This is a genomic window from Microbacterium maritypicum, assembly GCF_041529975.1.
GTDB lineage: Bacteria > Actinomycetota > Actinomycetes > Actinomycetales > Microbacteriaceae > Microbacterium.
Window position 1 is genome coordinate 3,662,656 of sequence record NZ_CP168030.1, and the last position, 111,816, is coordinate 3,774,471.

The 111,816-nt window shown below is 69.4% G+C and carries 112 protein-coding genes (2 of these 112 cut by a window edge); 45 read left to right on the top strand and 67 right to left on the bottom strand.

Annotation, left to right across the window (positions count from 1 at the left end; genetic code table 11):
- The 7 genes from ACCO44_RS17740 to ACCO44_RS17770 all read right to left on the bottom strand — a co-directional run.
- Positions 1-696, bottom strand: partial view of a LacI family DNA-binding transcriptional regulator gene (locus ACCO44_RS17740; RefSeq protein ID WP_372469425.1) — the 5' portion only. 342 nt of this gene lie to the left of the window's left edge; the window shows 696 of its 1,038 coding nt (coding positions 1-696); it begins with the start codon at positions 694-696; its stop codon lies off the left edge, out of view.
- A gap of 17 nt (positions 697-713) precedes the next feature.
- Entirely contained in the window at positions 714-3,179 is a 2,466-nt protein-coding gene (locus tag ACCO44_RS17745; RefSeq protein ID WP_372467624.1) for a glycoside hydrolase family 2 protein, read from the bottom strand.
- Between the two features lie 108 nt (positions 3,180-3,287).
- A complete protein-coding gene (locus ACCO44_RS17750) occupies positions 3,288-4,199 on the bottom strand; it encodes an aldose 1-epimerase family protein (protein ID WP_372469426.1) in 912 nt (303 codons plus the stop codon).
- A gap of 5 nt (positions 4,200-4,204) precedes the next feature.
- Positions 4,205-5,728, bottom strand: a complete 1,524-nt coding sequence (gene araA, locus ACCO44_RS17755) for an L-arabinose isomerase (protein ID WP_372467625.1) — start codon at positions 5,726-5,728, stop codon at positions 4,205-4,207.
- A gap of 9 nt (positions 5,729-5,737) precedes the next feature.
- Positions 5,738-7,321, bottom strand: a complete 1,584-nt coding sequence (locus ACCO44_RS17760; RefSeq protein ID WP_372467626.1) for a xylulokinase — start codon at positions 7,319-7,321, stop codon at positions 5,738-5,740.
- Complete coding sequence (locus ACCO44_RS17765) at positions 7,318-8,037, bottom strand: L-ribulose-5-phosphate 4-epimerase (protein ID WP_372467628.1); 720 nt, start codon at positions 8,035-8,037, stop codon at positions 7,318-7,320. Before ACCO44_RS17765 ends, ACCO44_RS17760 begins: the two co-directional genes overlap by 4 nt.
- A gap of 231 nt (positions 8,038-8,268) precedes the next feature.
- Positions 8,269-9,279: a LacI family DNA-binding transcriptional regulator gene (locus ACCO44_RS17770; protein ID WP_372467629.1), complete on the bottom strand. Its 1,011-nt coding sequence runs from the start codon at positions 9,277-9,279 to the stop codon at positions 8,269-8,271.
- A 57-nt stretch (positions 9,280-9,336) separates the two neighbouring features.
- On the opposite strand from ACCO44_RS17770, the gene ACCO44_RS17775 reads away from it, so the two are divergent.
- Positions 9,337-10,182, top strand: coding sequence for an NAD-dependent epimerase/dehydratase family protein (locus ACCO44_RS17775; RefSeq protein ID WP_372467631.1), 846 nt, complete (start codon positions 9,337-9,339; stop codon positions 10,180-10,182).
- Between the two features lie 48 nt (positions 10,183-10,230).
- On the opposite strand, the gene ACCO44_RS17780 is transcribed toward ACCO44_RS17775, so the two are convergent.
- Entirely contained in the window at positions 10,231-11,259 is a 1,029-nt protein-coding gene (locus ACCO44_RS17780; protein ID WP_372467632.1) for a LacI family DNA-binding transcriptional regulator, read from the bottom strand.
- Positions 11,260-11,431: 172 nt separating this feature from the next.
- Here ACCO44_RS17780 and ACCO44_RS17785 point away from each other — a divergent pair, with 172 nt between their 5' ends.
- The 4 genes from ACCO44_RS17785 (at position 11,432) to ACCO44_RS17800 (ending at position 16,477) form a co-directional block, all read left to right on the top strand.
- A complete protein-coding gene (locus ACCO44_RS17785) occupies positions 11,432-12,730 on the top strand; it encodes a sugar ABC transporter substrate-binding protein (protein WP_372467633.1) in 1,299 nt (432 codons plus the stop codon).
- Positions 12,731-12,810: 80 nt separating this feature from the next.
- Positions 12,811-13,716, top strand: coding sequence for a carbohydrate ABC transporter permease (locus ACCO44_RS17790; RefSeq protein WP_029264422.1), 906 nt, complete (start codon positions 12,811-12,813; stop codon positions 13,714-13,716).
- Positions 13,717-13,721: 5 nt separating this feature from the next.
- On the top strand, positions 13,722-14,612 hold the full coding sequence (locus tag ACCO44_RS17795; protein WP_091032072.1) for a carbohydrate ABC transporter permease: 891 nt from the start codon (positions 13,722-13,724) through the stop codon (positions 14,610-14,612).
- Entirely contained in the window at positions 14,609-16,477 is a 1,869-nt protein-coding gene (locus tag ACCO44_RS17800) for a glycoside hydrolase family 127 protein (RefSeq protein WP_372467634.1), read from the top strand. Before ACCO44_RS17795 ends, ACCO44_RS17800 begins: the two co-directional genes overlap by 4 nt.
- An 82-nt stretch (positions 16,478-16,559) precedes the next feature.
- Here the strand turns inward: ACCO44_RS17800 and ACCO44_RS17805 are convergent, their stop codons facing one another.
- From ACCO44_RS17805 to ACCO44_RS17835, 7 genes are all read right to left on the bottom strand, one after another.
- Positions 16,560-17,540 carry an ABC transporter permease gene (locus ACCO44_RS17805; protein ID WP_372469427.1) on the bottom strand — a complete coding sequence of 327 codons (981 nt, stop codon included), beginning with the start codon at positions 17,538-17,540 and terminating at the stop codon, positions 16,560-16,562.
- 53 nt (positions 17,541-17,593) lie between these two features.
- On the bottom strand, positions 17,594-18,667 hold the full coding sequence (locus ACCO44_RS17810; protein ID WP_372467635.1) for an ABC transporter permease: 1,074 nt from the start codon (positions 18,665-18,667) through the stop codon (positions 17,594-17,596).
- Positions 18,664-20,271 (bottom strand): sugar ABC transporter ATP-binding protein, encoded by a 1,608-nt coding sequence (locus ACCO44_RS17815; RefSeq protein ID WP_372467636.1) that lies wholly within the window; start codon positions 20,269-20,271, stop codon positions 18,664-18,666. The genes ACCO44_RS17810 and ACCO44_RS17815 overlap by 4 nt, the downstream gene beginning before the upstream one ends.
- Before the next feature lie 81 nt (positions 20,272-20,352).
- Positions 20,353-21,357 (bottom strand): substrate-binding domain-containing protein, encoded by a 1,005-nt coding sequence (locus ACCO44_RS17820; protein WP_105711673.1) that lies wholly within the window; start codon positions 21,355-21,357, stop codon positions 20,353-20,355.
- Positions 21,358-21,536: 179 nt separating this feature from the next.
- Positions 21,537-23,084 carry a sugar ABC transporter ATP-binding protein gene (locus ACCO44_RS17825; protein ID WP_372467637.1) on the bottom strand — a complete coding sequence of 516 codons (1,548 nt, stop codon included), beginning with the start codon at positions 23,082-23,084 and terminating at the stop codon, positions 21,537-21,539.
- A complete protein-coding gene (locus tag ACCO44_RS17830; RefSeq protein ID WP_105711675.1) occupies positions 23,081-24,100 on the bottom strand; it encodes a LacI family DNA-binding transcriptional regulator in 1,020 nt (339 codons plus the stop codon). Before ACCO44_RS17830 ends, ACCO44_RS17825 begins: the two co-directional genes overlap by 4 nt.
- A gap of 66 nt (positions 24,101-24,166) precedes the next feature.
- A complete protein-coding gene (locus ACCO44_RS17835) occupies positions 24,167-25,426 on the bottom strand; it encodes a D-arabinono-1,4-lactone oxidase (protein WP_372467638.1) in 1,260 nt (419 codons plus the stop codon).
- Between the two features lie 78 nt (positions 25,427-25,504).
- On the opposite strand from ACCO44_RS17835, the gene ACCO44_RS17840 reads away from it, so the two are divergent.
- From ACCO44_RS17840 to ACCO44_RS17860, 5 genes are all read left to right on the top strand, one after another.
- Positions 25,505-26,551, top strand: coding sequence for a LacI family DNA-binding transcriptional regulator (locus ACCO44_RS17840; RefSeq protein ID WP_372467639.1), 1,047 nt, complete (start codon positions 25,505-25,507; stop codon positions 26,549-26,551).
- Between the two features lie 95 nt (positions 26,552-26,646).
- Complete coding sequence (locus ACCO44_RS17845; protein ID WP_372467640.1) at positions 26,647-27,984, top strand: substrate-binding domain-containing protein; 1,338 nt, start codon at positions 26,647-26,649, stop codon at positions 27,982-27,984.
- Positions 27,981-28,928, top strand: a complete 948-nt coding sequence (locus ACCO44_RS17850) for a carbohydrate ABC transporter permease (protein ID WP_029264409.1) — start codon at positions 27,981-27,983, stop codon at positions 28,926-28,928. Before ACCO44_RS17845 ends, ACCO44_RS17850 begins: the two co-directional genes overlap by 4 nt.
- Complete coding sequence (locus ACCO44_RS17855) at positions 28,928-29,854, top strand: carbohydrate ABC transporter permease (protein WP_029264408.1); 927 nt, start codon at positions 28,928-28,930, stop codon at positions 29,852-29,854. Before ACCO44_RS17850 ends, ACCO44_RS17855 begins: the two co-directional genes overlap by 1 nt.
- Before the next feature lie 67 nt (positions 29,855-29,921).
- Entirely contained in the window at positions 29,922-31,457 is a 1,536-nt protein-coding gene (locus ACCO44_RS17860) for an alpha-N-arabinofuranosidase (RefSeq protein ID WP_372467641.1), read from the top strand.
- Positions 31,458-31,538: 81 nt separating this feature from the next.
- Here the strand turns inward: ACCO44_RS17860 and ACCO44_RS17865 are convergent, their stop codons facing one another.
- Both ACCO44_RS17865 and ACCO44_RS17870 read right to left on the bottom strand, forming a co-directional pair.
- Positions 31,539-32,543: a serine hydrolase gene (locus ACCO44_RS17865; RefSeq protein ID WP_105711681.1), complete on the bottom strand. Its 1,005-nt coding sequence runs from the start codon at positions 32,541-32,543 to the stop codon at positions 31,539-31,541.
- A 46-nt stretch (positions 32,544-32,589) separates the two neighbouring features.
- The gene (locus ACCO44_RS17870) at positions 32,590-33,594 is read right to left on the bottom strand and encodes a LacI family DNA-binding transcriptional regulator (protein WP_105711682.1); all 1,005 of its coding nucleotides are present in this window, start codon (positions 33,592-33,594) and stop codon (positions 32,590-32,592) included.
- Positions 33,595-33,758: 164 nt separating this feature from the next.
- Here ACCO44_RS17870 and ACCO44_RS17875 point away from each other — a divergent pair, with 164 nt between their 5' ends.
- The 4 genes from ACCO44_RS17875 to ACCO44_RS17890 all read left to right on the top strand — a co-directional run bounded on the left by ACCO44_RS17875 (position 33,759) and on the right by ACCO44_RS17890 (position 39,208).
- Positions 33,759-35,054, top strand: a complete 1,296-nt coding sequence (locus tag ACCO44_RS17875) for an extracellular solute-binding protein (RefSeq protein ID WP_262001952.1) — start codon at positions 33,759-33,761, stop codon at positions 35,052-35,054.
- A complete protein-coding gene (locus ACCO44_RS17880) occupies positions 35,035-35,973 on the top strand; it encodes a carbohydrate ABC transporter permease (RefSeq protein WP_051662406.1) in 939 nt (312 codons plus the stop codon). The genes ACCO44_RS17875 and ACCO44_RS17880 overlap by 20 nt, the downstream gene beginning before the upstream one ends.
- Positions 35,970-36,860 (top strand): carbohydrate ABC transporter permease, encoded by an 891-nt coding sequence (locus ACCO44_RS17885; protein ID WP_029264402.1) that lies wholly within the window; start codon positions 35,970-35,972, stop codon positions 36,858-36,860. Before ACCO44_RS17880 ends, ACCO44_RS17885 begins: the two co-directional genes overlap by 4 nt.
- Before the next feature lie 95 nt (positions 36,861-36,955).
- Complete coding sequence (locus ACCO44_RS17890; RefSeq protein ID WP_372469428.1) at positions 36,956-39,208, top strand: beta-glucosidase; 2,253 nt, start codon at positions 36,956-36,958, stop codon at positions 39,206-39,208.
- Positions 39,209-39,214: 6 nt separating this feature from the next.
- On the opposite strand, the gene ACCO44_RS17895 is transcribed toward ACCO44_RS17890, so the two are convergent.
- The 3 genes from ACCO44_RS17895 to ACCO44_RS17905 all read right to left on the bottom strand — a co-directional run bounded on the left by ACCO44_RS17895 (position 39,215) and on the right by ACCO44_RS17905 (position 41,430).
- The gene (locus tag ACCO44_RS17895) at positions 39,215-39,841 is read right to left on the bottom strand and encodes a DUF1684 domain-containing protein (protein ID WP_215069323.1); all 627 of its coding nucleotides are present in this window, start codon (positions 39,839-39,841) and stop codon (positions 39,215-39,217) included.
- A gap of 9 nt (positions 39,842-39,850) precedes the next feature.
- Positions 39,851-40,693 carry a hypothetical protein gene (locus tag ACCO44_RS17900; protein WP_372467642.1) on the bottom strand — a complete coding sequence of 281 codons (843 nt, stop codon included), beginning with the start codon at positions 40,691-40,693 and terminating at the stop codon, positions 39,851-39,853.
- Positions 40,694-40,779: 86 nt separating this feature from the next.
- Positions 40,780-41,430: an MIP/aquaporin family protein gene (locus ACCO44_RS17905; protein ID WP_105711686.1), complete on the bottom strand. Its 651-nt coding sequence runs from the start codon at positions 41,428-41,430 to the stop codon at positions 40,780-40,782.
- 262 nt (positions 41,431-41,692) lie between these two features.
- Between ACCO44_RS17905 and ACCO44_RS17910 the strand changes: the two genes are divergently transcribed.
- Both ACCO44_RS17910 and ACCO44_RS17915 read left to right on the top strand, forming a co-directional pair.
- A complete protein-coding gene (locus ACCO44_RS17910) occupies positions 41,693-43,084 on the top strand; it encodes an APC family permease (protein WP_372467643.1) in 1,392 nt (463 codons plus the stop codon).
- Positions 43,071-43,274: a multidrug transporter gene (locus tag ACCO44_RS17915; RefSeq protein ID WP_372467644.1), complete on the top strand. Its 204-nt coding sequence runs from the start codon at positions 43,071-43,073 to the stop codon at positions 43,272-43,274. The genes ACCO44_RS17910 and ACCO44_RS17915 overlap by 14 nt, the downstream gene beginning before the upstream one ends.
- A gap of 8 nt (positions 43,275-43,282) precedes the next feature.
- On the opposite strand, the gene ACCO44_RS17920 is transcribed toward ACCO44_RS17915, so the two are convergent.
- The 3 genes from ACCO44_RS17920 to ACCO44_RS17930 form a co-directional block, all read right to left on the bottom strand.
- Positions 43,283-43,861 (bottom strand): isochorismatase family protein, encoded by a 579-nt coding sequence (locus tag ACCO44_RS17920; RefSeq protein WP_372467645.1) that lies wholly within the window; start codon positions 43,859-43,861, stop codon positions 43,283-43,285.
- Positions 43,862-43,935: 74 nt separating this feature from the next.
- Positions 43,936-44,952: a magnesium/cobalt transporter CorA gene (corA, locus tag ACCO44_RS17925; RefSeq protein ID WP_372467646.1), complete on the bottom strand. Its 1,017-nt coding sequence runs from the start codon at positions 44,950-44,952 to the stop codon at positions 43,936-43,938.
- Between the two features lie 38 nt (positions 44,953-44,990).
- A complete protein-coding gene (locus tag ACCO44_RS17930) occupies positions 44,991-46,265 on the bottom strand; it encodes a serine hydrolase domain-containing protein (RefSeq protein ID WP_372467647.1) in 1,275 nt (424 codons plus the stop codon).
- Positions 46,266-46,362: 97 nt separating this feature from the next.
- On the opposite strand from ACCO44_RS17930, the gene ACCO44_RS17935 reads away from it, so the two are divergent.
- Together ACCO44_RS17935 and ACCO44_RS17940 are read left to right on the top strand one after the other, a co-directional pair.
- Positions 46,363-46,674, top strand: a complete 312-nt coding sequence (locus ACCO44_RS17935) for a DUF2470 domain-containing protein (RefSeq protein ID WP_372467648.1) — start codon at positions 46,363-46,365, stop codon at positions 46,672-46,674.
- A gap of 81 nt (positions 46,675-46,755) precedes the next feature.
- Positions 46,756-47,403, top strand: a complete 648-nt coding sequence (locus tag ACCO44_RS17940; protein WP_029264391.1) for a heme oxygenase (biliverdin-producing) — start codon at positions 46,756-46,758, stop codon at positions 47,401-47,403.
- A 10-nt stretch (positions 47,404-47,413) separates the two neighbouring features.
- On the opposite strand, the gene ACCO44_RS17945 is transcribed toward ACCO44_RS17940, so the two are convergent.
- On the bottom strand, positions 47,414-48,799 hold the full coding sequence (locus ACCO44_RS17945; RefSeq protein ID WP_372469429.1) for an ATP-dependent RecD-like DNA helicase: 1,386 nt from the start codon (positions 48,797-48,799) through the stop codon (positions 47,414-47,416).
- Positions 48,800-48,913: 114 nt separating this feature from the next.
- Between ACCO44_RS17945 and ACCO44_RS17950 the strand changes: the two genes are divergently transcribed.
- Positions 48,914-49,984, top strand: coding sequence for a hypothetical protein (locus tag ACCO44_RS17950; protein WP_372467649.1), 1,071 nt, complete (start codon positions 48,914-48,916; stop codon positions 49,982-49,984).
- A gap of 64 nt (positions 49,985-50,048) precedes the next feature.
- Here ACCO44_RS17950 and ACCO44_RS17955 read toward each other — a convergent pair whose 3' ends face one another.
- The 3 genes from ACCO44_RS17955 to ACCO44_RS17965 form a co-directional block, all read right to left on the bottom strand.
- Positions 50,049-52,061, bottom strand: a complete 2,013-nt coding sequence (locus tag ACCO44_RS17955) for a cytochrome c oxidase assembly protein (protein ID WP_372467650.1) — start codon at positions 52,059-52,061, stop codon at positions 50,049-50,051.
- Between the two features lie 87 nt (positions 52,062-52,148).
- Positions 52,149-52,436: an HU family DNA-binding protein gene (locus ACCO44_RS17960; RefSeq protein WP_017203554.1), complete on the bottom strand. Its 288-nt coding sequence runs from the start codon at positions 52,434-52,436 to the stop codon at positions 52,149-52,151.
- 182 nt (positions 52,437-52,618) lie between these two features.
- On the bottom strand, positions 52,619-53,200 hold the full coding sequence (locus tag ACCO44_RS17965; RefSeq protein WP_029264387.1) for a TetR/AcrR family transcriptional regulator: 582 nt from the start codon (positions 53,198-53,200) through the stop codon (positions 52,619-52,621).
- A gap of 147 nt (positions 53,201-53,347) precedes the next feature.
- On the opposite strand from ACCO44_RS17965, the gene ACCO44_RS17970 reads away from it, so the two are divergent.
- Positions 53,348-54,175: an alpha/beta hydrolase gene (locus ACCO44_RS17970; protein WP_029264386.1), complete on the top strand. Its 828-nt coding sequence runs from the start codon at positions 53,348-53,350 to the stop codon at positions 54,173-54,175.
- A 126-nt stretch (positions 54,176-54,301) separates the two neighbouring features.
- On the opposite strand, the gene ACCO44_RS17975 is transcribed toward ACCO44_RS17970, so the two are convergent.
- From ACCO44_RS17975 to ACCO44_RS18050, 16 genes are all read right to left on the bottom strand, one after another.
- Positions 54,302-55,126, bottom strand: coding sequence for an endonuclease domain-containing protein (locus ACCO44_RS17975; RefSeq protein WP_372467651.1), 825 nt, complete (start codon positions 55,124-55,126; stop codon positions 54,302-54,304).
- Positions 55,127-55,594: 468 nt separating this feature from the next.
- Positions 55,595-55,900, bottom strand: a complete 306-nt coding sequence (rpsN, locus tag ACCO44_RS17980; protein ID WP_017829734.1) for a 30S ribosomal protein S14 — start codon at positions 55,898-55,900, stop codon at positions 55,595-55,597.
- A 3-nt stretch (positions 55,901-55,903) separates the two neighbouring features.
- A complete protein-coding gene (rpmG, locus tag ACCO44_RS17985; RefSeq protein WP_017203558.1) occupies positions 55,904-56,074 on the bottom strand; it encodes a 50S ribosomal protein L33 in 171 nt (56 codons plus the stop codon).
- Complete coding sequence (gene rpmB, locus ACCO44_RS17990; protein ID WP_017203559.1) at positions 56,074-56,310, bottom strand: 50S ribosomal protein L28; 237 nt, start codon at positions 56,308-56,310, stop codon at positions 56,074-56,076. Before rpmB ends, rpmG begins: the two co-directional genes overlap by 1 nt.
- Before the next feature lie 139 nt (positions 56,311-56,449).
- The gene (locus ACCO44_RS17995) at positions 56,450-57,181 is read right to left on the bottom strand and encodes a DNA-3-methyladenine glycosylase (RefSeq protein WP_372467652.1); all 732 of its coding nucleotides are present in this window, start codon (positions 57,179-57,181) and stop codon (positions 56,450-56,452) included.
- A 1-nt stretch (position 57,182) separates the two neighbouring features.
- A complete protein-coding gene (locus tag ACCO44_RS18000; protein ID WP_372467653.1) occupies positions 57,183-59,075 on the bottom strand; it encodes a hypothetical protein in 1,893 nt (630 codons plus the stop codon).
- Positions 59,065-59,877 (bottom strand): TIGR03943 family protein, encoded by an 813-nt coding sequence (locus ACCO44_RS18005; protein WP_372467654.1) that lies wholly within the window; start codon positions 59,875-59,877, stop codon positions 59,065-59,067. The genes ACCO44_RS18000 and ACCO44_RS18005 overlap by 11 nt, the downstream gene beginning before the upstream one ends.
- Positions 59,870-60,910, bottom strand: a complete 1,041-nt coding sequence (locus ACCO44_RS18010; RefSeq protein ID WP_105711704.1) for a permease — start codon at positions 60,908-60,910, stop codon at positions 59,870-59,872. Before ACCO44_RS18010 ends, ACCO44_RS18005 begins: the two co-directional genes overlap by 8 nt.
- Positions 60,907-61,323: a Fur family transcriptional regulator gene (locus tag ACCO44_RS18015; protein ID WP_372467655.1), complete on the bottom strand. Its 417-nt coding sequence runs from the start codon at positions 61,321-61,323 to the stop codon at positions 60,907-60,909. The genes ACCO44_RS18010 and ACCO44_RS18015 overlap by 4 nt, the downstream gene beginning before the upstream one ends.
- A 60-nt stretch (positions 61,324-61,383) precedes the next feature.
- Entirely contained in the window at positions 61,384-62,244 is an 861-nt protein-coding gene (locus ACCO44_RS18020) for a metal ABC transporter permease (protein WP_029264379.1), read from the bottom strand.
- Positions 62,241-63,062, bottom strand: a complete 822-nt coding sequence (locus ACCO44_RS18025; RefSeq protein WP_105711705.1) for a metal ABC transporter ATP-binding protein — start codon at positions 63,060-63,062, stop codon at positions 62,241-62,243. Before ACCO44_RS18025 ends, ACCO44_RS18020 begins: the two co-directional genes overlap by 4 nt.
- Positions 63,059-64,057 carry a metal ABC transporter solute-binding protein, Zn/Mn family gene (locus ACCO44_RS18030; RefSeq protein ID WP_372467656.1) on the bottom strand — a complete coding sequence of 333 codons (999 nt, stop codon included), beginning with the start codon at positions 64,055-64,057 and terminating at the stop codon, positions 63,059-63,061. The genes ACCO44_RS18025 and ACCO44_RS18030 overlap by 4 nt, the downstream gene beginning before the upstream one ends.
- 76 nt (positions 64,058-64,133) lie before the next feature.
- Positions 64,134-65,486, bottom strand: a complete 1,353-nt coding sequence (locus tag ACCO44_RS18035; RefSeq protein ID WP_372467657.1) for a dihydrolipoamide acetyltransferase family protein — start codon at positions 65,484-65,486, stop codon at positions 64,134-64,136.
- A 120-nt stretch (positions 65,487-65,606) separates the two neighbouring features.
- The gene (locus ACCO44_RS18040) at positions 65,607-66,587 is read right to left on the bottom strand and encodes an alpha-ketoacid dehydrogenase subunit beta (protein ID WP_372467658.1); all 981 of its coding nucleotides are present in this window, start codon (positions 66,585-66,587) and stop codon (positions 65,607-65,609) included.
- The gene (locus ACCO44_RS18045; RefSeq protein ID WP_372467659.1) at positions 66,584-67,711 is read right to left on the bottom strand and encodes a thiamine pyrophosphate-dependent dehydrogenase E1 component subunit alpha; all 1,128 of its coding nucleotides are present in this window, start codon (positions 67,709-67,711) and stop codon (positions 66,584-66,586) included. The genes ACCO44_RS18040 and ACCO44_RS18045 overlap by 4 nt, the downstream gene beginning before the upstream one ends.
- A gap of 105 nt (positions 67,712-67,816) precedes the next feature.
- Positions 67,817-68,884 (bottom strand): histidinol-phosphate transaminase, encoded by a 1,068-nt coding sequence (locus ACCO44_RS18050; protein ID WP_372467660.1) that lies wholly within the window; start codon positions 68,882-68,884, stop codon positions 67,817-67,819.
- 87 nt (positions 68,885-68,971) lie between these two features.
- On the opposite strand from ACCO44_RS18050, the gene ACCO44_RS18055 reads away from it, so the two are divergent.
- The 3 genes from ACCO44_RS18055 to ACCO44_RS18065 are packed head-to-tail and all read left to right on the top strand — an operon-like array spanning position 68,972 to position 69,997.
- On the top strand, positions 68,972-69,178 hold the full coding sequence (locus tag ACCO44_RS18055) for a ribbon-helix-helix protein, CopG family (protein WP_105711711.1): 207 nt from the start codon (positions 68,972-68,974) through the stop codon (positions 69,176-69,178).
- A complete protein-coding gene (locus ACCO44_RS18060) occupies positions 69,175-69,558 on the top strand; it encodes a type II toxin-antitoxin system death-on-curing family toxin (protein ID WP_105711712.1) in 384 nt (127 codons plus the stop codon). The genes ACCO44_RS18055 and ACCO44_RS18060 overlap by 4 nt, the downstream gene beginning before the upstream one ends.
- 34 nt (positions 69,559-69,592) lie before the next feature.
- Positions 69,593-69,997: a phage holin family protein gene (locus ACCO44_RS18065; RefSeq protein ID WP_029264370.1), complete on the top strand. Its 405-nt coding sequence runs from the start codon at positions 69,593-69,595 to the stop codon at positions 69,995-69,997.
- 9 nt (positions 69,998-70,006) lie between these two features.
- Here the strand turns inward: ACCO44_RS18065 and ACCO44_RS18070 are convergent, their stop codons facing one another.
- Genes ACCO44_RS18070 through ACCO44_RS18085 form a run of 4 tightly spaced genes read right to left on the bottom strand, consistent with a single transcriptional unit; the run spans position 70,007 to position 72,208 of the window.
- Positions 70,007-70,408, bottom strand: coding sequence for a PIN domain nuclease (locus tag ACCO44_RS18070; RefSeq protein ID WP_372467661.1), 402 nt, complete (start codon positions 70,406-70,408; stop codon positions 70,007-70,009).
- Complete coding sequence (locus tag ACCO44_RS18075; protein WP_167381565.1) at positions 70,405-70,623, bottom strand: type II toxin-antitoxin system VapB family antitoxin; 219 nt, start codon at positions 70,621-70,623, stop codon at positions 70,405-70,407. Before ACCO44_RS18075 ends, ACCO44_RS18070 begins: the two co-directional genes overlap by 4 nt.
- Positions 70,624-70,661: 38 nt before the next feature.
- Complete coding sequence (locus ACCO44_RS18080; protein WP_372467662.1) at positions 70,662-71,948, bottom strand: hypothetical protein; 1,287 nt, start codon at positions 71,946-71,948, stop codon at positions 70,662-70,664.
- Positions 71,945-72,208 carry a hypothetical protein gene (locus ACCO44_RS18085; protein WP_372467663.1) on the bottom strand — a complete coding sequence of 88 codons (264 nt, stop codon included), beginning with the start codon at positions 72,206-72,208 and terminating at the stop codon, positions 71,945-71,947. The genes ACCO44_RS18080 and ACCO44_RS18085 overlap by 4 nt, the downstream gene beginning before the upstream one ends.
- A gap of 148 nt (positions 72,209-72,356) precedes the next feature.
- On the opposite strand from ACCO44_RS18085, the gene ACCO44_RS18090 reads away from it, so the two are divergent.
- Positions 72,357-72,896: a low molecular weight protein-tyrosine-phosphatase gene (locus ACCO44_RS18090; RefSeq protein ID WP_029264367.1), complete on the top strand. Its 540-nt coding sequence runs from the start codon at positions 72,357-72,359 to the stop codon at positions 72,894-72,896.
- On the top strand, positions 72,893-74,275 hold the full coding sequence (gene purB, locus ACCO44_RS18095; protein ID WP_051662409.1) for an adenylosuccinate lyase: 1,383 nt from the start codon (positions 72,893-72,895) through the stop codon (positions 74,273-74,275). The genes ACCO44_RS18090 and purB overlap by 4 nt, the downstream gene beginning before the upstream one ends.
- Before the next feature lie 198 nt (positions 74,276-74,473).
- Here purB and ACCO44_RS18100 read toward each other — a convergent pair whose 3' ends face one another.
- The 3 genes from ACCO44_RS18100 to ACCO44_RS18110 all read right to left on the bottom strand — a co-directional run bounded on the left by ACCO44_RS18100 (position 74,474) and on the right by ACCO44_RS18110 (position 76,978).
- Positions 74,474-75,907 (bottom strand): MDR family MFS transporter, encoded by a 1,434-nt coding sequence (locus tag ACCO44_RS18100; protein ID WP_372467664.1) that lies wholly within the window; start codon positions 75,905-75,907, stop codon positions 74,474-74,476.
- A gap of 70 nt (positions 75,908-75,977) precedes the next feature.
- A complete protein-coding gene (locus ACCO44_RS18105) occupies positions 75,978-76,331 on the bottom strand; it encodes a hypothetical protein (RefSeq protein WP_372467665.1) in 354 nt (117 codons plus the stop codon).
- Positions 76,328-76,978 (bottom strand): acyl-CoA synthetase, encoded by a 651-nt coding sequence (locus tag ACCO44_RS18110; protein WP_372467666.1) that lies wholly within the window; start codon positions 76,976-76,978, stop codon positions 76,328-76,330. The genes ACCO44_RS18105 and ACCO44_RS18110 overlap by 4 nt, the downstream gene beginning before the upstream one ends.
- A 304-nt stretch (positions 76,979-77,282) precedes the next feature.
- On the opposite strand from ACCO44_RS18110, the gene ACCO44_RS18115 reads away from it, so the two are divergent.
- On the top strand, positions 77,283-78,206 hold the full coding sequence (locus ACCO44_RS18115) for a hypothetical protein (protein ID WP_372467667.1): 924 nt from the start codon (positions 77,283-77,285) through the stop codon (positions 78,204-78,206).
- On the opposite strand, the gene ACCO44_RS18120 is transcribed toward ACCO44_RS18115, so the two are convergent.
- Entirely contained in the window at positions 78,194-79,033 is an 840-nt protein-coding gene (locus ACCO44_RS18120) for a sulfurtransferase (RefSeq protein ID WP_372467668.1), read from the bottom strand. The two genes, ACCO44_RS18115 and ACCO44_RS18120, sit on opposite strands and share 13 nt — an antisense overlap.
- A 106-nt stretch (positions 79,034-79,139) precedes the next feature.
- On the opposite strand from ACCO44_RS18120, the gene ACCO44_RS18125 reads away from it, so the two are divergent.
- A complete protein-coding gene (locus tag ACCO44_RS18125) occupies positions 79,140-80,066 on the top strand; it encodes a DMT family transporter (RefSeq protein ID WP_372467669.1) in 927 nt (308 codons plus the stop codon).
- Here ACCO44_RS18125 and ACCO44_RS18130 read toward each other — a convergent pair.
- The gene (locus ACCO44_RS18130; protein ID WP_372467670.1) at positions 80,056-81,075 is read right to left on the bottom strand and encodes a zinc-dependent alcohol dehydrogenase family protein; all 1,020 of its coding nucleotides are present in this window, start codon (positions 81,073-81,075) and stop codon (positions 80,056-80,058) included. The two genes, ACCO44_RS18125 and ACCO44_RS18130, sit on opposite strands and share 11 nt — an antisense overlap.
- Before the next feature lie 128 nt (positions 81,076-81,203).
- On the opposite strand from ACCO44_RS18130, the gene ribA reads away from it, so the two are divergent.
- The 3 genes from ribA (at position 81,204) to ACCO44_RS18145 (ending at position 82,844) form a co-directional block, all read left to right on the top strand.
- On the top strand, positions 81,204-81,863 hold the full coding sequence (gene ribA / locus ACCO44_RS18135; RefSeq protein ID WP_372467671.1) for a GTP cyclohydrolase II: 660 nt from the start codon (positions 81,204-81,206) through the stop codon (positions 81,861-81,863).
- A gap of 28 nt (positions 81,864-81,891) precedes the next feature.
- Positions 81,892-82,365: a MarR family winged helix-turn-helix transcriptional regulator gene (locus ACCO44_RS18140; protein ID WP_105711722.1), complete on the top strand. Its 474-nt coding sequence runs from the start codon at positions 81,892-81,894 to the stop codon at positions 82,363-82,365.
- Positions 82,366-82,472: 107 nt separating this feature from the next.
- Positions 82,473-82,844 (top strand): helix-turn-helix domain-containing protein, encoded by a 372-nt coding sequence (locus ACCO44_RS18145; protein WP_372467672.1) that lies wholly within the window; start codon positions 82,473-82,475, stop codon positions 82,842-82,844.
- Between the two features lies 1 nt (position 82,845).
- Here ACCO44_RS18145 and ACCO44_RS18150 read toward each other — a convergent pair whose 3' ends face one another.
- The 4 genes from ACCO44_RS18150 to ACCO44_RS18165 form a co-directional block, all read right to left on the bottom strand.
- Entirely contained in the window at positions 82,846-83,439 is a 594-nt protein-coding gene (locus ACCO44_RS18150; RefSeq protein WP_372467673.1) for a ClpP family protease, read from the bottom strand.
- Entirely contained in the window at positions 83,436-84,053 is a 618-nt protein-coding gene (locus tag ACCO44_RS18155) for a ClpP family protease (RefSeq protein ID WP_205828690.1), read from the bottom strand. Before ACCO44_RS18155 ends, ACCO44_RS18150 begins: the two co-directional genes overlap by 4 nt.
- Before the next feature lie 87 nt (positions 84,054-84,140).
- Positions 84,141-84,647, bottom strand: coding sequence for a hypothetical protein (locus tag ACCO44_RS18160; protein WP_372467674.1), 507 nt, complete (start codon positions 84,645-84,647; stop codon positions 84,141-84,143).
- Between the two features lie 213 nt (positions 84,648-84,860).
- Positions 84,861-86,288, bottom strand: a complete 1,428-nt coding sequence (locus ACCO44_RS18165; RefSeq protein WP_372467675.1) for a hypothetical protein — start codon at positions 86,286-86,288, stop codon at positions 84,861-84,863.
- 215 nt (positions 86,289-86,503) lie between these two features.
- On the opposite strand from ACCO44_RS18165, the gene ACCO44_RS18170 reads away from it, so the two are divergent.
- Positions 86,504-86,989 (top strand): acyl-CoA thioesterase, encoded by a 486-nt coding sequence (locus ACCO44_RS18170; protein ID WP_105711745.1) that lies wholly within the window; start codon positions 86,504-86,506, stop codon positions 86,987-86,989.
- Here the strand turns inward: ACCO44_RS18170 and ACCO44_RS18175 are convergent.
- Positions 86,923-88,164 (bottom strand): PLP-dependent aspartate aminotransferase family protein, encoded by a 1,242-nt coding sequence (locus tag ACCO44_RS18175; RefSeq protein ID WP_372467676.1) that lies wholly within the window; start codon positions 88,162-88,164, stop codon positions 86,923-86,925. The genes ACCO44_RS18170 and ACCO44_RS18175 overlap by 67 nt on opposite strands.
- Before the next feature lie 112 nt (positions 88,165-88,276).
- On the opposite strand from ACCO44_RS18175, the gene ACCO44_RS18180 reads away from it, so the two are divergent.
- Complete coding sequence (locus tag ACCO44_RS18180) at positions 88,277-88,744, top strand: Lrp/AsnC family transcriptional regulator (protein WP_372467677.1); 468 nt, start codon at positions 88,277-88,279, stop codon at positions 88,742-88,744.
- Positions 88,745-88,808: 64 nt separating this feature from the next.
- Entirely contained in the window at positions 88,809-90,518 is a 1,710-nt protein-coding gene (locus tag ACCO44_RS18185; RefSeq protein WP_372467678.1) for an AMP-binding protein, read from the top strand.
- A 4-nt stretch (positions 90,519-90,522) separates the two neighbouring features.
- Here the strand turns inward: ACCO44_RS18185 and ACCO44_RS18190 are convergent, their stop codons facing one another.
- Complete coding sequence (locus ACCO44_RS18190) at positions 90,523-90,939, bottom strand: hypothetical protein (protein ID WP_372467679.1); 417 nt, start codon at positions 90,937-90,939, stop codon at positions 90,523-90,525.
- 137 nt (positions 90,940-91,076) lie between these two features.
- Entirely contained in the window at positions 91,077-92,549 is a 1,473-nt protein-coding gene (locus tag ACCO44_RS18195) for an MATE family efflux transporter (protein WP_372467680.1), read from the bottom strand.
- A gap of 155 nt (positions 92,550-92,704) precedes the next feature.
- On the opposite strand from ACCO44_RS18195, the gene cycA reads away from it, so the two are divergent.
- Positions 92,705-94,180 (top strand): D-serine/D-alanine/glycine transporter, encoded by a 1,476-nt coding sequence (gene cycA / locus ACCO44_RS18200; protein WP_372467681.1) that lies wholly within the window; start codon positions 92,705-92,707, stop codon positions 94,178-94,180.
- A gap of 105 nt (positions 94,181-94,285) precedes the next feature.
- Here cycA and ACCO44_RS18205 read toward each other — a convergent pair whose 3' ends face one another.
- From ACCO44_RS18205 to ACCO44_RS18220, 4 genes are all read right to left on the bottom strand, one after another.
- Positions 94,286-94,741, bottom strand: coding sequence for a DUF2871 domain-containing protein (locus ACCO44_RS18205; protein WP_372467682.1), 456 nt, complete (start codon positions 94,739-94,741; stop codon positions 94,286-94,288).
- Positions 94,742-95,194: 453 nt separating this feature from the next.
- The gene (locus tag ACCO44_RS18210; protein WP_105711731.1) at positions 95,195-95,818 is read right to left on the bottom strand and encodes a response regulator transcription factor; all 624 of its coding nucleotides are present in this window, start codon (positions 95,816-95,818) and stop codon (positions 95,195-95,197) included.
- Complete coding sequence (locus tag ACCO44_RS18215; protein WP_372467683.1) at positions 95,815-97,116, bottom strand: sensor histidine kinase; 1,302 nt, start codon at positions 97,114-97,116, stop codon at positions 95,815-95,817. Before ACCO44_RS18215 ends, ACCO44_RS18210 begins: the two co-directional genes overlap by 4 nt.
- 4 nt (positions 97,117-97,120) lie before the next feature.
- On the bottom strand, positions 97,121-99,253 hold the full coding sequence (locus ACCO44_RS18220; protein ID WP_372467684.1) for an MMPL family transporter: 2,133 nt from the start codon (positions 99,251-99,253) through the stop codon (positions 97,121-97,123).
- A gap of 203 nt (positions 99,254-99,456) precedes the next feature.
- On the opposite strand from ACCO44_RS18220, the gene ACCO44_RS18225 reads away from it, so the two are divergent.
- From ACCO44_RS18225 to ACCO44_RS18260, 8 genes are all read left to right on the top strand, one after another.
- Positions 99,457-100,443: an aldo/keto reductase gene (locus tag ACCO44_RS18225; RefSeq protein WP_372467685.1), complete on the top strand. Its 987-nt coding sequence runs from the start codon at positions 99,457-99,459 to the stop codon at positions 100,441-100,443.
- A 30-nt stretch (positions 100,444-100,473) separates the two neighbouring features.
- Positions 100,474-101,127 carry a YigZ family protein gene (locus tag ACCO44_RS18230; RefSeq protein ID WP_372467686.1) on the top strand — a complete coding sequence of 218 codons (654 nt, stop codon included), beginning with the start codon at positions 100,474-100,476 and terminating at the stop codon, positions 101,125-101,127.
- 78 nt (positions 101,128-101,205) lie between these two features.
- A complete protein-coding gene (locus tag ACCO44_RS18235; RefSeq protein WP_372467687.1) occupies positions 101,206-102,126 on the top strand; it encodes a J domain-containing protein in 921 nt (306 codons plus the stop codon).
- A 29-nt stretch (positions 102,127-102,155) separates the two neighbouring features.
- Positions 102,156-102,812: a histidine phosphatase family protein gene (locus ACCO44_RS18240; RefSeq protein ID WP_372467688.1), complete on the top strand. Its 657-nt coding sequence runs from the start codon at positions 102,156-102,158 to the stop codon at positions 102,810-102,812.
- A 44-nt stretch (positions 102,813-102,856) separates the two neighbouring features.
- A complete protein-coding gene (locus ACCO44_RS18245; RefSeq protein WP_372467689.1) occupies positions 102,857-103,822 on the top strand; it encodes a squalene cyclase in 966 nt (321 codons plus the stop codon).
- Between the two features lie 79 nt (positions 103,823-103,901).
- Positions 103,902-104,324 (top strand): Fur family transcriptional regulator, encoded by a 423-nt coding sequence (locus ACCO44_RS18250; protein WP_029264333.1) that lies wholly within the window; start codon positions 103,902-103,904, stop codon positions 104,322-104,324.
- 66 nt (positions 104,325-104,390) lie between these two features.
- Entirely contained in the window at positions 104,391-105,860 is a 1,470-nt protein-coding gene (locus tag ACCO44_RS18255; RefSeq protein WP_372467690.1) for a catalase, read from the top strand.
- 225 nt (positions 105,861-106,085) lie between these two features.
- Positions 106,086-106,886, top strand: coding sequence for an alpha/beta fold hydrolase (locus tag ACCO44_RS18260; RefSeq protein WP_372467691.1), 801 nt, complete (start codon positions 106,086-106,088; stop codon positions 106,884-106,886).
- Between the two features lie 144 nt (positions 106,887-107,030).
- On the opposite strand, the gene msrA is transcribed toward ACCO44_RS18260, so the two are convergent.
- Positions 107,031-107,576: a peptide-methionine (S)-S-oxide reductase MsrA gene (gene msrA / locus ACCO44_RS18265; RefSeq protein WP_029264330.1), complete on the bottom strand. Its 546-nt coding sequence runs from the start codon at positions 107,574-107,576 to the stop codon at positions 107,031-107,033.
- A complete protein-coding gene (gene msrB, locus ACCO44_RS18270; RefSeq protein WP_029264329.1) occupies positions 107,573-108,061 on the bottom strand; it encodes a peptide-methionine (R)-S-oxide reductase MsrB in 489 nt (162 codons plus the stop codon). The genes msrA and msrB overlap by 4 nt, the downstream gene beginning before the upstream one ends.
- 157 nt (positions 108,062-108,218) lie before the next feature.
- Here msrB and ACCO44_RS18275 point away from each other — a divergent pair, with 157 nt between their 5' ends.
- From ACCO44_RS18275 to pnuC, 3 genes are read left to right on the top strand one after another with little or no spacing between them, the layout of a single operon-like run.
- A complete protein-coding gene (locus ACCO44_RS18275) occupies positions 108,219-109,136 on the top strand; it encodes a DUF808 domain-containing protein (RefSeq protein WP_091030665.1) in 918 nt (305 codons plus the stop codon).
- Between the two features lie 24 nt (positions 109,137-109,160).
- Complete coding sequence (locus tag ACCO44_RS18280; protein WP_262002093.1) at positions 109,161-109,688, top strand: GNAT family N-acetyltransferase; 528 nt, start codon at positions 109,161-109,163, stop codon at positions 109,686-109,688.
- 2 nt (positions 109,689-109,690) lie between these two features.
- The gene (gene pnuC / locus ACCO44_RS18285; RefSeq protein WP_105712098.1) at positions 109,691-110,404 is read left to right on the top strand and encodes a nicotinamide riboside transporter PnuC; all 714 of its coding nucleotides are present in this window, start codon (positions 109,691-109,693) and stop codon (positions 110,402-110,404) included.
- A gap of 33 nt (positions 110,405-110,437) precedes the next feature.
- On the opposite strand, the gene ACCO44_RS18290 is transcribed toward pnuC, so the two are convergent.
- Together ACCO44_RS18290 and ACCO44_RS18295 are read right to left on the bottom strand one after the other, a co-directional pair.
- Positions 110,438-111,175, bottom strand: coding sequence for an amino acid ABC transporter ATP-binding protein (locus ACCO44_RS18290; RefSeq protein WP_372467692.1), 738 nt, complete (start codon positions 111,173-111,175; stop codon positions 110,438-110,440).
- Positions 111,172-111,816: the 3' portion of an amino acid ABC transporter permease gene (locus tag ACCO44_RS18295; protein ID WP_091030652.1), read on the bottom strand. Its footprint extends 222 nt past the window's final position; only the last 645 of its 867 coding nucleotides appear in the window; its start codon lies beyond the right edge, outside the window; the stop codon is at positions 111,172-111,174. The genes ACCO44_RS18290 and ACCO44_RS18295 overlap by 4 nt, the downstream gene beginning before the upstream one ends.

Sequence of the window (111,816 nt, forward strand, 5' to 3'; positions counted from 1 at the left end):
ATCCTCCGAGAGATCACTGCGGACGATGTCATGGTCGAGGCCGCACGCACGGGCAGTCTGATCGAACGCGTCATCGCGGATGGCCGTGTACGCATACCGTCGGGGCGCCGCGACCCGGGTGATGCGACGATGCCCGAGAGCAGCGAGATGCTGGACGGCCTGTCTCATCGCGGCGGCGTCGTCCGTCCACACGGTCGTCAGGCCGGCCGCAGCGCTCGGATCGCCCACCGCGACCGCGGGGACGCCGGCTTCCCTGACGACGGCGATCCGCTGATCGTGTGGCCTCAGGTCGGTGAGGAGGACGCCGTCCACACGCCGCGAACCGCGCCAACGCCGGATCGCTTCGACCTCGGCGTCCGCATCAGCGGCGACCTCGAGCAGGAGACCACGGGAGCGCACGGCGAGCGCCGACTCCACTCCCGCGATGAACTGCATGTAGAACGGCTCGACGGAGAGATCACGAGGATCCTTCGTGAGCACCAGACCGATCGTGTCCGCACCGGCACCCGCCAGGGCACGCGCGGCGCTCGCCGGCGACCAGCCGAGTCGGGCCGCCACTTCGAGCACCCGTTCCCGCGTGGCCTCGGAGATCCCCGGGCGACCGTTGAGGGCATAGGAGACGCTCGCGGTCGACGTCTGCGCCTCGCGCGCGACATCGGCGATCGTGACCCGCCGGGCCCGCGCAGCGCTCGTCATCACCGATGCAGCTCCCGTCAGTCGGGATCGATGATATCCCGCAGCGAGGAGACGACGAACGCCTCCCGCGCCGAGTCGGGATCGAGCGGCTCCGGCGCGCGGACGCGGAAGATCGCGGTCTCCCCCGGGAGCACGGTGGTGAAGCCGCGATCGACCGTCGCCTCAGGATGGAGGCGATCCGGCTGGACGAGCACGTCGCGTGCGAGGAGACGCGAGCGGACGCTGATGTCCATACCGCCGGCGACGACGGCGACGGCGACTTCCAGCGGTGCGTGAGCGTGCGCGCCACTCGGCGGAGCGAAATGCCAGAGGGCTCGCTGGTCGTCGACGGTGGCGACCACGAACTCCTCCGCCGGATCCCGCGGCTCGGCGATGATCGGCGGCAGCTCGATGCGGGCCACCGAGCGCGGAGGCACGGAGAGCGGGAACGACTGCTCCGCCGCGGCGATCCCATCGGCCCGCCGCCGCGCGAATCCCACCGTGGAGTGCCACGCCTCGTCGTCGTCGTTGATGATGCACAGTTCGAGCCCGCCGTCCCGCGGCTCGATCGTCAGCACGCGCGGTGCGTACATGTCGCGCAGGGCGAAGTAGAGCGGCTTGCACCGGCCCGCGCTGTCGATCGCCGACCAGGACGTCACCGGCCACAGGTCGTTGAGCTGCCACACGATCGTGCCCGAGGTGCGCGGCCAACTCGCGCGCCAGTGCAGCACGCCGGTGCGGACGGCCTCGACCTGCATCCACTGCGTCTGCAGATGCCACCGGTCGAAGTCGTCCGTCGGCGGGAGGTGGCGGGCGAGATTGCGGGCGAGCTTCGCGTGCCCGTCGATGGCCTTCTGATGGTGCCGGACGTTCTCGGAGTCGAGACGAAGATCGGGGTCCGAGACCGCATCGCGCAACGTCCGCCAGGCGGCTGCACCCTGCCAACCGAACTCGGAGACGAAACGCGGAGAGCTGGCGCGGTAGACCGAGTAGTCGTCTTCGTTCCAGGCATCCCAGGAATGGAAGGTCTGGTGATCCGGGTCGTTCGGATCGTGAACCCCGCTGCCCGACCAGGGACTCCCCTCCGTGTAGGGACGGGTCGGGTCGAGCTCGCGGACGAGGTCCGGCAGCCACTCCAGGTAGTACCGCTCACCCCAGGTGAGCTCCCCGCCCTGCTGCGATGCCCAATCCTTGTCCAGGCGCATCCAGAGGTTCTCGTTGTTCCCGTTCCAGAGGGCGAGGCTCGGGTGAGAGCTGAGCCGCACGATGTTCTCGCGGGCCTCGGCCAGCACCTGTGCCCTGATCGGCTCCTCCTCGGGATAGGCGGCGCAGGCGAAGAGGAAGTCCTGCCACACGAGCAGGCCGAGCTCGTCGCACGCGGAGTAGAACGCCTCGCTCTCGTAGACGCCTCCACCCCACACCCGGACGAGGTTCACATTGGCCTCCGCCGCCTGCTCCAGGCGCGTGCGGACGCGGTCGGCGACATCCTCCCCGGGGAAGACGCTCTCGGGAATCCAGTTCACGCCCTTGATGAACATCGGGCGGTCGTTCACCGTGACGACGAACGGCGTGCCGTGCGCATCGGGGGTCCGATCGACGACGACGGTCCGGAAGCCGACCCGCGTGCGGTGTTCGTCGAGCCGCTCTCGCTCCGACCAGAGTGAGACCTCGACCGAGTACAGATGGGGTTCGCCGAGTCCGCGCGGGTGCCACCGCTGCACATCGGGAACGGCGACCACGATCGTCGCCGACTCTTCACCCGGCGGCACCTCGGCATGAACGGCCTGCCCCGCGATCTCGATCTCGAGATGCAGCGGGAGGCTCGCGCCGGAGGCCGTTCGCTCGAGGTCGATGTGAGCGGTGAGGATGCCGGTCTGCTCGAAGACGTCGACCAACGGACGGACCGCGGCGATCCGCGCCGTGCTCCAGCTCTCGATCCTGACGTCACGCCACAGCCCGCATCCGGGAAGGGTCGGCCCCCAGTCCCAGCCGAAGCTGCTGGCCATCTTCCGGATGAATGCGAACGGCTGCGGATAGGCGCTGGGGCGCGCGCCGAGCGCACGTTCCTGCTGCTCGGCATACGTGTATGCGGAGGTGAAGCAGACATCGACGCTGTTCTCCTCCTCGATCGCCGCCGTCACGTCGAACCGGTACGCACGATGCATGTTCCGCGTCTGTCCGACGGTTCGCCCGTTGACGGCGATCGACGCGATGGTGTCCACGCCGTCGAGGACGAGATCCACCCGCTCCGCGTCGCCCGACCGGGGGAAGGTGCGACTCAGGCGCCAGTCGCATCGAGCGACCCAGGACACGGCCTCCTCGTTCCGGTCGACGAAGGGGTCGGGAATGAGGTCTGCGTTCCGCAGATCGAGGTGGATCGCCCCGGGCACCTGCGCGGCGACGGCCCTCCCGACGAGCGGCGCGGCCTCTTCCGGGACAGGAGTGTCCCCCTCGGCGTCGACCATCCAACTCCACCGTCCTGCCAGATCCGACGTCGTGCGCATGCGGAGTCCTCCTCGCTGATTCGTGAGGAGTCCACTGTAACCTAAGCGCTTAAGTAGCTAGTGCCCCATGCTCCCCCGCGCCCGGCGGCGGCGGTGCGAATGGCACCGCTACAGCGCGAAGATCCGCCACGACGCCGCGTGCGTCGCCCCGGGGTCCAGTGTCACGAGGTCGACGCCGGAGTTGAACGCGTCGGGCGGGCACGTCATCGGCTCGACCGCGAGGCCGATGCGGTGAGTCTCCGCGACGGCGGGGGTGTCGGCCGTGTGCACCTGCACCCACGGGCAGCGCTCGTCCCACGCCATCCCGACGCCGTGACCGTCAGGAGCCGTCAGCCGCACCTCGGCCAGGCCGCCGTCACGGATCAGGCCGGTGAAGGCGTGGTCGATGAAGACGTCGCCGATGGGGCGCGCCGAGCGGAAGTCCCACTCCGGATGCTGCGACACCGGCTCCACCCCGACCGGGCTCAGCCGGTCGGGTGTGACCGTGAGCACCTCGGATGCCGGGAGCAGCAGGGTCCAGTCGTCGACTCCGCCCTGGCCGGCCACGAGGTACGGGTGCGGCCCGGTACCCCAGGGCGCGGCATCCGCCCCGACGTTGTGCGCGGTCACCGTCTGGTGCAGCCCCTCGGCGTCGAGCTTGTACTCGACCTCGACCTCGACGCGGAACGGGTACCCCGTCTGCGGCAGGATCACGGCGGCCAGCACGACCCGGTCGTCGAGCACCAGACGGTCTTCGAACTCGACCCAGGCGAGCAGGCCGTGCAGCGCATGCGCGCGTTCCGGCTCGGTGAGCGCCAGCTGCTGCTCCGCTCCGCCGAACGAGTAGCGTCCGTCGACGATGCGGTTCGGCCACGGGGCCAGCGTGACGCCGCGGTAACCGGGGCGCACGGCATCCGCGTCGAACGGCACGACGAGGTCGCGCTCCTCGAACGTGAGCGTCCGCAGCGTCGCACCGATGCTGGCGATCACGGCCTCATACCCGTGCGCGGCGATCCGCAGCTGACGGCCGGAGCGCGGCATCGTCGTCACAGGCCCTGAGCCAGCCGGTAGTAGGCCTGGTTCCAGCGGACCTGCTTCTGGAACTCGGGCAGCGTGGTGCTGTCGTCGATCACGAGCAGCTCGACCTCGGCCATCTCGGCGAAGTCGCGGAACGCCTCGATCCCGACCGCGGTCGACATGACCGTGTGGTGGGCGGCACCGGCGGTGAGCCAGGCGGCGGCGCTCGTGGTGAAGTCGGGCTGCGGCTTCCAGACGGCGCGTCCGACCGGGAGCTTCGGCAGCGCGGCCCGCGGAGGCACGTTCTCGACCACGTTCGCGGTGAGGCGGAAACGGTCGCGCATGTCACTGAGCGCCACCACGACGGCGGGGCCGGGATCGGCCGTGAAGACCAGGCGCACAGGGTCGTCCTTGCCGCCGATGCCGAGCGGGTGGATCTCGAGCGTGGGCTTCGCGGAGGTCAGCGACGGGGAGACCTCGAGCATGTGCGCACCGAGGATCAGCTCATCGCCCGGGGTCATGTCGTAGGTGTAGTCCTCCATCAGGCTCGCGCCGCCGGGCAGACCCGCACCCATCACGTTCGCGATGCGCACGAGCACGGCGGTCTTCCAGTCACCCTCGGCACCGAAGCCGTAGCCCTCGGCCATCAGCCGTTGCACCGCGAGGCCCGGCAGCTGCTTCAGCGCACCGAGGTCTTCGAACGACGTGGTGAACGCACCGAAGCCGCCCTCCTCGAGGAACGACCGCAGCCCGATCTCGATCGCCGCACCGTCGCGCAGCGACTCGTGCCGCTCGCCACCGCGCCGCAGCTCGGGAACGACCTCGTACAGCTCTTCGTACTCGGCGACGAGCGCGTTGATGTCGGAGGCGGATGCCGCGGCCACGGCCTCTGCCAGCTCGTTCACGCCCCACGTGTTCACCTGCACACCGAACCGCAGCTCGGCCTCGGTCTTGTCACCCTCGGTCACCGCGACGAAGCGCATGTTGTCGCCGAAGCGCGCGAGCTTCAGGTCGCGCGAGGCCGCGAGCCCCGCCGCCGCGCGCTGCCAGGTACCGAGCTCGCTGCGCAGTCGCGGGTCGGACGCATGCCCGACGATCGTCTTGCGCGGCACACCCAGGCGCGTCTGGATGTACCCGAACTCGCGGTCGCCGTGCGCCGCCTGGTTCAGGTTCATGAAGTCGAAGTCGATGTCGGCCCAGGGCAGCTCGACGTTGGCCTGCGTGTGCAGATGCGCGAGCGGCTTCTGCAGCGCGTCGAGTCCGGCGATCCACATCTTCGCCGGACTGAAGGTATGCATCCACGCGACGAGGCCGATCACGCGTTCGTCGGCGTTGGCCTCGAGCGCGGTGCGCTTGATGGCTGCGGCGTCCGTCAGCACCGGCTTCCAGACGATCCGGACCGGAGCCTCGGGCGACTCGTCGAGCAGCCGCGCGATCTCCTGCGACTGCGCCGCGACCTGCGCGAGCGTCTCAGGGCCGTAGAGGTGCTGGCTACCGGTGAGGAACCAGACCTCGTAGCCGTCGAGGGAGGTGGTGAGCGGGGTGCGGGTCATGAACGGTCCTTACAGGGATTCGACGGCGGCGGCCTCGATGGCCAGGCCCGCTCGGTAGCGGTCGAGATAGGCGGAGAACCCGGCGACATCGGCCGGGTCGGGGTCGGCGGTGCTGAGGGATGCCGTGGCGAACACCCGCTGGTCGAGGTAGTCCGCCAGCGCGAGGTCGTCGGCATGAGCGAGGTACGAGGCGAGCACGGCGATGCCCCACGCGCCACCCTCGGCGGCGAGCTCGCCGACGGCGACCGGAGCATCGAGCGCACCGGCGAGGAAGCGCTGGGCGACCCCGGCCGTGCGGAACATGCCTCCGTGCGCGAACATCCGGTCGAGCTGCACACCCTCCGCCGCGAGCACCTGCATGCCGAGCGCGAGCGTGCCGAACACGCCGTAGACCTGGGAGCGCATGAAGTTCGCGAGCGTGAGCGCGCTGTCGGGGGTGCGCACGAACAGCGGACGCCCCTCGATCAGGCCGGCGATCGGCTCGCCGGCGAGGTGGTTGTAGGCGAGGAGGCCACCGGCATCCGCTTCGCCCTCGAGCGCCTCGCGGAACAGGACGTCGAACGCGGCATCGTCGTCGATCGGCTGACCGGCCGCGGCGGCGAAGCGCGTGAACAGCCCCGCCCAGGCCGCGAGCTCGCTGGCGCCGTTGTTGCAGTGCACCATGGCCACGGCGTCGCCCGCCGGCGTGGTCACGAGGTCGAGCTCATGGTGCACCTCGGCCAGCGGATGCTCCAGCACGACCATCGCGAAGATGCTCGTGCCCGCGCTCACGTTGCCGGTGCGCGGGGCGACGGAGTTCGTCGCGACCATGCCCGTTCCCGCATCACCCTCGGGCGGACACAGCGGGATGCCGGGGCGCAGCGCGCCGCTCGCGTCGAGGAGGGCGGCACCGTCTGCGGTGAGCATGCCGGCTGCGGCCCCGGCGGGGAGCACGCTCGGCAGGAGCTGAGCCGCCGGTGCGGGCAGACGCTCGCCGGCGAGCGTGTCGTAGGCGTGCAGCATCCGCGCGTCGTAGTCACCGGTCGCGGCATCGATCGGGAACATGCCCGAGGCGTCGCCGACCCCGAGCACCCGCTCGCCGGTGAGGCGGTGGTGCACATAGCCGGCGAGGGTGTTAACGCTCGCGACCCGGGCGAGATGCGGCTCGGCGTCGAGCACGGCCTGGTGCAGGTGCGCGATCGACCAGCGCAGCGGGATGTTCACGCCGAACAGCTCCCCCAGCTCGGCGGAGGCCGCGCCCGTGCTGGTGTTGCGCCAGGTGCGGAACGGCACGAGCAGCTCGCCGGACGCGTCGAACGCCAGGTAGCCGTGCATCATGGCCGAGACCCCGATGGCGCCGAACGTGTCGGGACGGATGCCGTGGCGCTCCTGCGCATCGTCGACCAGAACCGCATACGCCGCCTGGAGGCCGCGCCACACCTCGTCGATCGCATAGGTCCAGCGGCCGTCTTCGAGGCGGTTCTCCCACGGGAACGAGCCCGTGGCGAGGACCTCGGTCGCGTCGGAGCCGATCAGGCAGGCCTTGATGCGGGTCGAGCCCAGCTCGATGCCGAGGCTCGTACGCCCCTCGCGGATGTCGTCGCGCGCACTCATCGACGGGTGTCCTCGGTCTGGCCGTAGACGTTCTGATAGCGGTCGAACAGGCTGTCGATCGCGGCCTGCGGAATCGGGATGAGCGGTCCGGCCTCGCGGGCGAGATGCACCGTGCGGGCGACGTCCTCGACCATGACCGCGGCCTTCACGGCATCCTCCGCATCCGCCCCGATCGTGAACGGACCGTGGTTCTGCATGAGCACCGCCCGGGAGCGGTGACCGCGGAGCGTCTCGACGATGCCGCGTCCGATCGAGTCGTCGCCGATGATCGCGAACGGGCCGATCGGGACGGGCCCGCCGAACTCGTCGGCCATCGCGGTGATGACGCAGGGGATCTCCTCGCCCCGCGCCGCCCAGGCGACGGCGTACGTCGAGTGTGTGTGCACGACCCCGCCGACGGTCGGCATGTGCCGGTAGACGTAGGCGTGCGCCGCGGTGTCGCTCGACGGGGAACGGTCACTGCCGGGCGTGCCGGGGATCACGTTGCCGTCGAGGTCGCACAGGATCATGTTCGAGGCGGTGAGGTCGTCGTAGCTCACACCGCTGGGCTTGATCACGAAGAGGTCGGCGCCGGGCACGCGGCCCGAGATGTTGCCGCCGGTCCAGACGACCAGTCCGTAGCGGACCAGTTCGCCGTGCAGACGCGCCACATCCGCGCGGACGGTCGCGATCGCGTGCTCGATGTCGGGTTCGAAGGTGGGGGCGTCGTCGCTCACAGCTGCCTCAGGGTTCGCATCCGGCCACTGTGACCGGTCACGGAAGTCTGTCACGGGAGGTCGCGGCCCGTCAAGGCTCGCCCCCTGCCCCGCCCCTCCTCTCGCCGGGTGCACGGGAAGCTGCCGAGCGCACCGGAAGTTCACGCCAGCAAGCCGTGCACTCGACAACAGGCCGTGCACTCGGCGACGGGGAACGGGCGGGGTGCGGGCGGGGAGCGGGCGGGGCGGGGGTCAGCGGGGCGGGGCGACGGAGGCGCGGGAGACCAGCACCGGCGCCACGGGGGCGAGAGCGGATGCGGCGGCAGCGGTTCCGTCGATCGCGGCGGCGACGGCCCGACGCGCGAGCTCCTCGAAGTCCTGCCGCACGGTGGTGAGCGGCGGCCAGTAGTACGCGGCATCCGGCGCATCGTCGAACCCGACCACGCTGACGTCGCCCGGAACCGTGAGCCCCGCCTCGTGCAGGGCGCTCAGCAGCCCGAGCGCCATCTGATCGTTCGCCGCGAACACCGCCGTGACCCCAGAGTCGCGAACCGCCTCGACCGCCGCGTACCCCGATCCGGCCGACCAGTCCCCCGCGATCACCGGCCCCGGCGTCAACCCGCGAGCGGCGAGTTCCGCGGCGAAACCCTCGGCGCGCGACTCCGCCTCGAGCCAGTCCGCAGGTCCCGCGAGATGCGCGATGCGGGTGTGTCCGGCATCGGCGAGCGCGGCGACCGCCAACCGTGCACCCGCCGCCTGATCCACCGAGAGTCCCGTCGTACCGAGGCCGGCGGAGTGCAGTGTCACGACCGGCACGTCGATGCGCAGCGCGGCGAGCGCCTCCAGCGTCTGGGCGTGGGGGGCGACGACGACGATCCCCTCCACCCCCTGCACGACGAGGTGGTCGACCGCCGCGACGACGGCTCCGACATCCGCCGCATCCGCGAAGGCCGCGCTCACCCAGTACCCGGCTTCGCGGGCCGAAGCCTCCAGCGCGGCGAGGCTGCGCGAGGGCCCGTACTGCAGCGCATCCGAGGCCAGAGCCCCCAGGGTCCGCGAGCGCCGGGTGCCGAGTGCACGGGCGGCGTTGTTCATGCGGTAGCCGAGCTCCGCCATCGCGGCGACCACGCGCTCCTTGGTGTCGGTGGCGACGTCGGGGTGGTCGTTCAGCACCCGCGACACGGTCTGCCGGGACACGCCTGCGCGGGCGGCGACGTCGCGGACGCCGACGGATCGGCTGCGGCCGCTGCTCGTGTCACTCACGCCGACGAGTGTACGACGCCCGGTCCACTTGGCCCGCCGCCGTGGCACTCTGGTGACATGCGCATCGCTCTCACCGGCTCCTCCGGCAAGCTCGGCCGCGTCGTCGCCCGCGAACTCCGCGCGAACGGCTACGACGTCATCGGCATGGACCTCACCGGCACCCGCGGCCCCGACTTCGTGCAGGTCGACCTGACCGACTACGGCCAGGTCGTCGACGCGTTCACGGCGGTCGGCGACAGGCACGACGGCATCGACGCGGTGGTGCACCTCGGGGCGATCCCGGCCCCCGGCATCCGCACCGACGTCGCGACCTTCCACAACAACATGCCGGCCACGTTCAACGTGTTCTGGGCGGCCGTGCGCCTCGGCATCCGACGCATCGTGTACGCGTCGAGCGAGACGGTGCTCGGGCTGCCGTTCGACGTGCCGCCGCCCTACGTGCCGGTCGACGAGGACTATCCCGCGCGCCCCGAATCCGTGTACTCGCTCGTGAAGACGCTCGAGGAGCAGCTCGCGACCGAGCTCGTGCGCTGGAACCCCGATCTGTCGATCACGGCCCTGCGGTTCTCGAACGTGATGGTCCCCGAGGACTACGCCGAGTTCCCCTCGTTCGACGCCGACGCCCTCGGGCGCAAGTGGAACCTGTGGGGCTACATCGACGCCCGCGACGGCGCCCAGGCGGTGCAGCGGGCGCTGGAGGTCGCGGCCCCGGGATTCGACAGGTTCATCATCGCCGCGGCCGACACCGTGATGTCGCGGCCCAACGACGAACTGCTCGCCGAAGTGTTCCCCGACGTGCCGAAGCGCCGCGAGTTCGGCCCGAACGAGACGCTGCTGTCGATCGACCGGGCGCGCCGCGTGCTCGGCTACGACCCGCAGCACTCCTGGCGCGACCACGTGTGACGCCGGCAGCGTCGGAGACGCCGAGCCTGCCGAAGGATCTCGAACGGGTCAGCGCCGGGCGATGGTCGACCCGCGGATCACCAGGCGCACGGGCAGATGGTGCGAGCCCTCACCGATGTCGACGCCGTCGATCGCGTCGAACACGCGCTGCGCCGCCTGACGCCCGAGCTGCTGCAGGTTCGCGTCGATGCTGGTCAGCTCCGGGCGGGCGTTGGTCGCCAGCACCTCCCAGTTGTCGTAGCCGATGACGGCGAGGTCGTCGGGCACCGAGCGCCCGAGATCCCGCGCCGAGTCGAGTACACCGCGCGCGATCTGGTCGGACCCGCAGAACACCGCATCGATGTCCGGGTGCCGCTGCAGCAGCAGCGCTCCGGCATCCCGACCCCAGTGCTCGGTCCATTCCGAGAGCATCGGATCGCCGACGAACTCAAGTCCGGCTTCGGCGAGCGCCGACCGGGCACCGGCGAGACGATCCTGCGCCGCGGCGTAGGAGGGCTCACCTGAGATGTGCGCGATGCGTCGGCGCCCGCACGAGAGCAGATGCTCGATCGCGAGGCGCCCTCCCGCATAGTTGTCGGGAGTGAGGGACAGGTCACGCGGATCGTCGGACGGCGCGTACGCGTACACGACCGGAACCGGGATGTCCTGCCCGAGCGAGGGACGCGGGTCGGTCTGCCGTCCGACGACGATGATGCCGTCGACGCGTCGGCTCAACAGCTCTTTCAGGTGATGCTGCTCGCGGAACGCGTCGCCGCGGGCGTCGCAGAGGAACACGTTGATGCGCCCCGCACCGAAGGCGTCTTCCGCCCCCATGAGGATCGGGATCATGAAGCGGCCTTCTAGGTCGCTGGTGAGCAGTCCCACCGTGCCGGTGCGTCCGGCGAGCAGTCCTCGGGCCATCGCATTCGGGGTGAACGCGAGCTCTGCGGCGGCGGCCACGACGCGGGCCTTGGTGGCCGCTGCGACATCACCGCGGTCGTTGAGCGCTTTCGACGCCGTGGCGATCGAGACACCGGCATGCCGTGCCACGTCGCTGAGCGTCGCCGCCTTGCCCGCCATGTCGCCGCTGCTGACCATCTCGCCCCCTGAACGTTTCTGAAAGGTTATCGGAGCGATGCTTGACCGCCGCGCTTCATTCACGATATACCTTTCGAAAGCGGTTTCGGAGTTTTCGAAATTGCACCTCAGCTCGACACTGCCGTCGCTCGCCGACCGCATCCACTCACCGAAGAGTCCTGGAGGCAATCCCATGCACACCACCCGACGCCGTGCGTTCCGCCGCACGGCCACCATCCTCGCCGTCACCGGCCTGCTCGCCGTCCCGCTCGCGGGCTGCGCAGCCGGCGACGACACCGCCGGCCCGAGCGAGGAGATCCCCGCGGAAGGCGTCGACGACGGTTCGACGCTGACGCTCTGGACCCGCGCTCCCATCGAGCGCCAGGCCAAGCTGCTCGTCGATGCCTACAACGACTCGCACGAGAACCAGGTCGAGCTCACGGTCGTCCCGAACGACGACTACGTCGCCAAGGTCGGCGCGGCCGCCGGATCCGGAGGGCTGCCCGACCTCTTCGCCGCCGACATCGTCTACGTGCCCAACTGGGCGCAGCAGGGGCTCTTCGCCGACCTGTCCGAGCAGATCGACGGCCTCGACTTCAAGGACGAGATCAATCAGGGCCATCTCGACGCCGGCACCGTCGACGACAAGGAGTACGTGCTGCCGTTCGCGCTCGACCTCTCGATGCTGTTCTGGAACAAGGAGCTGTTCGCCGAGGCCGGCCTCGACCCCGAGAAGGCGCCGGCGACGCTCGAAGAGTTCTCCGAGGCCGCGCAGGCGGTGCAGGCTCTGAACAAGCCCGACACCTACGGCACCGCCACGGGTCTGAACTGCGGCGGCTGCCTGGTCTTCACCTGGTTCCCCTCGGTCTGGGCCTCGGGCGAAGAGGTCATGAGCGACGACGGCACCGAATCGCTGCTGAACGGCGACGCGGCTCAGGCTGTGTACGACACCTGGGCCGAGCTGGAAGAGGCGGGCGCGGTGCTTCCGAGCTCCACCGACGAGACCGGCCCGACGTGGACCGCGGCCTTCAGCGAGGGCAAGGTCGGCGTGATGCCGTTCCCGGCGACGCTCCTCCCCTCGCTGGAGTTCGACGCGGGCGTGGCCGGCATCCCGGGTGTCGACGGCGGCGTCTCGACGTTCGTCGGCGGCGACGGCATCGGCATCTCGAAGGACTCGAAGCAGTCCGCGCAGGCCTGGAACTTCCTCGACTGGATGATGTCCGAGGAGGCACAGGTCGAGGTGCTCGCCAAGGACGGCAACGCGGTCTCACGCGGCGACCTCGCCGACAACGAGTACGCGGCGGCCGACCCCCGCCTGGTCACGATCAACGAGGTCGCGGCGCAGGGCAGCACACCCGTGGCTCTGAACTTCCAGCAGGCGTTCAACGCGCCGGGCAGCCCGTGGCTCACGCTCGTGCGCAACCGGGTGCTGAACGGCGAGGACTCCGTCGACGCCGACAACGACGAGATCACCGCCATCCTCGGGCAGTGATCCTCCCGGCGGGCGGTGCCATGACGCGCCGCCCGCCGCTCCCCTCGACAAAGCGACAGCCTCCGACGAAAGAGAACCCGATGACCTCGACCGCACCCCCGCTGCGCCGCCGACGCGCGCGCACCGGATTCGGCGGCCCCGTGCAGGGGTGGCTGTACGCCGCCCCCACCGCGATCTTCGTGGCGCTGCTGTTCGTGGTCCCGCTGATCCTCGTGCTGCAGATGTCGGCATCCGACTGGCCGCTGCTCAGCGGGAACCAGGGGTTGAACTTCCCCGAGAACTACGTGGATGCCGTCAATCACCGTCTCTTCTGGGACAGCATCCGCTTCACCCTGCTGTACACAGTCATCACCACCGTGCTCCTGATCGGCCTGGGTCTCGGGCTCGCGCTGCTCGTGCAGGAGTCGACCCGCTGGAAGGGCCTCCTGCGCACGGCGTTCCTGATTCCGAGCGCCCTGGGCCTGGCATCCGCCTCGCTGCTCTTCTACGTGCTGTACTCCCCCATCGCCGGGCCCTTCGCCGGACTCATGAAGTCGTGGGGCATCACGTTCCTCGGCACCCCCGATGGCGCACTGTGGTCGACGATCTTCCTCATCGTGTGGCGCTTCGCCGGCTTCTACATGCTGCTGATGCTCGTGGGTCTGCAGGGCATCCCCGACGACATCTACGAGGCCGCGCGCATCGACGGCTCGAGCCGCTGGCAGACCTTCCGCTACATCACGGTGCCCCTGCTGAAGCCGACGTTCGCGCTCACGACCGTGATGTGCGTGACCGGGTCGCTCCTCGCGTTCGAGCAGTTCTACATCCTCACCAAGGGCGGCCCCGACAACAGCACGATGACCGTCGTGCAGCTGATCTACAACGTGGCCTTCCAGGGGCAGAACAGCCTCGGCATCGCCGGCGCCCTCTCGGTGATCGTGCTCCTCGCGCTCATCGTCATCAACGTCTTCCAGTTGCGCGCCTTCCGGCGTCCGGATGAGAGCTGACCCGCATGTCTCAGACACTGACCCGCACCATCGTCGCGCCGGACCATCAGCCGACAGCACCCCGATACCGCTCCACAGCGGCCCGCATCGTCTTCGGCATCCCGTACTGGGTGTTCACGACCGCCCTCGCGGTGATCTTCCTCTACCCGCTCATCTGGACCGGCGTCTCGTCTGTCAGCCCGATGGCGGGCACGAGCCAGACCGACGGCTGGGGGTTCGGCAACTATGCCGCCCTCGGCGAGTACCAGGCGGGCATCTGGGTCTACCTCGGCAACTCGCTGTTCGTCTCCGTGCTCACGGTCGCCCTGACCCTGTTCATCTCGCTGCTCGGCGGCTACGCCTTCGCCCGGTTCTCGTTCCCGGGTAAGAACGCGCTGTTCCTGCTGACCCTCGCGATCCTGATGGTGCCGTACGCGACCCTGCTCATCCCGCTGTACGTGATCCTCAACGCGGTCGGCCTGCAGAACTCGCTGGTGGGCGTCGCACTCGTGATCACCATGTTCCAGCTGCCGTTCTCGATGTTCATGATGCGCATCTCTTTCGAATCGATCCCGCGCGAGATGGACGAGGCGGCGATGGTCGACGGATGCTCCAGCTGGGGCGCCCTGTGGCGGGTGCTGCTCCCGGCGGTCAAGCCCGGACTCGTCACCGTCGGGCTGTTCGCGTTCCTCACGGCATGGAACGACTTCATGGCGCCGCTGATCCTCATCAACGACTCGAACCGCATGACACTGCCGCTCGCGGTCGCGAACCTCCGCGGGCAGGTGCAGGGTGTCGTCGACTACGGCGCCACCGAGGCGGGAGTCGTCGTGCTGGCGCTCCCCTGCATCGTGCTGTTCCTGATCCTCCAACGACACTACGTGCGCGGCTTCATGTCCGGCGCCTTCAAGGGATGACGATGTTCGACACCACTGCACCGGCTGCTCCGGTGGTTCCCACGCGCGGGCGCCTGCGCCCCCTCGGCCTCGACGACGTGCGCATCACGGGCGGATTCTGGGGCGAACGCCAGGCCGTCAACGGCACGGCGACCCTCGACCACATCGAATCGCGCCTGGAGTCGGAGGGCTGGCTGCCCAACTTCGATCTCGCCGCCGCGGGCACACTGCCCGAGGGGCGCCGCGGGCGGGAGTTCGCGGATTCCGAGATCTACAAGTACCTCGAGGCCCTCGCCTGGGAGATCGGACGGACGGATGCCGCGACCGATGCCCCGCTCGAGCAGCGTTTCCGCGCCGTGGTCTCGCGGGTGGGTGCCGCGCAGGAGACCGACGGCTATCTGAACACGCAGTTCGGGCGCCCGGGGCAGGGCGAGCGTTGGTCGGATCTGGAGTGGGGCCACGAGCTGTACTGCCTCGGACACCTCTTCCAGGCGGCGGTCGCTCGGCACCGCACCCGGCCGGATGCCGACGACGGACTCGTCGCGGTCGCCCGACGCGCGGCCGAGCTCGTCTGCGGCGAGTTCGGCACCGACGGCCGCGACGCGATCTGCGGTCACGCCGAGGTCGAGGTCGGACTCGCCGAGCTGGGACGGGCGCTCGGGGAACAGCGCTTCATCGACCAAGCGGCCCTGTTCGTCGAACGGCACGGCCGCGGTTCGCTCGCCGAGATCGAATGGGGCCAGGAGTACTTCCAGGACGACGTGCCGGTGCGCGCGGCCGAGGCGCTGCGCGGGCACGCCGTGCGCGCGAACTACCTGGCCTCCGGCGCCACCGACGTCGCGATCGAGCTCTCCGACGACAGACTGCTCGACGCGTTGCGCGGGCAGTGGGACCGCACGGTCGACCGCCGCACCTACGTGACCGGCGGCCAGGGGTCGCACCACCAGGACGAGGCGTTCGGCGCCGACTGGGAGCTGCCTTCGGATCGCGCCTACTCCGAGACCTGCGCCGGAGTCGGGTCGATCATGTTCTCGTGGCGGTTGCTGCTCGCGACCGGCGACACCCGGCACGCCGACCTCATCGAGCGGACCCTCTTCAACGTCGTCGCGACGTCTCCCGCGCCGGACGGTCGGGCGTTCTACTACGCGAACACCCTGCACCAGCGGGTTCCGGGGGCACCGGCCGACCCGGAGGGAACGTCGAAGCGCGCCTCCTCGTCGTTGCGCGCGCCGTGGTTCGAGGTCTCCTGCTGCCCGCCCAACGTGGCGCGCACCTTCGCGAGCCTCGCGGCCTATGTCGCGACGGCCGACGACGAGGGCGTGCAGCTGCATCAGTACGCGCCGGCATCCGTGCGCACCACGCTGCCCGACGGACGCGTGATCGCACTCGACATCGAGACCGGGTACCCGGCCGACGGCGGCATCCGCGTGACGATCGCGGACGACGCCGAGTTCACGCTCACCCTGCGCGTGCCGGCATGGGCAGCGGGCGCGACGGTGCGGGTCGACGCCGACGGCGAGAGCGCGCAGCATCCGGCTGCACCCGGCGTGGTCGAGGTGCGCCGTGCCTTCCGCACCGGTGATGTCGTCGAACTGACGCTGCCGCTGGCGGCCCGCGTGACGAGCCCCGATCCTCGCGTCGACGCCGTGCGCGGCTCGGTCGTGGTCGAGCGCGGCCCCGAGGTGCTGGCTCTGGAGTCTCTCGACTTCGGCGCCGATGTGGTCGACGCGGTGGTCGCCGGCGAGCCCGTCGAGTCCGGAGGTCAGGTGCGGATGCCGTTGCGGAACCGCGCCTCCGGCGAGGTCGCGGAGGCCCTGCTCGTCCCGTATCACGACTGGGCGCAGCGCGGTCCGTCCACGATGCGGGTCTGGATCCCGACGGCCTGAGTCACCCCCGTTTCGAATCGCGCAACTGGTCCCTTTTCCGACGGGGAAGGGACCATTTGCGCGACTCGAAAGGAGCTCGGGGCTACTCCCGTTTCCGGGTGACCGCCCGCTGCAGCAGCACGAACACGAGCAGGATGCCGCCGGTGATGATGGTGGTCATCTCCGGAGGGATGCCGCCATCACGGGTGATCAGCACGTTCATCAGGCCGAGAACCAGCGCACCGATGACCGAGCCCAGCACGTAGCCGTAGGCGCCGGTGAGCACCGTGCCGCCGATCACGGCCGCAGCGATCGCGTCGAGCTCCCACCCGATGCCGGTGATGTTCTGCGCCGTGCCGAGTCGTGCGGTGTAGAGCACGGCGGCGAGTCCGGCGAGCGAACCGCTGATCACGTAGACGAGCACCTTGGTGCGGTGCACGGGGAGACCCATCAGCAGCGCGGAGCTCTCTGAGCCGCCGATCGCGTAGACCGTCCGTCCGGTCCGCGTGCGGTGCAGGACGAAGAAGGCCACTGCGACGACGATCACCGCGATCACCACGGCCGGCGTGATGACGAGGTCGTTCACCTTGGGTCCGTCGACGATCTTGAGCTGCACGCCGATCCACCGGATCGGAGAGTCCTCGCCGAGGCGCTCCGGCTTGGTGCTCAGCAGCGAGGCGAGCCCGCGCCCGAGGAACATCATGGCCAGCGTCGCGATGAACGGCTGCACGTTGAAGTATCGGATGAGGACGCCGGACACCACGCCGAATGCCGCGCCGATCCCGATCATGGCGACGATCACGGCGAGCGCGTTCCAGCCCGCGTTCGAGAGCATCACCCCGGCCACCGAGGACAGCGCGATGATCGACCCGACCGACAGGTCGATGCCACCGGTGAGGATGACGAAGGTCAGCGCGACCGCCAGCACGATCAGGTGAGCGTTGTTGATGAGCAGGTTCGACAGCGTGTTGGCCTGCACGATGCGGCCGTAGGCGATCTCGCCGAACACGACCATGCCGACGAAGATGACCACCGAGGCGATGGTCGGCAGCACCGACGGGTTCGCCGTGACCACGCGTCGCATCCGGTCGAGGAGCGTCTCGGTCTCGTTCAGGGCGGGAGCCGCCGTCGCCACGCTCATGCGGCCACCTCCTCTTTCTGCGCGACCGGTTCGACCGGTGCGGAACGGCGTCTTCTGCGGAACCAGCTGCGCATGCGCTCGGACTGCAGAAGGCACAGGGCGACGATCACGATCGCCTTGAATGCCGGCGTGGCCGATGACGAGATGCCGAGGTAGAGGACGGTCTTGTCGAGCGTCGCGATCAACAGCGCTCCGACGAAAGCGCCGCTCAGCGAGAACTTGCCCCCGGCGAGCGATGCCCCGCCGATGACGACGGCGAGGATGGCATCGAGCTCCAGCTGGTACCCGGTGCGGGAGATATCGACGGTCATGACGCTGCCGACCGACATGATGCCGGCGACACCGGCCAGCACGCCGCTGAGGATGTACGTCGTCAGCAGGAGGCCCTTGGGCTTGATGCCGGCCATGCGGCTCGCCCGCGGGTTGATTCCGATGGCCTCGATCATGAGGCCGAGGGCGCTGCGGCGCACGACCCAGCCGACGGCGAGCACCAGCAGCACCGCCAGGATGAACACGACCGGGATGCCGAGCACGAAGCCGTTCGAGATCCAGCGGAACGCATCGTTGGACGCCGTGGTGTTCTGACCGCCGGTGATCACCTTGGCGATGCCGCGCCCGGCGAGCATCAGCACGAGCGTGGCGATGAACGGCTGCAGCCCGACGTAGGCGACGAGCACCCCGTTGACCGCCCCGAGGATACCGGTGATCAGCAGCGCGAGGCCGACGGCGCCGAGTGCTCCCCCCACCCCGGCCGACGGGTCGGCGGCACTGAGGAACTCCATCGAGACGGCGCCCGCGACGGCCATGAGCGAGCCGACCGAGAGGTCGATGCCACCAGTGGCGATCACGAGGGACATCCCGATGGCGATCATCATGATGGGCGCCGCCTGGCGCAGGATGTCGATGACGTTGCCGACCAGGTTGCCGTTGTTCGGGTTGATCGACACAGCCAGATACGTCGGGTCCTTGAGCACGTTCAGGGCGAGCAGCGCGACGATGGCGACGATCCCCCAGAAGAAGGGCTTGTGGATCAGGTCGCGCCAGATGGTGGAGCCGGTTGCGGCGGTCATCGCGCTGCCTCCTTGTCAGTGGTGTGAGCGATGCTATCCGGCAGCGCGCCGTCGGTTTCGTCGAGGGTCTCGGCCGCCGCTTCCACGCCGTGCGCGGCGATCACGTCGACGACCACCTGGGCGGTGACGTCCGGTCCGTTCTGGATCTCGCCGATCTTGCGGTGGTCCTTCAGCACGACGATCCGCTCGGACAGCCGGACCACCTCTTCGAGCTCGGACGAGATGAAGACCACGGCGACGCCCTCTTCCGCGAGTTCGGCCACCGCCTCCTGGATCTCGGCCTTGGCGCCCACGTCGATGCCGCGGGTGGGCTCGTCGAGGATGAGGAGTTCGGGCCGCGTCGCCAGCCAGCGGCCGAGCAGCACCTTCTGCTGGTTGCCGCCCGAGAGGTTCTTGATCATCCGGTCGGGATCGGCGGGGCGCACGTTCAGCTGCGCGATGTACTTCTCGACGATCGCGTCCTGCTCCTTGCGGGGCATGGGCCGCGCCCAGCCGCGCTCGGCCTGCACGGCGAGGATGATGTTCTCGCGCACGGTCAGGTCTCCGACGATGCCCTCGTCGCGGCGGTTCTCGGTCGAGAACGCGATGCGCAGGGCGAGCGCTTCGGCGGGCGACTTCAGCTCGACGCGGCGACCGTGCAGCTCGATCGTCCCGCCGTCGGTGCGGTCGGCTCCGTAGAGCAGCCGGGCGAGTTCGGTGCGTCCGGAGCCGAGCAGGCCCGCGACGCCGATCACCTCGCCGGGGCGGATGTCGAGGTCGGTGGGCTCGACCGCGCCGCGACGCGTGATGCCGGATGCGGACAGCAGCGGCTTCTCCTCGGCGTCACGGGGTGCGCGTCGACGGTTGCCGCCGAGCGACTTCAGCGCGTCGAGGTCCTTGCCGATCATGGTCGAGATGAGCGCGTGCCGGTCGAGGTCACGGGTGAGGTACTCGCCTTCGTAACGGCCGTTGCGCAGCACGGTGAGGCGGTCGCTGATCGCATAGACCTGATCGAGGAAGTGCGAGACGAAGAGGATCGCGACCCCCTGGTCGCGCAGTGAGCGGATCACGGCGAAGAGGCCGTCGACCTCGGCGGCATCCAGGCTCGATGTGGGCTCGTCGAGGATGAGGACCTTGGCCTTGATCGCCATGGCCCGGCTGATCGCGACGAGCTGCTGCAGGGCGATCGAGAGGGTGGAGAGAGGTCGGTGGGTGTCGAGGTGTCCGAGTCCGAGCCGGCTGAGGGCCTCGGTGGCCGCGCGATGAGTGGCCGACCAGTTGATGCCGAACGGACCGCGGCGCTCGTGCCCGAGCATGACGTTCTCGCCGATGGAGAGGTTCGGCGCCAGATTGACCTCTTGGTACACGGTCGAGATGCCGGCGTCCTGGGCGTCTCCGGCTCCGGTGAAGCTGCGCTCCTGGCCGGTCACGACGATCGACCCGGAGTCGATGCGGTAGACGCCGGTGAGGGCCTTGATCAACGTCGACTTGCCGGCGCCGTTCTCCCCCATGAGGGCGTGCACCTCACCGGGGAACAGGCGGAAGTCGACCCCGTCGAGCGCTTTCACACCGGGGAATCCGATCGATATCCCGCGCATCTCGACGATGGGGAGTTCTTCGTTCATCACTGTCTCTCCGTCCGGGTGCCCGGGTGGCGCGCTGCGGGCGCCACCCGGGCGGGGTGCCGGATCACTCCGGCGTCGGGTTCAGTACTTGCGGTCGGCCAGCACGGCCTGCGCGGCTTCGGCGGAGTCGAACGCCTCGCTCGGGACGACGATGTACGACTCGACCTCGTCACCGGCGAGCGCCTTCTCGACGACCTCCATCGCGGTCTCGCCGAACAGCGGGTTGTACTCGTGCACGTAGCTGAGCTGACCGTCGGCGAGCGCCTGCATGGCGTTCTTGGTGCCGTCGATCGTGGCGATCTTCACGTCTTCGCCGACGACGAGGCCGGCTTCTTCGGCCGCCTGCGCGGCGCCGAGGCCCATCTCGTCGTTCTGCGCGAACACGAGCTGGATGTCGTTGTTCGCCGACTTGAGCATCGTCTCGAAGACGCTCTTGCCCTCTTCGGCCGACCAGTTCGCGGTCTGCGCGTCGAGCTTCGTCAGCGCGGCGTCACCGAGGCCCTCGTCGAAGCCCTCGTTGCGCTCGTTCACGACGCCGACGCCGGCCGGACCCTCGAGCACGACGTAGTTGCCGCCATCGGGGAAGGTGGCGGCCGCCCACGTGCCGACCTCCTTCGCGACCTCGACGTTGTCGGGGGCGATGCGGGTGACGTAGAGGCTGTCGTCGTCGGGCTCGATGCCACGGTCGAGCAGGATCACCGGGATCTCGGCCTCCTGCGCTCGCTTGAGGGAGTCCTCCCAGCCCGAGGCCTCGGTCGCCGACAGCAGGATCACGTCGACACCCTCGTCGACGAACGACGTGAACGCGTCGATCTGCGACTTCTGGTCGAGGTTGGTGGCGGGGGCGTACTTGAGCTCGTATCCGGCGTCCTCCGTGAAGGTGTCCTGGATGTTCTGCTCGTTGGCCTCGCGCCACGCGCCTTCGGGGCCGACGGCGACGAAACCGACCGTGGTCAGCTCGTCGGAGCCACCATCGCCGCCGGCTTCTCCGTCGGTTCCTCCGGACGAGCAGGCGGCAAGGCCGATGGTGAGTGCGCCGGCTGCGACCAGACCGAGCGCGATGCGGATGCGCTTCTTCGCGGACATGTTCTCCTCCTTGAGATGCCGGTAGTCAGCCCGGCAATGGTGGACCTGACGTGGTCCCTTGCGTGAGTGCAGGACAGCGGCACTGCCTATCCTGCGGCGATGTTACCGGGAACAATTTCTGGAACACAAGGATTGTTCCAAAAATCAGGAATGTTCCAGCGGCGAGGTTCTGTTACCGATCACAATTCCGCGTCAGGACCGGGATCCGCGGCGATCATCTCCACCACGGTGTCGACCGTGACACCCGGCCCATTGCTGAGTTCGCCGATCTTCTCGCGGTCTTTCAGCACGATGATGCGGTCGCTCAGGCGCACGACCTCCTCCAGCTCCGAGGAGATGAAGACCACCGCCACCCCGTCGCCGGCGAGCTGACTGATCCGGCGCTGCACGTCGAGCTTGGCCGCGATGTCGATCCCCCGCGTCGGCTCGTCGAGGATGAGCACGTGCGGGCGCACGGCGAGCGCGCGCGCCAGCAGCACCTTCTGCTGCGTCCCCCCGGAGAGCAGTTTGACCGGTCGATCGAGGTCGGCCGGAGACAGATGCAGCGCCTCGACGTAGGTGTCGACGATCGCCGCCTCCTCGGCCGCCGACAGCGGGCGCGCCCAACCGCGCAGCGCCTGCAGCGACAGGATCATGTTCTCCCGGGCGGTCAGATCGCCGATGATGCCCTGCGTGCGTCTGCTCTCGGCCGACAGCGCGATGCGATGGCGCAGCGCGGCCGACGGACTGCGCAGTTCCACGCGTTCGCCGTCCACCCACAGTTCGCCGCTATCGGTCCGCGTCGTGCCGCTGAGGAGTGCCGCGAGCTCCGAGCGTCCGGATCCGCGGAGGCCGGCCAGACCGACGATCTCGCCCCGCTGCACCTCGAAGTCGGTCCGTTCGAACTCGCCCCGCCGCCCGACGTCCGTGGCGCGCATCGCGGGCTCTCCGTCCGAGGCGTAGTGATGCGCCTTGCGTTCCGAGCCGAGGGCACGCAGCCCGTCGAGGTCTTTGCCGAGCATCTTCGAGATGAGGTCCGCCCGCTCGAGGTCCCGCGTGGCGTACTCGCCGATCCGCCGACCGCCGCGGAGCACCGTCATCCGGTCGCTGATCGCGAAGGCCTGCTCGAGGAAGTGCGTGATGAAGAGGATGGCCACCCCGCGCTCCCGCAGACCGCGGATCACCCGCATGAGCGTGGCGACCTCCTCCTGGTCGAGGCTCGAGGTCGGCTCGTCGAGGACGAGGACCCGCGGGTCGTCCACGACGGCGCGGGCCAAGGCGACGAGCTGCTTCTGCGCCGGCGTCAGCATCGACAGCGGCGTCTTCGGATCGAGGTCGTCGAGCCCCAGTCGCGCCAGGGCACCCGCGGCATCCGCTCGCGTGCGCTTCCAGTCGATGCCGAAGTACCCGCGACGCTCACGGCCCAGCATGACGTTCTCGGCGACGCTGAGGTTCGGGGCCAGCTGCGTCTCCTGGAACACGGTGGCGATGCCGGCGGCGCGACTGTCGGCGACACCGCCGAACCGGCGCGGTTCACCCTCGACGAAGACCACGCCGGCGTCGGGGGCGCGGGTTCCCGTGAGCACCGAGACGAGGGTCGACTTGCCCGCCGCGTTCTCTCCCATCACGGCATGCACCTCGCCGGGGAAGAGCCGAAAGTCGACACCGTCGAGCGCCCGCGCCCCCGGGAACTCGACCGTGATCCCCTGCAGCCGGACGAGCGGCTCCGGGGTGGGCTCGGCGCTCACCGCCCCTCCCGCGGGGCGGCCGACGAGGCGCGCGGCACCAGCTCGGTCGGGATGCGGGTCAGCGCCGGGATCTCGCGCCCCTCGATCGCGGCACGGAGCATCTCGACGACGGCGATGCCGAGAGCCCCGAAATCCTGGCGGACGGTCGTGAGGGGCGGAACGAAGTGGCGGGCGAGCGGCACGTCGTCGAAGCCGACGACGCTGATGTCGTTCGGCACATCGAAGCCCTTGTCGTGCAGGCCGTGGATGAGCCCGATCGCCATGTCGTCGTTGGCCGCGAACACGGCCGTGTAGTCGGGGAGCCGCTGCAGACCCCTCGCGAAGTCATAGGCGAAGTCGGCGGACCAGTCCCCCACGACGATCGGCCGTTCGCGGATGCCCCACGACTTGGCTCGGGAGTGGAACGCCCGCTCCCTGGCGCGCGCGTCCAGCCAGTCCAGCGGTCCGGAGATGTGCAGGATGTCGCGGTGTCCGAGCGCGACGAGGTGATCGACCACGAGGGTGGTCCCGGCGTGCTGGTCGATCGACACCGTGAGGAAGGTCGGGTCCGCGTCGGCCTTGACGACGAGCATCGGCACGTTGATCGCGATCCTGCGCAGCGCGGCCACGGACGACGAGCGCGGAGCGATCACGCAGAGGGCGTCGACGCCCTGCGTGACGAGGTGGTCCACCGCCTCCTGCGGGGTGAGCGTGTCGCCTTCGTGGAGCGCGATCGGCGTGACCGAGTAGCCGGCCGCGCGCGACGACATCTCCACCGCGCGCAGGATGCTCGTGGGGCCGTACGCCACCGCGCTCTCGACGATCACGCCGATGCGCTGCGTGCGCTGGGTGGCCAGCGCTCTGGCGACCAGGTTGGGGCGGTAGTCGAGCTCTTCGATCGCCTCGAGCACACGCCGCCGCGTGTCGGGCTTGATGTTCGGGTGGTCGTTCAGCACACGCGAGACGGTCATGTGCGAGACCCCGGCGATCGTCGCGACCTGCCGGATGTTGGGCTTGTCCGAGCCGACGTTCACCATGCGCACCTCCGTCGGCTGCTCCGGTGAATGTTACCGAGAACAACCCAGGGGGTGCAACGACCTCCGCTACAGTCCGAGGCGCTCCAGGTACGGGTTCACCAGGCGGCGCTCCGGGTCGTAGCGGGCGGCGAGCGCGGCGAAGTCGTCCCATCGCGAGTACCGCGAGCGCGTCTCGGCACCGTCGAGCGTGAACACCTTGCCCCAGTGCGGGCGGGCGGTCTCGGGCAGCGCAGCCTCGATCGTCGGGAGCAGCGCACGAACCGCGGCCTCGTCGGGCTTCCAGGTGAAGTGCAGGCCGACGGCATCCGCCCCGTACGACGAGCTGAGCCACAGGTCGTCCGCGCGCACGGTGCGGATCTCGTTCACCAGCAGCAGCGGCGCGATCTGCCCGGCGAGGGTGCGCACGGCCTGGATCGCGGCGACCGCATCCGCGCGGGGCACGAGGTACTCGCTCTGGATCTCGGCGCCGGCCGACGGCGTGAACTCGAGCTTGAAGTGCGCCAGCCGCTCGAACCAGGGACCGGACACCCCGAGCTGCTCGGTGCACGCGACCGGGTCGACGCCGAGGATCGGATGCCGCTTGCTCACCGCCGGCACCGCGCCGAGCTTCTCGAACAGCGACTCCCGCGCGGCCTCGCGCGCCTCGGGCTGCCGCTGCTTGACCCAGATCTGGTCGACGAAGTCGGTGCGCTCCCAGGTCGAGAACAGACTCACGCTGGTGCCGATCGAAGTCACGTCGTCGAAGTCGGCGAGCACGGCATCCCAGTCGGGGCGCTCGAACACGTGCTGGGCGACCTCGTACGTCGGCTCGACGTCGAGCGTCACGTCGAGCACGGCGCCGAGAGCGCCGAGGCTCACGACCGCACCGTCGAAGTCGGCATCCCCGCGCTCGAGCGTGCGCGTCTCGCCCGACGGCGTGAGGATCGTCAGGCCCCGGACCGCACTCGCGAGCGAGCCGATCGCGTCGCCCGAGCCGTGCGTCCCGGTGGCAACCGCCCCGGCGATCGAGATGTGCGGCAGCGAGGCGAGGTTGGCGAGCGCGAGCCCCTCAGTCTCGAGCAGCGGCGCGATGTCGCCGTAGCGGGCGGCGCCTGCGACCTTCACCGCCGTGCGGTTCGTGTTCACCTCGAACACCGTGGGCAGCCGGTCGAGCGCGATGAGCACACCGTCGGTGTCGGCGATGTCGTTGAAGCAATGCCGCGACCCGAGGAAGCGCACCGGCCCTCCCTGGCCGAGCAGGGCACCGAGCTCGTCGACCGTCTCCGGTTGCGCGATCGTCGAGGCCCGGTACGTGAGGATGCCTGCCCAGTTGCGTTCGGTGGTCATGGCGCCATGATAGCCAGGGCAGCGGCGACTACATCGATGTACTCCATCCGCTCCCGGCCTCGACGCTAGGCTGACCGGATGACAGCGCAGCCGCCGCCCCGCGCCACGATGAAGGACGTCGCGGCCCTCGCCGGGGTGTCGACGAAGACCGTCTCGAACGTGGTCACCGGCACGGTTCCGGTCAACGAGAGCACGCGGTCGAAGGTCGAGTCCGCCATGGCGCAGCTCGACTTCGTGCCCAACCTCAGCGCGCGGGGGCTGCGCAAGGGACGCTCCGGGATCATCGCCGTCGCCCTCCCCGACCTCGCCACCGCATTCTCGGCCGAGCTCGTGCACCGCATCGTCGAGGCCGCGCACGAGCGGGGCCTCGCCGTGCAGATCGAGGAGACGGCATCCGAGCCCGAGCGCGAGAAGGAGCTGGTCTCCCGGGCGCGGGCGCACCTGGTGGACGGCCTCATCTTGAACCCGATCCGCCTTGAGGACAGCGTGCTGAAGTACGCCGACCGCCTCCCGCCGCTCGTGGTGATCGGCGAGGTGGAGCAGAACCGCGCGGACCACGTGCGCATCGACAGTCGGCAGGCCGCGGCCGATGCCACGCGTCACGTGCTCTCCCGCGGCGCGACCCGTGTCGCGGTGGTCGGCGCCGACGACGATCCGTCGATCGCCACGGCCACCAGCCGTCTGCGCCTCGAGGGCGTGCACGACGCGCTCCGCGAAGCGGGCCTCCCCCGGGATCCGGCCCTCGAGATCAACCGGCTGCCGTGGTCGATGGGCGGTGGTGCGGATGCCGTGCACATGCTGCTCGAGCGTCGCGTGCCCTTCGACGCGATCGTCGCGTTCACGGATTCGCTCGCGCTCGGGGCGCTGCACACGCTGCACGACAACGGCATCCGCGTGCCCGACGACGTGATCGTGACCGGCTTCGACGACGTCGAGTTCTCGCGGTACACCTCGCCGGCCCTGACCTCGGTGGCGTTCGATCGGCGGGCCTTCGCGATCGCGGCGCTCGGTCTGCTCGAATCGCGCATGGACGACCGGGCCGCTCCCCCGCGCGCCCTCACCCTCTCGCATCACCTGCTGGAGCGCGCGAGCACGCAGGGGCGCCCGCGCGGTTACCGCCCCTGACATCCGCCACTCCTGGGTCTCGATCTGATGCTTGCGTCGTCGATTACATCGATGTAATGATGAGGCGTCCCCCGCACAGTCACGAAGGAGTGACGATGACACCCCCACTCGATCTGTCCCGCCGGCAGTTCCTCACCGCCGCCTCGCTCGCCGCCGGAACGGCACTGCTCGCCGGTTGCGCGCCCGGCACGACCCCCGGCTCCGGCCCGCAGACGCTGCAGTTCTGGCACCTGCTCTCCGGCGGCGACGGCGTGACGATGTCGTCACTGCTCGATCAGGTCAACGGCGCGCAGTCCGCGTTCCGCATCCGCCCGACCGTGCTCGCCTGGGGCACCCCGTATTACACGAAGCTCGCGATGGCGGGCGCCGGCGGCCGCGCCCCCGACGTGGCGATCATGCACGCGACGCGCACGGTCGGCTGGGCGCCCGGCGGACTGCTCGACACCTGGGACCTCGACCGTCTCGCCGAGCTCGGCGTCGACAGCTCGACCTTCCCGAAGCCGATCTGGGAGAAGGGCTTCGTGGGCGACGACATGTACAGCGTCGCGCTCGACGCGCACCCCTTCGTGATGATGTTCAACACCGACGTGTGCGATGCCGCCGGGGTCCTCGACTCCGACGGAAAGCTGCAGGAGACGAGCTCGCCCGAGGAGTTCCTCGAGCAGCTGCGCACCGTGAGCGGCACCGCATCCGGACACGCCCTCTCGTACGGCTACCTCGGCGACGGCGCGCAGATGTGGCGCCTGTTCTACACCTTCTACTCGCAGCACGGCGGCGCCATGGAGCTGCCCGCCGGCGGGCCGGCCGTGATCGACAAAGACGTTGCGGTCGAATCGCTCACGCTCATGCAGACCTTGCTCGACGGCGAGATCGCGGCCGCCCAGAACGACTACGGCAACGCCATCGCCGAGTTCGCCACCGGCAAGAGCGGCATGCTCTTCACCGGAGTCTGGGAGCTGCGCACCATGCAGGCCGCCGGCATCCCGTTCGACGCGACCATGATCCCGACGCTCTACGGCACCCCGGCAGTGTACGCCGACTCGCACTCCTTCGTCCTCCCGCACCAGTCCAGTGCCGACCCCGTGCGCCGCGATCTCACCTACGAGTTCGTCGCCGACATGCTGAAGAACTCCTTCGGCTGGGCCGAGGCCGGCCACATCCCCGCGTTCCTCCCCGTGACCGAATCCCCCGAGTACGCCGACCTCATCCCCCAGGCGAACTACGCCGAGGCGGCACAGCACGTCGTGTACGACCCGACCGCGTGGTTCACCGGGTCGGGCTCCAACTTCCAGGCCGAGTTCGGTGCGGCCGTGCAGAACGTGCTGCTCTCGGGCGACGACCCGGCGGCCGCGATCGACCGCTTCGAGGCACGGGTGAACACCCTGCTCCGACAGCCGAACCCGGCAGACCCCGAAGGGACGTTCGGATCATGACCTCCGCCACCGACTCCACCCGCACGATCGTCACCGGGTCCCGCACCACCCCGCGCGGACGCCGCGCCGGCTCCCGCAACCGCGAGCAGCTCATCAGCTGGGTCTTCCTCGCACCGTTCCTCGTGGCCTTCGCCCTGTTCCTGGTCTGGCCGATCATCCACGGATTCATCCTCAGCTTCACCGACCAGTCCCTCACCGGGGCCGGCGGCTCGTTCATCGGATTCGCCAACTACGCCGAGGCGTTCGTCGATCCGAAGATGTGGCAGTCGATGGGCAACACCGTCTGGTTCACGCTGCTCTCCACGGTGCCCCTCGTCGTGATCGCCCTCGCGATGGCGGCCCTCGTCGACCGCGGCATCCCCGGCCAGTGGCTGTGGCGCCTGTCGTTCTTCATGCCGTTCCTGCTCGCCTCCACCGTGATCTCGCAGATCTGGGTCTGGATCTTCAACCCCCAGGTGGGCGCGGCCAACAACATCCTGGAGTTCTTCGGCCTCGAGCCGCTCGCGTGGCTGCAGAACCCCGAGACCAACATGCTGTCGATCGTCATCGCGACCGTGTGGTGGACGGTCGGCTTCAACTTCCTGCTCTACCTCGCGGCCATGCAGAACATCCCGCCGCAGCAGTACGAGGCCGCTTCCCTCGACGGCGCCGGCGCCTGGCGCCAGTTCTGGTCCATCACGCTCCCGCAGCTGGGACCGGCGACGGTGCTCATCCTGATCCTGCAGATCCTCGCCTCGCTCAAGCTGTTCGACCAGGCGTACCAGATGCTCGGCGGGGTCGCGAGCGACACCACCCGCTCGATCGTGCAGTACATCTACGAGGCCGGTTTCGTCAGTTACCGGTTCGGCTACTCGGCCGCCATCTCCTACGTCTTCTTCGCTCTCATCGTCATCCTCGGCGTCGCGCAGGCCCTGATCACGCGCCGCCGGAAGGAGCAGTTCTGATGTCCACCGCCACCGCCTCCCCCCTCGCATCCACCGCCACCGAGACGATCACGACGGCGTCGTCGCGTCGCCCCCGGCGCTCGCACCTGCCCGGACAGAAGCCGTTCGGGCCGCTCCGCATCACCGCGTTCGTCGTGCTGCTGCTCCTCGCCATCGGCTGGCTGCTGCCGTTCCTCTGGGCGGTCGCGACCGCGTTCAAGACCGAGACGGATGCCGCATCCGGCGACCCCGGCTGGATCGGCGCGAGCGGACCCACCATCGAGGCGTTCACCGCGATCCTCTCGCAGGGCAACGTCTACACCTGGGCGCTGAACAGCCTGCTCACCTCCGTGGCGATCACCGTGATCACCCTGGCGATCTCGGCACTCGCGGCCTACGCCTTCTCGCGCCTGGACTTCACCGGACGCAAGTGGCTGTTCGTGGTGATCATCGCCTCGATCGTCGTGCCGCCGCAGGTGCTGATCATCCCCCTGTTCTACGAGATGCTCGCGTTCAACATGGTCGACACCTACTGGGGTCTGATCCTGCCGCAGGTCGTGGCCCCCGCGATGGTGTTCATCCTCAAGCGGTTCTTCGACGCCATCCCGATCGAGCTGGAAGACGCGGCGCGCGTCGACGGCGCCGGCCGGTTCCGGATCTTCTGGTCGATCGTGCTGCCGCTCTCCCGTCCGATCATGGCCTCGGTCGCGATCTTCGTGTTCATCAGCGCGTGGAACAACTTCCTCTGGCCGTTCCTCGTGATCAACGACACGACGCTGATGACGCTGCCGGTCGGACTCCAGACCGTGATCAGCGCCTACGGCGTGCAGTACGCCCAGGTCATGGCGCAGGCGGTGCTCGCGGCGCTGCCGCTCATCATCGTGTTCATGATCTTCCAGAAGCAGATCGTCAAGGGAGTCGCGACCAGCGGCTTCGGCGGTCAGTAGTCCGCCCGCGGCATCCGTCCCCGGCATCATCGCCCCGCCCCGTCCCGGCCCACTCACAAGGAGAGCAATGTCTCAGGCCCGCATCACCATCGACCGCGACTTCACGATCGCCGACGTCCCCCGGAGGCTCTTCGGCTCGTTCGTCGAGCACATGGGGCGCTGCGTCTACACCGGCATCTACGAGCCGGGGCACCCGCAGGCCGACGAGCGCGGTTTCCGGCAGGACGTGCTGGCGCTCGTGAAGGAGATGGGACCGACCGTGGTCCGCTACCCCGGCGGCAACTTCGTCTCGGGCTACCGCTGGGAGGACGGCGTCGGCCCGGTCGAGGACCGGCCGGTGCGCATCGACGGCGCCTGGCACACGATCGAGACGAACGCCTTCGGCCTGCACGAGTTCATGGACTGGGCGAAGGAGGCGGATGTCGAGGTGATGGAGGCCGTCAACCTCGGCACCCGCGGCGTCGAGGAGGCGCGCGCGCTCGTCGAGTACGCCAACCACCCCGGCGGCACGTACTGGTCGGACCTGCGCCGCAAGAACGGCGCCGAGCAGCCCTTCGACATCAAGCTGTGGTGCCTGGGCAACGAGCTGGACGGCCCCTGGCAGATCGGCGGCAAGACCGCGACCGAGTACGGGCGGCTCGCCCAGGAGTCCGCCAAGGCGATGCGTCTGGTCGACCCGTCGATCGAGCTCGTCGCCGTCGGCTCGTCGGGGCGGACGATGCCGACGTTCGGCACCTGGGAGCACACGGTGCTCACCCACGCCTACGACGAGGTCGACTTCATCTCGATGCACGCGTACTACCAGGAGCACGACGGCGACGCCGAGTCGTTCCTCGCCGAGTCCGTCGACATGGACGCGTTCATCGAGGGTGTCATCGCCACGATCGACGCGGTCAAGGCGTCCGGCAAGCACACGAAGCAGATCGACATCTCGTTCGACGAGTGGAACGTGTGGGACCAGGTGAAGTACAACGACGTCGAGGCGAAGGAGATCGAGAAGGCCGGATGGCGTCAGCATCCGCGACTCATCGAGGACACGTACTCGGTGACGGATGCCGTCGTGGTCGGCACCCTGCTCAACAGCTTGCTGCGGCACGGTGACCGCGTGAAGATCGCCAACCAGGCGCAGCTCGTGAACGTGATCGCCCCGATCCGCTCGGAGGAGAACGGTCCGGCCTGGCGGCAGACGAGCTTCTGGCCGTTCGAGCGGATGGCTCGGCTCGCGAAGGGCCGCATCCTGCGCCTCGCGGTGTCGGCTCCGCAGATCGAGACGAAGCGCTACGGCGGGGTCGACGCTGTCGACGCGGCGGCGACCTGGGACGAGGCGACCGGACGGGTGGTCGTGTTCGTCGCGAACCGCTCACTCGACGAGTCGAGCGATCTGACGATCGACCTGCACGGACTCGGCGACCTGCGCGTGGTCACCGCCGAGACCCTGACGATCCCCGAGGGTGGCGACCGCCACACGTCGAACCTCGAGACCACGCCCGACAGCGTGCACATGGTGCCGCTCGGGGCCGCCGAGGTCGTCGACGGCGCCGTGCGCGCGACGCTGCCGCCGCTGTCGTGGTCGGTCATCGAGCTCGACGTCGCTCGGGCCTGAGACGTCCGGCGGGCTCGGCGACCTCGAGGTCGCCGAGCCCGCCGGGACGCACGCGATCACGGCGCTCAGGGCAAACCACTCTCAGGGCCAGTCGACGGCCTCCAGGACCGGCCAGGCGCCGTCCGAGGCGTTCGCGATGACGGTCCCCGTCACGCTCGATTCGGGGTCGTGCCAGGTGCGCGCCGAGACTCCGGCGTCGTACCCCTCGAGGATCACGGTGCCCGATTCCCATCCGCGCCAGAAGCCCCGCGCGTAGCGCATGTTCTCGTCCTCGACCTCGTTCAGCGGTTCGGTGAGCACGGCCAGCATCTGCGCGCTCACGATCCGGTGATCGAACAGCGCCGTCCAGAACGCGTGCAGATCGGCGGCCGTCGTGGCCGCGCCGCCGTCTCCGCTCCCGCGCACCGGCAGGTGGAGCACGTTCGTGCGGTCGTCGGTGTCGCCCAGGTACCCGAGAGCGAGATCCCCCGGCATGTCGTCGGTGCGGGGATATCCGCTCGACGCCATCCCGGCGGGAGCGAAGACGCGCTCCTGGACGAGCTCGTGGAACGGCGTCTTCGACGCGCGCTCCGCCACCAGCGCCAGCAGCACGAAACCGCTGTTGCAGTAGGCGAATCGCGAGCCCGGCGCGCTCACCTGCGGCCGGCCGTCGAGCACCGGCACGAACGCCTCGGTGTTGTCGAGCTCATGCAGGGGGCGGTCGATCACGTAGTCGGTGATCGAACCGCTCGACTCGTCGATGTAGTCGCCGATGCCCGACGTGTGGGACAGCAGGTGCTCGACCGTGACGGCGTCGTCGACGAGCGGGAGATCGTCGCCGAGGAAGGGCCTCACCAGGTCGTCGAGCGCGAGCGTCCCGTCATCGACGAGCGCTCCGATCGTGACCGCGGTGAAACCCTTCGCGATGCTGGCGACGCCGCACCGGCTCTCCGCCGCCATCGGCAGGCCGTGGGCGCGGTCCGCGAGCCCGTACCCGCGGGCGAACGGTTCTTCGCCGGGACGGTCGACGCGGATCACCCCGCTGAATCCATTGGCTTCGGCGGCCTCGTGCAGGGCCAGTGCGACAGCTGTTCTCGCAGTGGTCATGTGTCCGTACCCCTTCTCGTACTCGTCTTCGCTGACGGGTCTTCTCTTACTCGTTTCCGATCGCGGCGGTGGTCGCCCGCACGACCAGTCTGGTGGGTAGCGTGACGTGCATCTCCTCGACGGGCTGCCCGGCGAGGAGGGCGAAGACCATCTCGGCCGCCACCGACCCCAGCCGACGCATCGGCTGCTGGATCGTGGTGAGCGGCAGGGCGCGGCGGGAGGCCTCCGGCACGTCGTCGAACCCCACCACCGAGAGGTCTTCCGGCACCCGGAGCCCGAGCTCGTGCGCGACCTCGATCACGGCGATGGCCGAGAGGTCGTTCGCGGCGAACACGGCCGTGGGCCGCGAAGGCCCGGCTAGCAGGATCCGCGCCGAATCCCTCGTGGCCTCGAGCTCGTAGCGACCGGAGCGGATCAGATCGGGATCGACCGGGATGCCGGCGTCGCTCAGCGCGCGTCGATATCCGGCATCGCGCAGGCCCGCGGATCGCAGATCGGGGCGCCCGCCCAGGAAGCTGATCCGGCGGTGCCCGAGGTCGAGCAGGTGCCGGGTCGCCGTCAGCGCGCCGCCGAAGCTGTCCGACTCGACGGTCGGCAGGTCGGCGCGGCCGGTGTGCGGGTCGATCGCGACGACGGGGATCTCGGTCGACGCGCCGACGACCGTGGGGGTGACCATGATCGCGGCGTCGATGAGGGTACCGGAGAGCCGACTGAGTGACCGCCGCTCCCACCCTTCGCCCTGTCCGTGCCGCGAACCGCTGTACGCCAGCAGGTCGAAGGCGGTGTCGTGCACGGCTGCACCGACGCCCTTGAGGATCTCGGCGCTGAACGGCTCGAAGTCGGCCAGGAGCACCCCGATCACGCCCGTGCGTCTAGCCCGCATGCTGCTCGCCACCAGGCTCGATTCGTAGCCCAGTTCCTGCACCACATCGAGCACGCGCCGGACCGTCGCATCCGCTATCCCGTAGCGTCCGTTCACCGCCTTCGACACGGTCGACACCGAGACGCCGGCGGCCTTCGCGACGTCGTGGATCGTGGTTCTCCCGCTCATGGTCGCCCAGCGTATCCGGGGATGCCGCCCGGATGGAAACTGTTTTCGAAAACGTTTGACGGTCCTCACGAACGACAGCAGACTGCAACGCGACGCGGTCACACCCCCTGATGCCGCGGCGCCTGCAGAGACGCGGCGCAACTCTCGATGAGGAGAACCATCACATGAACAGCACACGGCGTTCCTTGATCTCCGCGGCCGCGATAGCCGCCGTCGGAACTCTCGCACTCAGCGGGTGCACGGCCAGCACCCCCGACGGCGGAGGTGGTGGCGACGCCGCCATGACGCTCTGGCACAACTCCACCACCGGACCCGGCGTCGAGTTCTGGGAGCAGACCGTCGCCGACTTCGAGAAGGAGAACCCCGGGGTCACGATCGAGATCCAGTCGATCCAGAACGAAGACCTCGACGGCAAGCTCCAGACCGCGCTCAACTCCGGCGATGCTCCCGACATCTTCCTGCAGCGCGGCGGCGGCAAGATGGCGGCGATGGTCAAGGCCGGCCAGCTCAAGGACCTGACCGACTCGATCACCGGTGGTGCTGCGGAGGAGATCTCCGACGCCGCCTACTCGGCCAGCAGCCTGGACGACAAGATCTACGCGATGCCGGTGGCCGTGCTCCCCGGCGGACTCTTCTACAGCCAGGATCTGTTCGACGAGGCCGGCATCACCGAGAACCCCACCACGATGGACGAGCTCGAGGCCGCGACCGAGAAGCTCAAGGCCGCCGGCATCGACCCGGTCGCCCTCGGCGCGAAGGATGCCTGGCCCGCCGCCCACTGGTACTACTGGCTCGCGCTGCGCGAGTGCAGTGCCGAGACGCTCGCCAAGGCCGCCGACGAGATGAACTTCGACGACGACTGCTGGGTGCGCGCGGGCGAAGACCTGCAGGCGTTCGCGGCCACCGAGCCGTTCAACTCCGGCTTCCTCACCACCACCGCCCAGCAGGGCGCGGGCAGCTCGGCCGGTCTCATCGCCAACCACCAGGCCGGCATGGAGCTCATGGGCGCGTGGAACCCCGGCGTGATCGGATCGCTCACGCCCGACCAGAAGCCGCTGCCCGACCTGTCGTGGTTCCCGTTCCCCGAGGTCGAGGGCGGCGACGGTGAGGCAGGGTCCATGATGGGCGGCGTCGACGGATACTCGTGCTCGGTGGATGCGCCCGACGCCTGCGTCGACTTCCTCAACTACCTCGGCACGTCCGACGTGCAGACCGCCTACTACAAGGCGTTCAACGCCCCGCCGGTGAACACGGTGGCGCAGGAGGCAGTGACCGAGCAGTACCTCAAGGACATCCTCGCGGCCTACAACGCGGCGCCGTACGCGACGCAGTGGCTCGATACGGTCTACGGACAGAACGTGGGCAACGCGCTCAACGTCGCCGTGGTCAACATGCTCGCCGGTCAAGGAACCCCGGAGGACATCGTCAAGGCCGTCCAGGATGCCGCAGCCAAGGCATAAGGCGGCCGCCCGGCTGGAAGTGATCCTTCTGGCCGGGCCCGCCCTCCTGGTCTTCCTCGCCTTCGTCATCTTCCCGGTGCTGATGGCGGGCTACTACGGCTTCTTCAGCTGGCAGGGCTACGGTCCGCCCACCGACTTCGTCGGGCTGAAGAACTATCTGACGATCCTGCAGGATCCGCTGTTCCACGATGCGCTGGCCCACAACGGGTTCATCCTCGTGTTCTCGCTCATCCTGCAGGGACCGGCGGCGATCCTCCTCGCGCTCCTGCTCAACCGGCGGATGCGCGGCCAGTCGCTGATCCGCGTGCTGATCTTCATCCCCTACGTGATCTCCGAGGTCGTGGTGGGCACGGGCTGGAGCCTGATGCTGCAGACCAGCGGCGCGTTCAACGACCTGCTGGAGAAGATGGGCCTCGGGTTCCTCGCGAACGACTGGCTGTCGAATCCGGACATCGCGATCTGGACGCTGATGGTGATCATCACCTGGAAGTACGTCGGGTTCGCGGTGATCCTGTTCCTCGCGGGGCTCCAGGGCATTCCGGAGGAGCTGCACGAGGCGGCCTCGATCGACGGCGCCTCGTACTGGCAGATCCAGTGGCGCATCACGCTGCCGCTGCTCGCGCCGACCCTGCGCATCTGGGCGTTCCTGTCGATCATCGGCTCGCTGCAGCTGTTCGACCTGGTCTACATCATCTGGGGGCAGTACATCGCCTCCACCGCCGGCACCTCGACCATGGCGACCTACATGGTCTCCGAGGGGCGCAACGCCGGCAACTTCGGGTACGGCAACGCGGTCGCGGTCGTCCTGTTCCTGATCTCGCTCGTCGTGGCACTGATCTACCAGCGCGCGGTGCTGCGTCGCGACACGGACGGCGCCCTCACCGGCGCCCCTGCACGGAAGAAGAGGACGACGCGATGACCGCCACCTCGGTACTCGTCACCCAGCGACCCGGACGCGCCGGGCGCCCCGGACGCGCTCCGCGCCCGCGGCCGCCCTGGGCCAACCCGACCGTCTACTTCGTCGCGCTGATCGTCGTCGGGCTCATGCTCGCCCCGATCGCGTACATCATCATCGGCGGATTCCGCACGAACGCGCAGATCACGACCGACCCGTCGGGGATGCCGCAGCCGTGGGTGTTCTCCAACTACTTCGACGTCATCACCGGTGGCGTGTTCTGGCGGCAGGTGCTCAACTCCACCATCGTCGCCCTCGCCACCACGATCGGCGTCGTCGCGCTGGGGCTGATGGCCGCGTACGTGCTCGCCCGCTATCGGTTCGCCGGCCGCGGAGTGCTCTACGCATTCTTCGCCGCGGGGCTCATGTTCCCGCTGACGGTCGCGATCACCCCGCTGTACATCGTGGTGCGCAGCCTCGGGCTGATGAACTCGCTCGGCGGGGTCATCCTGCCGCAGATCGCCTTCGCCCTGCCGACGACGATCATCATCCTGGTCCCGTTCCTGCGCGCCATCCCCGACGAGATCCAGGAGGCGGCGTTCATCGACGGATGCAGCCGGATCGGGTTCTTCTGGCGCATGGTGCTGCCGCTCTCGATCCCCGGCGTGATCACCACCGGCATCCTCGCGTTCATCGGCAGCTGGAACGGATACCTCCTCCCGCTGTTCGTGCTCAACGATGCGGCGGCGTTCACCCTCCCGCTCGGCGTGCAGTCGTTCGCCTCGCAGTATTCGGTCGACACCGCGAAGGTCCTCGCCTTCACCTCGCTGTCGATGATCCCCGCCCTGATCTTCTTCAGCCTCTTCGAGCGCCGCATCGTCGGCGGACTGACCGGCGCGGTCAAGGGCTGACGATGTCGACGCAGACCCCACAGAAAGAGACGCACGTGCTCGCTCCCACATCCCGCCCCCGATTCTCCCCGCGCGTCGAGGGCCTCCTCGAGCAGATGACGCTCGAGGAGAAGCAGGCGCAGCTCGTCGGCTTCTGGGTGGATCAGGGAGACGAACTCGTCGCCCCGATGGCCGGCGAGAAGAAGACCTCCACCCGGTACGAGGATGCGACGGCGCACGGCATCGGCCACCTGACGCGCGTGTACGGCACGCGCCCGGTCGACCCGATCGAGCGCGCGCAGTGGCTGTGGGGCGAGCAGGCACGGCTGCAGCGCGAGACCCGGCTGGGCATCCCGGCCCTCGTGCACGAGGAGTGCCTGACCGGCCTGGCTGCCTGGCAGGCGGCGACCTTCCCGACCCCGCTGGCGTGGGGCGCATCCTTCGATCCCGAGCTGGTCGAGGAGGTGGGGCGGGCGATCGGATCGTCGATGCGGACACTCGGGATCCATCAGGGACTCGCTCCCGTGCTCGACGTCGTCCGCGATCCGCGGTGGGGGCGCGTCGACGAGTGCATCGCCGAGGACCCGCTGCTCGTGGGCACCGTCGGCACCGCCTACGTCCGCGGCCTGCAGTCGGAGGGCGTGCACGCCACCCTCAAGCACTTCGTCGGCTACTCGGCGTCCACCGCGGGCCGCAACCACGCGCCGGTGCACGCCGGGCGGCGCGAGATCGAGGACGTGCTGCTCCCGCCGTTCGAGATGGCCGTACGCGAGGGCGGGGTGCGCAGCGTCATGAACTCGTACACCGACATCGACGGGGTGCCGGTGGCCGCCGATCCGTACTACCTCGACGAGGTGCTGCGCGGACGCTGGGGCTTCGACGGGGTGGTCGTGTCGGACTACTTCGCCGTGGACTTCCTGCAGAGCATGCACCACGTCGCGGCCGACTCGGCGCAGGCCGCCGCGCTGGCGATCACCGCGGGGATCGACGTGGAGCTGCCCTCCCCCGACGCGTACACGACCCTCGCCACGCAGGTGCGCGACGGGTCGCTGGAGCAGAGCATCCTGGACCGGGCGGTCGGACGCGTCCTGACGCAGAAGGAGGAGCTGGGACTGCTGGATGCCGACTTCACGGTCGCGCCCGCCGCGATCGAACTGGATTCCCCCGAGCACCGCGCACTCGCCCGCCGACTCGCGGAGGAGTCGATCGTGCTGCTGAGCAACGACGGCGTACTGCCGCTGGATGCCTCCGGTGCGCCACGGATCGCGGTCATCGGACCGAACGCCGACAGCGCGGAGGCTCTCATGGGCTGCTATTCGTTCGTGAACCACGTGCTCGCGCACCACCCCGAGGTGCCCGCCGGCATCGCCCTGCCGAGCGTGCTCGACGGACTCCGCGCCGAGCTCCCCGCCGCCACGATCACCCATGTCGTCGGCGGCGAGGTCGAGGGCGAGGACCGCAGTGGATTCCCGGCCGCGGTCACCGCCGCTGGCGAGGCCGACGTGGCGATCGTCGTGGTCGGCGACCGGGCCGGACTCTTCGGACGCGGCACGGTCGGCGAAGGCAACGACGTCGACTCGCTGGAACTCCCCGGCGTGCAGCGCGCCCTGGTCGAGGCCGTCGTCGCGACCGGCACCCCGGTGGTCGTCGTCGCGCTCACCGGTCGCCCGTATGCCCTGGACTGGGCACTGCCGCATCGGGAGTCGGGCGCCGGACTGACCGCCGGCCTGGGGTCGGTGAACTCGCCTGCTCCGTCCGGCTCTGCCGCCACCGAGAAGCGCTCGCTCCCGGCGGCCGTGCTGCAGGCGTTCTTCCCCGGCGAAGAAGGGGGCCCGGCCGTCGCGGCGGTGTTGAGCGGGGCCATCGCCCCGTCGGGACGGCTCCCGGTGTCGCTGCCGCGGTCCGCGGGCGTGCAGCCCTATTCGTACCTGCATCCCGCGCTCGGTGGACGCACGGACGTGTCGAGCGTCGACCCCTCACCGGCACGACCGTTCGGATTCGGACTCGGCTACACGACCTTCACGCACGAGCAGCTGACGGCCGACGCGACGGTCGGCGCGGGCGCAGAGTTCCGGGCGTCCGTGCTCGTGCGCAACTCCGGCTCCCGCGCGGGCACCGACGTCGTGCAGCTGTATGCGCACGACGAGGTCGCGAGCGTGGCCCGCCCGGTCGCGCAGCTGATCGGGTTCCAGCGGGTCTCGCTGGAAGCGGGCGCGGAGCAGCGCGTGGAATTCACGGTTCCCACGGAGCGCCTCGCGTTCACGGGCGTCGACGGTGTGCGGAGGGTGGAACCGGGGCGGATCCGGCTGTGGGTCGGGGGCGCCTGTGACGACGAGGAGACTTCGACCGCGATCGAGATCGTCGGCTGAGAGCTCTCAGTACATCTCCCCGACGGGGACCGGAACGGCGAGCACGTTGCCCGGCTGCGCGAGCGGGCACGCCCAGGCCGGGTCGTACGCGCAGGACGGGTTGTAGGCGAAGTTGAAGTCGAGCACGATCGTGCCGCCTGCGGCATCCGATCCCAGGTCGGCGCCCTTGATCGTGTCGATCAGGTAGCGACCGCCGCCGTACGTTCCGCCCTCGCGCCCGGCGAGCGCGTCGCGCACCGGGATGAACAGGCCGCCGCCGTAGGTGGTGAGTCGCCAGACGTCGAGCGATCCGGCATCGGGGATCTCGACCCGGCCGATGCGCTCGAACGGTACGACACCGTCGGTCCCCGTCGCGAAGTCGAAGCCCCCGGGGTCGGCGGGCAGGATCGGCAGCTCGAAGCGCCAGTCCGGATCGTAGGACGCGAGGGGCAGACCCTCGAACAGCGGCCGGTCCTCCGGCAGCAGCGGCGTCGCGGGGTGGTGGAGCATCAGCTCGTCGCGCTCCATCCGCCACAGCTCGTGAGCGTCTTCAGGCGAGTCGGCGAGACGCACGGCGTCGTACAGGGCGAAGACCCGTCGGCGCCAGTCGGCGACCTCGAGGGCGGTGCGGGCGCTCGTGCGGGTGCTCGTCATGCGTCCAGGCTACGGGCCGGGCCGCGGGTGTGAGGCGGATCCGGCGATCATCTCCGCGTACCCCTCTTCGTAGGTGGGGTAGTCGAGACGCCCGAGCAGCGAGTGGAGCAGCGACCCGTCGTACACGAACCCGCGCGGGCCGTCGGATGCCTCGTCGGGTGGAACAGCGACGCCCAGCTCCCCGGCGAGGAAGCGGACGACGTCGCCGAGAGGTGCCGGTCGTTCGTCGACCGCGTGCACCAGCCGCGGCGCATCGTCGGTGCGCAGGAGCAGGTCGAGCGTGCGCACGAGGTCGGTCTCGTGGATGCGGTTCGTGAGCCGGGAGTGGTCGACCGCCGCGCCCTCGCGGACCTTGCGCAGCAGGAACTCGCGACCGGGACCGTAGATCCCCGCCGGTCGCACGACCACGGCGTCGAACAGTTCGGCCGCCGCCCGCTCGCCGTCACGGAGCCCCCGCGAGCGCTCGGTCTCGGCCGCGGGCTCGTCCTGCTCGGTGAGAGGACGGTCGGCCGTGAAGGCACTCCCTTCGAAGACACCGGTCGACGACACGAACACGGTGCGAGCGGGCATCGCCGGCAGGACATCCCGAAGGTGTCCGAGTGCCGTGCGATAGGAGTGTTCCGCGGCGCCCGGCGGCAGTGTGATCACGACCGCATCGACCGCGGGCAGCGGGGCCGTGAGCGGCTGCGCGAGATCACCGCGGATGCCGACCACGCCGGCGGGCAGCTCCCCGTCACTCCGCCGCAGAGCGAAGACCTCAGCGCCGTCGTTGAGAAGTCGGGGTGCGAGGCGCGCGCCGAGCTTGCCGAATCCGACCAGGAGTGTGCGCCGCGGCGCCGGGGTGGTGTCCATCGGTTCCAGGCTCCCACAGGTCCCACACACGTAAGAAGCGCCGCACCCTCCGAAGAGGATGCGGCGCTTCGACCGAGCAACGGGAGTTACTCCGCGACGGCGATCTTCTTGGCGTCGTCCGTGTTGAGCACGCGGAACAGGATCGCGGCGATCACGGCGCCCACGACCGGGGCGGCGATGTAGAGCCACAGCGAGCTCCACGCGAAGTGACCGCTGACCGAGAGGCCGAGCGCGACGGCCGGGTTGAAACCGCCGCCCGAGATCGAGCCGACCGTGGCCGCACCGACGAACACGGTCGCACCGATCGCGAGACCGTAGAACGAGTTGCCCGCGGTGTCCTTCGACGTGGCCGTGTTGAGCACGACCCACACGAGGATCAGCGTGAACAGCGCCTCGACGAGGAACGCCGGGCCGACCTCGATGACCATGGCCTCTTCACCGGCCGGCCAGACCGACATGCTGACGAGTGCGGCCACCGCGCCACCGACGAACTGTGCGATGAGGTAGGCGATGAAGTCGGCGACGCTGAGGCCGCCGCGCAGGAACACACCGACCGAGACGGCCGGGTTGAGGTGGGCGCCCGAGATGTGACCCGTGGAGAACACGAGCACCATCAGGGTGAAGCCGATCGCGAGGGGCGTCAGCGGACTGTCGCTGTTCACCGCCGCGATGATCGCGAGAACGAAGAGGAAGGTGGCGACCGCTTCTGCGAGCGCCTTGCGTGCCGTACCAGTCATGAGAGAGCCCTTTGCTTGGGAATTCCGGAGAGGGGAAGTCACCCGTTTGCCCGCGCACCCTGGCCGACGCACCCCTCGTGCGGCACCGACGCTATCGCTGCGCGCACCGGAATATCGGGAAGCCGCGCGGTATTGCTGTGAATTCCCTGAACTCAGGTGCGTGCCCCGATCGCGGCGACATCCACAGCGTCCGGATGCCGGAATCACGCCGGTGATGTCAACCCCGTGGCCCGCGCTCCCCCCTTCCCCGTAGCGTGCGAGGATGACCACCGAGACTGCCTCCGGCACCGAGGCACCCACGCGGCTGAGACGAGCGATCACCGGGCCGCTGCTGTTCGCCTTCATCCTCGGAGATGTGCTCGGTGCGGGCATCTACGCGCTCATGGGTGTGCTCTCCGAGAAGGTGGGCGGCATGCTGTGGGCGCCGCTGCTCCTGGCGCTGCTGCTCGCCATGCTCACCGCCGGCTCCTACGCCGAACTGGTCACCAAGTACCCACGCGCGGGCGGGGCCGCGGTCTTCGCCGAGCGCGCGTTCCACAGCCCGCTCGTCTCGTTCCTCGTGGGCTTCAGCATGCTCGCGGCGGGTGTGACCAGCGCGGCGGGGCTCGCCATCGCGTTCGCGGGTGACTACCTGGGCACCTTCCTCGACCTGCCGACCATCCCGGTCGCCATCGCCTTCCTCGCCCTGGTCGGACTGCTGAACGCCCGCGGCATCCGCGAGTCCCTGGGGGCCAACCTCGTGATGACCGCGATCGAGCTCAGTGGACTCGTGATCGTCGTCGCCGTGGTCGCGATCTTCCTCGGCGGCGGAGGCGGCGACGTGTCGCGCGTGACCCAGGCGCCCGAGGGCACGAGCGTCGCCATGGCCGTGCTCTCGGGAGCCGTCATCGCGTACTACTCGTTCGTCGGCTTCGAGACCTCCGCCAACATGATCGAGGAGGTGAAGGATCCGCGGCGTACCTACCCGCGTGCCCTGTTCGGAGCACTCATCACCGCCGGCGCCGTCTACGTCTTCGTCGGCCTCGCGAGCTCGATCGCCCTCCCGCCCGCCGAGCTGCAGGAGTCCAGCGGCCCGCTGCTCGCCGTGGTCGAGGCCACCGGCGTCAGCATCCCCTCCTGGCTGTTCAGCCTCATCGCCCTCGTCGCCGTCGCGAACGGCGCCCTGCTGACCATGATCATGGTCAGCCGCCTGACCTACGGCATGGCCGAGCAGGGCCTGCTGCCGCCGGTGCTCGGCCGCGTGCTCCCGAAACGGAAGACACCGTGGGTCGCGATCCTCACCACCACCCTCGTCGCGATGGGGCTCACCCTCGTCGGCGATCTGGCGACGCTCGCCGAGACCGTGGTCCTGCTGCTCCTGGTCGTCTTCCTCAGCGTGAACATCTCGGTGCTGGTCCTCCGGCGGGATCACGTCGAGCACGATCACTTCCGGGTGTGGACGTTCGTCCCTGTGCTCGGGATCGCTTCGTGCATCCTGCTGCTCACCCAGCAGCGCGCGGTCGTCTGGCTCTTCGGTGCGATCCTGCTCGCCGTCGGCGGCGTCCTGTACCTGCTGGCCCGTTGGAACCGGAAGCGCACCGGCGGCGCACCGCTCAGGACCACCCAGACCCCTGACACCGAAACCGACCCGAAGGAGAATCATGAGCACGCCTGAGAACAGCGCCGAAGACATGACGAGCGCCGAGAAGCGCCACGATCAGCTCACCGCTGCGCCGGATGCCACCGAGGCCGACGCCGCCCCGCGCATCGAGGTCAGCGAGCACGACGGCAACACCCGGATCGACATCGCCCCCGACGCTCCGGTGCGTCCGGGGCCCGGCCCCGGAGTCGAGGCCGACGACTGAGCCGCGGTTCAGACCCCGGCGGTCGCGCCGGTCCGCTCCCGCGTGGTCGTGACGGTCGCGAACCCGCGGGCCGAGAGGATGCTCTCGGTGCGGCGCATGAGATCCTCCCCCGACACCGCGGCGAGCGCACCGTGCGCCGGGATGGCGGAGGTGGTCGTCGCATCCGTCACGAACTCGACCTCGAAGCCGAGGTCGGCGGCGATACGTGCGGTCGTCTCGCAGCACTGCTCCGTGCGGATGCCGCAGACGACGACGCGGCGGATGCCGGCACGCCGCAGTCGCTCCTCGAGGTCGGTCGAGCCGAACGCGTTGACGGTGGTCTTCGTCAGGGCGTCCTCGGAATCCCGAGGTTCGAGTTCCTCGATCACCCGCACGAACCCGTTGGCGGGATCGAACACGCCCCCGGTCCCCGGTTCGGAGTGGGTGACCCACACGACCGGGTCGCCGACTTCGCGGGCGTGCGCGACGAGGAGTGCGATGTTGTCGAGCACTGCCGGGTTCGCGGTCGCCGCCCAGTCGTCGGCGCGCTGGCGGAACGACTCCTGCGCATCGATGACCAGCAGGGCGGTGTCGGGAGAAGTCGTCATGGACTCATCGTGATCGCCGCCGAGGCGCCGGGCAAGATCCGATCCGGCCAACGACCGCACGGTTCCGGACAGCGTCAGAGCCAGCCCTTGCGCTTGAACACCGCGTACAGGGCGAAGCCCAGCACGACCATCATGCCGATGGCCATCGGATAGCCGAGCAGCCAGTGCAGCTCGGGCATGTGGTCGAAGTTCATGCCGTAGATCGTGCCGACCAGCGTCGGCGCGAAGAGGATCGCTGCCCAGCCCGAGATCTTCTTGACCTCGTCGTTCTGACGGATGCTGAGCTCCGTCATCCGCCGCATCTCCTCGTTCTGCCGACGGGCCACGATCGTCGACTCGACGGTGAGGGCGTTGTCGAGCACGGTGCGGAAGGTCGTCGCGCGGTCGCTCACCCGGAGCGTGTGATCGAGCACGTCGCGCAGGTAGCTGCGCAGCTCCTCCCCCACGAGGTACTTGTCCGAGCCGCGCAGCAGCGCCTCGAGCATCCCGGAGAGCGGCTGCGTCGCGCGCTGGAAATCGATGACCTCCCTGCCGAGCTCGTAGATGCGCTGCGTGGCATCCACGTCTGCCTCGAAGAGCTGGCTCTCGATCTCGTCGATGTCGTTCTCGAGTCCTGCGAGGACCGGCGCGTACTCGTCGACCACCTCGTCGAGGATGGCATACAGCACGGCTTCGGGACCATGGGCGAGCAGCGCCGGGTCGTTCTCCAGCCGGTGCCGCACGCGTCCGAGGTCCGGAGATTCGGCATGCCGGATCGTCACGACGAAATCAGGGCCGACCAGCACATGCACCTCGCCGAACTCGACCTCCTCGGCCTCGTCGAGGTAGCGAGCCGGGCGCAGCACCATGAACAGCACATCGCCGTACCGCTCCAGCTTGGCGCGCTGGTGTCCCGACAGCGCGTCCTCGACGACGAGGGCATGGATGCCGAATTCGTCAGCGACTTCGCGGATCTCTTCCTCGCTGGGCCGGTACAGCCCGATCCAGCTCATCCCGCCGCGTTCCCGCATGCGCTCGAACGTCTCGCTCAGGCTCTGCGGATTCTCGGTGCGCACACCGTCCACGTAGATCGCGTTGTCGATGATCGCCATCGTCGCCCTTCCCTTCCGCACCGAGGTCGGGCCGGTGATCACTCCGCAGGCGGCACGCAGGCGAGCGCGGACTTCGTGATCGCCTCGTGGTACTGCTCCGCCGTGAAGGGGAGCCCGAACTCCGGCGCGGTCTGACCGGACGCCGCGGGGGCCTTCGACGCGATCGCCGCGAGCTCCCACGACAGCTGCTGCGCGATCGCCACGCCGGCCGTCGAGTCGTTCAGCACCACGGCGACCGTGAACCCGGTCGTCGGATCGGAGTATGCGGCCGTGGCGTAACCGGGAACCGAGCCGTGCTGACCGACCATCGAGCCCACGAGGAACGCCCCACCCGCGGTCTGGAACCAGGAGGGGTCATGTGCGCCGGCCGGGAGCGGGCTGCCGAAGCGGGCCGGAGTGTCCTTGGTGCGCAGCACCTGCTTCGCCTCCGCCTGGACGTAGCGGCCGAGGTCGGTGATGTTCGAGACCACGCCGGAGTCGGTGTAGCCGGAGCTGGCCGACAGCGTGGTGATGTCGACCGGGGCGGCGCAGTTGTAGCCACCCTCGACGGCCGACATGTAGTGCCCGTTCATCGGGGTGTCGCCCGGGGCGGCCGGCGTCGAGCCGGGAAGCGAGGTGGCGGCGAGCTCGAGCGGCTCCGTGACGTACTCCGCGATCAGCTCGGATGCCGACATGCCCGTGGCCCGCTCCAGAGCGAGGCCGAGGAGGAGGTATCCCGCGTCGGAGTCGCGGAAGGTCGTCGCCGGTGCCACCCTCTCGCGGCCCAGCCCGTAGCCGGCGAGCTCCAACGGAGCCCATATCCGCTCCGGGGTGTTCAGCAGCGCACCCTTGATCGTCGGCTCGGACGATCCGGCCCCGCTCGTGCCGTTGCACAGGTCGAGGAGCGTGACGTCCTTCATGTCGGCGACGCCCGAGACGTACTTGGGCACCTTGGCGTCGAGTTTGACGGTCCCCTCGTCGGCGAGGGCGTAGAGCACATCGCACGTCATGAGGCGGGTCACGTCCGCGACGCGGAACGTCATGTCGGTGGACAGTTCACCGCCGTCGCGGTCCTGTGTGCCCGATGCGGTGACCCAGCTGCCGCTCCAGGGGACCCAGACGCCCACGATGGCCCCGGAGGCGCCGGACGCGGTCAGCGCGTTGTCGACCGCCGCCTGCATCGCGTCGACCGTCGCATCGGGCAGAGCGCCGTCGACCTGAGCCGGTGGTGTGTACGTGAAGGAGCCTTCGGAGGAGCATCCGGTGAGGACGAGAGCGAGCACGGCCGCACTGGCCGCTGCGGCGCGCCAACGGCGCGACGAGAGAAGCTGCATGTAGAACCCCCGAGGATGTGTCTCCCGAGTCTAGAACGCGGATCCTGAAAGACGGCCCCGCGCCGGGCGATCCCCCCGCGCGCGTAAGGTGAGAATCGTGCCCCACCTCTTCGACGCCGACGTGATCACCGCCGTTCTCCGCCACATGAACGGCGACCACACCGACGATAATCTGCTCATCGCCCGCGCCTTTGCCGAGACCGACGCCGAGATCAGCGAGTCCGTCATGACGGGCTTCGACGGCGATGGTGGAGTGTGGGAGATCACCGCCGGCGGCGCCGCGTCCGAGCTGCGCGTGCCGTGGCCCGGAGGACCGATCGCCGACCGCCCGTCTGTGCGTCGCGAGGTCGTGGCGCTCTACGACGAGGCCTGCGCCCGCCTCGGTGTCGAGCCTCGCCCGCACGCCTGATCGTCGCGGAGGCGGGTCTCCGGACGACTTCCGACAACTCCGGGCTTTCCTCTGAGGTAAGGCTCCCCTTACACTGAGGTCATGCCCGAGATCCTCTCCTTCTCCGCCGCCCTGCGCGAGCGCTCGTCCGGATCCCACTCCCGCAGCGAGACCGCCGGCTTCATGTCCGACCTCCTGAAGGGCGAGGGCTCCCGCGAGGACTACATCTCGCTCGTCGCTCAGCACTACTTCATCTACGAAGCACTCGAGAGCGCCGGCGACCGCATGCGCCAGGACCCGATCGCCTCGGTCTTCATCAGCGACAAGCTCACCCGCCTTCCCGCGCTCGAGGCCGACCTGGAGTTCCTCCTCGGGGCCGACTGGCGCGAGCAGATCGTGCCGCTGCCGACCACGCAGCGCTACGTCGACCGCATCCGTCAGGTCGGGGCGACCTGGGCCGGCGGCTTCGTGGCACATCACTACACGCGGTACCTCGGCGACCTCTCCGGCGGGATCTTCATCGGCCGCGTGATGGCCCGTCGCTTCGGCTTCGAGACCAACGGCATCGGCTTCTACCTGTTCGACGACATCGCCGACCCGTCGGCCTTCAAGGACGTGTACCGCGAGCAGCTGGATGCGGCACCGTGGGACGACGCCGAACGCGAGCGGGTGATCGACGAGGTGCTCCTCGCCTACCGCTTCAACACCGAGCTCTTCGAAGACCTCGACCGGGCGCGCGCCGCGGCCTGAGGCGCCGGCGTCAGCTCTTCGGCAGCTCCGGTGTCGACGCCGCGAGCCAGGCGTCGCGCATGAACCGGCGCACATCCTCGTCCACCCGGATGTCGCGGGGTCGCAGCGGGCGCGAGAGGTAGAGCCCCTCGAGCGAAGTCAGCCGGCTCAGCGCCACGTACGTCTGCCCCGGCGCGAACGCCCCGGAGCCGAGGTCGATGATCGCGCGCTCGTAGGTCTTGCCCTGCGACTTGTGGATCGTGACCGCCCAGGCCAGCCGCAGCGGGAACTGGGTGAACTCGGCCACCACGTCGCGCGACAGCTTCTTGGTGTTCTGGTCGTACGCGTAGCGGAACCGTTCCCACACGGCGGGCTCGACGTCGACCTCCTCGCCGTCGATGTCGACGCGCACCGCGCTGCCGATGATGCGCACCACTGTTCCGATGGTGCCGTTGACCCAGCGGGGCGGCTCTCCGGACATCGCCGTGTCGTTGCGCAGGAACATCACCTGCGCGCCGACCTTGAGCTTCAGCTCGCTCTCGGCCGGCAGCGACGCCTCGCCGCGTCCGAAGTCGCCGCTGACCTCGGCGCGCGCGGTCTGCTCCTTGCCGGGCAGCGCAGCAAGGTGCCTGCTGTTGATGCTGTTCACGATGTCGTTGCGCGTGGCGAGGGTGATCATCGGCACCTCGCCGGGCTCCGGCTCCGGCGGCGTCCGCGCCCCCTGCGTGTTCAGAACGCCGGCGATCTCGGCGGTGACCCGTCCGTAGCGCACGGCGTTGAGCATCGCCTTGAACCCGTCGTCGGACTGCCGGTGGATCTGCACCAGCTCCCGCACGTGCAGCTCGGCGCGGGTGTCGACCTCGAACAGGCCGCCCTGATCGGAGATCCCGGACCCGCCGGCCCACACCTTGGCGTCGAAGAACCAGAACGAGCGGTAGTGGTCCTGCACGTAGCGCGCCTCGTCACCACGAGGGGGGACGGGCGCCAGCTGGTACGGGTCGCCGAACATGACGACCTGCACGCCGCCGAACGGTTCGCCCCTGCGGCCTCTGGCCTGGCGCAGGGAGCGGTCGATCGCATCCATCAGGTCGGCGTTGACCATCGAGATCTCGTCGATCACGAGCGTCTCGATGGCGTTGAGGATGCGCCGCGTCGCATCGTTCTGATCGATGTCGGCATCACCGATCAGGCCGATCGGCAACCGGAAGAGCGAATGGATGGTCTGGCCCTCGACGTTGAGCGCCGCGACACCCGTCGGCGCGCAGATGGCGATCTGCTTCTTGGTGTTCCAGGCGAAGTGCTGTAGCAGCGTCGACTTGCCGGTGCCGGCACGCCCGGTGATGAAGACGTGCTCGCCGGTGTCCTCGATGAGCCGGAACAGCTCTTGCTGCTCCTCGGACAGGGCGGGAAGGGACACGGCACTCACAGGGGAAGCAGACGGAAACGGGGCGCCACCCATGCTACGTCCCGGCATCCGCCCGGGGCCGCCGACGCTCGGCGTCCCCCCAGGACGCCCTCCTAGACTGACGCCATGGGACGGGCCGGCACGCGCGCGCCCCGGCGATCGCGCCTGGGCGTCGATCTGGCGATGCTGGCCGTCGTCGGGCTCATGCTGGTCGCCGCACTCGGTGCCGGCGGAGCGACGCTGTACCAGCAGTTCTACGGTCCGTCCGCCTTCGTGGTCCGCTATCTCGACCTGCTCTCCGCCGGTCGGGCCGCCGATGCGCTCCGCATTCCCGGCGTCGCGATCGACCGCGAGACCCTCGAGAAGGCGGGCATCGACCCGACAGCCTCGGAGGCGATGCTCCGACGCTCGGCACTCGCACCGCTGACCGATGTGAAGGTCGAGTCGGAGAAGCCCGCAGAGGGCGGCACCGCGGTCACCGTGAGCTACCAGGCGAGCGGCCACTCCGGCACGAGCACGTTCCTGATCGAGCAGGACGGCTGGGCGGGCGTGACCCCCAACTGGCGCTTCACCACCAGCCCACTCGCCGTGATCGACCTCACCGTGCGGGGCGCCGACCAGTTCGCCGTGAACGGCTTCGAGGTCGACCGTCGCCAGGTGTCGGCCCTCGGGCCCGAGGCGGGCGCGCTCGATCCCCTGCCGCTTCTGGTGTTCACCCCCGGGCTCTACTCGGTCACGGTCGACACCCCGATCGCGACCGCATCCGGACACGGCGTGCTGGCCGACACGCCCCTGGCCGTCACGCCGCTCGACGTGCAGACCGAACCGACCGAGGAGTTCGTCAAGGTCGTGCAGCAGCAGGTCGAGCAGTTCCTCACCGAGTGCACGACGCAGGAGGTGCTGCAGCCGACCGCCTGCCCGTTCGGACTGCGGGTCACGAACCGGATCACCGCCCCGCCGAAGTGGTCCATCACGAGCCAGCCTCAGGTCACGGTGATCCCCGACGAGGGCCACTGGCAGATCCCGACCACCGAGGCCGTGGCGCACATCGACGTCGAGATCCAGTCGCTGTTCGACGGGTCGATCGCACCGCTCTCCGAAGACGTGCCGTTCCAGCTCAACGGCACGATCGTGATCCTGCCGAACGGCTCGGCATCGATCAGGGTCGGCGCACCGGGCGACGTCCCAGTCGACTGAGGTCCCGGTCGACCGGGTCCCTCTCGACTGAGTCCCTGTCTACTGAGTACGCGCGCGACGGGTCTCAGCGGCCTTCGCGCTCCTCGCGGCGCTGATCACGCTCGGCGAGGGCGGCGAGCTTGGCGTTGTACTCCTCGAGCTCCGCGTCACCCGTGCGATCCGCGTGCCGGTCCGCCCGACGCTGCAGCTTGGTGTCGCTGCGGCTCCACTGGATGGCGACCGTGATCGCGAGGATCAGCGTCGGGATCTCCCCGATCGACCACGCGATGCCGCCGCCGACGTACTGGTCCTGCAGCGGGTCCACACCCCAGTCGCGACCCATCGCCCCGAACCAGTCGGCGACCATCAGCCCCTCCTGCATCATGATCGCGATGCCGAAGAACGCGTGCATCGCCATGACGGCGATCAGCGTGATCAGGCGCCCGGGATACGGCAGACGGTACGGAACCGGGTCCGCGCCGATGAGGCTCATGACGAACAGGTAGCCCGAGATCAGGAAGTGGATGACCATCCACTCGTGCCCGAGATGCTCGAACATCGACCAGCGCACGAGATCGGTGAAGTAGAAGGCCCACAGCGACAGGATGAAGATCGCCGCCGCGACGAACGGATGCGTGACCACGCGGGCGAACGGCGAGTGCACGGCCCACATGATCCACTCGCGGCCGCCACGGGTGCCGTCGTCGCGCTTGTGGATGGCACGCAGCGCGAGGGTGATCGGGGCCCCGGAGACGAGCAACAGCGGGATCGCCATCGACAGCATCATGTGGCCCATCATGTGGATGCTGAACAGGTACTCCTGGTACGCGTTGATCGGCCCGCCGGTGACCCAGACGAGCAGCAGCGCCCCCAGCACCCAGAAGACCGTGCGATGGATCGGCCAGCGGTCACCACGCCGATGCAGGCGCCACACGCCAGCCAGGTAGAAGAACAGTCCGAGGCCCGCGGCGATGAGCCAGAGCACGTCGATGTCCCATGCCGTGAACCAGCGCTCGAGGGTGAGCTCCGGCGGCAGCGTCGCTCCGGTCAGGATCTGGGCGGGCGTCTGCAGGAAGGCGGCGGTCTCGCCGGTGGGAGGGGGCGTGCGGGCCAGCGCGGCCGCGGCGCCGGAGGCGAGGCCCATCAGCGCGACCTCGCACAGCACGAGCAGCCAGAACCAGCCGGCGGCACGGGCTCCGGCGAGCTTCGGGATGAGGCGCGCGCGGTACCAGGCGCCGAGCAGGCCCATGCCGCCCAGCAGCGCGACCTTGGCGAGCACGATCCAGCCGTAGGGCGTGGTCCACAGCGCGTTCCAGTCGCCGACGGCGACGATCGATCGCGTGACCCCCGACACGGCGACCACGGCGAAGGCGGCGATCGCGAGCGACGAATAGCGCCCGACGAGCCTCGCGGTGTCGACGTCGGCACGTCCGCGCAGCAGGATCAGCAGCAGAAGTCCGCCGAGCCAGACGGCGGCGCCGATCGTGTGCAGCAGGATCGAGTTGACCGCCATGTTGTGCCCGGCGAGATCGCCCGCGTGACCCTGCGTCGCGAGTGGGAGGAAGGATGCCGCGGCCAGCAGCGCCGTGATGAGCGTGGGCGTCCATGAACGCCAGGCGAACGCGAGCACCGTGATGATCGCACCGAAGAGCGTCGTGATGAGCCAGGACTGGCCGAGCGGCAGTTCCAGCAGGAAGCGGCCCAGCTGCGTACCGAACTCGCGCTCGATGCTGAGCTTCGGGTTGAAGGCGGCCATGAAGGCGAGGAACCCGGCGACGCCCGCCGAGATCGTGAACACGGCGGCGCCGACCGAGGCGATGTTCAGCGCGGCGTCGAACGAGCGGTCCCCCGCGCGCAACCCGAACAGGGCCAGTACCAGGGAGCCGAGCATCACCGCACCGGACATGTTCATCACGAGCTTGGCGATCGGCGTGCCCCAGAGCACGAAGGGACCAGGGTCCTGCAGGAGCGGGGGCTTAGCGCCGCCGCCGACGAGGAGCGCGAGCGTCAGGGCGACCAGTGCCGCGACGAGGAGGATGACGATCCCGGCGATGCGATACGCCGAGATCCGACTCGTCGACTCGCTGCGGGAACTCACCCCTCCAGCCTAGGCGCGCCCGGAGGGAGGAAAGCACGAAGGCCGCCCCCGTCGGAACGGGAGCGGCCTTCGATGAGGTGCGGTCGATTACTTGACGGCAGCCTTGAGCTTGGAGCCAGCGGTCACCTTGACGCGCTTGCCGGCCGGGATCTTGATCTCGGCGCCGGTCTGCGGGTTGCGGCCCGTGCGAGCAGCGGTGTCGACCTGCTCGAAGGAGATCCAGCCCGGGATGGAGACCTTGCTGCCCTTGGCAACAGCGTCGGAGACCGTGGCGAACAGCGAGTCGAGGACACCGGAGACGGTGGCCTGGCTCTGGCCCGTGGCGCTTGCGATGCTCGCGACGAGCTCGGTCTTGGTGATGGACTTGTCAGCCATGTCATCCTCCAGCGACGAGATCCCGTCGCATCGTTGTGGGTATCGGAGCGGATGCTCCTGGTCTAGTGACCGCCTCGAATGTATCAACCACCACCCGCATTTCCGCGTCATTTCGCGGGTTTTGGGCAATTACTGGGCGTGTCGCACCACTTTGGCCACTCCAGTCACAGATTCGAGGGTCGTCAACGAGCGCGGTGCGCGTCGATCACGGCCCGGGCGGTGCGCTCGAACGCCGGGCTGACGCGGCCTTCGCCGTCGAGATATCCGCCGACGAGCGCGGCATCGCGCAGCAGCACGAGGGAGGCTGCGACCTCCTCGGGACGCTCGAGATCGGCCGCCTCGGCGACCTGCTGCAGCGTGGAGCGGAACCACTCCCGGTGCTCGTCGATGAGCTGCCGCACGGCCCCACCGGCATCCGGATACTCCGCGGCCGCGTTGATGAAGGGGCAGCCCCGCGTATGGTGTTCGCGGATGTCGGCCGCGATGCCCTGGACGACCGCATCCAGCAGCGCGTCAGGATCGGAGACGGTCGCTCCCGCCTCCGTGAACATCGCGCGGAGCATCTCGTCCTCGTGGCCGAGATAGGCGAGCACGAGGTTCTCCTTGCCGCCGAACTGCTTGTAGAGGGTGGCGCGGGTGACCCCGGCCTCCTCGATCACACGGTCGACGCCGACCGCGTGGATGCCCTGTTCGTAGAAGAGGCGGGTGGCGGCATCGATCAGCCGTGCGCGGGCGGGGCTGGGGCGCTTCGTCGTGGTGTCCATGATCTTCCTCTCATCGTGTCATCCGAACCCCGGCATCCGAATCCGTTTTCCCGGTTTGGGGAATAGGTTGTGGTAGATAGAACGTTCGGTCGACTATCAGAGTAACGCACTTCCGATCAGCGGGAGCCGAACAGAGAGAAGAAGATCATGAACACCACCGACAAGACCCCCATCGTCCTCATCCACGGGCTGTGGATGACCCCGACCAGCTGGACCACCTGGGCCGAGCGCTTCCGCGCGCAGGGCCACGAGGTCATCGTCCCGGGATGGCCCGGCATCGACGACCGCTCGGTCGAGGACATCCGCCGCGACCCGTCCGCCCTGAAGGGCATCGGACTGAAGCAGATCGTCGACCACTACGAGCGCATCATCCGCTCGCTGCCCGTGAAGCCGATCGTCATGGGCCACTCCTTCGGCGGGGTCATCACGCAGATGCTGGCCGACCGCGGCGTCGGCGCGGCATACGTGGGCGTCGCCCCGGGACAGACCGCCGGCATCACCACCCTGCCGTTGTCGACGCTCTGGACCGGTACCCCGATCCTCGCGAACCCCTTCGGCCGCAACGGCGCCAAGCCGCTGTCGAAGCGCCACTTCCACTTCACGTTCGGCAACGACCTGAGCCGCGCCGAGTCCGACCGCCTCTGGGAGGAATCGGCCGTGAACTCCTACAACCGGGTCTTCTTCGAGGGCGTCGCGTCCGCGTTCAACGAGAAGGGCGGCGTCACGCACGTCGACTACGCGCGCACCGACCGGGCCCCGCTGTATGTGATCACGGGTGAGATCGACCACGTCGTGCCGCCGGCGATCGGTCGTGCGATCGTGCAGAAGTACCGCTCCACCGGCAGCCCCGCCGTCGTCGAGTACAAGGAGTACCCCGGGCGCACCCACCGCCTGGTCAGCCAGGACGGCTGGGAAGAGATCGCCGATGAGGCCCTCACCTGGGCCGTCGCGCACACCACCGCCGCCGTCGCGTGACGCCGGCTTGCGCCGGGCAGGCTCGAAGACACGGAATGGAGGAGATCTCGCGGCATGAAGGAGTGGGTACGGCATCCGCTCCTTCATTCCGCGAGATCTCCTTCGCGTTGCGCGGGTGGTACGCCGTCATGCAACGTGCGCTCCTTGCGCAACGGCCTCCATGATCACCGACTGCACCTCGGGCCAGCGCTCCATCACCTGCTCGTAGCTGAAACGCAGCACCCGGTAACCCCGGATCAGCAGCTGCGCGTCATGCGCGATGTCCCTGGTCCGTTGCACCCCTGTGTGGGTCGCGCCGTCGAGCTGGATCACCAGCCGGTCACCGATGAGGAGATCGACCCGGCGATCCACGACCCACGCCTGCGGCAGCATCCGCAGCCCCATCCACCGGAGCCGATGGATGACGATGGTCTCCAGCCCGGAGTCCGCGAAGGGGCGCGCCCTCGCGAGAAGCGTTCGGGCGGGCGGCGGAAGCTCGAGGCCTCGGAGTCTCGCGTCATCTATGAGCCCCTTGTTCATCGCCGACTCCCAGATGACGAGGGCGGTCTCGAACGGCTGGCACTGCGCGATCAGAGCGAGGGCGTTCACGAGTTCGTCGACCGCGGCGTCCGGAGGACGCAGGACCACAGGCTTCGACCAGTGCACGACGACCTGCGACGGCACCCGAATGCGCGCAGAGTTCGGGCGGGCGGCGACGTGGAGCGCCGACTTCGCGGGAACCCAGAGCCCGTACCGCTCCGCCGCCGTCACGCAGCTCAGCACGACTCCGCGGGACACCGCTCCGACCGTCTGCGGATCGGCGTCGGGCAGCGCCACCCACCCCTGGCGCACGGTCGTGATCTCGCACTGCTCCTTCGACCGCCGCAGCGCGTACTCGCTCACACCGGCTTCTCGAAGCGTGCGCACTCGTGCGACTCCTCCACGACGGCTCAGCTCATCCACGGGATCCATCGAACGATCGTGCCCGCCCGCCTGGCGCAGGGGTGACCACCATCCCTGCAAGCGGGCACTGTTCTTCAGCGAGCGGTTACTGTGCAGGACAGCTCCGTGCGGAGCATCCGCTCCCGCGAACGCGTCCGCTCTCCCGCCGGGCACGTCTGATCTCACGATCTGAAGGAGAAAACACGGAGCGAAGGAGTGGATGCCGTCAGCAGGCCTTCAGAGCGTGAGAACTCCTTCAGAGCACCTGCGCGGCCCGCGCCCGCGCACCGAATAAAGGAGAAGACGCGGAATGAAGGAGTGGATGCTGCCTCGCGTCCTTCAAAGCGCGAGAAGTCCTTCACAACGCGAGGGCGCCCCACGCGAGGGCACCACAACGCAGGGGGCACCACAACGCAGGGGCACCACAACGCAAGACGAAGCGCAGGGGACGCAGAAGGGGCGAGGATCCGAAGATCCTCGCCCCTTGTCAGCTGAGACTTACCAGCTCGACTTGGTGACACCGGGCAGCTCGCCACGGTGTGCCATGTCACGGAAGCGGACACGCGAGATGCCGAACTTCGTGAGGACACCGCGGGGGCGGCCGTCGATGACGTCGCGCGAACGCACGCGAGCCGGCGACGCGTTGCGCGGCAGCTTCTGCAGGCCGACGCGTGCGGCCTCGCGGGCCTCGTCGGTGGCGTTCGGGTCGACCAGGGTCTTCTTCAGCTCGGCGCGACGCTCGGCGTAACGCTCGACGATGACCTTGCGCTGCTCGTTGCGAGCGATCTTGCTCTTCTTAGCCATTGATCAACGCTCCTCTCGGAATTCGACGTGCTGACGGATGACCGGGTCGTACTTCTTGAGCACGAGGCGGTCGGGGGTGTTGCGGCGGTTCTTCTTCGTCACGTACGTGTAACCCGTACCTGCCGTCGAACGCAGCTTGATGATCGGACGAACGTCCTGAGCCTTCTTGGCCATTAGAGCTTCACACCCTTCGCCTGGAGGTCCTTGACCACGTTCTCGATGCCGCGGACGTCGATCACCTTGATGCCCTTGGCGGACACGTTGAGCGTGATCTTACGACCGAGCGACGGAACGAAATACGTCTTCTTCTGCACGTTCGGGTCGAAGCGGCGCTTCGTCCGGCGGTGCGAGTGCGAGACATTGTGTCCGAAGCCGGGAACAGCTCCGGTCACCTGGCACACTGCTGCCATGATGTGACTCCTTCTATACCGTGAGACCGGACGGCCTCACCCAAGATCCCTTGTCTGCACGCAACCTCGACCCGCCGATCTCTCGGCCGCAGAAGGGGAAGCACGCGAACTGCGCACAGGAGTGTGCGCAGACAAAGAGTCAGTTTAGCACGGGCGGAGTGCCGTCGAGCGCCGCGGCCTCGGCCGCGCCCCGCCCCCAGCGGAAGGGCGACACGGTGGGGTCGCCATCGATCCAGAAGCGCCAGGGGAACGCGTGCGTGCCGGCGACTCCGGCGACACCGACGCGCGGGCCGCGCACCACGTCGTCTCGCTGATCACCCAACCACAGCTCGGCGCGGGCACCGTGCCGCTCCTCCCCCGTGACGGCGTCGATCCCGTCGTGCAGCGGATGCCGCAACCCGACGGCCTGACCGAGGCGTCCCGGCCCGCGGGCGAGGTCGCGAAGGGCGATGCGACCGAGAGGCAGCACCGCGCCGCGCCGCCGAGCCGCGGCATCCGCTCCGGCCACGATCTCGCCCGCGCGCAGCAGCACGCCGTCGCCCTGTCCCTCGGGCCCGCACACGACGTTGACGCAGGAGTGGATGCCGTGACTCAGGTACACGTACAGGTGCCCCGGCTCGCCCCACATCGTGGCGTTGCGGGCGGTCGGCCCCATCCGCGCATGTGATCCGGGATCCGCGATTTCGCCGGTGCCCCGCCCGTGGTACGCCTCGACCTCGGTGATACGCAGCCGCACCTCGACCGGGTCTGTGGCTTCGGGCCCGACGACGAACGTGCGCAGTTCCGCGCCGAGCAGTCGCGGCGCGACGTCGACGGCAGAGCCGCCCAGATCGGCGCGAACGGCACGGCGCAGGGCATCGCGCGTCGACATGTCAGAACCGCGGTGCCGTCTGGCACCAGGAGACGTCGAAACCGGTGAGGGCCACCATCTCCTTGCCCGACTCCATGTCGATCAGGTGCGTCTCGACGTTCTCGGGCAGCGGGAGCCGCATCCCGTCGTACGGGTTGTTCGCCAGGTCGGGGGCGATGGCCACCGCCGCGTACTGGCCGCTCGGAGATGCGCACGCCTGCAGGATCGAATCCGCCGAGCTCACCTCGACCAGAGGGGTGGCCTTCCCGTCATCGTCGACACGGATCACGGCCTGTCCGATCGGCAGCCCCGCCTCGTCGCGCGAGACCACATGCCGGAGCGTGCCACCGGGGAACGGGGTGATCGAGGTGGCCGTGCCGTAGTCGGGATCGGATGCCGCGAGCGGCTCCTCGGATCCGTCGGCGAGGTCGAGCTCGACCGCTGTGCCGTCGATCCGCTCGACGATCGCCGTGTACGTGCCACGGGAGATGCCCTGGATGGTCGCCGCGAGTCCGAGGGACTGCACCCCCGCGTCGGTCGAGCGGTCGACGAGGGAGAGCGCACCGTCGAAGTCGATGAACAGCACGGCGGCGCTGTCGGGCACGAACTGCCAGACGAAAACGCTCGCCTCCTTGCCCGCGACCTCGATGATCTGAGGGTCGTCCTTGCCGTTCAGCGACTGGGTGACCAGCACGCTCGCCCGACCTTCGTCGTCGCTCAGCTTGCGGTCGGAGTAGCTGTAGCCGACGAGGCCGCCGCGCTCGGAGACCTGGATCGCGCCCACGTCGCCCTCACCGGGAAGCTTCAGCTCACGCTGATTCTTCCCATCACGATCCATCACGAGCAGCCGGGACCCTTCGCCCTCCTCGACCGCGACGACGAGCTGGTTCGAGGTCGCCCGGAAGTCGTTGATCTTGTCGTGCTCGTAGACCGCCACCCCATCGCCCTTGAGGTCGGTGAGGAAGATCTTGTCCTTGCCGTCGACATCGCGGCGCAGGATGAAGATGTGGGATGCCGGGGTTTCGAAGCTCGTCGTCAGGGTCGTCGAGGGACCCCCACCGGCACCGGTGACATCGGCGACACGCACGGTGTACTTCGTGGAGTCGTCGAGCGGAACGGTGAAGCGCACACCGACGCCCCGGCCGGAGGCATCGACGGTGAACGGCACGGCCGGCTCGACGGTGACCTGCTCTGGATCGATGTCCGAGAGCGCCTGGTTCGCCGTGAGGATGACCCGGCTCCCGGACGATTCGATCGCCTGCGCGGTGTCGACCTGCACCTCGCTGATCCGTGGCCCCTGCAGGAGGCTCACGATCCCGAACGCGGTGCCGACGAGCACCAGGATGCCGAGGACCGCGCCGATCGTGAGGAGGAAGCGGCGCGACGTCGCGGGGGTGCGGGCAGGTTCGCGTGCGGACGGCTCGCGGGAATCGGCCGGATCGAACGCCGCATCGCGCGGCTCAGCCTCGGCCTCGGCTTCGGCCTCGGCTTCGGCCTCGGTGTCGGCGGCATCGGAAGCGTCAGGGGACGCGACGAAAGGGGCCGCACCCACGACGACGGGCTCCGTGGGGAGAGGAACGGACGGAATCGCCGTCGCCTCGGCATCTTCCCGCGCAGCAGCCTCGAAGGCGGCCATCTTGCGGGCGGCGGCTTCCTGCTCCGCGACCTCGCGATCGCCCGCCTCACGGACGGCGGCTTCGCGGGCAGCGGCCTCACGGGCGGCGGCCTCACGAGCAGCAGTCCCGCCCGCATCGGCACGCGGCTCCTCGGCGCTCGGCTCGGGCTCATGGTGCGTCGCGAGCGCGCGCTCGATCCGCTCGGCCTCGGCCGCCTCGGCTGCCTCTCTGGCCGCGCGCATCTCCGCACGAGTCTGCGGAACGGCGGGCACCTCGGGGCGATCGTCGTCAGTACTCATACGGATCCCCCGGCTCGTCGATCGCGACGACATCGGTCGGCTCGACACGGAGCTTTCCGTCGGCATCCGCGCGCACGGTCCCGGTGATCTCGACCCACTGTCCGGTCGCGTAGTCATCCGGATCGACGTCGACCGGGAGTGCCGCGGTCTGCGCGTCGATCACGCAGTGCGTGATGACCAGTCGGGTGAGGTTCACGCCGTCATCGCCCGAGGAATCGGGTGTCACGAAGCCCGTGAGGGTCACCGGTGCGCCGTCATAGGCGGCGGTGTTCGTGGCCGCGGCGAAGACGCTCGCCCAGTCCCCCACGCCGAACGTGGAGGTGTCGGCGACGCCGAGCGCGACAGTGTCCGACCCCGCGAACAGCGCGCTCTGCTCCCCCGCGCGCGACATCGCCAGCTCGACCGACAGCGAGGCCGGCGGCAGCACGAGTGCGGCCGCGACGACGCCCGTGGCGATCACTCCGCCCGCGACGGCACCGACACCCGCAAGAGAACGTCGAGGCGACGCGGGGTGCGAGCCGTGATCGGCATCATCCGAGCCCTCCGCGACCACCGGAGCGGGCCCGTGATCGTGCCCGTGATCGCCCTCCTCGCCGAGCGGGAGCGTGCACGACCAGATCGCGCCGGCCAGTGTCACGACCGCGGCGGTGCACGCGAACCACACCGACTCGGGGCTGATGTAGAGGTTGAGACGCCCGGTGAGGCCGAGGCCGAGCGTGACCACCGAGATCACGGCGGCGAGCCCCACACCCAGCCAGCGGGTGCCGAGCGCGCGGGCGCGGATGGCGGTCTGCTCAGACAAGGACGTTCACCCCGATCCCGATGGCGAAGGCCGAGGCGAGCACGATGCCCACGATGCCCACGAGGGTGCGCGTCGTGAACGTGGTGCGCATGAGCGCGAGCATCTTGACGTCGACGAGCGGGCCCACCAGGAGGAAGGCGACGATGGCACCGGACGAGAACGTCGACGCGAACGACAGCGCGAAGAAGGCGTCGACGTTCGAGCAGATGGCGACGGTCATCGCGAGGATCATCATCGCGACGATCGACAGCACCGGGTTCGACCCGATCGCCAGCAGCCATTCCCGCGGGATGAGCACCTGCACGGCTCCGGCGAGCGCCGAGCCGATCACCAGCGCGGGCATCACGGCGCGCAGCTCGACGAGGAACTGCGTCAGGCTGCGGCGCACCGGCGTGCCCGGTTCGTGCGTCACGCGGTCGCACGTGTCGACGAAGCGCTGCGTGAGCATGCCGTCCGGGTCGGGGTGGCGGCTGTAGATCCAGCCGATCAGGTTCGCGATCAGGTAGCCGCCGACGAGGCGGGCGACCAGGATGCCGCCGTCCCAGCCGAACGCCGCGTGCGTGGTGAGGATCACGATCGGGTTCACGATCGGCGCCGCGATGAGGAAGGTCATCGCCTCGGCCGGAGCGAGCCCGCGCATCATCAGCCCGCGCGCGAAGGGCACGTTGCCGCACTCGCAGACCGGGATCAGCATGCCGAGCAGCGACAGCACGGCACGACGGGCCCAGGCGCGCCGAGGCAGCCAGCGGTGGATGACGTCGGGCGGCAGCCACACCTGCACCACGATCGACAGCAGCACGCCGAGGATCACGAACGGCAGCGCCTCGATGAGCACGCTCAGCGCGAGGGTGAGGCCGTCCTGCGCGCGGGTGGGGAGGGCTGCGGGGAAGAGCGTGGGCACGAAGGCGTCGATCAGGAACAGCGCCGCGATGATGACGACGCCGAGACCGACTCCGATCCAGGCCGAGCGCGCGGACGGCGCCGGGCGATGCGTGTGACCGTGACGGGTCGCCGTACCTGCCGAGGGGCTCACGGGTTCGCAGCCCTTTCGGCGTCTCGCTTGTTCGTGCACGGCGTGCACAGCCCGAAGATGTCGACCACGTGTGCGGCATCCGTGAATCCGTGCAGTGCCGCGGTGCGGTGCGCCCACTGCTCGACGTCCTTGGCCTCGATCTCGACCGTCAGGCCGCAGGACCGGCAGATGAGGTGGTGGTGGTGACCCTGCGTCGTGCAGGCGCGGTACAGCGCCTCACCCTCGGGGCTCTGCAACGAATCGGCGTCACCGGAAGCGGCGAGGCCGGCGAGCGCGCGGTACACGGTGGCGAGGCCGATGCCGGTGTTGTCGTCACGCAGCGAGGCGTGGAGATTCTGCGCACTCACGAAACCGCGCGCGTCGGCGAGTGCTTCGCGCACGCGTTCGCGCTGCCAGGTGTTCCGCTGAGCCATGAGACGAGTCTAGGCCGCAGGGGTTGGCGAGGGCTGGGAGTGGACGCGCCCGCGCATGACTCAGGCCCGGACGCGCTTCACCCGAGCCCGTGTCTTCTGCACGATCCAGCACACGACGTAGATGGTGAACGACAGGGTCGTGATGTACGGGCTCACGGGCAGCGTGCCGGCGAGGGCGAGCAGGATGCCGCCGACGGCCGAGACGAATCCGAACAGGGCGGACAGCAGTGGCACCGCGATGGGGCCGGCCGTGACCCGCATCGCCGCAGCGGCGGGTGTGACCAGCAGCGCCATCACCAGCAGCGCACCGATGATGTGCACGCTCACCGCGACGATGAGGCCGAGCAGCACCATGAACAGCAGGCTCACGGCACGGGTCGGCACTCCGCGCGCAGCAGCCGATTCCGGGTCGAGCGAGTCGAAGCGCAGCGGGTTCCACATCACGAGCAGCCCCAGCAGCACGACCATGCTGATGCCGATGAGCCAGCCGAGGTCGGGGCTCGACACCGACACGATCTGGCCGGTGAGCAGGCTGAACCGGTTGGCGCTGCGGCCGTCGTAGAGGGAGAGGAACAGGATGCCGAGGCCCAGGCCGAACGGCATCAGCACCCCGACGATCGAGTTGCGGTCCCTGGCCTTGGCGCCGAGGATGCCGATCAGGATCGCCGCGATCAGGGCGCCGGCCAACGACCCGAACACCACGCTGCCGCCGAACAGCAGGGCGGCGGCGGCACCCGCGAACGACAACTCGCTCACGCCGTGCACCGCGAACGCGAGGTCGCGCTGCATGACGAAGACGCCGATCAGTCCGCCGACGATGCCGAGGACGGCACCCGCGATGATCGAGTTCGACAGCAGGGCGACAAGCTCGCCGTAGTCCTGGAACGAGAAGACGTCGCTCCAGTCGACCAGGGGCCTCATGCCGCTCCTCCGTGCTCGTGGTCGCCGTGGTCGTGGTGCGGCTCGGCATCCGGAACACCGACGACGACCAGCCGGTCGCCCGCGCGGAGCACGAACACCGGGGTGCCGTAGAGGTCGCTGAGCACGCGGGTCTGCAGCACCTCGTCGGGAGTGCCCAGGAGGAACCGGCCGCCCGCGATGTAGAGGATGCGGTCGACACGGCCGAGGATCGGGTTGATGTCGTGCGTGACGAACAGCACTGCGGCCTCGCGCTCACGGCGTTGGCGGTCGATGATGTCGGTCACGGCCAGCTGGTTGGCCAGGTCGAGGTTCGACAGTGGCTCGTCGCACAGCAGCAGCGCCGGCTCGTCGGCGAGGGCCTGACCGACCCGCAGCCGCTGCTGCTCGCCACCTGAGAGCAGGCCGACGCGACGATCGGCGAAGTGCGAGGCACCGACCGCGTCGAGCAGCCGGTCGACCTTGGCGCGGTCGCCGCGATGCGGGATCGGGAACCCGAACCGGCTTCCGCTGACGCCGAGGCCCACCAGGTCGCGGGCTCGCATGCTGGTGTCGGGGGCGAGGTTGCGCTGCTGCGGGATGTAGCCGATGCGGGAGTTCCCGCGGTGCACGGGCTCCCCCGCGACACGGATCGACCCTGAAGACAGCGGCTGCAGACCGAGGATGCTGCGCAGCAGCGTGGTCTTGCCCGACCCGGACGGGCCGAGCACCGCGATGAACTCGCCGGGCTGCACCGTCAGGTCGAGCCCTGACCAGAGTTCGCGATCCCCGCGCTGGAGCGCGGCGTCGGTGATCTCGAGGACCGGAGCGCCGCCGCTCACGGCTGGACAGCGGCGGCGAGGCTCTTGATCGCGTCACTCATCCACTCAGAGTACGACGATCCGTCCTCGAGCAGCTCCGTGAAGGCGACGACGGGGATGCCGGCGTCCTTCGCGGCCGCCTCGACGCGCTCGGTCTCCGCGCCACCGGTCTGCGCGTTGGTCAGCAAGGCCGTGGCCTGTCCGTCTTCGATCACCTTCAGCGCCTCGAGCAGCACGGCGGGAGCCACATCGGTACCTTCCTCGACCGACTCGGCGAACCCTTCGGGCGTGACGTCGGTGAGGCCGGCCGCGGCGGCGAGGTAGCCGGGCAGCGGCTCGGTCATGAAGACCGTGGCCCCTGCGGCATCCGTCTTGATGGTCTCGAGGTCGGCCTCGAAGCCCTCCAGGTCGGCGACGATCTCGTCGGCGTTGGCCGCGAACTCCTTCGCGCCGTCGGGGTCGAGCTCGGCCAGCTCGTCGGAGATCGCCTCGACGACATGGATCATCGTGTGCGGGTCGAACCAGACGTGCTCGTTGAAGCCCTCGATGTGGTTATGGCCTTCGTGACCCTCTTCACCCTCGGCGTGATCGTGGTCGTGGGACTCGTCGTCGGCGTGGTCGTGCTCGGCCTCGTCGTGGCCTTCGTTGCCGGGGAAGTCGTGCGAGAACTCGACCGCCGTGACGACGTGCGGGTCCTTCGCGTCCTCGAGCAGCGTGTCGACGAAGGCGTCGTAGCCGCCGCCGTTCTCGATCACCAGGTCGGCCTTCTGCACGGTGAGGCGGTCTCGCGCGGTCGCCTCGTAGGAGTGCGGGTCCTGCGAGGCCGAGGTGATGAGCGACTCGACCTCTACGCGGTCGCCGCCGATCTGCGCGGCGATGTCGCCGTAGACGTTGGTGCTCGCGACGACCGTGATGGTGCCGTCGTCGCCCTCTCCCGCTGCCGGGGTGGTGGAGCATCCGGCCAACGCGAGGGCGGCGACGGATGCGAGGGCGAGGGCGACGACGGGCTTCTTCATGCCTTCACTCTAAACGCTAATGAGAACCATTATCAAGTTGGGCGGGATGCCGCGCCCCGGGCGCGACGCCGCGGGCTCACTCCACCAGCAACGCGGGCTCCTCGAGCACGGAGGCGACGTCGGCGATGAAGCGGCTCATGCCGTCGCCGTCGATCACGCGGTGGTCGAACGATCCGGCGACCGTGGTCACCCAGCGCGGGCGCACCTCGCCGTCGACGACCCACGGCTTCTGGCTGATGGTGCCCATCGCCACGATGCCGGCCTCGCCGGGGTTGATGATCGGGGTGCCGGCATCCATCCCGAACACACCGATGTTGGTGATCGTGATCGTGCCGCCCTGCTGATCGGCCGGCGGCGTCTTGCCCTCGCGAGCCGTGAGCGTCAGGCGGTTCAGCGCCCGCGCCAGGTCCTTCATGCTCAGGTCCTGCGCGTCCTTGATGTTCGGCACGAGCAGGCCGCGCGGGGTGGCGGCGGCGATGCCGAGGTTCACGTAGTGGCGCACGGCGATCTCGGCACCGGCATCCGTCTCGATCCAGGCGGCGTTCACCATCGGCGTGCGACGAGCCGCCCAGATCACGGCCCTGGCCACGATGAGCAGCGGCGAGACCTTGATGTCGGCGTAGTCCGGCGAGGCCTTGAGCCGCTTCACGAGTTCCATCGTGCGGCTGGCGTCGACCTCTTTCCACACCGTCACGTGCGGAGCCGAGTACGCGCTCTGCACCATGGCAGAGGAGGTGGCCTTGCGCACACCCTTGACCGGGATGGACTCGGTGCGGTCGTCGCCGGCGGCGGAAGGACGCGTGGCGGTGATGCCGCGGGCGAGTCCGGCCGGAGCGGCCTGCGGCGCGGGCACGGTCTCCTCGCGCACATCACCCCACTCGGGCGTCTCGATGTTGCGGAAGACGCTCGCCTGTGAGGCGTGCTTGACCACGTCGTCCCGGGTCACCTCGCCATCGGCACCGGTCGCGGCGACCGCCGTGAGATCGACCCCGAGGTCGCGCGCGAGCTTGCGGATCGGCGGCTTCGCGATCACGCCCACCGAGGAGCGGACCGGACGCTCGGCCGCGCGCTTTCGACGCGAGGTCGCGCCGCCGCCCGTGCCGTAACCGACGAGCACCGAGCCGCCACCCTCCTCCGGGGCCGGGGTCTCGGCCGTGGCGACGACACCGGGGCCGGCGTCGTCACGCGCATCCGTGATGAAGGTGATGATGGGCGAACCGACCTCGACCGTCGCTCCTTCGGCGGCGAGCAGCTCGCCGACGACGCCCGCGTGCGGAGACGGCAGTTCCACGAGCGACTTGGCCGTCTCGATCTCGCACAACACGTCGTTGATCGCGACGGTGTCGCCCGGGGCGACCTTCCAGGCGACGATCTCCGCCTCGGTCAGGCCCTCCCCGACGTCGGGGAGGGTGAAGTTCTGCGTGTTCATGATTGATCCTCTCGTGGACCGTGTGCACAACTCCTCAAAAGCGAGGCGAATCGCCCTGACCCAGGCGCATCGGAGCCCCGCTCGCTGGATTTCTGAGGAGTTGTGAACATGGAACGTCGGTCAGTAGGCCAGGGAGCGGTCGACGGCTTCGAGGATGCGGTCGGCATCCGGGAGGTACACGCCCTCGAGCTTCGCCGGCGGGAACGGGGTGTCGTAGCCGGAGACGCGAAGCACCGGCGCCTCGAGCGCGTAGAAGGCGCGCTCCATGACGGTGGCCGCGATCTCGCCGCCGATGCTGGCGAAGCCCTGGGCCTCCTGCGCGTAGACCATGCGCCCGGTCTTGCGGATCGAGTCCAGGATGGGCTCGTAGTCGACCGGAGAGAGCGAGCGCACGTCGACGACCTCACAGCTCGTGCCCTCGGCTTCGGCGAGCGCGGCGGCCTGCAGCAGCGTGGTGACCATCGCGCCGTGGCCGACGAGCGTCACGTCACTGCCGGTCCGCACGACGCGCGAGGAATGCAGCGGAACGGCGGAGGCGTCGAGCTCGACCTCGCCCTTCTGCCAGTACCGGCTCTTCGGCTCCATGAAGATCACGGGGTCGTTCGAGGCGATCGCCTCCTGGATCATCCAATACGCGTCGTTGGGCGTCGACGGCGACACCACGCGCAGGCCGGGAGTGTGGGCGAAGTACGCCTCCGGACTCTCCTGGTGGTGCTCGACCGCGCCGATGTGCCCGCCATAAGGGATGCGGATCACGATCGGCATGCTGAGCGCGCCCTCGTGCCGGTTGGTGAGCTTCGCGAGCTGCGTGGTGATCTGGTCGAACGCCGGGAACACGAAACCGTCGAACTGGATCTCGATGACGGGACGGTAGCCGACCATCGCCATGCCGATCGCGGTGCCGACGATCCCGGACTCGGCGAGCGGGGTGTCGAGCACCCGACGGTCGCCGAAATCGCGCTGCAGGTGCTCGGTCACACGGAAGACGCCGCCGAGCTTGCCGATGTCCTCGCCCATGAGCAGGACCTTCGGGTCGTTCTCCATCGCCCTGCGCATCCCCGCGTTCAGCGCCTTGCTGAGCGGCATCGTCTCGAGGGTCATCGGGCTTCTCCTTCGAACGACGCCTCGTACTGCGCGTGCCAGGCCTTCTGCTGGTCGATCAGCGGGTGCGGTTCGCTGTACACGTGGTCGAACATCTTGCCGACGCTGGGGGGTCCGAGTTCGACGCTGCGGGCGCGAAGGTCTTCCGCGGCATCCGCCGCCTCGGCCTCGACATCGGCGAACAGTTGCGCGGATGCACCGCGGTTCTCGAGGAACGCGCGCATCCGGACGATCGGGTCACGACCGGCCCAGTACTGCTCCTCGTCGCTGCCGCGGTATTTCGTCGGGTCGTCGCTCGTGGTGTGCGCGCCGAGGCGGTAGGTGACGGCCTCGATCGCCTGCGGGCCCTTGCCGCTGCGGGCCTCGTCGAGTGCCACCCGCGAGACGGCGTAGCTGGCGAGCACGTCGTTGCCGTCGACGCGGACGCTCGGGATGCCGTAGCCGGCGCTGCGCTGCACGAGCGGCACACGCGACTGCGTCGACACCGGCACCGAGATCGCCCAGTGGTTGTTCTGCAGGAAGAAGACGGTCGGCGCCTGGTAGCTCGCGGCGAAGACCATCGCCTCGTGCACGTCGCCCTGGCTGGAGGCGCCGTCGCCGTAGTAGACGATGACGGCCTCGTCGCGGTCGATCTCACCCATGCCGGTGCGCCCGTCGAACACGAGCCCCATCCCGTAGCCGGCGGCGTGCAGCACCTGCGAGCCGAGCACGAGCGTGTAGAGCCGCGTGTTGCCGTTCTTCGGGTCGGTCGGGTCCCACCCGCCGTGCGAGACGCCGCGCATCAGCTTGATGATGTCGACGGGGTCGACGCCGCGGATGCGGGTGACGGCGTGCTCGCGGTACGAGGGGAAGATCGTGTCCTGCGCGCGGGCCGCACGACCGGAACCGACCTGCGCCGCCTCCTGTCCGCGGCTCGGCGGCCACAGGGCGAGCTGGCCCTGTCGCTGCAGGTTGGTCGCCTGGGTGTCGATCGCGCGGATGACGACCATGTCACGGTAGAACTGCTCGAGCTCCGCATCGCTGATCGCCTCGATCAGGGGGAGATACGGCTCGGCGGCGGCGGACGGCGCGAACCGTCCGGTCTCGTCCAGAACGCTCACAAGGGGGGTCTCGGGGGTGGTCACGCTCTCACGCTACCCGCGTCGGCATGCCCGGTCACGCATACCTAGGACGCCCTCGTAACTGCCCGGAAGCCGGAGAAAACCGCGGAAAGCCGCGGCGAGCGCGGATCAGCGAACTGCGGCGGCGACCTCGAGCACGCGGTCGAGGGAGGCTTCCTCGCCGACGGAGATGCGGATGCCGTCGCCCGAGAAGGGACGCACGATGAGGTCGTTCTCGACGAACGCGGCAGCCACCTCGTCGGTGCGCTCGCCGGCCGGCAGCCACACGAAGTTGGACTGGGAGTCGGGGACGTCCCAGCCCTGCGCGCGGAGTCCTGCCACGAGACGGGTGCGCCGCTCGACGATGACGGCGACGCGCTCGAGCAGCTCGCCCTCGGCGTCGAGGCTCGCGATGGCGGCGTTCTCAGCAGCGGAGGTGACCGAGAGCGGGATGCCGGTGGTACGTGCGGCGTCCAGCACCTTCTCGTGGCCGATCGCGTACCCGATGCGGAGGCCGGCGAGACCGTAGGCCTTCGAGAAGGTGCGCAGCACCACGACATTCGGGTGCTGGTCGAACACGCGCTCGGCGAGACCGTCGACGGCATCCGGCGCGGTCACGAACTCGGCGTACGCCTCGTCGAGGATGATCAGGATGTCGCTCGGCACGCGCTCGACGAAGGCCGCGAACTCGGCCGACGTGATGATCGGCCCGGTCGGGTTGTTCGGGGTGCACAGGATGATCGCGCGGGTGCGCTCGGTGACGGCATCCGCCATCGCGTCGAGGTCGTGGCGGGAGTCGGCGGTGAGCGGCACCTGGACCCCGGTCGCACCGGCGACCAGCGGAAGGCTCGGGTACGCCTCGAAGGAGCGCCAGGCGTAGATGACCTCGTCGCCGACGGAGGCGGTCGCGAGGATCAGCTGGTGCAGGATCGAGACGCTGCCGGAGGCCACGTGCACCTGCTCGGGGTCGACGCCGTAACGCGCACCCAGGCGCTCGCGCAGACGACCGGCGGTCGCGTCGGGGTAACGGTTGATCGGGGTGGTGCGCTGCAGCGCCTCGAGCACCGACGGGAGCGGGTCGAACGGGTTCTCGTTGCTGGAGAGCTTGAACGCGTCGGGCCCCGCCTGCTTGCCCTGCCGGTACGGCGCGAGAGCGGCGATGGCGGGTCGGATACGGGGCAGGATCGGCTCGGTCACGCGTCGAGTCTACGAGGGAGCGGCACAGGTCAGGATGGCGCCGCAGGCCCCCTGTCGGGTAGAGAAGTGCAGTGGTACCATTTTGGTATGGCGATGACGGTGCGGCTCCCGGAAGAACTCGATGCACAGCTCGAGGCGATCGCGCGTGCGCGGCACATGTCGAAGCACGCGGTGATCATCGAGGCGGCGACGCGATTCGCGAATGACACGAGCCGCTCGGCTCTCGTGGATTCCGCCGTCGACTTCGTGCTCGACAATGACAAAGCCCTGCTCGAGCGCCTCGAAGACGCATGACCGAGTACCTCACTCTGGCGGACGGCCTTCAGATCGTCGAACGACTCGGCTTCCATGTCCGCGACGCCGGACTGCTCGCTTCGGCTCTCGCTCGACCCTCCGCGTCACTCTTCGGCGACGACGCATACGCGACCATCGACCGAAAAGCTGCTGCTCTCCTCGAATCCTTGGCGCGCAATCACCCGCTCTTCGACGGGAACAAGCGGACGGCGTGGACGAGCCTCGTCGCGTTCCTGTGGATCAACGGATGGAAGCACCGCTTCACCACCGACGACGCATTCGACCTCGTCGTCGGAGTGGCCTCCGGTGCGATCGATCTCGACGAGTCTGAGCGACGTATTCGCGCGAACCGCATTCCCGTGAGCACCGCTCGCAGCTGACTCTCGCCGGCGTCCGTGCGACACTGGTCGGACTATGCGCTTCATCATCCGCGTCGTCGTCAACGCCTTCGCCATCTGGGTCGTCACGCTGATCCCCGCCCTCCAGGTCACGATCAGAGCGTTCCCGCCCGGCGAGACCCTGCAGGTGGTGCTGACGCTGCTGGCGGTGGCCGCGATCTTCGCCATCGTCAACACGATCATCGGCACGGTCGTGAAGATCGTCGCGTTCCCGCTCTACATCATCACGTTCGGCCTGATCGGCTTCCTGATCAACGGGTTCCTGCTGTGGCTGACCGCGTGGATCACGAGCGGCTTCGGCTGGGGCCTGACGGTCGGCGACTTCTGGTGGGGCGTGCTCGCCGCGCTCATCATCTCGGTGATCAACGGCATCTTCGGCTTCATCCTGCGCCCGCAGAAGAAGGCCGCCCGCCGCGACTGAGCCCGGCGATCACGCCGGAACGTCGAGGCGAAGCGGACTGATCTCGGCGAGGAACTCGAAGTCGCGGTCGCCGTGCAGGAGCGGGATGTCACGGCGAATCGCGACGGCGGCGATCAGGCAGTCGATCATGCTGCGGATCGGGTGGCCGTTGGCCGCCGAGGCTCGGTAGAGCTCTGCCGCGTCTCGGAAGTCGGTGACCGCGTGCAGTGGTGCGAGCGGAAGCCCGTTCGCGAGCGCCTCCACCCTCGAGAGCTCCTGCGGTCGCCGCGCTCCGGCGAGCAGCTCCATGATCACCGGCTCGGTGATCGCGATGTCCGCGCCGGCGGCGATCAGTCCGTCGAGTCGCTCGACGACCGGTGCGTCGACCCCGCGAAGGTAGGCGATCCACGCGGAGGAGTCGACGAGGATCACGCGTCGCCCCACGGCGACGGCGGATCGTCGCGGATCGCATCGAGGTCTCCGCTCCAGCCCGTGCCCTTCAGGCCGAGGAGGAAGTCCTTCGTGAGAGGCACGCCGACGAGCCTGCGGAGGGCGAGATCGACCGCCTCCTTCTTCGTGGAGAGGTCGTACCTGCGCATGACCTCCCGGACGAGTTCTTCGTCGATGTCGATGTTCGTGCGAGCCATACACGCACGGTACACCTCGGATACACCAGCCGTCGCGATCACCGCTTCACCCGCTCGGCATGGAACTCGGTGCGTTCAATCTCGACGGCATCGCCGAGCTCCCGCCAGTACGCGTCGAGCGCCTCGGCACGCGGATCGGACGAGTCGTCCACCATCTGTGCGGTCTCGATGTAAGCCTCGAGCGCGTGCGGCTGCAGCGACAGGTCGTACAGGCCGTCCTGCGGGTCGACTTCGCGTGTCGCGGTGAAGCTGTCGGGAGAACCGGTGCCCGTGGCCGATCCTCCCGCAGCGAGCTTCGCGACGACGTCGTCGGAGTGCGAGAGCTGGATGCGAGTCTGGCCGTCACCGAGCGACGACTCCTGCGGGCTTCCCGCCGTCAGCTGCATCGCGACGTCGTAGTCGCTCTCCATCGCGAGGTGCGCCGCGATCATCCCGCCCTGCGAGTAGCCCACGATGTCCACCCGGTCTCCGGGCTCCGCGCCCGCGGCGGCCAGCGCGTCGACGGTCGCCTGATACGACGCCGACCGCTGCCCCTGATAGAGCTCCAGGTTCGACTTCATGTCCCACGGATCCTCTTCGCCACCCTCCCAGGGCACGGAGTTCTGCGTCCCTTTGACGTAGGTCACGTAGCGGGTCGCGCCGTCGGCCATGGTGTACTTCTCGACCGCCACCTGCGCACTCGACGACGGCATGCGCCTCAGCGCACCGGCCACGCCCTTCGGCGCACCGGCCGGGGTCGATGTGGCGGTCGGAGTCACCCGCACGGGATCTGCGGCCCCCGTGAGCCGGGCTCCCGACGGCACCTTCCCGAGTGTGGACGTGAGGCCGGCGAACGCCCCGGCCAGGAGCAGTGACGGCAGCAGTCCGAAGACACCCATCGGCTCGGGCACGCCTCCGTGGCGTCGCCCCGCCCAGTCGGCAACCAGCCAGTCGGCCATCACTCCGACGCGCGCGTCGCCGTCGAGGAGTCGATGGATACGCGCCCGAAGGGCACTCGCGCCCGCGCGATCCCCCAGGGCGAGAGCTTCGGCCTCCGCCCGAAGCTCCACCACTTCGAACGCGTCCGCCATCAGGAGGGTGCCCGCGCAGGCATCCTCGAGTTCGGCACGCAGCTCTCCGACACGCTCCCCGCTGCGATGCAGCGCACGAATATCGACCTGCGAAGCGGCCTCCGGCGCAGAGGCCAGGAGCGCACCCGCGCGGGCGATCGCGGCCCGAGCCTCCTCGCACTGCGTCGCCACCGTCTGCATCCGGGAACCGACATCGCGCAGCTGCTGGGTGTCGACGGCGATCACCCCGCCGTGCCCGATCTCCAGGCCGCTCATTCCGCTCCTCCGGCGTTCAGCTCCCACTGACGCACGTGGAGATGCCCGATCTCGGCGCCGCAGTCTTCACGCAGTCGCGCCAGCCGCTCATGTAGGGCGCGGAACCCCTCGGACTGCCAATCCGACGCATCGACGAGCGACACCAGCACGGCTCCCGCGTCTTCGATCAGCGAGATCGCCGAACCGATCTCGCGACTGGTCAGCATCCAGACCCAGCTGGCCTCGGAGGCGATGGCATGATTCTGCGCGATGGAGTACATGGCCCTCAGCCTCTGCGTTCGACGGGTCCGGGCTCGACCGGATTCTCGCGGTCGGTGGAGAGAGGAAACCCGGATCTCGGTGTGCAGAGAGGGCGCGCCTGAGCACTCCGCGCTGTGCAGGATCGTCGGAGGCGGGCAGAATGTATCTGTGACATCCCCGGATCCCTTCCGCGTGATCTTCGTCTGCACGGGGAACATCTGCCGCTCTCCCATGGCCGAGGTCGTCTTCCGCGACCTCGCCGAGCGGCAGGGACTCGGCTCGCGTATCGTCTCGCGCAGCGCCGGCACCGGCGACTGGCATCTGGGCGAGCGCGCCGACGACCGCACGATCGACTCCCTCGCCCGGCGCGGATACGACGGCTCTCGGCACCGCGCGCGCCAGTTCACCGCCGCGGCCTTCGCCGACAACGACCTCGTGGTCGCGCTCGACCGCACCCACGAGCGCATCCTGCGGGAGTGGGCGCACGACGAGGACGAGGAGGGCAAGGTCACGCTGCTCCTCGCGTTCGACCCGGACGCCTCCACCCATGACGTCCCCGACCCGTACTACGCGGGGGCGGCGATGTTCGATTCGGTGCTCGGTATGATTGAGGCGGCGACTCGGGGCCTGTTCCGCCAGCTCGAACCCGCTCTCCGTCTCCCCCGCTCGCCCCGAACCTTCGGGGCCTCATCAGGAGGACTCCCCTGACTTTCCAGCCTTCGCTCCCGCCGCAGCCCCTGAGCCCTCTCGACGGTCGCTACCGCGGCGCCGTCACCGGTCTCGCCGACTTCCTCTCCGAGGCGGGACTCAACCGCGCACGGGTCGAGGTCGAGGTGGAGTGGCTGATCGCCCTCACCGACCGCTCGCTGTTCGAGACGACCCCGCTGTCGGATGCCGACAAGGAACGCCTGCGTGCGCTGTACCGCGACTTCGGGCAGGCCGAGATCGACTGGCTCGCCGAGAAGGAAGCCGTCACCCAGCACGACGTGAAGGCCATCGAGTACCTCGTGCGCGACCGCCTCTCGACGCTCGGACTCGACGCCATCGCCGAGCTCACGCACTTCGCCGCCACCAGCGAGGACATCAACTCCGCCTCCTACGCGCTCACCGTGAAGCGCGCCGTGGAGGAGGTCTGGCTGCCGGCCCTGGACACCGTGATCGCGAAGCTCCGCGAACTCGCGGTCGAGCACGCCGACGCCGCGATGCTCTCCCGCACGCACGGCCAGCCCGCGACGCCCTCGACCATGGGCAAGGAGATCGCGGTCTTCGCGTGGCGCCTCGAGCGCGTGCGCGGCCAGATCGCGGCATCCGAGTACCTTGCCAAGTTCTCGGGCGCGACCGGCACCTGGTCGGCGCACCTGGCGGCCGACCCCGACGCCGACTGGCCGACCATCGCCCGCGAGTACATCGAGGGCCTCGGACTCGGCTTCAACATCCTCACCACCCAGATCGAGTCGCACGATTGGCAGGTCGAGCTCTACGACCGCGTGCGCCACGCCGGCGGCATCCTGCACAACCTCGCCACCGACATCTGGACCTACATCTCGCTCGGCTACTTCGCGCAGATCCCGGTCGCCGGGGCCACCGGCTCGTCGACGATGCCGCACAAGATCAACCCGATCCGCTTCGAGAACGCCGAGGCGAACCTCGAGATCTCGGGTGCCCTGCTCGCCTCGCTCGGTCAGACCCTGGTCACCAGCCGCCTGCAGCGCGACCTCACCGACTCCACCACGCAGCGCAACATCGGCGTCGCGTTCGGGCACTCGCTGCTCGCCCTCGACAACCTGCGCCGCGGCCTCAATGCGATCTCGCTCTCGCGCGACGTGCTGCTGGCCGACCTCGACGTGAACTGGGAGGTGCTCGCCGAGGCCATCCAGACCGTCATCCGTGCCGAGGTCGTCGCCGGTCGGTCCACGATCACCGACCCGTACGCCCTGCTCAAGGAGCTGACGCGCGGCCACCGGGTGGGCGCCGCCGACCTCGCCGAGTTCGTGCAGGGGCTCGAGATCGGCGATGCCGCGAAGCAGCGCCTCCTCGCGCTGACTCCGGCCACGTACACCGGCATCGCCGAGCGCCTCGCCCGCTAACACGCGCACCCGTACCCGGTCCCGGTCCCGGTCCCGGTCCCGGTCCCGGTCCCGCCACGCAGGATCGCCGAGTGCACGGCTTGTTGCCGAGTACACCGCCGATCCACGCAGGGTTCCCGTGCAGTCGACACGATCCCGTGCACTCGGCGACGGATGGCGGGAGCGGGCGCGGGGGAGCGGGAACGGACGCGCAGCGGGCTAGGAGGCGGGCTCGCCGGAGTGGTCCTCGACCTTGTCCTTCGGCATGAAAGCGGCGGCGAGCAGCGTGAGCAGGGCGGTCACGGCGACCGCGACGAACACCCAGACCGATGCGTGGATGATCGTGTCGGGGTCATCGGGGCCGGCGCCCTGCGCGATGGCCGCGTTCGAGATCGCCCCGAACACCGCAACTCCCACGGCGCTGCCCGCTGAGCGCGCGAACGCATTCATGCCCGTCACAGCTCCGCGCTCGCCCCACCCCACGGAGGACTGGGCGGCGATGAGGGTCGGCGCGGCGCTCCACCCGAGCCCGAACCCGAGGACGAACGCGATCAGCGACAGCACCCAGGGGTTCGGCCACGAAGACACCGACGCGAGGACGATCGCCGCGACCGAGGCGATGCTCATACCGATCAGAGTGGTGCGACGGAATCCGATGCGCAGATACAGGCGCCCCACGTTCGCTGCGGCGATCGGCCACCCGAGCGTCAACGCGGCGACGGCCAGACCCGACAGCAGCGGCGCGATGCCCAGCGAGCCCTCGAGGTAGGCGGGCGCGAAGCTGGTGACGCCGATCATGAGGGCACCCACCCCGAGCGAGACGAGGGTGGTGGTCAGGATCAGCGGCCTGGCCGCAAGGCGGAGGTCGACGATGGGCTCCGCGACCCGGCGTTCGACCATCGCGAAGAGGGCGAGAGCCACGATGCCGATCCCGAAGCACAGCGCGCTCTGGACGGAGATCCACGCCCAGGCGTTGCCCCCCTCGAGCATCCCGAGGATCAAGCCCGTCAACCCGACTGTGAGCAGCACGGCTCCGGCGTAGTCGATCCGGTGCCGCTCGGTCTGCTTCTGCTCCTTGTACTTGAGTTGCAGCATCCAGGCCGCGATCAGACACAGCGGGATGTTGACCCAGAAGATCCAGCGCCACGCGTCGAGCTGAGCGAAGATGCCGCCGAGCGCCGGGCCGACGACGGAGGAGATCGCCCACACACTCGCGATGTACCCCTGCACCTTGGCGCGCTCGGCGACGGTGTAGATGTCTCCGACGATCGTCATGGCCATCGGCGCGACCGCGCCCGCGCCGAGCCCCTGGATGATGCGGAAGACGATCAGCGCGGGCATGCTCCACGCGAAGCCGCAGAGGATCGAGCCGAGGAGGAACAGGGCGATGCCGAGCAGGATGATCGGCTTGCGGCCGACCGTGTCGGCGAACCGGGAGTAGATGGGGACGCTCACGGCCTGCGCCAGCAGATACACCGAGAACAACCACGGGAACTGCTGATAGCTGCCGAGATCGCGGACGATGCTGGGCACCGCGGTGGCGAGGATCGTGGCATCGATCGCGATGAGCCCGGTCGCGAGCATCAACGCGCCGAGGATGGGGCCTCTCGGCGACCGGAGTCCGATGGAGGCGCGGTCGACGGAGGCAGTCACTTCAGGGACAAGCCCCGTGGCGCCGGGACTATTCCGACGAGTGCCGTGAAAGGCGCGGCTCCCTCGCCCGTCACGAGGACGACGTGCGGCCGGGCTCGTCGCCCTCCGCCTCGCCCTCGGGCTCCGGGTCGTACAGCACCGGACGGTCGATGGTCTTGGTGACGTCGGCGGGGTCGACCGCGAGGATCAGCATCGCCAGGATCAGCAGAGTGATGATGAACGCCCCTCCGCCGACGACGAGCCCGAGCGCGATCGGCGTGAGCCCGTCGTAGGTGCCGTTCGCGATCGCCGTGTTCACGCGCGTGGTGAAAGCGCCGGTGGAGACGAGCGTGACAACCATGGCGAACACGCCGCAGCCCAGCGCGATCAGCAGCAGGTGCAGCGGGCGCAGGATGTCCCGACGGGTGGGCTTCTCGTCGCTCATCGCTCTCCTCCGTGCTCCGCAGGGGCGGTGCTGTCGTTCGATTCGGTGGCCGCGGCGGCGGCATCCACCCGCTTCGGGGTGAGCCCGGCGATGCCGAGGAAGACCGCGACGATCGCCGCGTAGCCGCCGAACATGCCGACACCGAGGATGATGCCGGACAGGACGAACGTTCCGGCCTTCTCGATCGTGTACTCCTGCAGGAATCCGGCCGGGATCAGCAGCAGGACGATGCCCAACAGCACGCCCAACGCGCCGACGGTGATCGCGTCGCGCGAGAGCGGATCAGCGGTACGACGCGAGCGGATGCCGGCGAGGATCTCGATGCCGCCGCTCACGATCGCCCAGGAGGACACGACGATGAAGAACAGGTCGTCGGATCGCCAGGCCGGGATGCCGCTCACGCCACCGGCGACGACGCCGAGCGCGGCGAGCAGGATGTACGACCAGCGCGAGCCTGGCGGGAGCACCAGCCAGGCCGCGAGCAGCTGCACGAGCGCGGTGGTGAAGACGAAGCCGCTGAAGACCGAGAGGCCGACAGGGGCGGAGTGGTCCGACGAGAACGTGATCATCAGAGCCGCGACGGCGGCGAACAGCGCGCGCAGCAATTGCACGTGGCGCATGGTGAATGCGCGAACAGGGGCAGACATGACGGTCCAGAGTCCTCCGGGGTGTTCCTCCCAGTCTACGCGGGGGCGCGGAGTCGCAGCGCCCGCGGGCGTGCGGAGGAGGATTCGTGAAGCCCGGCTGATCTCCCCAGATCGATTGCCGGGCTTCACGACGTACGCAGCAAGGGGGGCATCACTGCGTCAGGCCGGTCTTCGCAGGGTCGGGCACCCTGCCTGCGATGACGGCCAAGTGACCCCACATGCCCACCCGGTCCCCTGAGGTGCGCGCGTGCGGTCGTATGCTCACTTTAGGGCGGTGGTCTTCACATACCGGACGGGGGCTGTGATGAGTTACGAGTATGACGAACGCAGGTCCGTATCCGATGCCTTCGCGGCGGCCCTGCGCGACGCGATCAACGCGCGGCACGTGACCCTGTCCTGGCTGCATCAGCAGCTCAACATGCGCGGGAACCGCGTGTCGATGGCCACGCTGAGCTATTGGCGCTCGGGCGCGCGACGCCCGGAAGGTGCGCAGTCGCTCGCCGCGCTGGTCGACATCGAAGACCTCCTCGGCCTCGACGCCGGAGCGCTGCGCCGACACCTCGGGCCCACGAACCGGACCGGTCCCCTCGGACCGAACCGGTTCCCCCTCGACGAGGAGGAACTGGAACGTGCCGTCATGGTCGCCTTCGAGGCGCTGGGCGCGTCGTACCCCGACACCTCGCGCGAGCTGACGACGCACTCCGTGACCGACGTCGACGCCGACGGCAACGTCGCGTACAGCATCACCCGCAGCATCGTGCAGTCCACGATCGGCACGATCACGGCCATCCCGTTCCTCGAGATCACGCCGGGCGTGAGCACACCGGCACCGGTCCTGAGCGCCGTCTCGGGCGGACGCATCACCGCCCGGTACTCGCACCCCGACGGCGAGGTGCACGGGGTGCTCTTCGAGCTCGACGTGCCCCTGACCGCACCGGACACGGCGATGGTCGAGTGGTCGGTGACGTATCCGCCCGACTACCCGCCGATGCGGGACACCGGTCACGCCCTGGCACAGAAGGCCAGAGAGCTGCTGGTGTGGACGCGGTTCCACCCGGATGCCGTGCCGGACTGGTGCGAGGAGCGGGTCGAGACCCCGGAGGGCGTCACCGTGACCGCGGTGCCGCTCACCCGCGGGACGTCGGTGCACCTGGTGCGGCGCGCGTTCGGTCCCGGCGCGCTCGGGCTGCACTGGGGGTACGGCACACGGGAGGATCAGCCGGGCTGATCTCCCGTGGCGACCGGCCGGCCCGGAGTGTTGGACCACTGGCTCCACGAGCCGGGGAAGACCCGGGCGTCGATGCCGACCTCGTGCAGGACGAGTGCGGTGTGGGCGGCCGTGACGCCGGACCCGCAGTAGGCGGCGACCGGCGTGCCGGGTGTCACCCCGATCTCGGCGAAGGACGCCAGGATCGTCTCGCGGTCGAGGATCCGGCCCGCCGCATCGAAGTGCACGGATTCGGGGAGGTTCCGCGCGCCGGGGATGTGTCCGGCGACCGGGTCGTACGGCTCCGACTCGCCGCGGTACCGGTCGGCCGCTCGCGCGTCGATCAGCACGCCAGACTGCGGGAATGCGGCCGTCTCGTCGATCGACAGCGCGTCGCCGCCGATCTCGTCGAGCACGACATCGCCGGGCTCGGGCACCACATCATCGGTCGCGACCTCGAAGCCTTCGGCCTGCCAGCCCCGGATGCCGCCGTCGAGCACACGCACATCGACACCGCCCTGGCGCAGCAGCCACCAGGCGCGTGCCGCCGAGATGCCCGTGAAGTCGTCGTAGGCCACGACCGTGTCGCCCGCCCGGACGCCCCAGCGACGGGCCGCGGCCTGCAGCGTCGCCGTCGAGGGCAGCGGATGCCGCCCCTCCGAGGGATCGCCGTGGGTGGCGAGCTCCGTGTCCAGCGCGGCGAACACGGCACCGGGGATGTGGCCCGTCAGGTAATCGTCATGCCCGGCCTCGGGTCGATCCAGCCGCCACCGCACGTCGATCACACGCACGGGCGCATCGGCGTTCAGCAGGTCGTTCAGCTCGGATGCACTCACGAAGTCACTCATCCTGCGAGGCTACCGAGTCTGCGGCAGCATCCGGGTCGGGGCCGTCTTCTCCCGTCACGATCCGCGCGACTATGCTCGATCCGGCAACGTCGAGAAAGGGCCAGCGATGCCCTCTCGTCTTCGGTGGATGCGGCTCCGCCCCCAAGAGGCCGCACTCATCGCGATCACCGCGGTGTGGGGCGGCACGTTCCTGCTCGTGCACTGGGCGATGGAGCACTCGGGGCCCTGGTTCTTCGTCGGCATCCGGTTCCTGATCGCGGGACTGATCAGCGTCGTCATCTTCCGCCGCGTGCTGCGCGGCATCCGCTGGCGTGATGTCGGCGCCGGCGTCGCGATCGGCGTCATGATCTACCTCGGCTACGGGCTGCAGACGCTCGGGCTGCAGACCATCGACAGCAGCACCTCGGCCTTCATCACCGCGATGTACGTGCCGCTGGTTCCGTTCGCGCAGTGGGCCGTGTTCCGCAAGCGACCGCCGGCCATGGCCTTCGCGGGTGCCGGGCTGGCGTTCGTGGGGCTGCTGCTGATCGCCGGGCCCGACGCCTTCGCCCTCACCCTCGGCGCCGGCGAGATCGCGACCATGATCAGCACTCTGCCCATCGCGGCCGAGATCATCCTGATCAGCCTGTTCGCCGGGAAGATCGACCTCGGCCGCATCACCGTCATCCAGCTGCTGACCGCCGGAGTGCTGGGGCTGCTCACGATGCCGGTGGTGGGTGAGGGCGTGCCGGAGTTCTCATGGATCTGGGTCGGCTGCGCGGTGGGGCTGGGCGCGGCGAGCTGCCTGATCCAGCTGACCATGAACTGGGCGCAGAAGTCGGTCTCCCCCACCCGCGCGACCATCATCTACGCCGGCGAGCCGGTGTGGGCAGGGGTCATCGGGCGCATCGCCGGTGAGCGACTGCCCGCGACCGCGCTCATCGGCGGAGCGCTCGTCGTGCTCGGGATCCTCGCGAGCGAGCTGAAGCTCGTGCGGCGGCGAGCCGAGAGCGGCGGCTCGCCGCCGCCGCCGCTCGACGACGTCAGACCGTGAGCAGCACCTTGGTGGCGCGACGCTCGTCCATCGCGCGATATCCCTCGGCGGCATCCTCGAGTGGGAGGGTGAGGTCGAACACCTTGCCGGGGTCGATCTTGCGGTCCCAGATGAGCTGGATCAGCTGGGGCAGGAAACGCCGCACCGGAGCGGGCCCTCCGTGCAGATGCACGCCGGAGAAGAACAGCTCTTCACCGGGCAGTGCCACGTCGTGCGAGACGCCGACGTAGCCGACGTGTCCGCCGGGGCGGGTCGAACGGATCGCCTGCATCATCGACTCCTGCGTGCCGACCGCCTCGATCACCGAGTGCGCGCCGAGCCCGTTCGTGAGCTCCTTGATGCGCGCCACCCCCTCGTCTCCGCGCTCTTCGACGATGTCGGTGGCGCCGAACTCGCGTGCCAGCGCCTGCCGGTCGGCGTGCCGGCTCATCGCGATGATGCGCTCGGCCCCGAGTTCGCGGGCGGCGAGGATGCCGAGCAGCCCCACGGCTCCATCACCGACGACGGCGACGGTCTTCCCCGGTCCGGCCTCGGCGGCGACCGCCGCGAACCAGCCCGTGCCGAGCACGTCGGATGCCGCGAGCAGCGAGGGGATCAGGTCGGCGTCGGGCTGCCCGGGGGTGACGACGAGCGTGCCGTCGGCGTGCGGGATGAGCGAGTACTCGGCCTGGGTGCCGTACTTCCCCATCGGGACGACGTGCACACAGCGGGACTGGTAGCCCGCCTGGCAGATCTCGCAGGTGTTGTCCGAGGCCATGAACGAGCCGACCACGAAGTCGCCGACCTTCAGGGTCTGCACCGCGTCGCCGATCTCCTCGACGACGCCGACGTACTCGTGCCCCATCGGGGTGTGTTCGACGTTGTCATCACCGCGGTACGGCCACAGGTCCGACCCGCAGATGCAGGTCGCGGCGAGCCGGATGACGGCATCCGTCGGTCGGCTGATCGTCGGCTTCTCGCGCTCCTCGACCCGGACGTCGCCGGGGGCGTACATGACTACTCCACGCATTCGTATTGCTCCTTCTCTCGCGTGAATCCAGTCAACGCCGATTCCGTCACGGGTGGGAGGCTCTCTCATGGCACCCCTCGGATCGCTGCGGACGGGAATAGTTCGACGGGCCGCGCGTTGCACCCGGCATGATTGAAACTTCAACCGTCGCTCCGGTCGCCACGGAACGCACCCGCGTCCGCGTGCCGCTGCGCTTCGGGGACGGCTTCTCCACCACCGCCGACGTCGTCACCTTCGACGGCCTGATCGACGGCCGCGAGCACCTGCTGCTCGGCCTCGGCGACTGGCGCGCGGCGCTCGAGCGCGCAGCCGACGGGGGCGCCGCACCCCTCGTGCGCCCGCACAGCGAGTGCCTGACCGGTGACGTCTTCGGCTCGGAGCGCTGCGACTGCGGCCCCCAGCTCCGCGAGGCTGTGGAGCGCATCGCCGACGAGGGCGGCTTCCTGCTGTATCTGCGCCAGGAGGGTCGCGGCATCGGCCTGTACGCCAAGCTCGACGCGTACGCGCTGCAGGACGCCGGACTCGACACGTATGAGGCCAACGTCGCCCTGGGCCACGGTGAAGACGAGCGCGACTACACCGTCGCCGCGCAGATGCTGAACGCGATCGGCGTCGACGGCATCCGTCTGCTGAGCAACAACCCCGACAAGGCCGTGCAGCTCGAGGCCCTCGGCATCCGCGTCTCCGAGCGCGTGCCCACCGAGGTGCACCTGTCGGAGGCGAACACCCGCTACCTGCAGGCCAAGCGGGACCACACCGCCCACACGCTCGACCTGTCGGCGGCGTGACACCGACGTGACACTCGAGGAGGGCACCATGACCGCGGCAGGACAGCATCCGCGTCGACTCGACGACGGAGAGATGGCGACATGGCTTCCCGTCATCCGGTTCGTCCAGCTGCTGCCGCAGGTGCTCGATCGCACCTTGAAGGAAGAGGTCGGGCTCAATCACGCCCGCTACGCCATCCTCGTCACGCTGGCCGGGCAGGGCGAAGGCACCGTGACGATGACGGAGCTCGCGCGCATCGCCGGCCTCAGCCGCTCACGCCTGAGCCACGCCCTCGACTCGCTCGAGGAGCGCGGCTGGGTGGAGCGCACCTCGTGCAGCTCCGACAAGCGCACGCTCTCGGCCACCCTGACCGCCGAAGGCCGCGAGATGCTGCGCACGGCCGCTCCGGTGCACGTCGAGCAGGTGCGGGAACTGGTGCTCGATCCACTCACGGCGGAGGAGCGCGCGCAGCTCGAAGCGATCCTCAGCAAGCTCCTGCCCGGCGTGACCGCGGCGCTGTAGCCCGATCACCCGCGGCGAGGTGCGCGAGTTCCTCTCCTCAACAGGCAGCTGTTCTGCTCTGAGCAGAACAGCTCGAACCCGCAGGATGCCGCGGTTTATCGTGAGGCATGGCCGACCTGATCTCGTTCCCGCGCACCCCTCGCCCCGACCGCCCGAAGTCGAGCGGGCCCGAGCCGCTGTGGCGTCAGATGCTGGGCGACCAGCTGCGCCGCCGCCGTCACGACCGCGAAGAGACCCTCACCGAGACTGCGGAGATGGCGGGCGTCTCGCCCCAGTACCTCTCCGAGGTCGAGCGGGGGCTGAAGGAGCCGTCGAGCGAGATGATCGCCGCCATCGCCGGCGCACTCGACACGAGCCTGATCGAGCTCACGAGCGCCGTGGCCGATGACCTGCGCTCGGCCGCGGTGCCGGCATCCGCTGCGGTGTCGGTGTCCGCTGCGGTGTCGGTGTCGCGCGGCTCCTTCGCCCTCGCCGCCTGACTCACAGCCCCCGCGGTCCGAGCACCGTGTCGATCAGTCCGTAGTCCAGGGCAGCGGATGCCGTGAACACCCGGTCGCGGTCGGTGTCGGCGCGGAGCTCCGCAACCGTGCGCCCGCTGTGCCTCGCGAGGATCTCCTCCATGTCGGACCGCACCCGCACCACCTCGTCGGCCGCGAGGATCAGATCGGGGATCGCACCGCGCGACTGGCCGGCCGGCTGATGCAGGACGATGCGGGCGTGCGCGAGCGCGGCGCGCTGGCCCGATGCTCCGGCGGCGACGAGCAGCGCAGCGGGACCGATCGCCTGTCCGACGCAGGTCGTCGCGATGGCCGGACGGATGTGCTGCATGGTGTCGTAGATCGCCAGGGCCGCGCCGGGGTCGCCGCCCTCGCTGTTGATGTAGAACTGGATGCCGCTCTCCGGACTGTCCGCGTCGAGGTGCAGCAGCTGCGCGATGAGCGCGTTCGCCACACCCGCGTCGATGCCGGTACCGAGATAGATAACGCGCTCGGCGAGCAGGTGGGAGTAGACGTCCATGATGCGCTCGCCCCGCGGATGCTGCGCGATGACGTTGGGGATCGAGTACGTGCTCATGCGTTCACCCCCAGTCCGACGCGCGCGCGTTGTCGCGGCATCACCTCGGCGATCGAGGCCACGATCCCGTCGATGAAGCCGTAGTCCTGCGCCTGGGTCGCGGTGTACCAGCGGTCGTGCAGCGAGTCCTCGAAGATGCGCTCGAGGGGTTGGCCCGTGTCGGCCGAGATGAGGCCCAGGACCGTGTCACGCGTGTGCCGCAGGTCGTCGGCCTGCGTCTCGATCTCGCCCGCGGACCCGCCGATGCCCGCCGAGCCCTGATGCATGAGGATGCGCGCGTGCGGCAGGGCCCGCCGCTTGCCCGGGGTGCCCGCGGAGAGCAGGAACTGCCCCGCGCTGCAGGCGAGCCCGAGGGCGAGGGTCGCCACGTCGTTGGGGATGAGCCGCATGATGTCGCGGATCGCGAGCATCGACGGCACCGAGCCGCCGGGCGAGTGGATCCAGAGGGCGATGTCGGCGGCGGGATCCTCCGCCGACAGGGCGAGCAGCTGCGTCATCAGCAGCGTGCCGTTGTCGTCGTCGAGCGCACCGTCGAGCACGAGCACGCGCTCGTGGAACAGTGCGCGCCGGGCCTCAGGGCCGAACTGCGGGATGGAGGGGTTGTCTTCGCTCATGCCCCCAGCATCCGTCGCCACTTCGCGCTACGGGCCGGATTCTGCCGTGAGCGGCTCTGCCCTGAGCAGATACGTCCTGACGCTGTCTCAGCGCAAGCCGTCTTCGCAGTTGCTGCCCGCGCGCGCTTCCCACCACAGCGCGTACTCGTCCCCCTCCCCCGCATCGATCAGCCACGGGGGGAACGTGACGTACTTCTCCATCGCGAGCCCCCAGGACGCATCAGCCCGGGTCGACTCGGGGTCGTCTGCGGGCAGCTCATCCTCGGTCGTCCAGTGCTCGGCCGGATGGCTCTTCGCCCATTCGTAAATCTCCTGGCCGGTTTGCGACCAGTCGCGGGAGTTCATGCTCTCGGCGATGTCGGCGGGCATCGGCAGCCGGTCCGGAGTGCTGTAGTCGTAGGTGCAGGAGTATTTCTGCCCGTCATCGGCAACGTAGCTCAGCGAGATCGTCACGTTCGTGGTGAAACCGGGCTTCGAATCCAGGATGGCCATGGCGACGAGGACGAGGGCGACGAGGGCACCCGCCACGATCCCGATGACCCACCATGCGCGGCGACGCGGCCGAGTCGATCCTGCGGGCGCGTGACCAGCCACGAACAGATCCTTCCCCGATTGCGGACGGGCGAGGGGCCTCTTCCCGGGACACGACCGCATCGGATCCTGGTCGGGAAACTCCCCCGCATTCCATCGTGCCCGTTCCGGATGCGACGCGCCAATCGCGGTGGATCGCAGCGGGTGCGGGTGCGCCCTGAGCGGATGCCGGTGGGGCGGCACCCGCTCAGGTCAGGGGGATGGGTGGGGTGGGGGTCAGGCGGCCAGCGCCAGGGATCGACGGTGGCTGACGCGGTGGCCGACCCAGAAGCCGATCGCGACGAGTCCGGCCAACGCGATGCCGAGGATCCAGGGCAGGATCGACGGCGCGGCTCCGGCCGTCGCGGTGGCGAGCGTCCCGGATCCTTCCGCGATCAGGCCGTTGCCCTCGGCGAGGTCGGCGGCTCCGGCTTCGAGCTTGTCGCCACCCGCGGCGAGGTCTCCCGACCCCTGCGCCACGGCATCGGCTCCGACGGCCAGCTTTCCGATGCCCGCGTCGAGATCACCGGCTCCGGACTGCAGCGTGCCGATACCGGTGGCCAGCGTGGTCGCGCCGTCGTTCAGCCGGGTCGCACCGGCGCTGAGGTTCGAGGTTCCGGCGTACAGCGAGGAGGCTCCGGAAGAGAGCGTCTGCAGTCCCGATGCCAGCTTGGCGGCACCCGCCGAGAGCTGCGTGGTGCCGGACTTCAGGGTCTGCGCGCCGGCGGCGAGCGCAGGGGCCCCCGTCGGGGCGACGAGGGCGACCGTTCCGGGCCACCCCTTCGACGGATCACCGTTCACGATCGCCCCGACTCCGGCCGTGACGCGCGTCGCACCGTCTGCGGCGCCGACGAGTCCCTGCGCGAGCGCGGGGGCCGCCGCCGTCGGTGCCGCCATCGCATCCACCTGCCTGTCGACACCGTCGGCGAGAGCAGCGAGCCCCTTCAGCTGCGCGTTGTCCGGGTCCGCCGCCGACATCGCGGCGAGGGCATCACGGAGCTGCTGGGAGTTGCCGGGGGCGGTAGCGGCCAGACCCTGGAGGGCAGTCTTCGTGTCGGGGTGGGCGAGGGTGCGCACCGAGGGGGTCACGCCGGCGGTCAACGTGTCGCTCAGGGTGGCCGCACCGGCGAGCACGGCGTTCGTGTATCGATGCGCACCGTCGACGCCGGCCGCGAGCTTCGCTGCTCCCGTCGCGACGGTCTGCGCTCCGGCATCCGCCTTCGCCATCTTCGACGCGAGCTCCTGGGCTCCGGTGAACGCGGTCTGCGCTCCCCCGCTGACCCTGCCCGCGCCGTCCACGGCCGAGGCCGCGCCTGTGGCGAGACTTCCGGCGCCCTCCGCGAGAGTCGTCGCGCCGGTCGCCGCCTTCGTGGCCCCGTCGCTCACCTTCTGCGACCCGTCCTGCGCGCTGGCCGCACCGGATGCGAGGTCTTCGCTGCCTTCCGCGAGCTGATCGGCACCGTCCGAGAGGTCGGCGGCACCCGCGGCGAGCTCGGACGAACCGCTCTTCGCCGATGTGGTCCCTTCGGCGAGTTCGGAGGCGCCGGCGGCGATCTTGTTCGTCACCACGAAGAACAGGATCACCATCGTGGCCAACAGCAGGCTGAGCACGATCACGGCGATGCGCATGCCGTTGCCGTGCGCGTGGGGTTTCGTACTCGTCATCGAGGACTCCCGGGGGTCAGTGGCGTCGTTGCCACGGGCGACTGTATGGGCGCGCCGGTACGCGACCCACGGATTTGCCGGTCGAAACCAAGTCTCAGAGTCGCTGGGACTCAGTTTCTTGTCGTGAGTCCACAAACGCGCCCTGGCGGCCCCTGTCGCTCCCCGGAAAACCAGCCGTAACACCGCCGACTCACTGCCCGCCTACCCTCATGCTCATGGCGAAGCAGAAGACACCCGCGAACGAGAAGCCACCGGCGTGGTCGGAAGACGGACTCAACTTCCGCACCCGCAAGTGGGTGCGCCCCGAAGATCTCAACGCGAACGGCTCGCTGTTCGGCGGGAGCCTGCTGAAGTGGATCGACGAGGAGGCGGCGATCTACGCGATCGTCCAGCTGGGCAACTACCGCGCGGTCACCAAGCACATCTCGGAGATCAACTTCGAAGCGTCGGCGGTGCAGGGCGACCTGATCGAGATCGGCCTGCAGGCCACGCATTTCGGCACGACGTCATTGACGATGCGCGCGGTCGCCCGCAACATGATCACGCGCAGGCGCATCCTCACGATCGAGAAGATCGTGTTCGTCAGCCTCGATGACGACGGAGTGCCGACCCCGCACGGCTACCGCGAGATCACCTACGACCGCGACCGGATGCCCACCGAGCGCATCGCGACCGGGACGATCAGGCTTCCCTCGCTCTGAGCGGCGACCGCCGCGAACGCCTGAGACAGATCGGCGATCAGATCGTCGACGTCTTCGAGGCCGATCGACAGACGCAGCACATCGGCGGCAGGACGTGCCTCGGGCGGCACCGGGCGGTGCGTGAGCGCGGCCGGATGCTGGATCAGCGAGTCGACCCCGCCGAGCGAGACCGCATGCGTGAACAGCGTCGTCGCCGTCGTGACGGCGGAGGCCGCGGCGAACCCGCCCCGCATCCGCATCGCGATCATCGCGCCCGTGCCGCGCATCTGCCGCTCGAGGATGCCGCGCGGGTCTCCGTCGAGCCCCGGATAGAAGACCTCGGCGACCTCGGGACGATCGATCAACCACTGCACCACCCGCCGCGCACTCTCCTGCTGGTGCCGCACCCGCACCGGCAGGGTGGTGAGACCGCGGTGCAGCAGGTACGCCCCGAGCGGATGCAGGAGCCCCCCGGTCACCGCCCGCACGCGGCGCAGCGCCTCCGCGGTCTCTTCGCTGCAGGCGACGACGCCGGCGATGACATCGCCGTGGCCGCCGAGGTATTTGGTCGCGCTGTGCAGTGACATCGCGGCGCCCAGGTCGATCGGGTTCTGCAGGATCGGGGTCGCGAACGTGTTGTCGACCACCACCGGCACGGAACCCGCCTGGCGCACCACGTCGGCGATGTCGGCGATGTCGAGCGTGGGGTTCGCGGGGGTCTCGACGACCACGAGCCCGGTGTCGGACCGCATGGACGCGGCCACCTCGTCGGGGTGGCAGTACGTCGTCTCGACGCCGAGCAGCCCGGAACCGAGCAGGTGGTCGGTTCCACCGTAGAGCGGACGCACCGCGACGACGTGGCGTGCGCCGGTCGCCCCCGTATGCGCGAGGATCACGGCCGTCATCGCCGCCATGCCCGAGGCGAAGGCCACCGCAGCCTCGGCATGCTCGAGCTCGGCGAGCGCCTCTTCGAAGCGGGCGACCGTCGGGTTCCACAGTCGCGCGTAGACCATGCTGCCGTCGGCGGGCGGGCGGCCTCCGGTGGCCATCGCCTCGTAGGAGTCGCCACCGCGCTCGATGTCGGGCAGCGGGTTCGTGGTCGACAGGTCGATCGGCAGCGCGTGGACCCCGAGACCCTCGAGATCGGAGCGCCCGCTGTGGACGGCGACGGTGTCGGGATGCAGCGGTGCAGTCATGCCTCTACGTTGCCGGAATCACAGAATCCGCGCAGGAACTCGACAGAACATGCAGTCATTTCGGCGTTGAACGCTATTCTGTGCAGCATACGGCATCCGAAAGGCGCGCACATTGGCGAAAGCACAACTCGACGAGATCGACCTCGAGCTGCTGGCGATCCTCACCCGTGACGCCGAGACGACCAACAAGGCCCTGGCGCACCGTCTCGGCCTCGCCGAGTCGACCTGCGCACACCGCGTGCGGGCGCTGCGCGAGCGGGGCGTGATCCGCGACACCCGCATCCGCATCGACGGGGCGGCCCTCGGCTTCCCCCTGCAGGCGATCATCAAGGTGCGCCTCGCCAATCACACCGGCGCCAAGGTGACCGCGCTGTTCGACGCACTCGCGAGCGTCCCGCGGGTGCTGCAGGTCTTCCATGTGGCAGGAGTCGACGACTTCCTGGTGCACGTGGCGGTGCAGGACGCGACCGCCCTCCGGGACATCGTGCTGGAGCACATCACGGTGCACCCGGTCGTGCGCGGCACCGAGACCCAGCTCGTGTTCGAGCTGCGCGACGGTCCGGGCGTCCTGCCGCGGTGACCCCGGGATCCGGGTGACCTGCGCGAAGATGGAATGCACGTCCGCACCGGAGCAAGGGAGCACCATGAGCCGCAGCGCCACCGCCGCCACGCACACCATTCGCGAGATGCGGGACTTCCTCTTCGCGAACGCCACCGACTACGCCGCGGCCCGTGCGGGGTTCGCCTGGCCTGAGGTCGACGAGTTCAACTTCGCACTCGAGTGGTTCGACGTGATCGCCGGCGAGAACCCCGACCGGCCGGCCGTGCAGATCGTCGAGGCCGACCTGAGCCTGCGCACCTGGACCTACGGCGAGCTTTCGACACGCTCCGATCAGGTCGCGGCCTGGCTCACCGGTCTCGGCATCCGCCGCGGCGACCACGTGATCGTGATGCTGAACAACACGATCGAGCTGTGGGAGGTGATGCTGGCGATCACGAAGATCGGCGCCGTGTCGATCCCGACCTCCACTCTGCTCTCCGCCTCCGATCTCGCGTACCGCGTCGAACACGGTCGTGCCGGCGCAGTCGTCACCCTCGGCCCGCTCGCCGATCGGCTCGCGGACATCGACCCCGGCATCCTCCGCATCGGCGTCGGCGACGGCATCCCCTCCGAGTGGGCACGCTTCACCGACTCGACCACCGGACCGACCGTCTTCGAGCCCGATGGCCCGACCCCCGCGACCGACACCGCCCTGCTCTACTTCACCTCGGGCACCACGAACCGGCCGAAGCTCGTGCAGCACACCCACGTCTCGTACCCGGTCGGGCACCTGTCGACCATGTGGTGGCTCGGCGTGCGACCCGACGATGTGCACCTCAACATCTCGTCCCCCGGCTGGGCGAAGCACGCGTGGTCGAGCTTCTACTCCCCCTTCCTGGCCGAGGCGACCGTGTTCGTCTACAACTACGACCGCTTCGACGCGAACACCCTCATGCAGGTCATGGACACCCACCACGTGTCCACCTTCTGCGCGCCGCCGACCGTGTGGCGGATGCTGATCCAGGCCGACCTCGCGCGCCTCACCCACCCGCCGCGCGAGCTCGTCGGCGCCGGCGAGCCGCTGAACCCCGAGGTCATCGACCGCGTGCGCGACGCCTGGGGCGGCACGATCCGCGATGGCTTCGGACAGACCGAGATGACGGCCTGCATCGGCAACTCCCCCGGCCAGCCCGTCAAGGTCGGGTCGATGGGACGCCCGCTGCCCGGCTACCCGGTCGTGCTGCTCGACCCGGTCACCGGAGACGTCGTCGAGAGCGAGGGGGAGATCGCGCTCGACCTGTCGCAGCCGCCGCTCGGGCTCATGGCCGGGTACTACGAAGACCAGGCGAAGACGGCCGAGTCCCGGGCGGGCGGCTTCCACCACACCGGCGACATCGCGGTGCGCGACGACGACGGCTACCTCACGTACATCGGTCGCTCGGACGACGTGTTCAAGGCCTCCGACTACAAGATCTCCCCGTTCGAACTCGAGTCGGTGCTGCTCGAGCACGACCTGGTGATCGAGGCGGCCGTGATCCCGAGCCCCGACCCCACGCGTCTGGCCGTGCCGAAGGCGTACGTCTGCCTGACCCCGGATGCCACCGAGGGCGCGGAAGACGCGGCTCGCGCGATCTTCACCTACGCGCACGAGCGACTGTCGTCGCACCTGTGGGTGCGGATCATCGAGTTCGTCCCCGAGCTGCCGAAGACGATCTCCGGGAAGATCCGCCGCGTCGAGCTGCGTGCGCGGGAAGCGGCACGGGTCGGATCCGGCGACGAGACCGGACAGCACCGCGACCGCGACTACCGCTGAGCGCTCAGGACACGACCGGGATCGAGGCCGTCGCCGCGGACTTCGTCGCGAGCGACGGCTTCGACACGACTGCCGGCGCGGTCGGGGAGACCGCCCGGGGCAGTGCATCGGCCGCCGCATCGTTCGTCCGCCCGGCTCCGGCCGCACTCATGATGGCCCGCACGACCCCGCCGATGAGGAGCATGCCCACGAGCGAGGCGCACGCCAATATCAACGGCAGCCACTGCTGCGCGAACGACGCGGTGAAGCTCATCAGCGCGCCCACGATCCATACGCCGACCGCACCCCCGACGAGCCCTCCAGAGCTCCGGATGACCGCGACCGCAGCGACGATCGCACAGGCACCGGCGATGGCCGCACCCACGTACCCGATCGGCACCATCACCTCGGCCAAATCGTTGGCCACTCTCATTGTCGTCATGACGACCCCCCGGTCCAGCGGAAACTCCGCTACCTCGACACTAGAAGTGTGTCGCGGAAAGGCCATCCGTCTCAAGTCCCATCCGCATCATCCTGCAGACGGAGATCTCGCGGCGCCGATTCGGACGGGACGAGAGTTCAGCGGCGGCTCGGCCACCGCAGACGACGGGGGCGGACGACGCGCAACGGCTGGGTGACGACGGCATCCACGACCATCGAGCCGTCGGTCGGTCCGACGATCGCGATCGCCGAGGTCTCGGTGGCCTCGGCCGGTGCGACCGGAAGCCGTCCGAGCTCGCGGTGTGCCCGCACGTAGGCCGGGACCAGCAGCACGATCGCGCCCACCCAGGCGAGCGGGTTGCTCAGCGCGACGCCGTCGAACCCGATCCACGCGCCCAGCACGATGGCCGCGCCCACACGCATCACCAGCTCGATCACCCCGGTCACGGTGGGCACGAGTGTGTGGCCGAGTCCCTGCAGCGCGCCGCGCAGCACGAACAGCATGCCCAGCGCCCAGTAGCCGCAGCCGTTGATGATGAGCATCCGGTGAGCCATGTCGACGACGTCGTCCGACCCCGCACCGATGAACAGCCGCACCATGGGCGCGCCGAACGCGATCAGCAGGCCACCGAGCACCACACCGGCGGCGACCGCCATCCAGGTCGCCTCGACGACTCCGCGACGGATGCGGTCGGGGCGGCGGCCGCCGTGGTTCTGCGCGGCGTACATCGAGACCGCGAGGCCCAGCGACGACAGCAGCGCGACCGCGAGGCTGTCGACCCGGGAACCGGTCGTGTAAGCGGCGACGGCGTCGGCCCCGAGGGTGTTCAGCGCGACCTGCACCGTGAGTGTGCCGATCGCGATGATCGACGCCTGGAAGCCCATGGGCAGGCCGAGGCGCAGGTGCTCGGCGATGTCGTCCCCGGTGATCCGCCAGTCGGCACGACGCAGGTGCAGCATCGGCAGGCGCCGGCGGACGAACTCGAGGCAGAGCGCCACCGAGACGGCCTGCGCGACCACGGTCGCGAGAGCGGCACCACCCACGCCCCATTCGAGAGGACCGACCATCAGCACGACGAGCCCGACGTTCAGCGCGCACGAGACGGTGAGGAACACCAGCGGCGTCTTGGAGTCGCCGATCGCGCGGATGATCGCGGAGAGGTAGTTGAAGAACATCGTCGCGCTGGCACCGAGGAAGCTGATCTGCGTGAAGATCGTGGCTTCGGCCATCAGCTCCGGAGGTGTCTGCAGCAGGGTGAGGATCGGGCCGGCGAGGAGGGGGGCTGCGACCGTCAGGATCACGCTCGTGATGGCACTGAGGAACACACCCGTGGCCACCGAGCGGCGCACGGCCGCATCGTCCCGCGCACCGAAGGCCTGCGCGATGGGGATCGCGAATCCGCTCGTCAGACCCCAGGCGAAGCCGAGCAGCAGGAACAGCAGGCTGCCGGTCGCGCCCACCGCCGCGAGGGAGGTGACGCCGAGGTGCCGTCCGACGACGATCGCATCGGCGAACTGGTACAGCTGCTGCACCACGTTGCCGAGGAGCAGCGGGATGGAGAAGGCGAGGATGACGCGCCACGGGCGGCCCGTGGTGAGGGAGGTGGCCATGAAGGGGCGGCTCGCAGAACTGGGGGACGGATCGGGGCTCGAACAAGCCTATCGAATCGATTCGGCGGAGCGGTATCCCCGATCTCGATTCTGTTGGTCGGGGAGGCGAAAGGTACCGTCGGACCCAAACCGTCGACGGAGACCGGAGGACGAGAGTGACGAAGCAGCACCCGGGGGGAACCGGAAGCACGCCCGATGTCGATGCCGATGGGGAGGAGCAGCACCTGCGGCGCGCGCTGAGCAACCGCCACATCCAGCTGCTCGCGATCGGCGGCGCGATCGGAACCGGCCTGTTCATGGGCAGCGGCAAGACGATCTCGGTGGCGGGACCATCGGTGATCTTCGTCTACATGATCATCGGCTTCATGCTGTTCTTCGTCATGCGGGCGATGGGCGAACTGCTGCTGTCGAACCTCAAGTACAAGTCGTTCAGCGACTTCGCGAGCGATCTGCTCGGGCCGTGGGCCGGATTCTTCACCGGGTGGACCTACTGGTTCTGCTGGGTGGTCACCGGCGTCGCCGACGTGATCGCGATCGCGGGCTACACGGATGCGCTCATCCCCGGCGTCCCGCTGTGGATCCCGGGCGTCCTCGTGATCGTGATCCTGCTCGCCCTGAACCTGCCGACCGTCGCCGCGTTCGGCGAGATGGAGTTCTGGTTCGCGCTGATCAAGATCGTCGCGATCGTCGCCCTCATCGTCACCGGCCTGGTGATGATCTTCACCGGCTTCCAGCACGACGCGGGGACCGCCAGCTTCTCGAACCTGTGGGATCACGGCGGCATGTTCCCGCACGGCTTCATGGGCTTCGTCGCGGGATTCCAGATCGCGGTGTTCGCGTTCGTCGGCGTCGAGCTGGTCGGCACCGCGGCCGCCGAGACCAAGGACCCGAAGCGCAATCTGCCGAAGGCGATCAACGCGATCCCGATCCGCATCCTGCTGTTCTACGTGGGCGCACTCATCGTGCTGATGGCGGTGACCCCGTGGACGGAGTACGTCGCCGGGGAGAGCCCGTTCATCGCGATGTTCGCCCTCGCCGGACTCGGCATCGCGGCGACGGTCGTGAACCTGGTCGTGCTGACCTCGGCGATGTCGAGCGCCAACTCCGGCATCTACTCGACCTCTCGCATGGTGTTCGGCCTCGCGCAGGACGGGGATGCCCCGCGGATGTTCGGCCGACTCTCGCGCCGCCGCGTGCCGCAGAACGCCCTGTTCCTGTCGTGCATCCTGCTGCTGTCCGGCGTCGTGCTGCTGTACGCGGGCAAGGACATCGGCACGGCCTTCGACATGGTGACCACGGTCTCGGCGCTGTGCTTCATGTTCGTGTGGACGATCTTCCTCTGCAGCTACCTCGTGTACCGACGCACCCGCAAGGACAAGGTCGCCGCATCGACGTTCCGGATGCCGGGCGGGGTGTTCATGGTCTACGTGGTGCTCGCGTTCTTCGTCTTCGTCCTGTGGGCGCTGACGACCCAGCCCGACACGCTGACCGCGCTGCTGGTGACGCCGATCTGGTTCGTGCTGTTGTTCGTGGCGTGGCTGTTCGTGCGGAAGTCGCCGAACCATCTCGCCCGGCACGCGGCGCACATCGCCCACCTCCGCGACGACTCGGTCGAGGCGGACACGGACTGAGCTCCGGCGGTCTCGGTTCACAACTCCTCAAGAACCGGCTTCGTGACTCGGGAATCGGCCGATTCCGGATCGTCAGCCCATGTTCTTGAGGAGTTGTGAACGCCCTCAGGCGGCGACGGCGGAACCGACGGCTACGGCGGACGCGGCGGGCTTCGCGACGAACAGGCGCTTGCGCAGGGCGAGGAACAGCAGCACCATCCCGGCACTGAGCAGGATGTGCCCGAGGCCCGCGATGCCGGCGATCATCGCGGAGGACTCCTGGCCGAGCACCGTGAGCGAGCCGTGCCAGACCATCATGGCCGACGTCAGCACGACGCCCGCGTTGTACAGCCAGAAGAACCAGCCGAACAGGCGGCTCTCGGAGAGCGCGAACGCCTTCTCCAGCAGCAGGACGATCAGCAGCACGACGAAGCCCAAGACGAGCAGGTGCGTGTGCACGAGCCCCAGCTGTGTGGCTCCCCCCTCGGGGAAGTCGTTGATCTTGGTGAACTCCCGGTAGAAGAGTCCGGAGGCGACGCCGACGATCATGTAGGCGAACGCGACGGAGAAGAGGCGGCGCATCGGGTTCCTTTCGGTCTGATTCCAGCCTCGGCGCAGTGGCCTCGGCAGGGATCCATCGAACGGTTGAGATGCGCGGCGCTCGACGTGACCACCAGGCGCGCAGAGGGCCGACACTGCTATCAGCGCCGGCCCTCAGAGCAAACGATTCCCTTACTTGAATCGGTCATCCTGCTGACTGCGAGAGCCAACCAGCCGCCGGAGGGTGGCACCGACAAACCACAGCAGCGCTGCGACGATCACCACAGATCCGAGAAGGGTGGGGATGGAGAATCCGACGACCATCTGCTCAGCTCCTACGAGTGAATTTGGAACGACCCGCCCCTGTAGCTGAAAGTGGCGTCCGCAGTAACATGACACATTCTATTCCCCCAGGCAGATCTCCGCCGGTGCTCGATAGCACCACGATGTGGGATCTCCGCCCGCTGCGGCCGTCCTAGGACTGAGGACGACGGCTCAGAGGAGCCCGGTGTCGCGGGCGATCGCGATGGCGCGGGCACGGCTGTCGGCGCCGAGCTTCTCGAACACGTGCACGAGGTGCGTCTTCACGGTGGCCTCGGTGACGAACAGGGTCTTCGCGATCTCGCGGTTCGATGCGCCGGTATCGAGCAGCCGGAGTACGTCGAGCTCGCGGTCGGTGAGCCGCACCCGCGGCGCGCGCATGACCTGCACGACCCGCTCGCTGAGCTCGGGGGTGAGCACGAGTCCGCCGGAAGCGGCCTGGCGGATCGCCCGCACGATGTCGTCCGGCGCGACATCCTTGAGCAGGTACCCCGCCGCTCCCGCCTCGATCGCACCGAGGATCTCGGCGTCGCGGTCGAACGTCGTCAGGATCAGCACGGCGGGTGCCGGATGCTGGGCACGAAGCGCGGCGGTCGTCTGCACGCCGTCCATGCCCGCGCCGAGCCGCAGATCGCAGAGCACGACGTCAGGATGCAGGTGCCGTGCGAGAACCACGGCCTCCTCTCCGGAAGCCGCCTCGCCGATCACCTCGACGTCGTCGCGGTTATCGAACAGCGAGCGCACCCCGGCCCGGACGATGGGGTGATCGTCGACGAGCAGCACACGCACGGCGGTCATGCCTCACCCTCCGTTCCACGCCTCACCGATGCGGCACCGCCGAGCGGAACGTGCGCCGAGAGCGCGGTGCCGTCGCCCGGGGCACTCTCCACGTCGAGCCCTCCGCCGAGTTCCCGCAGCCGTGCCCGCATCGAGCGCAGTCCGTAGCCGCCACCCTGGCCGCCGACGCCGCCCTGCGCGTCCCAGTGCCTCGCGTCGAACCCGATGCCGTCGTCGACGATGTCGAGCCTCACCGCGTCGCCGGCATCGGCCAGGGTCACCACGACGCGCGACGCGGATGCGTGCGAGCGGACGTTCGCGAGGGCCGACTGCGCCGTCCGCAGCAGGGCGACCTCGACGTCGATGCCGAGCGCCGGCAGGTCGTCATCGGCGTGCAGGGTCGCCTCGATCCCGGTCTCGTCGGCCAGGCGCTCCAGCATCCGGGCGAGGGCGTCGCCGAGGGCCGTGGACTCCAGCTCGGCCGGCATCAGCGCGTTCACGATGCGTCGCGCATCCGCCAACCCCTCCGCGGCGAGCGCCCCGATCTGCTCGAGGGCACGGGTGCGCTGCGCGGGATCGTCCGCCTCCAGGGCCGAGCGCGCCAGCATCCCGATCGACGACACGCTCTGGGCCACGGTGTCGTGGATGTCGCGCGACACCCGGGTGCGCTCCTCACTCGCGCCGGACTCGCGCTGGGTGCGGGCGAGCTCGTCCTGGAGCGCCGACATCTCCTCCTGGGTCGCGACGAGCGAGGCGATCAGTCGACGGCGCTCCCGCCCGTCGCGGACGAGCTCGAGGTACCCGCGCGAGATCCCCAGCGCGAAGACGCCGCCCACGAGGGGCCCGATCACGTTCGCATAGGTCGTGGTGCCGGTGTGCAGCAGCGGGGCGGTCACCACGACCGCGAGGATCGCCGCGCTCAGCAGCAGTGCCCACCGCAGTCGCATCACGAATCCGGCCAGCAGCCACAGCGGGAAGGCGAGCCACACGAACTCGGGCGAGACGACGACCGCTCCGAGCCAGATGAGCGTCAGCCCGAGCAGCCACCAGGTCGCCAGACGGCGGTCGGACGTGCGCTCGCTGAGCAGCAGCCCGCCGCCGTACCAGCCGAGGAACACGAGCGACACGGCGAGCACCCACGGCAGCGGAACCCCATCGACTGCCGCGCGCCAGGCGCCGATCACGAGCAGCACGACCGTGATGACGGCCTGGCCGATGCGGATGGATCCGACCAGGCTCGCCCACGTGCGCGGGGTGCGGAATCCGTCCGCCCGCTCGTCCCGGCCGGCACGTCCGGTTCGCGTCGGCTCAGTTCGCATCGGTTCAGCTCTCGATGGCGGAGGTGGCGACTGCGGCATCCTCGTATTCTCCCCCGTGCGGCCGATCTGCACCCCGATCGGCGCGGGATCCGCCCCTCCCGACCTTCCCCGGCCACCACATCCGCTCCCCGACGATCGCGAACAGCGCGGGGACCACCAGGGTGCGCACGACGAAGGTGTCGACGAGCACCCCGATCCCGACGATGAGTCCGATCTGTCCGAGCGTGACCAGGGGCAGCAGCCCGAGCGCGGCGAACACGGCCGCGAGCACGACGCCGGCGCTGGTGATCACGCCGCCCGTCGCCGTGAGCGCACGCACCATCCCCTGCCGCGTGCCGACCGTCTGCGCCTCGACGCGCGCCCGATGGACCAGGAAGATCGTGTAATCGATGCCGAGTGCCACCAGGAACAGGAACGACAGCAGCGGCACCTGCAGGTCGAGCGCGTCCCATCCGAACAGCACCCGGCTCAGCCACGTGCCCGCGCCGATCGCCGCGACGGCGCTGAGGATGTTCACCGCGAGCAGCAGCACGGGCGCCACCAGGGAGCGCAGCAGCAGGAGGAGCACGAGCAGACTGACCGCGAGCACGAGCGGGACGATGAGCTGCAGGTCGCGCCGGTTGCCCTCGCGGGCGTCGAGATCGGCGGCGACCGGTCCGCCCACGAGAGCATCGGCACCGGGTGCCGCCGCCGCCGCGCCCCGCACTTCCCGGACGAGATCGAGACTCTCGGTCGTGCCGGGCGCTGGTTCTCCGACGACGAGCAATCGGGTGAGCGTGCCGTCGGCGCTCTCCCCCGTCGCAGACACCCGGAGCACGCCCGGGACGCTTTCGACCGCGGCAGTGAGCGCCTCGACCTCTGCCGTGTCGCCGATCACGATCATCGGCTGCGCCTCGCCGGCGGGGAAGTGCTCGCCGAGCGCGGTGAGCCCTGCCGCCGACTCCGACTCGACCCGGAACTTCTCGACCTGCGTGAGACCGACGGATGCTCCGGCCAGCCCACCCGCGAAGACTCCGAGAAGCGCGAGACCGCCGACGAGCGGCACCCACGGACGGCGGGAGACCCGCGTCGCCACCGCTCCCCAGGCGCGCCCGGTCACGGCGGCGTCGCCGACGCGTGGGGCGAAGGGCCAGAAGATGCGCCGTCCGCACACGGCGAGGGCGGGCGGGAGCACCAGCAGCACCGCGGCGAGCGCGATGAGGAGGCCGACGGCTGACGCGATGCCGAGCCCGCGGGTGCCGGGGATCACGGCGAACGCGAGCGTCGAGAGAGCGAGGACCACGGTCACGTTCGAGGCGACGATCGCGGGCACGGTGGCCCGCCACGCGGCGACCAGTGCGCGCCGGTGGTCGGTGTCTCGTGCGAGCTCTTCGCGATAACGGGAGATGAGCAGGAGGGCGTAATTCGTCCCGGCCCCGAACACGAGCACACTCACGATCCCGGAATCGAACTGCAGGCCGAGCCCCGCCCCGATAGCCGCCGTCGCCTTGTTCGCCAGCTGGTCGGCGAGGGCGACCACCACGAGCGGGATCATCCAGAGCACGGGCGAGCGGTAGGTGACGATGAGCAGCAGCGCGACGATACCGAGCGTCACCATCAGCAGCGTGAAGTCGGCACCATCGAACGCGGAGGCGACGTCCACGCCGAACGCGGGACCACCCGTGACCTGCACGCTCACCCCGTCGATCGGATGCTCCGCCACGATGTCGCGCAGACCGTGGACGGCATCCGCGGCGGCATCGTCGTCGGCATCGTCCAGGGTCAGCGTCGCCTGGATCACCGCTGCCTGCCCATCGTCGCTGACGATCGGACCCCGCGGTGCGACCCCCGTCTGCGCCTCGACATCGGTGGCGAGGGATCCCAGTGCAGCGAGGTCTGTGTCGCCGAGGCGTCCGCCGTCATCGCGAGCCGCGACCAGCAGCACCGCGTGCTCGTCCGCATCGGGGAACTGCTCGGCGAGCGCCGCCGCCCGAGCCGATTCGGAGTCCGGCGGAGCCACGTCGTTGCCCGAAGGGAGCGATACGCGACCGAGGGCGCCGAGGAGCGCCGTGAAAGCCACGACCGCGATCAGCAGGGAGATCCACCCGCCGCGTCGAGAGGTGAGCCACAGCGGAAGGGAGCGGAGGGTGCGGAGCATGGGTCCAGTCCAGCCGCGACGGCGCCGAGGAGGATCGGGCGGGAGGGTGAGACGCGTCTCCATCGTTCGATGGATGCTCCGTACCGCCGCGGGAGGTTCCCGCGAACGGGGTTCCCTCAGGACCTCCCTCATCGCGACCTCCGGGCGTAGCGTCGGTTCCACGGCCGCGGATCGCATCCGCGGCGAAGACGAAAGGACAGCTCATGCACACTCGTACTCTCGGACAGGGCCTCCAGGTCTCAGCGGTCGGCCTCGGCTGCATGGGGATGTCGCAGAGCTACGGTCCGAACCCCGGCAGCCGCGACGACATGATCGCGGTGCTCCGGTCGGCGGTCGACCACGGCGTGGACTTCTTCGACACGGCCGAGGTGTACGGACCGTATGTGAACGAGGAGCTCGTCGGCGAGGCGCTCGAGCCGATCCGCGACAGGGTCGTCATCGCGACCAAGTTCGGGTGGGACATCCAGGAGGGGAAGAGCGTCGGGCTGAACAGCCGACCCGACCAGATCCGCCGGGTGGCCGAGGCATCGCTGCGGAGTCTGCGCACCGATGTGATCGACCTCTTCTACCAGCACCGCGTCGACCCCGACGTGCCGATCGAAGACGTGGCCGGCACCGTGGGCGAGCTGATCGCCGAGGGCAAGGTGCGCCACTTCGGTCTCTCCGAGGCCTCGGCCGACACCATCCGCCGCGCCCATGCCGTGCATCCGGTGACCGCGCTGCAGAGCGAGTACTCGCTGTGGACGCGCGAGCCCGAGGCCGAGATCCTTCCGGTGCTGGCCGAGCTCGGCATCGGGTTCGTGCCCTTCAGCCCGCTCGGCAAGGGGTTCCTGACCGGCACGGTCGACGCCGCGGCGGACTTCGCGGCCGGTGACATCCGCGCCACGATCCCGCGCTTCACGGCCGAGAACCGGGCAGCGAACCAGGCGCTCGTGGCGCACGTCGCCGAGCTGGCCGCGACGAAGGAGGCCACCCCGGGCCAGATCGCCCTCGCCTGGCTGCTCGCCCAGCAGCCGTGGATCGTGCCCATCCCCGGCACCCGGCGCACCGCGCGCATCGCCGAGAACGCGGGCAGCACCGCCACCGCGCTCTCCGCCGACGAGGTCGCCGACCTGTCGACCCTGGCCGCGCGCATCGGCGTGGCCGGCGACCGCTACAACCCGCAGCAGATGGCGTTCGTGGACCGTTGAGCCGCCGACGGCCTCGGTATCGTGAGGCGGGTGACCTCCGCCCGCAGCTACCCCGCGACCATCGCGGCCGCGGTCGAGCACGAGACGGTCATCCGCAAGTCGCGCTTCCTCACCCGCGTCGAACCCGTCTCGTCGGTCGAGCAGGCCGAAGCGGTGATCGCCGGCATCCGCAAGCGGGCCTGGGACGCGAACCACAACTGCACCGCGATGATCACCGGTCTGCTCGGTGATCAGGCGCGATCGTCGGATGACGGAGAGCCCTCGGGCACCGCGGGCATCCCGATGCTGGAGGTGCTGCGGCGCCGGGAGCTGACCGACGTGGTCGCGGTGGTGACACGGTACTTCGGCGGTGTGAAGCTCGGAGCGGGCGGTCTCGTGCGCGCGTACTCCTCGGCGGTGTCCGAGACGCTCGACCTGGCGACCCTGGTGCGGCGTGCGGCGCTCCGACAGGTGACGCTCGAGGTGCCGCATGCGGATGCCGGGCGCTACGACAACCTGCTGCGCGACTGGGCGGTGCATCACGGTGCGACGCTGGGCGAGCCGACCTACGCGGCGATTGCCACGCTCGAGCTGTGGGCGCCCGAGGCGGAGCTTCCGAGGCTCACCGATGACCTGGCCGCAGCATCCGCCGGTGCGGTCGTCCCCGTGCTGGGCGTCGAGCGCATCGTCGACGTCCCCGACTGAACCATCGACGCCGGCGGGATCGGCGAAACCACAAGGATCGGCGGATATCCTGGATGCCGCGGTCGCGGAGGGAGAGCGATGTTCGACAGTCCGCTCTCGGCTTCGGCCTACGAGATCCTCGAGGTCGACCCCGGCGTCGACGACGTCGAGCTGCGCCGCGCCTACCGTCTGCGCCTGCGTCAGACCCACCCCGACACCGGTGGCGACGCGGCGATCTTCATCCAGGTGCAGCGCGCCTGGGAGCTGATCGGCACCGCCGAGGGTCGCGCCGCCTACGACCGCCGGACCGGTGTGACCCACGAGGCGGGCTCCGAGTGGAGCGGGTGGCGTCCGCCGCCGACCCGCACCGACACGCGCCCGCGGGCCCGGTCGTACGGTCACCCCGGCGGCTGGCGCCGCGAGCGCTACCTCGACCTCATCCGCGAATGGGCCGGCCGTGGCGTCGAGGTCCCCGATCCCTACGACCCCGCGCTCGTGCGCTCGGCACCGCGTGACCTGCGCCGGCTCCTCGCCGACGCCCTGGCGGAGGAGGCCACCGCACGCACGGTGTCCGACCTGGGCATGGGCTTCACGGTGTGGCATGACGTCGCCGCGGGAGCCGATGCCGACGACAAGCTCGACCACGTGGTGCTGGGCCCCTCGGGCCTGTACGGCGTGATGTCCGAGGACTTCGGCGGGGTCGTCGGCTTCCGTCGCGGCGAGATCACGGGACCGAGCCTCGGCACCCGCGCGCCCGTGACCGCCGCGCTCGGGCGGATGCGCACGGTCGCCAAGGCCGCGAAGGTGCGCTTCGGCGGTGCGATCATCGTGCTGCCCGACGACGACCTCTCCCAGGCGGTCACCCCGCTCGGCACGACCCGGGGCGTTCCGGTCGTGGTGGTGCGGCGCAGTGCGCTCGCCATGGTGCTGCGCCAGGGAGTTCCGCAGGCGCGGGCCATCGGCGGCAACGAGCTGTTCGACGTGCGCACCCGACTGCAGCAGACCGTGCGCTTCGTCTGACCCGGGCCGGCGGGGGTTACGGTGTCGTTGTGGCTGCACGCGAACCGATACTCGAACACCCCATCTCCGAAGCACCGGCCGGAAAGCTGGTGCTCCTGCGCCACGGCGAGACCGAATGGTCGCGGACCGGCAGGCACACGGGGCTCACCGACATCCCCCTCACGGGGCGCGGCGAGGATCTGGCCCGTCGCGCGGGTGCGCTCGTGGCGGACTACGACTTCTCGCTCGTTCTGACGTCTCCGCTCGTGCGGGCGCAGCGCACCGCGGAGCTCGCGGGCCTGCACGCCGAGATCGATCCGCTGCTCGTCGAGTGGGACTACGGCGGATACGAGGGTCGCACCACGAAGGACATCCGTGCGGACCTCGGCTACGGCTGGAGCACCTTCACCCACGGCGTGATCCCCGGGCGCACCCCCGGCGAGACCGTGGAAGAGGTCGCCGCGCGGGCGTCGCGGGTGCTCACGCGGGTCCTGCCGGCGATGTCGCAGGGAGACGTCGCGCTGGTCGCGCACGGCCACTTCCTGCGCATCCTGACGGCGGTGTACCTGCGGCTCGCTCCGCGCTTCGGCGCCCAGATCAGCCTGGATGCCGGGTCGGTGTCGGTTCTCGGCTTCGCGCGCGAGCAGCCCGCCATCCTGTCGTGGAACTACGGTCCGGAGCTGCCTTCGGCACCCGCCGAATCCTGACGCGACAGGTATGCGCGCGCCGCACCGAGGAGTAGCGTGCCCGCATGGCGATCGCGACGGAGACGATGCAGTGGCTGCTCGACGGTGACCCCGCGCTGCGCTGGCAGGTGGAGCGCGACCTGCTGCGGGAGCCCGAGCAGGTGTGGCAGGCGACGCGCGCTCGGGTGGCGACCGAGGGCTTCGGTGCCGCTCTCCTCGCCCGGCAGGACGCTGATGGCCAGTGGGCCGGCGGCGCCTTCTTCCCGGCGGGCTTCTTCGGCAGCCCGGAGGCCGAGGAGCCGGGGCAGCCGTGGACGGCCACGACCTGGTCCCTGAACGATCTGCGCGAGTGGGGCGTGGAGGCCGCCGTGCTCGGCGACACCGCGGACCGCCTGTCGCAGAACAGCCGGTGGGAGTACGACGACCTGCCCTATTGGGGCGGCGAGGTCGACGTGTGCATCAACGCCTACACGCTGGCGAACGGCGCCTGGCTGGGGGCGGACGTGGCCGCCCTCGCCCGATGGTTCCCCGCTCACCGCCTCGAGGACGGCGGGTGGAACTGCGAGGCGGAGGAGGGCGACTCGGTGCGGTCGTCGTTCCACTCCACGCTCAACGCCCTGCGCGGGATGCTCGCCTATGAGCGGCTCACCGGCGACACGTCGCTGCGCGAGGCGCGGCACTCGGGCGAGGAGTATCTGCTGCGACGTCGGCTGCTGTACCGCGAGTCGACCGGCGAACAGGTCGGCCCGTTCGTGGGGCGCTTCGTGTATCCGAGTCGTCATCGGTTCAGCGCGCTCACCGCCCTGGACCATTTCCGCGAGGCATCGCTCGTCGAGGGCGGCGCACCCGACGACCGGATCGCGGATGCCGTCGAGCTGGTCCGCGCCGCGCGACGGGCGGACGGCACGTGGACGCAGACCACTCCGCTCGCCGGTCGCACCTGGTTCCCGGTCGATGCCGGGGAGGGTCATCCCTCCCGCTGGCTGACACTCATCGGCACCCGCGTGCTCGACTGGGCCGGACGCGCCTGAGTCGACGTCGCACCGCCGCGGCGCAGCATCCTGATATGCGTTCTTTTGAGTTATTCAAATAACGGGGTACACTCGAGGCATGGAGACAGAACTCGACTCGGCGCTTCGCGTTGCCGGGCTGCGTGCGACCGCGGGCCGCGTCGCCGTTCTCGAGGCTCTCGACTCCATGGCCCATACCGATGCGGAGCGGGTCTACCGCGCCGTGTCCGAAGTGCTGCCGACCACGTCGATCCAGTCGGTGCACAACATCCTCGCGGACCTGACGACGGCGGGTCTCATCCGCCGGATCGAACCGGCAGGTTCCGCGGCGCTCTATGAGCGGCGCATCGACGACAACCACCACCACGTCGTCTGCACCTCCTGCGGTGCGGTCGGCGATGTGGACTGCGTCGTCGGCGAAGCGCCGTGTCTCACCCCGTCCTCGACGGGTGGATTCACCGTCCAGACCGCCGAGGTCACCTTCTGGGGCCTCTGCCCCAGCTGCCAGAACGCCGCGCAATAGCCGACCGACGGACACCCATCCACGGATGGGGGTATTCGTCGCGCCTGCGCGGAGAAGGAGAGAACCATGACGAAACCTGCCGATTCGTACCGTCCGTCCACCACCACGCAGGCCGGAGCCCCGATCGCGAGCGACGCGCATTCGCTCACCGTCGGCGCCGATGGCCCCACCGTGCTGCATGACCACTACCTGGTCGAGAAGATCGCGGCGTTCAACCGCGAGCGTGTGCCGGAGCGCAACCCGCACGCGAAGGGCGGCGGCGCCTTCGGCGAGTTCGTCGTCACGGAGGACGTGTCGGCGTACACCCAGGCTGCGGTCTTCCAGAAGGGCGCGAAGAGCGAGGCGCTGATCCGCTTCTCCTCCGTCGCCGGAGAGCAGGGCTCGCCCGACACCTGGCGCGACGTGCGCGGGTTCTCGCTGCGGCTCTATTCGGAAGAGGGCAACCTCGACATCGTCGGCAACAACACCCCGACCTTCTTCCTGCGCGACGCGATCAAGTTCCCGGACTTCATCCACTCGCAGAAGCGCCTCGGCGACTCGGGTCTGCGCGACCCCGACATGCAGTGGGACTTCTGGACCCTCTCGCCCGAGACCGCGCACCAGGTGACCTACCTCATGGGCGACCGCGGCCTCCCGCGCAGCTGGCGGCACATGAACGGCTACGGCTCGCACACCTTCTCGTGGGTGAACGAAGCCGGTGAACTCTTCTGGATGCGCTACCACTTCGTGTCGAACCAGGGTGTCGAGGCGATGGGTGCCGACGAAGCGCAGCAGCTCGCCGGATCCGACGCCGACCACTACCGCCGTGATCTGTTCGAGGCGATCGCCCGCGGCGACCACCCGTCGTGGGATCTGTACGTGCAGATCATGCCGTACGACGAGGCCAAGACCTACCGGTTCAACCCGTTCGACCTCACCAAGACGATCTCGCTGAAGGACTACCCGCGCATCAAGGTCGGCACGCTCACCCTGAACCGCAACCCGGAGAACTTCTTCACGCAGATCGAGCAGGCCGGCTTCTCACCGGGGAACCAGGTGCGCGGCACCGGGATCTCACCCGACAAGATGCTGATGGGCCGCATCTTCGCGTACCCCGACGCGCAGCGTCACCGCATCGGCGCGAACTACAACCAGCTGCCGGTGAACCAGCCACACGCAGCCGAGGCACGCAACTACCAGCACGAAGGAGCGATGCGGTACCAGCACAACGACGCCGCGCACCGCACCTACCAGCCGAACTCGTTCGGACCTGCCGGCGGACCCGAAGCGGATCCGTCGAAGGGCATCGAGGCGAACTGGGAGGCCGACGGCGAACTCGTGCGTTCCGCCGCCACGCTGCACGCCGAGGACGACGACTTCGGGCAGGCGGGCACGCTCTACCGCGAGGTCTTCGACGGCGAGCAGCGGGCGCGGTTCCTCGAGACCCTCACCGGTCAGGGCCGCTCCATCACCATCGACGACATCCGCGAGCGGTTCTTCCAGTACTGGACGAACGTGGATGCCGAGCTCGGCGCAGCCCTGCGGGATCGGGTCTGATCCGCGCCATCCGCTGAGACCCCGTCTTCGCGCCGAGACCCCCTCCTGCCCACGTCGGCAGGAGGGGGTCTCGGCGTTACGGCGGGGTCTCGGGGTTGGAGGCCGGGTCTCGGGGTTGGAGGCCGGGTCTCGGGGTTGGAGGCGGGGTCTCGGGGTTGGAGGCGGGGTCTCGGCACAGGGCCGTGGAGCAGCGCCGCTGACGCGGAACAGGGCCAAGATGGAAGGGTGGCCACCCCCCTCTCCGACCTGACCGGCATGCCCGACCCGCAGCACGTGTACGCCGCCGACGGCACACGCCTGGCGACGTACACCTGGGGCGACCCGGATGCTCCCGTCGTCGTGATCGTGCACGGATTCGCGTCGAGCGCCCGCGACAACTGGGTCCTCACCGGCTGGGTGCGCGAGCTCGACCGCGCCGGCTACCGGGTGCTCGCGCTCGATCAGCGTGGGCATGGGCGCAGCGAGAAGCCGCACGATCCGGAGGGGTACCGCATCCGGACGCTGGTGACCGATGTCGAGACCGTGATGGACACATACCTCGTGGACGACGCGTTCTACGTCGGCTACTCGCTCGGAGCCCGCGTGGGCTGGGAAGTGGTGCGCGAGCTGCCCCACCGCATCGGCCGGGCGGTGCTCGGCGGAGTGCCGGACGGCATCCCCCTGGCCCGCCTCGACCTGGACCAGGTGCGGGCGTACATCGCCGACGGCACCCCGGTCGCCGACCCCACGACGCAGAACTACATCGCGCTGACGGAGCGGGTACCCGGCAACGACCTGCGGGCACTGGTCGCGCTCGCGGAAGGGATGCGGTCGTCAGGGATGATCGACCCCGATCCATCGGATGCGCCGACGCGCCCGATCCTGTTCGCCACGGGTTCGAAGGATGCCATCATCGAGGGTTCACGGGCACTGGCGTCCGCGGCCCCCGACGGTCGCTTCTTCGAGATCCCGAACCGGAACCACTTCAACGCTCCGGGATCGCGGGACTTCAAAGAGGCGGCGCTGGCGTTCCTCTCCGAGGCGTAGCCGCTCGCCCGCTCGCCCACTCGCTCGCCCGCCCATTGCGAAGGAGTTCTCACGGATTGAAGGAGCGGATGCCGCATCCGGTCCTTCATTCCGTGATTTCTCCTTCGTTCCGTGCGAGCGAGGTGAGGGGCGCGGGCCCCCGGCCTAGACGGCGGAGCTCTCCGCGCGCTGGGGCAGCACCCATCCCGCGCGCGGGAAGTGGCAGGTGTAGCCGTTGGGGTACTTGATCAGGTAGTCCTGGTGCTCTTCCTCGGCCTCCCAGAACGGGCCCGCGGCCTCGATCGTGGTGACGGCCTTGCCCGGCCACAGGCCCGAGGCGTCGACGTCGGCGATCGTGTCGCGCGCGACCGTTTCCTGCTCGGGAGAGAGCGGGAAGATCGCCGAGCGGTAGCTCGAGCCGATGTCGTTGCCCTGACGGTCCTTCGTGGACGGGTCGTGGATCTGGAAGAAGAACGCGAGGATGTCGCGGTACGTCGTCTTGGTCGGGTCGAACACGATCTCCACGGCCTCGGCGTGGCCGGGGTGATTGCGGTAGGTCGCGTGGTCGTTCGATCCGCCGGTGTAGCCGACGCGCGTGCCGATCACGCCGGGCTGGCGGCGGATCAGGTCTTCCATGCCCCAGAAACAACCGCCGGCGAGAACGGCCGTCTCGGTCCCGGGCGTGCGCGTGATGGTTCCGGTGTCGGTCATGACTGCTCCTCAGAGGTGTCGGTGGTGGGGGTGTTCGGCGTCTTCGCGAAGAGGGGACTGTAGCGACCGTACCCCTCCTCCTCCAGCCTGTCAGCCGGGACGAAGCGGAGGGCCGCCGAGTTCATGCAGTAGCGGAGCCCGCCCTCATCGCGGGGGCCGTCGTCGAAGACGTGGCCGAGGTGGCTGTCGGCGTTCGCGGAGCGCGCTTCGGTGCGCTTCATGAACAACGAGCGGTCGGTGCGCGTGGTGACGGCATCCGCCTCGATGGGCTTGGTGAAGCTGGGCCATCCGGTTCCGCTGTCGAACTTGTCGGTCGACGAGAACAGCGGCTCGCCCGAGACGACGTCGACGTAGATGCCGTCGTCGTGGTTGTTCCAGTACGCGTTGCGGAACGGCGGTTCGGTCGCGTCCTGCTGCGTCACCTCGTACTGCAGGTTCGTGAGGCCGCTGACGGCCTCGGGGGTCTTGCCGTAGTCGTTCGACATGATCTGACTCCTTAGTCCGACGTCGCTGGCTGCGGCGTCATAGGGAAGAACCGTGGACTGCGCCTTTTTGGTCCCTCGGGGCTGGGAGCGCGCTGTGAGTTTCTGCGAACTCGATAGAGTTGCCTCCGCACTGCACACCGCCCGAGGGGAACCGCCCATGTCCGTAGGACTGCTCGCCGTCGTCGACGACATCCTGAGCGCCGCGATGAAGGCCTCGGCCAAGGCAGCGGGTGTCGTGATCGACGACGCCGCGGTCACCCCGCAGTACGTGCAGGGCATCACGCCCGCGCGCGAGCTGCCCGTGGTCGGCAAGATCGCGCTCGGTTCGCTCGCGAACAAGTTCCTCATCATCATCCCGGCGGCACTGCTCCTCACCGCTTTCGCGCCGTGGGTGCTGCCGTATCTGCTGATCCTGGGTGGCGCGTACCTGTGCTTCGAGGGGGCCGAGAAGGTGCTCGAGTGGTTCGGCGTGCAGCACGGCCATGCCGACGAGGGCGCTCGCGACGAGAAGAAGCTGGTCCTGGGCGCGGTGCGCACCGACCTGATCCTCTCGACCGAGATCATGCTCATCTCGCTGGCGAGCCTGGAGAAGGGGCTCGACATCTGGGCGACGCTCGCGATCCTCGCCGTGATCGCACTCCTGATGACGGGCGTCGTGTACGGCGCCGTCGCCCTGCTGGTGAAGATCGACGACATCGGTCTGAAGATGGCGAAGAACCCGGTGCGGCGCGTGCGTCACACCGGAACCCGGATCGTGCGATCGATGCCCGCGGTGTTCCGCTTCATCAGCATCCTGGGCACGGTCGCGATGCTGTGGGTCGGTGGACACCTGGTGCTCGTGAACCTCGGCGAGGTCGGCTGGCACTTCCCGGTCGACGTGCTGCACGGCGTGGAGCACGCGCTCCACAACCTCGGCCCGGTCGTCGTCTGGATCGTCGACACCATCATCTCCGCGATCGCCGGTCTCATCCTCGGGCTGCTCATCGTCGGGATCGTGCTGGGCATCGCGAAGCTGTTCGGCAAGACGCCGAACTTCCACGAGGGCGAGGAATCCCCCGCCGACGTGCACGTCTGAGTCGGGAAGAGAGACCACCCGCCGATGACAGACGTCCGAATCAGGGATGCGGAGACCGCAGACCTCGAGACGATCACCGCGATCCACAACCACGCGGTGCTGCACACCACCGCGATCTGGAACGAGGATGCGGTCGACCTCGCCGACCGCATCGCCTGGCTCGCCGATCGCACCTCGCACGGCTATCCGGTGATCGTCGCGGTCGACGACTCCGGCGTGCTGGGCTATGCGTCGTACGCGCAGTGGCGTCCACACAGCGGCTACCGGCACACGGTCGAGCACTCCGTCTACGTCCTCGGCGGTCAGCACGGCCGCGGGATCGGCACCGCGCTGATGGCCGCACTCGTCGAGCGCGCCCGCGCCGCGGGGATGCACGTCATGATCGCCGGAATCGAGAGCGGGAACGCCGCTTCCATCGCCCTGCACGAGCGCCTCGGCTTCACCGAGGTCGGGCGGATGCCGCAGGTCGGGGCCAAGTTCGGGCGCTGGCTCGACCTGAGCATGCTCCAGCTCGTGCTCGACGACCGCGCCGAACCCGGCGCCGCATCCTGACCATGGACCTGCTGCAGTGGTTCGTCGATGCCTTCAACTCGAACTGGACGCTGCCCGGCGGGCAGACGCTCCTCGTCCGTGAGGTCGTCGGCAACGCATTCGGCCTGGCGAGCGCGCTCGGCGGCATGCGCCGGAAGATCTGGGCATGGCCGGTCGGCATCATCGGCAACCTGCTGCTGCTCACCGTCTTCCTCGGATCCGCGCTCAGCCCCGACCCCTCGCTGCCGCACCTGCTCGGCCAGGCCGGCCGGCAGATCATGTTCATCGCCGTCGCGATCTACGGATGGATGCGTTGGCGCAACGCCGAGGGTGGACAGATCGTGCCGAAGTGGGCGCCGACCGGGGCCCGCATCGGCCTGGTGATCGTGATGGTCGTCGGCACCGTCGCGCTGACCCCGCTGTTCCGCGCGCTGGGCTCGTGGGAGCCGGTGTGGGCCGACGCCTGGACCTTCGTCGGCTCGCTGCTCGCCACCTACGGCATGGCCAAGGGCTGGACCGAGTTCTGGCTCATCTGGATCGCGGTCGACGTGGTCGGCGTGCCCCTGCTCTTCAGCTCCGGCTACTACGCGACTGGCTTCATGTACGTCTTCTACGGCATCTTCACCGCGGTCGGATTCGTCATCTGGTGGCGGGCGCAGCGCACCGCCGCGCAGCCGGTCGTGATCCTGCCGCCGGACCCCAATCCGAGGCGCCCCGAGGACGACGAGCTCGCCTGAGCGCGCCGCTGCCGGATCCGCCGTCGGCCGAGCTCAGTGCCGCACGCGCGCGAGGAACTCCGCAGTCGCGGCCTGCTGCGGCGCATCGAACACCTGCGACGGCGGCCCCTGCTCGACGACCACGCCGTGCTCGAGGAACACGATGCGGTCGGCGACCTCGCGGGCGAACGACATCTCGTGCGTCGCCATCACGATGGTCGCACCCTGCTGCTTGAGCTGACGCACCAGGTCGAGCACCTCGCCGACCAGCTGCGGGTCGAGCGCACTGGTGATCTCGTCGAGCAGCAGCACCTCGGGCTGCGTGAGGATCGCGCGCACGATCGCGACGCGCTGCTGCTGCCCGCCCGAGAGCCGGTCGGGGTATTCGTCGGCCTTGGCACCGAGGCCGAGCGTCTCGAGCAGCTCGCGCGCCTTGGTGCGGGCCTCGGTCTTGCGCATGCCGTGCACGCGGACGGCTGCGAGCGTGACGTTGTCGAGCACGGTCAGGTGCGGGAACAGGTTGAAGTGCTGGAACACGACGCCGATCCGGGCGCGCACGCCGTCGGCATCCACCCGCGGGTCGGTGATGTCCTCGCCCGACAGGAAGATCTGCCCGTCGTCGATGCCCTCGATGAGGTTCATCGTCTTGAGCAGCGTCGACTTGCCCGAGCCGGAGGCGCCGATCAGCACGACCACCTCGTGCGTGCCGACGGCGAGGTCGATGCCGCGCAGCACGTCGTGGTCGCCGAAGCGCTTGCGCACTCCCCTGGCCTCGATCACCGGAACGCTCATACGACCCCTCCGGCCTGCTCGCGCTTGTTCATCCGCGCGGTGACGACGTCGGTCAGGCGGATCATCGGCCAGCTGAGGATGATGAACATGAGCCCGGCGACGATGTACGGCGTGTAGTTGTAGGTGTCGGCGACCATCAGCTGAGCCGCGCGGACGGCGTCGACCACGCCGAGCACCGAGATCAGGCCGACGTCTTTCTGCATCGACACGAAGTCGTTCATGAGCGCGGGCACGACCTTGCGCACACCCTGCGGGATCACGACGATGCGGAGCGTCTGGCCATGGGTCAGTCCGAGCGACCGTGCGGCGATGCGCTGCGATGGGTGCACGGCCTCCATGCCGGCGCGGAGCACCTCGGCGACGTACGCGGAGTACGTGAGGACGAGGGCGATCGTGCCCCAGAACATCGCGGGCATGCGCGGGAAGATCATCAGCGCGGGGATGCCGAAGCCGATCAGATACAGCACGATCAGCAGGGGGATGCCGCGGAAGAAGTCGGTGTAGGCCGCCGCGAGCGCGCGCAGCGGGAAGAACACCGGACCGCGCAGCGAGCGCATGGTGGCCAGGGTGGTTCCGAAGATCGCGACGCAGACCGCGGCGATCACCAGCACCAGGAGATTGACGAGCAGCCCCTGGAAGAT

Bases quoted from the DNA above. Each gene is read 5' to 3' on its own strand.
- ACCO44_RS17745 (WP_372467624.1), bottom strand. From the start codon at position 3,179: ATGCGCACGACGTCGGATCTGGCAGGACGGTGGAGTTGGATGGTCGAC.
- ACCO44_RS17750 (WP_372469426.1), bottom strand. From the start codon at position 4,199: ATGCCGCGCTCCGGCCGTCAGCTGCGGATCGCCGCGCACGGGTATGAG.
- araA (WP_372467625.1), bottom strand. From the start codon at position 5,728: ATGACCCGCACCCCGCTCACCACCTCCCTCGACGGCTACGAGGTCTGG.
- ACCO44_RS17760 (WP_372467626.1), bottom strand. From the start codon at position 7,321: ATGAGTGCGCGCGACGACATCCGCGAGGGGCGTACGAGCCTCGGCATC.
- ACCO44_RS17775 (WP_372467631.1), top strand. From the start codon at position 9,337: ATGCGCATCGCTCTCACCGGCTCCTCCGGCAAGCTCGGCCGCGTCGTC.
- ACCO44_RS17780 (WP_372467632.1), bottom strand. From the start codon at position 11,259: ATGGTCAGCAGCGGCGACATGGCGGGCAAGGCGGCGACGCTCAGCGAC.
- ACCO44_RS17785 (WP_372467633.1), top strand. From the start codon at position 11,432: ATGCACACCACCCGACGCCGTGCGTTCCGCCGCACGGCCACCATCCTC.
- ACCO44_RS17790 (WP_029264422.1), top strand. From the start codon at position 12,811: ATGACCTCGACCGCACCCCCGCTGCGCCGCCGACGCGCGCGCACCGGA.
- ACCO44_RS17795 (WP_091032072.1), top strand. From the start codon at position 13,722: ATGTCTCAGACACTGACCCGCACCATCGTCGCGCCGGACCATCAGCCG.
- ACCO44_RS17800 (WP_372467634.1), top strand. From the start codon at position 14,609: ATGACGATGTTCGACACCACTGCACCGGCTGCTCCGGTGGTTCCCACG.
- ACCO44_RS17805 (WP_372469427.1), bottom strand. From the start codon at position 17,540: ATGCGACGCGTGGTCACGGCGAACCCGTCGGTGCTGCCGACCATCGCC.
- ACCO44_RS17810 (WP_372467635.1), bottom strand. From the start codon at position 18,667: ATGACCGCCGCAACCGGCTCCACCATCTGGCGCGACCTGATCCACAAG.
- ACCO44_RS17815 (WP_372467636.1), bottom strand. From the start codon at position 20,271: ATGAACGAAGAACTCCCCATCGTCGAGATGCGCGGGATATCGATCGGA.
- ACCO44_RS17820 (WP_105711673.1), bottom strand. From the start codon at position 21,357: ATGTCCGCGAAGAAGCGCATCCGCATCGCGCTCGGTCTGGTCGCAGCC.
- ACCO44_RS17830 (WP_105711675.1), bottom strand. From the start codon at position 24,100: ATGGTGAACGTCGGCTCGGACAAGCCCAACATCCGGCAGGTCGCGACG.
- ACCO44_RS17835 (WP_372467638.1), bottom strand. From the start codon at position 25,426: ATGACCACCGAACGCAACTGGGCAGGCATCCTCACGTACCGGGCCTCG.
- ACCO44_RS17840 (WP_372467639.1), top strand. From the start codon at position 25,505: ATGACAGCGCAGCCGCCGCCCCGCGCCACGATGAAGGACGTCGCGGCC.
- ACCO44_RS17845 (WP_372467640.1), top strand. From the start codon at position 26,647: ATGACACCCCCACTCGATCTGTCCCGCCGGCAGTTCCTCACCGCCGCC.
- ACCO44_RS17850 (WP_029264409.1), top strand. From the start codon at position 27,981: ATGACCTCCGCCACCGACTCCACCCGCACGATCGTCACCGGGTCCCGC.
- ACCO44_RS17855 (WP_029264408.1), top strand. From the start codon at position 28,928: ATGTCCACCGCCACCGCCTCCCCCCTCGCATCCACCGCCACCGAGACG.
- ACCO44_RS17860 (WP_372467641.1), top strand. From the start codon at position 29,922: ATGTCTCAGGCCCGCATCACCATCGACCGCGACTTCACGATCGCCGAC.
- ACCO44_RS17865 (WP_105711681.1), bottom strand. From the start codon at position 32,543: ATGACCACTGCGAGAACAGCTGTCGCACTGGCCCTGCACGAGGCCGCC.
- ACCO44_RS17870 (WP_105711682.1), bottom strand. From the start codon at position 33,594: ATGAGCGGGAGAACCACGATCCACGACGTCGCGAAGGCCGCCGGCGTC.
- ACCO44_RS17875 (WP_262001952.1), top strand. From the start codon at position 33,759: ATGAACAGCACACGGCGTTCCTTGATCTCCGCGGCCGCGATAGCCGCC.
- ACCO44_RS17880 (WP_051662406.1), top strand. From the start codon at position 35,035: ATGCCGCAGCCAAGGCATAAGGCGGCCGCCCGGCTGGAAGTGATCCTT.
- ACCO44_RS17885 (WP_029264402.1), top strand. From the start codon at position 35,970: ATGACCGCCACCTCGGTACTCGTCACCCAGCGACCCGGACGCGCCGGG.
- ACCO44_RS17890 (WP_372469428.1), top strand. From the start codon at position 36,956: ATGACGCTCGAGGAGAAGCAGGCGCAGCTCGTCGGCTTCTGGGTGGAT.
- ACCO44_RS17895 (WP_215069323.1), bottom strand. From the start codon at position 39,841: ATGACGAGCACCCGCACGAGCGCCCGCACCGCCCTCGAGGTCGCCGAC.
- ACCO44_RS17900 (WP_372467642.1), bottom strand. From the start codon at position 40,693: ATGGACACCACCCCGGCGCCGCGGCGCACACTCCTGGTCGGATTCGGC.
- ACCO44_RS17905 (WP_105711686.1), bottom strand. From the start codon at position 41,430: ATGACTGGTACGGCACGCAAGGCGCTCGCAGAAGCGGTCGCCACCTTC.
- ACCO44_RS17910 (WP_372467643.1), top strand. From the start codon at position 41,693: ATGACCACCGAGACTGCCTCCGGCACCGAGGCACCCACGCGGCTGAGA.
- ACCO44_RS17915 (WP_372467644.1), top strand. From the start codon at position 43,071: ATGAGCACGCCTGAGAACAGCGCCGAAGACATGACGAGCGCCGAGAAG.
- ACCO44_RS17920 (WP_372467645.1), bottom strand. From the start codon at position 43,861: ATGACGACTTCTCCCGACACCGCCCTGCTGGTCATCGATGCGCAGGAG.
- corA (WP_372467646.1), bottom strand. From the start codon at position 44,952: ATGGCGATCATCGACAACGCGATCTACGTGGACGGTGTGCGCACCGAG.
- ACCO44_RS17930 (WP_372467647.1), bottom strand. From the start codon at position 46,265: ATGCAGCTTCTCTCGTCGCGCCGTTGGCGCGCCGCAGCGGCCAGTGCG.
- ACCO44_RS17940 (WP_029264391.1), top strand. From the start codon at position 46,756: ATGCCCGAGATCCTCTCCTTCTCCGCCGCCCTGCGCGAGCGCTCGTCC.
- ACCO44_RS17950 (WP_372467649.1), top strand. From the start codon at position 48,914: ATGGGACGGGCCGGCACGCGCGCGCCCCGGCGATCGCGCCTGGGCGTC.
- ACCO44_RS17960 (WP_017203554.1), bottom strand. From the start codon at position 52,436: ATGGCTGACAAGTCCATCACCAAGACCGAGCTCGTCGCGAGCATCGCA.
- ACCO44_RS17965 (WP_029264387.1), bottom strand. From the start codon at position 53,200: ATGGACACCACGACGAAGCGCCCCAGCCCCGCCCGCGCACGGCTGATC.
- ACCO44_RS17970 (WP_029264386.1), top strand. From the start codon at position 53,348: ATGAACACCACCGACAAGACCCCCATCGTCCTCATCCACGGGCTGTGG.
- ACCO44_RS17975 (WP_372467651.1), bottom strand. From the start codon at position 55,126: ATGGATCCCGTGGATGAGCTGAGCCGTCGTGGAGGAGTCGCACGAGTG.
- rpsN (WP_017829734.1), bottom strand. From the start codon at position 55,900: ATGGCTAAGAAGAGCAAGATCGCTCGCAACGAGCAGCGCAAGGTCATC.
- rpmG (WP_017203558.1), bottom strand. From the start codon at position 56,074: ATGGCCAAGAAGGCTCAGGACGTTCGTCCGATCATCAAGCTGCGTTCG.
- rpmB (WP_017203559.1), bottom strand. From the start codon at position 56,310: ATGGCAGCAGTGTGCCAGGTGACCGGAGCTGTTCCCGGCTTCGGACAC.
- ACCO44_RS17995 (WP_372467652.1), bottom strand. From the start codon at position 57,181: ATGTCGACGCGCGATGCCCTGCGCCGTGCCGTTCGCGCCGATCTGGGC.
- ACCO44_RS18000 (WP_372467653.1), bottom strand. From the start codon at position 59,075: ATGAGTACTGACGACGATCGCCCCGAGGTGCCCGCCGTTCCGCAGACT.
- ACCO44_RS18015 (WP_372467655.1), bottom strand. From the start codon at position 61,323: ATGGCTCAGCGGAACACCTGGCAGCGCGAACGCGTGCGCGAAGCACTC.
- ACCO44_RS18020 (WP_029264379.1), bottom strand. From the start codon at position 62,244: ATGAGGCCCCTGGTCGACTGGAGCGACGTCTTCTCGTTCCAGGACTAC.
- ACCO44_RS18030 (WP_372467656.1), bottom strand. From the start codon at position 64,057: ATGAAGAAGCCCGTCGTCGCCCTCGCCCTCGCATCCGTCGCCGCCCTC.
- ACCO44_RS18035 (WP_372467657.1), bottom strand. From the start codon at position 65,486: ATGAACACGCAGAACTTCACCCTCCCCGACGTCGGGGAGGGCCTGACC.
- ACCO44_RS18040 (WP_372467658.1), bottom strand. From the start codon at position 66,587: ATGACCCTCGAGACGATGCCGCTCAGCAAGGCGCTGAACGCGGGGATG.
- ACCO44_RS18055 (WP_105711711.1), top strand. From the start codon at position 68,972: ATGGCGATGACGGTGCGGCTCCCGGAAGAACTCGATGCACAGCTCGAG.
- ACCO44_RS18060 (WP_105711712.1), top strand. From the start codon at position 69,175: ATGACCGAGTACCTCACTCTGGCGGACGGCCTTCAGATCGTCGAACGA.
- ACCO44_RS18065 (WP_029264370.1), top strand. From the start codon at position 69,593: ATGCGCTTCATCATCCGCGTCGTCGTCAACGCCTTCGCCATCTGGGTC.
- ACCO44_RS18075 (WP_167381565.1), bottom strand. From the start codon at position 70,623: ATGGCTCGCACGAACATCGACATCGACGAAGAACTCGTCCGGGAGGTC.
- ACCO44_RS18080 (WP_372467662.1), bottom strand. From the start codon at position 71,948: ATGAGCGGCCTGGAGATCGGGCACGGCGGGGTGATCGCCGTCGACACC.
- ACCO44_RS18085 (WP_372467663.1), bottom strand. From the start codon at position 72,208: ATGTACTCCATCGCGCAGAATCATGCCATCGCCTCCGAGGCCAGCTGG.
- ACCO44_RS18105 (WP_372467665.1), bottom strand. From the start codon at position 76,331: ATGAGCGACGAGAAGCCCACCCGTCGGGACATCCTGCGCCCGCTGCAC.
- ACCO44_RS18110 (WP_372467666.1), bottom strand. From the start codon at position 76,978: ATGTCTGCCCCTGTTCGCGCATTCACCATGCGCCACGTGCAATTGCTG.
- ACCO44_RS18115 (WP_372467667.1), top strand. From the start codon at position 77,283: ATGAGTTACGAGTATGACGAACGCAGGTCCGTATCCGATGCCTTCGCG.
- ACCO44_RS18120 (WP_372467668.1), bottom strand. From the start codon at position 79,033: ATGAGTGACTTCGTGAGTGCATCCGAGCTGAACGACCTGCTGAACGCC.
- ACCO44_RS18125 (WP_372467669.1), top strand. From the start codon at position 79,140: ATGCCCTCTCGTCTTCGGTGGATGCGGCTCCGCCCCCAAGAGGCCGCA.
- ACCO44_RS18130 (WP_372467670.1), bottom strand. From the start codon at position 81,075: ATGCGTGGAGTAGTCATGTACGCCCCCGGCGACGTCCGGGTCGAGGAG.
- ribA (WP_372467671.1), top strand. From the start codon at position 81,204: ATGATTGAAACTTCAACCGTCGCTCCGGTCGCCACGGAACGCACCCGC.
- ACCO44_RS18140 (WP_105711722.1), top strand. From the start codon at position 81,892: ATGACCGCGGCAGGACAGCATCCGCGTCGACTCGACGACGGAGAGATG.
- ACCO44_RS18145 (WP_372467672.1), top strand. From the start codon at position 82,473: ATGGCCGACCTGATCTCGTTCCCGCGCACCCCTCGCCCCGACCGCCCG.
- ACCO44_RS18150 (WP_372467673.1), bottom strand. From the start codon at position 83,439: ATGAGCACGTACTCGATCCCCAACGTCATCGCGCAGCATCCGCGGGGC.
- ACCO44_RS18155 (WP_205828690.1), bottom strand. From the start codon at position 84,053: ATGAGCGAAGACAACCCCTCCATCCCGCAGTTCGGCCCTGAGGCCCGG.
- ACCO44_RS18165 (WP_372467675.1), bottom strand. From the start codon at position 86,288: ATGACGAGTACGAAACCCCACGCGCACGGCAACGGCATGCGCATCGCC.
- ACCO44_RS18170 (WP_105711745.1), top strand. From the start codon at position 86,504: ATGGCGAAGCAGAAGACACCCGCGAACGAGAAGCCACCGGCGTGGTCG.
- ACCO44_RS18175 (WP_372467676.1), bottom strand. From the start codon at position 88,164: ATGACTGCACCGCTGCATCCCGACACCGTCGCCGTCCACAGCGGGCGC.
- ACCO44_RS18185 (WP_372467678.1), top strand. From the start codon at position 88,809: ATGAGCCGCAGCGCCACCGCCGCCACGCACACCATTCGCGAGATGCGG.
- ACCO44_RS18190 (WP_372467679.1), bottom strand. From the start codon at position 90,939: ATGACGACAATGAGAGTGGCCAACGATTTGGCCGAGGTGATGGTGCCG.
- ACCO44_RS18195 (WP_372467680.1), bottom strand. From the start codon at position 92,549: ATGGCCACCTCCCTCACCACGGGCCGCCCGTGGCGCGTCATCCTCGCC.
- ACCO44_RS18205 (WP_372467682.1), bottom strand. From the start codon at position 94,741: ATGCGCCGCCTCTTCTCCGTCGCGTTCGCCTACATGATCGTCGGCGTC.
- ACCO44_RS18210 (WP_105711731.1), bottom strand. From the start codon at position 95,818: ATGACCGCCGTGCGTGTGCTGCTCGTCGACGATCACCCCATCGTCCGG.
- ACCO44_RS18215 (WP_372467683.1), bottom strand. From the start codon at position 97,116: ATGCGAACTGAGCCGACGCGAACCGGACGTGCCGGCCGGGACGAGCGG.
- ACCO44_RS18220 (WP_372467684.1), bottom strand. From the start codon at position 99,253: ATGCTCCGCACCCTCCGCTCCCTTCCGCTGTGGCTCACCTCTCGACGC.
- ACCO44_RS18225 (WP_372467685.1), top strand. From the start codon at position 99,457: ATGCACACTCGTACTCTCGGACAGGGCCTCCAGGTCTCAGCGGTCGGC.
- ACCO44_RS18235 (WP_372467687.1), top strand. From the start codon at position 101,206: ATGTTCGACAGTCCGCTCTCGGCTTCGGCCTACGAGATCCTCGAGGTC.
- ACCO44_RS18245 (WP_372467689.1), top strand. From the start codon at position 102,857: ATGGCGATCGCGACGGAGACGATGCAGTGGCTGCTCGACGGTGACCCC.
- ACCO44_RS18250 (WP_029264333.1), top strand. From the start codon at position 103,902: ATGGAGACAGAACTCGACTCGGCGCTTCGCGTTGCCGGGCTGCGTGCG.
- ACCO44_RS18255 (WP_372467690.1), top strand. From the start codon at position 104,391: ATGACGAAACCTGCCGATTCGTACCGTCCGTCCACCACCACGCAGGCC.
- msrA (WP_029264330.1), bottom strand. From the start codon at position 107,576: ATGACCGACACCGGAACCATCACGCGCACGCCCGGGACCGAGACGGCC.
- msrB (WP_029264329.1), bottom strand. From the start codon at position 108,061: ATGTCGAACGACTACGGCAAGACCCCCGAGGCCGTCAGCGGCCTCACG.
- ACCO44_RS18275 (WP_091030665.1), top strand. From the start codon at position 108,219: ATGTCCGTAGGACTGCTCGCCGTCGTCGACGACATCCTGAGCGCCGCG.
- ACCO44_RS18280 (WP_262002093.1), top strand. From the start codon at position 109,161: ATGACAGACGTCCGAATCAGGGATGCGGAGACCGCAGACCTCGAGACG.
- pnuC (WP_105712098.1), top strand. From the start codon at position 109,691: ATGGACCTGCTGCAGTGGTTCGTCGATGCCTTCAACTCGAACTGGACG.
- ACCO44_RS18290 (WP_372467692.1), bottom strand. From the start codon at position 111,175: ATGAGCGTTCCGGTGATCGAGGCCAGGGGAGTGCGCAAGCGCTTCGGC.